General features: G+C 56.8%; 106 protein-coding genes and 4 pseudogenes. 51 read left to right on the plus strand and 59 right to left on the minus strand.

The window, feature by feature from the left end:
• On the plus strand, positions 1-1291 hold a 1291-nt coding region (locus HMPREF1144_RS12690; RefSeq protein ID WP_009652988.1), incomplete at its 5' end, for an aldehyde dehydrogenase.
• Between the two features lie 2 nt (positions 1292-1293).
• Here the strand turns inward: HMPREF1144_RS12690 and HMPREF1144_RS12695 are convergent.
• The 3 genes from HMPREF1144_RS12695 to HMPREF1144_RS31435 form a co-directional block, all read right to left on the minus strand.
• On the minus strand, positions 1294-2550 hold the full coding sequence (locus HMPREF1144_RS12695; RefSeq protein ID WP_004850609.1) for a putative acyl-CoA thioester hydrolase: 1257 nt from the start codon (positions 2548-2550) through the stop codon (positions 1294-1296).
• A gap of 80 nt (positions 2551-2630) precedes the next feature.
• Positions 2631-3401: an alpha/beta fold hydrolase gene (locus HMPREF1144_RS12700; protein ID WP_004850606.1), complete on the minus strand. Its 771-nt coding sequence runs from the start codon at positions 3399-3401 to the stop codon at positions 2631-2633.
• A gap of 71 nt (positions 3402-3472) precedes the next feature.
• A complete protein-coding gene (locus tag HMPREF1144_RS31435; RefSeq protein WP_004850604.1) occupies positions 3473-3646 on the minus strand; it encodes a GhoT/OrtT family toxin in 174 nt (57 codons plus the stop codon).
• Between the two features lie 196 nt (positions 3647-3842).
• Between HMPREF1144_RS31435 and yncL the strand changes: the two genes are divergently transcribed.
• Positions 3843-3935 (plus strand): stress response membrane protein YncL, encoded by a 93-nt coding sequence (gene yncL, locus HMPREF1144_RS31440; protein ID WP_004101822.1) that lies wholly within the window; start codon positions 3843-3845, stop codon positions 3933-3935.
• Between the two features lie 52 nt (positions 3936-3987).
• On the opposite strand, the gene HMPREF1144_RS12705 is transcribed toward yncL, so the two are convergent.
• Positions 3988-4227 (minus strand): hypothetical protein, encoded by a 240-nt coding sequence (locus HMPREF1144_RS12705; RefSeq protein WP_370512452.1) that lies wholly within the window; start codon positions 4225-4227, stop codon positions 3988-3990.
• 604 nt (positions 4228-4831) lie between these two features.
• Between HMPREF1144_RS12705 and HMPREF1144_RS32630 the strand changes: the two genes are divergently transcribed.
• Positions 4832-4954, plus strand: a complete 123-nt coding sequence (locus HMPREF1144_RS32630; RefSeq protein WP_004138919.1) for a small membrane protein — start codon at positions 4832-4834, stop codon at positions 4952-4954.
• A 356-nt stretch (positions 4955-5310) separates the two neighbouring features.
• Here the strand turns inward: HMPREF1144_RS32630 and patD are convergent, their stop codons facing one another.
• The 6 genes from patD to HMPREF1144_RS12740 all read right to left on the minus strand — a co-directional run bounded on the left by patD (position 5311) and on the right by HMPREF1144_RS12740 (position 12519).
• Positions 5311-6738 (minus strand): aminobutyraldehyde dehydrogenase, encoded by a 1428-nt coding sequence (gene patD, locus HMPREF1144_RS12710; RefSeq protein WP_009653000.1) that lies wholly within the window; start codon positions 6736-6738, stop codon positions 5311-5313.
• Between the two features lie 22 nt (positions 6739-6760).
• A complete protein-coding gene (locus HMPREF1144_RS12715) occupies positions 6761-7567 on the minus strand; it encodes an ABC transporter permease (protein ID WP_004850598.1) in 807 nt (268 codons plus the stop codon).
• On the minus strand, positions 7557-8486 hold the full coding sequence (locus HMPREF1144_RS12720) for an ABC transporter permease (protein ID WP_009652961.1): 930 nt from the start codon (positions 8484-8486) through the stop codon (positions 7557-7559). The genes HMPREF1144_RS12715 and HMPREF1144_RS12720 overlap by 11 nt, the downstream gene beginning before the upstream one ends.
• Before the next feature lies 1 nt (position 8487).
• A complete protein-coding gene (locus HMPREF1144_RS12725; RefSeq protein ID WP_004850595.1) occupies positions 8488-9498 on the minus strand; it encodes an ABC transporter ATP-binding protein in 1011 nt (336 codons plus the stop codon).
• A gap of 19 nt (positions 9499-9517) precedes the next feature.
• Positions 9518-10663 carry a putative ABC transporter substrate-binding protein YdcS gene (ydcS, locus tag HMPREF1144_RS12730; RefSeq protein WP_009653071.1) on the minus strand — a complete coding sequence of 382 codons (1146 nt, stop codon included), beginning with the start codon at positions 10661-10663 and terminating at the stop codon, positions 9518-9520.
• A 443-nt stretch (positions 10664-11106) separates the two neighbouring features.
• Positions 11107-12519 carry a PLP-dependent aminotransferase family protein gene (locus HMPREF1144_RS12740; protein WP_004850592.1) on the minus strand — a complete coding sequence of 471 codons (1413 nt, stop codon included), beginning with the start codon at positions 12517-12519 and terminating at the stop codon, positions 11107-11109.
• Between the two features lie 784 nt (positions 12520-13303).
• On the opposite strand from HMPREF1144_RS12740, the gene HMPREF1144_RS12745 reads away from it, so the two are divergent.
• The 4 genes from HMPREF1144_RS12745 to HMPREF1144_RS12755 all read left to right on the plus strand — a co-directional run bounded on the left by HMPREF1144_RS12745 (position 13304) and on the right by HMPREF1144_RS12755 (position 16234).
• Positions 13304-14701, plus strand: coding sequence for a cytochrome ubiquinol oxidase subunit I (locus HMPREF1144_RS12745; RefSeq protein ID WP_009653009.1), 1398 nt, complete (start codon positions 13304-13306; stop codon positions 14699-14701).
• Positions 14701-15711, plus strand: a complete 1011-nt coding sequence (gene cydB, locus HMPREF1144_RS12750; protein WP_004850589.1) for a cytochrome d ubiquinol oxidase subunit II — start codon at positions 14701-14703, stop codon at positions 15709-15711. Before HMPREF1144_RS12745 ends, cydB begins: the two co-directional genes overlap by 1 nt.
• Entirely contained in the window at positions 15711-15836 is a 126-nt protein-coding gene (locus tag HMPREF1144_RS31445; protein ID WP_004850587.1) for a DUF2474 domain-containing protein, read from the plus strand. The genes cydB and HMPREF1144_RS31445 overlap by 1 nt, the downstream gene beginning before the upstream one ends.
• A 164-nt stretch (positions 15837-16000) precedes the next feature.
• On the plus strand, positions 16001-16234 hold the full coding sequence (locus tag HMPREF1144_RS12755) for a DUF2554 family protein (protein ID WP_004850586.1): 234 nt from the start codon (positions 16001-16003) through the stop codon (positions 16232-16234).
• Between the two features lie 11 nt (positions 16235-16245).
• On the opposite strand, the gene HMPREF1144_RS12760 is transcribed toward HMPREF1144_RS12755, so the two are convergent.
• Together HMPREF1144_RS12760 and HMPREF1144_RS12765 are read right to left on the minus strand one after the other, a co-directional pair.
• The gene (locus HMPREF1144_RS12760) at positions 16246-18210 is read right to left on the minus strand and encodes a peptidase U32 family protein (protein ID WP_042927693.1); all 1965 of its coding nucleotides are present in this window, start codon (positions 18208-18210) and stop codon (positions 16246-16248) included.
• Positions 18211-18376: 166 nt separating this feature from the next.
• Positions 18377-18989: pseudogene (locus HMPREF1144_RS12765) on the minus strand (helix-turn-helix domain-containing protein).
• 179 nt (positions 18990-19168) lie between these two features.
• Between HMPREF1144_RS12765 and HMPREF1144_RS12770 the strand changes: the two are divergent.
• A complete protein-coding gene (locus tag HMPREF1144_RS12770; RefSeq protein ID WP_004850580.1) occupies positions 19169-20335 on the plus strand; it encodes a benzoate/H(+) symporter BenE family transporter in 1167 nt (388 codons plus the stop codon).
• On the opposite strand, the gene HMPREF1144_RS12775 is transcribed toward HMPREF1144_RS12770, so the two are convergent.
• Positions 20315-21181 (minus strand): AraC family transcriptional regulator, encoded by an 867-nt coding sequence (locus tag HMPREF1144_RS12775; RefSeq protein ID WP_004850577.1) that lies wholly within the window; start codon positions 21179-21181, stop codon positions 20315-20317. The two genes, HMPREF1144_RS12770 and HMPREF1144_RS12775, sit on opposite strands and share 21 nt — an antisense overlap.
• A gap of 183 nt (positions 21182-21364) precedes the next feature.
• On the opposite strand from HMPREF1144_RS12775, the gene HMPREF1144_RS12780 reads away from it, so the two are divergent.
• On the plus strand, positions 21365-22282 hold the full coding sequence (locus tag HMPREF1144_RS12780; RefSeq protein ID WP_009652966.1) for a DMT family transporter: 918 nt from the start codon (positions 21365-21367) through the stop codon (positions 22280-22282).
• A 75-nt stretch (positions 22283-22357) separates the two neighbouring features.
• On the opposite strand, the gene HMPREF1144_RS12785 is transcribed toward HMPREF1144_RS12780, so the two are convergent.
• Both HMPREF1144_RS12785 and HMPREF1144_RS12790 read right to left on the minus strand, forming a co-directional pair.
• Entirely contained in the window at positions 22358-23026 is a 669-nt protein-coding gene (locus tag HMPREF1144_RS12785) for a DUF3313 domain-containing protein (RefSeq protein WP_004850573.1), read from the minus strand.
• Between the two features lie 138 nt (positions 23027-23164).
• A complete protein-coding gene (locus HMPREF1144_RS12790; protein WP_009653051.1) occupies positions 23165-24757 on the minus strand; it encodes an ABC transporter substrate-binding protein in 1593 nt (530 codons plus the stop codon).
• 113 nt (positions 24758-24870) lie between these two features.
• Here HMPREF1144_RS12790 and pepT point away from each other — a divergent pair, with 113 nt between their 5' ends.
• The gene (pepT, locus tag HMPREF1144_RS12795; protein ID WP_009653042.1) at positions 24871-26100 is read left to right on the plus strand and encodes a peptidase T; all 1230 of its coding nucleotides are present in this window, start codon (positions 24871-24873) and stop codon (positions 26098-26100) included.
• Here the strand turns inward: pepT and tehB are convergent.
• Positions 26097-26693 carry a tellurite resistance methyltransferase TehB gene (gene tehB / locus HMPREF1144_RS12800; protein ID WP_004850567.1) on the minus strand — a complete coding sequence of 199 codons (597 nt, stop codon included), beginning with the start codon at positions 26691-26693 and terminating at the stop codon, positions 26097-26099. The genes pepT and tehB overlap by 4 nt on opposite strands.
• A 2-nt stretch (positions 26694-26695) precedes the next feature.
• Positions 26696-27694 (minus strand): dicarboxylate transporter/tellurite-resistance protein TehA, encoded by a 999-nt coding sequence (tehA, locus tag HMPREF1144_RS12805; protein ID WP_009653034.1) that lies wholly within the window; start codon positions 27692-27694, stop codon positions 26696-26698.
• Between the two features lie 110 nt (positions 27695-27804).
• Here tehA and ydcK point away from each other — a divergent pair, with 110 nt between their 5' ends.
• Entirely contained in the window at positions 27805-28785 is a 981-nt protein-coding gene (ydcK, locus tag HMPREF1144_RS12810; RefSeq protein ID WP_009653010.1) for a YdcK family protein, read from the plus strand.
• 103 nt (positions 28786-28888) lie between these two features.
• Here the strand turns inward: ydcK and rimL are convergent, their stop codons facing one another.
• From rimL to HMPREF1144_RS12835, 5 genes are all read right to left on the minus strand, one after another.
• The gene (gene rimL / locus HMPREF1144_RS12815; RefSeq protein WP_004850562.1) at positions 28889-29473 is read right to left on the minus strand and encodes a 50S ribosomal protein L7/L12-serine acetyltransferase; all 585 of its coding nucleotides are present in this window, start codon (positions 29471-29473) and stop codon (positions 28889-28891) included.
• Between the two features lie 75 nt (positions 29474-29548).
• Entirely contained in the window at positions 29549-31204 is a 1656-nt protein-coding gene (locus HMPREF1144_RS12820) for a glucan biosynthesis protein D (protein ID WP_009653066.1), read from the minus strand.
• Positions 31205-31473: 269 nt separating this feature from the next.
• Entirely contained in the window at positions 31474-32097 is a 624-nt protein-coding gene (gene ycaC / locus HMPREF1144_RS12825; protein WP_004850558.1) for an isochorismate family cysteine hydrolase YcaC, read from the minus strand.
• 173 nt (positions 32098-32270) lie between these two features.
• Positions 32271-33779, minus strand: a complete 1509-nt coding sequence (locus HMPREF1144_RS12830) for a carboxylesterase/lipase family protein (RefSeq protein ID WP_009653057.1) — start codon at positions 33777-33779, stop codon at positions 32271-32273.
• A gap of 42 nt (positions 33780-33821) precedes the next feature.
• On the minus strand, positions 33822-35165 hold the full coding sequence (locus tag HMPREF1144_RS12835) for a VOC family protein (RefSeq protein WP_009653078.1): 1344 nt from the start codon (positions 35163-35165) through the stop codon (positions 33822-33824).
• Positions 35166-35404: 239 nt separating this feature from the next.
• Between HMPREF1144_RS12835 and pcaH the strand changes: the two genes are divergently transcribed.
• The 5 genes from pcaH to HMPREF1144_RS12860 all read left to right on the plus strand — a co-directional run bounded on the left by pcaH (position 35405) and on the right by HMPREF1144_RS12860 (position 40970).
• Complete coding sequence (pcaH, locus tag HMPREF1144_RS12840; RefSeq protein ID WP_004850552.1) at positions 35405-36145, plus strand: protocatechuate 3,4-dioxygenase subunit beta; 741 nt, start codon at positions 35405-35407, stop codon at positions 36143-36145.
• Positions 36142-36762 carry a protocatechuate 3,4-dioxygenase subunit alpha gene (gene pcaG / locus HMPREF1144_RS12845; protein ID WP_004850549.1) on the plus strand — a complete coding sequence of 207 codons (621 nt, stop codon included), beginning with the start codon at positions 36142-36144 and terminating at the stop codon, positions 36760-36762. The genes pcaH and pcaG overlap by 4 nt, the downstream gene beginning before the upstream one ends.
• Before the next feature lie 171 nt (positions 36763-36933).
• Complete coding sequence (locus HMPREF1144_RS12850) at positions 36934-37857, plus strand: LysR substrate-binding domain-containing protein (RefSeq protein ID WP_004850547.1); 924 nt, start codon at positions 36934-36936, stop codon at positions 37855-37857.
• 292 nt (positions 37858-38149) lie between these two features.
• The gene (locus tag HMPREF1144_RS12855; RefSeq protein ID WP_004850546.1) at positions 38150-40522 is read left to right on the plus strand and encodes a membrane-bound PQQ-dependent dehydrogenase, glucose/quinate/shikimate family; all 2373 of its coding nucleotides are present in this window, start codon (positions 38150-38152) and stop codon (positions 40520-40522) included.
• Positions 40523-40694: 172 nt separating this feature from the next.
• Positions 40695-40970, plus strand: a complete 276-nt coding sequence (locus tag HMPREF1144_RS12860; protein WP_009653055.1) for a hypothetical protein — start codon at positions 40695-40697, stop codon at positions 40968-40970.
• A 52-nt stretch (positions 40971-41022) separates the two neighbouring features.
• Here the strand turns inward: HMPREF1144_RS12860 and HMPREF1144_RS12865 are convergent, their stop codons facing one another.
• The 4 genes from HMPREF1144_RS12865 to cybB all read right to left on the minus strand — a co-directional run bounded on the left by HMPREF1144_RS12865 (position 41023) and on the right by cybB (position 43636).
• A complete protein-coding gene (locus HMPREF1144_RS12865) occupies positions 41023-42141 on the minus strand; it encodes an S-(hydroxymethyl)glutathione dehydrogenase/class III alcohol dehydrogenase (RefSeq protein WP_004850542.1) in 1119 nt (372 codons plus the stop codon).
• A gap of 22 nt (positions 42142-42163) precedes the next feature.
• Positions 42164-42439 (minus strand): metal/formaldehyde-sensitive transcriptional repressor, encoded by a 276-nt coding sequence (locus HMPREF1144_RS12870; protein WP_004101746.1) that lies wholly within the window; start codon positions 42437-42439, stop codon positions 42164-42166.
• A gap of 104 nt (positions 42440-42543) precedes the next feature.
• Positions 42544-43017 (minus strand): GNAT family N-acetyltransferase, encoded by a 474-nt coding sequence (locus HMPREF1144_RS12875; RefSeq protein WP_004850540.1) that lies wholly within the window; start codon positions 43015-43017, stop codon positions 42544-42546.
• Positions 43018-43108: 91 nt separating this feature from the next.
• A complete protein-coding gene (cybB, locus tag HMPREF1144_RS12880) occupies positions 43109-43636 on the minus strand; it encodes a cytochrome b561 (protein WP_032721403.1) in 528 nt (175 codons plus the stop codon).
• A 225-nt stretch (positions 43637-43861) separates the two neighbouring features.
• On the opposite strand from cybB, the gene HMPREF1144_RS12885 reads away from it, so the two are divergent.
• The gene (locus tag HMPREF1144_RS12885) at positions 43862-44104 is read left to right on the plus strand and encodes a DinI family protein (protein WP_004101739.1); all 243 of its coding nucleotides are present in this window, start codon (positions 43862-43864) and stop codon (positions 44102-44104) included.
• A gap of 21 nt (positions 44105-44125) precedes the next feature.
• Positions 44126-44290: a hypothetical protein gene (locus HMPREF1144_RS33285; RefSeq protein WP_004850538.1), complete on the plus strand. Its 165-nt coding sequence runs from the start codon at positions 44126-44128 to the stop codon at positions 44288-44290.
• A 120-nt stretch (positions 44291-44410) separates the two neighbouring features.
• Here the strand turns inward: HMPREF1144_RS33285 and HMPREF1144_RS12890 are convergent, their stop codons facing one another.
• The gene (locus HMPREF1144_RS12890; protein WP_004850537.1) at positions 44411-44608 is read right to left on the minus strand and encodes a hypothetical protein; all 198 of its coding nucleotides are present in this window, start codon (positions 44606-44608) and stop codon (positions 44411-44413) included.
• Between the two features lie 290 nt (positions 44609-44898).
• Here HMPREF1144_RS12890 and ydfZ point away from each other — a divergent pair, with 290 nt between their 5' ends.
• Positions 44899-45102, plus strand: coding sequence for a putative selenium delivery protein YdfZ (gene ydfZ / locus HMPREF1144_RS12895; protein ID WP_004850536.1), 204 nt, complete (start codon positions 44899-44901; stop codon positions 45100-45102).
• A 65-nt stretch (positions 45103-45167) separates the two neighbouring features.
• On the opposite strand, the gene HMPREF1144_RS12900 is transcribed toward ydfZ, so the two are convergent.
• Both HMPREF1144_RS12900 and HMPREF1144_RS12905 read right to left on the minus strand, forming a co-directional pair.
• A complete protein-coding gene (locus HMPREF1144_RS12900; protein ID WP_009653029.1) occupies positions 45168-46139 on the minus strand; it encodes a sensor domain-containing diguanylate cyclase in 972 nt (323 codons plus the stop codon).
• 132 nt (positions 46140-46271) lie between these two features.
• Positions 46272-47195: a LysR family transcriptional regulator gene (locus HMPREF1144_RS12905; protein ID WP_179192482.1), complete on the minus strand. Its 924-nt coding sequence runs from the start codon at positions 47193-47195 to the stop codon at positions 46272-46274.
• Positions 47196-47284: 89 nt separating this feature from the next.
• Between HMPREF1144_RS12905 and HMPREF1144_RS12910 the strand changes: the two genes are divergently transcribed.
• Both HMPREF1144_RS12910 and gap (HMPREF1144_RS12915) read left to right on the plus strand, forming a co-directional pair.
• Positions 47285-47779 carry a GNAT family N-acetyltransferase gene (locus tag HMPREF1144_RS12910; protein ID WP_009653012.1) on the plus strand — a complete coding sequence of 165 codons (495 nt, stop codon included), beginning with the start codon at positions 47285-47287 and terminating at the stop codon, positions 47777-47779.
• A gap of 255 nt (positions 47780-48034) precedes the next feature.
• Entirely contained in the window at positions 48035-49033 is a 999-nt protein-coding gene (gap, locus tag HMPREF1144_RS12915; RefSeq protein ID WP_004850532.1) for a type I glyceraldehyde-3-phosphate dehydrogenase, read from the plus strand.
• 117 nt (positions 49034-49150) lie between these two features.
• On the opposite strand, the gene aldA is transcribed toward gap (HMPREF1144_RS12915), so the two are convergent.
• Positions 49151-50590, minus strand: a complete 1440-nt coding sequence (gene aldA, locus HMPREF1144_RS12920) for an aldehyde dehydrogenase (protein WP_004850531.1) — start codon at positions 50588-50590, stop codon at positions 49151-49153.
• A gap of 271 nt (positions 50591-50861) precedes the next feature.
• On the minus strand, positions 50862-51653 hold the full coding sequence (locus HMPREF1144_RS12925; protein WP_009653015.1) for a YdcF family protein: 792 nt from the start codon (positions 51651-51653) through the stop codon (positions 50862-50864).
• Positions 51654-52064: 411 nt separating this feature from the next.
• On the opposite strand from HMPREF1144_RS12925, the gene HMPREF1144_RS12930 reads away from it, so the two are divergent.
• The 6 genes from HMPREF1144_RS12930 (at position 52065) to HMPREF1144_RS12955 (ending at position 58758) form a co-directional block, all read left to right on the plus strand.
• A complete protein-coding gene (locus HMPREF1144_RS12930) occupies positions 52065-53339 on the plus strand; it encodes a Glu/Leu/Phe/Val family dehydrogenase (protein ID WP_009653028.1) in 1275 nt (424 codons plus the stop codon).
• Between the two features lie 176 nt (positions 53340-53515).
• Positions 53516-53947, plus strand: a complete 432-nt coding sequence (locus HMPREF1144_RS12935) for a MarR family winged helix-turn-helix transcriptional regulator (RefSeq protein WP_009653001.1) — start codon at positions 53516-53518, stop codon at positions 53945-53947.
• The gene (locus tag HMPREF1144_RS12940) at positions 53947-55599 is read left to right on the plus strand and encodes an MFS transporter (protein WP_009653054.1); all 1653 of its coding nucleotides are present in this window, start codon (positions 53947-53949) and stop codon (positions 55597-55599) included. Before HMPREF1144_RS12935 ends, HMPREF1144_RS12940 begins: the two co-directional genes overlap by 1 nt.
• Before the next feature lie 22 nt (positions 55600-55621).
• Positions 55622-56707, plus strand: a complete 1086-nt coding sequence (locus HMPREF1144_RS12945) for an HlyD family secretion protein (RefSeq protein WP_004850526.1) — start codon at positions 55622-55624, stop codon at positions 56705-56707.
• Complete coding sequence (locus tag HMPREF1144_RS12950) at positions 56704-58083, plus strand: efflux transporter outer membrane subunit (protein ID WP_009653068.1); 1380 nt, start codon at positions 56704-56706, stop codon at positions 58081-58083. Before HMPREF1144_RS12945 ends, HMPREF1144_RS12950 begins: the two co-directional genes overlap by 4 nt.
• Before the next feature lie 15 nt (positions 58084-58098).
• A complete protein-coding gene (locus HMPREF1144_RS12955) occupies positions 58099-58758 on the plus strand; it encodes an O-methyltransferase (protein WP_009653020.1) in 660 nt (219 codons plus the stop codon).
• A 48-nt stretch (positions 58759-58806) separates the two neighbouring features.
• Here the strand turns inward: HMPREF1144_RS12955 and hrpA are convergent, their stop codons facing one another.
• Positions 58807-62709: an ATP-dependent RNA helicase HrpA gene (gene hrpA / locus HMPREF1144_RS12960; protein WP_009653046.1), complete on the minus strand. Its 3903-nt coding sequence runs from the start codon at positions 62707-62709 to the stop codon at positions 58807-58809.
• A gap of 204 nt (positions 62710-62913) precedes the next feature.
• Between hrpA and azoR the strand changes: the two genes are divergently transcribed.
• Complete coding sequence (gene azoR / locus HMPREF1144_RS12965; protein ID WP_009653084.1) at positions 62914-63519, plus strand: FMN-dependent NADH-azoreductase; 606 nt, start codon at positions 62914-62916, stop codon at positions 63517-63519.
• Positions 63520-63554: 35 nt separating this feature from the next.
• Here the strand turns inward: azoR and HMPREF1144_RS12970 are convergent, their stop codons facing one another.
• The 14 genes from HMPREF1144_RS12970 to paaA form a co-directional block, all read right to left on the minus strand.
• Positions 63555-63965 carry a GFA family protein gene (locus HMPREF1144_RS12970; RefSeq protein ID WP_085954975.1) on the minus strand — a complete coding sequence of 137 codons (411 nt, stop codon included), beginning with the start codon at positions 63963-63965 and terminating at the stop codon, positions 63555-63557.
• An 8-nt stretch (positions 63966-63973) separates the two neighbouring features.
• Complete coding sequence (gene paaY / locus HMPREF1144_RS12975; RefSeq protein ID WP_004850516.1) at positions 63974-64570, minus strand: phenylacetic acid degradation protein PaaY; 597 nt, start codon at positions 64568-64570, stop codon at positions 63974-63976.
• A 9-nt stretch (positions 64571-64579) separates the two neighbouring features.
• Positions 64580-65506 carry a phenylacetic acid degradation operon negative regulatory protein PaaX gene (gene paaX / locus HMPREF1144_RS12980; RefSeq protein WP_009652999.1) on the minus strand — a complete coding sequence of 309 codons (927 nt, stop codon included), beginning with the start codon at positions 65504-65506 and terminating at the stop codon, positions 64580-64582.
• A gap of 257 nt (positions 65507-65763) precedes the next feature.
• Positions 65764-67080, minus strand: coding sequence for a phenylacetate--CoA ligase PaaK (gene paaK, locus HMPREF1144_RS12985; protein ID WP_009653030.1), 1317 nt, complete (start codon positions 67078-67080; stop codon positions 65764-65766).
• A 28-nt stretch (positions 67081-67108) separates the two neighbouring features.
• On the minus strand, positions 67109-68314 hold the full coding sequence (gene pcaF, locus HMPREF1144_RS12990; protein WP_004850511.1) for a 3-oxoadipyl-CoA thiolase: 1206 nt from the start codon (positions 68312-68314) through the stop codon (positions 67109-67111).
• Positions 68314-68736, minus strand: coding sequence for a hydroxyphenylacetyl-CoA thioesterase PaaI (paaI, locus tag HMPREF1144_RS12995; RefSeq protein WP_009653011.1), 423 nt, complete (start codon positions 68734-68736; stop codon positions 68314-68316). The genes pcaF and paaI overlap by 1 nt, the downstream gene beginning before the upstream one ends.
• Complete coding sequence (locus HMPREF1144_RS13000) at positions 68726-70147, minus strand: 3-hydroxyacyl-CoA dehydrogenase (RefSeq protein ID WP_009653063.1); 1422 nt, start codon at positions 70145-70147, stop codon at positions 68726-68728. The genes paaI and HMPREF1144_RS13000 overlap by 11 nt, the downstream gene beginning before the upstream one ends.
• Before the next feature lie 3 nt (positions 70148-70150).
• A complete protein-coding gene (gene paaG / locus HMPREF1144_RS13005) occupies positions 70151-70939 on the minus strand; it encodes a 2-(1,2-epoxy-1,2-dihydrophenyl)acetyl-CoA isomerase PaaG (protein ID WP_009653083.1) in 789 nt (262 codons plus the stop codon).
• Positions 70940-70941: 2 nt separating this feature from the next.
• Positions 70942-71709, minus strand: a complete 768-nt coding sequence (gene paaF, locus HMPREF1144_RS13010; RefSeq protein WP_009652993.1) for a 2,3-dehydroadipyl-CoA hydratase PaaF — start codon at positions 71707-71709, stop codon at positions 70942-70944.
• Entirely contained in the window at positions 71706-72776 is a 1071-nt protein-coding gene (gene paaE, locus HMPREF1144_RS13015) for a 1,2-phenylacetyl-CoA epoxidase subunit PaaE (protein ID WP_009652971.1), read from the minus strand. Before paaE ends, paaF begins: the two co-directional genes overlap by 4 nt.
• A 7-nt stretch (positions 72777-72783) precedes the next feature.
• Positions 72784-73281, minus strand: coding sequence for a 1,2-phenylacetyl-CoA epoxidase subunit PaaD (gene paaD / locus HMPREF1144_RS13020; protein ID WP_004850498.1), 498 nt, complete (start codon positions 73279-73281; stop codon positions 72784-72786).
• A gap of 12 nt (positions 73282-73293) precedes the next feature.
• On the minus strand, positions 73294-74049 hold the full coding sequence (gene paaC, locus HMPREF1144_RS13025) for a 1,2-phenylacetyl-CoA epoxidase subunit PaaC (protein WP_009652983.1): 756 nt from the start codon (positions 74047-74049) through the stop codon (positions 73294-73296).
• A 7-nt stretch (positions 74050-74056) separates the two neighbouring features.
• The gene (gene paaB, locus HMPREF1144_RS13030; RefSeq protein WP_004850493.1) at positions 74057-74344 is read right to left on the minus strand and encodes a 1,2-phenylacetyl-CoA epoxidase subunit PaaB; all 288 of its coding nucleotides are present in this window, start codon (positions 74342-74344) and stop codon (positions 74057-74059) included.
• A gap of 11 nt (positions 74345-74355) precedes the next feature.
• Positions 74356-75285, minus strand: a complete 930-nt coding sequence (paaA, locus tag HMPREF1144_RS13035) for a 1,2-phenylacetyl-CoA epoxidase subunit PaaA (protein WP_004850491.1) — start codon at positions 75283-75285, stop codon at positions 74356-74358.
• 286 nt (positions 75286-75571) lie between these two features.
• Between paaA and paaZ the strand changes: the two genes are divergently transcribed.
• The 5 genes from paaZ to HMPREF1144_RS13060 all read left to right on the plus strand — a co-directional run bounded on the left by paaZ (position 75572) and on the right by HMPREF1144_RS13060 (position 83847).
• Positions 75572-77617 (plus strand): phenylacetic acid degradation bifunctional protein PaaZ, encoded by a 2046-nt coding sequence (gene paaZ, locus HMPREF1144_RS13040; protein WP_009653069.1) that lies wholly within the window; start codon positions 75572-75574, stop codon positions 77615-77617.
• A gap of 190 nt (positions 77618-77807) precedes the next feature.
• Entirely contained in the window at positions 77808-80066 is a 2259-nt protein-coding gene (tynA, locus tag HMPREF1144_RS13045) for a primary-amine oxidase (RefSeq protein ID WP_009653027.1), read from the plus strand.
• A gap of 176 nt (positions 80067-80242) precedes the next feature.
• Positions 80243-80599 (plus strand): cupin domain-containing protein, encoded by a 357-nt coding sequence (locus tag HMPREF1144_RS13050; protein WP_004850486.1) that lies wholly within the window; start codon positions 80243-80245, stop codon positions 80597-80599.
• A gap of 173 nt (positions 80600-80772) precedes the next feature.
• On the plus strand, positions 80773-82290 hold the full coding sequence (locus HMPREF1144_RS13055) for a DUF1254 domain-containing protein (RefSeq protein WP_009653036.1): 1518 nt from the start codon (positions 80773-80775) through the stop codon (positions 82288-82290).
• A 144-nt stretch (positions 82291-82434) separates the two neighbouring features.
• Positions 82435-83847: a DUF1254 domain-containing protein gene (locus tag HMPREF1144_RS13060; protein WP_009653052.1), complete on the plus strand. Its 1413-nt coding sequence runs from the start codon at positions 82435-82437 to the stop codon at positions 83845-83847.
• Positions 83848-83922: 75 nt separating this feature from the next.
• On the opposite strand, the gene HMPREF1144_RS13065 is transcribed toward HMPREF1144_RS13060, so the two are convergent.
• Complete coding sequence (locus tag HMPREF1144_RS13065) at positions 83923-84540, minus strand: CatB-related O-acetyltransferase (protein ID WP_009652982.1); 618 nt, start codon at positions 84538-84540, stop codon at positions 83923-83925.
• 163 nt (positions 84541-84703) lie between these two features.
• On the opposite strand from HMPREF1144_RS13065, the pseudogene HMPREF1144_RS32375 reads away from it, so the two are divergent.
• Positions 84704-84941 (plus strand): annotated as a pseudogene (locus HMPREF1144_RS32375) (integrase); the annotation flags it as partial.
• 56 nt (positions 84942-84997) lie between these two features.
• Here the strand turns inward: HMPREF1144_RS32375 and HMPREF1144_RS13070 are convergent.
• Both HMPREF1144_RS13070 and HMPREF1144_RS13075 read right to left on the minus strand, forming a co-directional pair.
• Complete coding sequence (locus HMPREF1144_RS13070; RefSeq protein ID WP_004850478.1) at positions 84998-85339, minus strand: DHCW motif cupin fold protein; 342 nt, start codon at positions 85337-85339, stop codon at positions 84998-85000.
• A 151-nt stretch (positions 85340-85490) separates the two neighbouring features.
• Positions 85491-86480: an NAD-dependent epimerase/dehydratase family protein gene (locus HMPREF1144_RS13075; protein WP_009652974.1), complete on the minus strand. Its 990-nt coding sequence runs from the start codon at positions 86478-86480 to the stop codon at positions 85491-85493.
• A 96-nt stretch (positions 86481-86576) separates the two neighbouring features.
• Here HMPREF1144_RS13075 and HMPREF1144_RS13080 point away from each other — a divergent pair, with 96 nt between their 5' ends.
• Complete coding sequence (locus HMPREF1144_RS13080; RefSeq protein ID WP_004850474.1) at positions 86577-87488, plus strand: LysR family transcriptional regulator; 912 nt, start codon at positions 86577-86579, stop codon at positions 87486-87488.
• Positions 87489-87619: 131 nt separating this feature from the next.
• Here the strand turns inward: HMPREF1144_RS13080 and HMPREF1144_RS13085 are convergent, their stop codons facing one another.
• Entirely contained in the window at positions 87620-88636 is a 1017-nt protein-coding gene (locus HMPREF1144_RS13085) for a GlxA family transcriptional regulator (protein WP_009653070.1), read from the minus strand.
• 122 nt (positions 88637-88758) lie between these two features.
• Here HMPREF1144_RS13085 and HMPREF1144_RS13090 point away from each other — a divergent pair, with 122 nt between their 5' ends.
• The 5 genes from HMPREF1144_RS13090 to gap (HMPREF1144_RS13110) all read left to right on the plus strand — a co-directional run bounded on the left by HMPREF1144_RS13090 (position 88759) and on the right by gap (HMPREF1144_RS13110) (position 92380).
• A complete protein-coding gene (locus HMPREF1144_RS13090) occupies positions 88759-89538 on the plus strand; it encodes an alpha/beta fold hydrolase (protein ID WP_009653007.1) in 780 nt (259 codons plus the stop codon).
• 25 nt (positions 89539-89563) lie between these two features.
• A complete protein-coding gene (locus HMPREF1144_RS13095) occupies positions 89564-89788 on the plus strand; it encodes a hypothetical protein (RefSeq protein ID WP_052544837.1) in 225 nt (74 codons plus the stop codon).
• Positions 89789-89791: 3 nt separating this feature from the next.
• A complete protein-coding gene (locus HMPREF1144_RS13100; protein ID WP_042927666.1) occupies positions 89792-90100 on the plus strand; it encodes a YciI family protein in 309 nt (102 codons plus the stop codon).
• 210 nt (positions 90101-90310) lie between these two features.
• Positions 90311-91291, plus strand: coding sequence for a GlxA family transcriptional regulator (locus HMPREF1144_RS13105; RefSeq protein ID WP_004850464.1), 981 nt, complete (start codon positions 90311-90313; stop codon positions 91289-91291).
• Between the two features lie 78 nt (positions 91292-91369).
• Positions 91370-92380 carry a type I glyceraldehyde-3-phosphate dehydrogenase gene (gap, locus tag HMPREF1144_RS13110; protein ID WP_004850462.1) on the plus strand — a complete coding sequence of 337 codons (1011 nt, stop codon included), beginning with the start codon at positions 91370-91372 and terminating at the stop codon, positions 92378-92380.
• 292 nt (positions 92381-92672) lie between these two features.
• Here the strand turns inward: gap (HMPREF1144_RS13110) and HMPREF1144_RS13115 are convergent, their stop codons facing one another.
• Positions 92673-93644 carry a hypothetical protein gene (locus tag HMPREF1144_RS13115; RefSeq protein ID WP_042927668.1) on the minus strand — a complete coding sequence of 324 codons (972 nt, stop codon included), beginning with the start codon at positions 93642-93644 and terminating at the stop codon, positions 92673-92675.
• A 619-nt stretch (positions 93645-94263) separates the two neighbouring features.
• Positions 94264-95031 carry an arylamine N-acetyltransferase family protein gene (locus HMPREF1144_RS13120; protein WP_009652965.1) on the minus strand — a complete coding sequence of 256 codons (768 nt, stop codon included), beginning with the start codon at positions 95029-95031 and terminating at the stop codon, positions 94264-94266.
• A 38-nt stretch (positions 95032-95069) separates the two neighbouring features.
• Here HMPREF1144_RS13120 and HMPREF1144_RS13125 point away from each other — a divergent pair, with 38 nt between their 5' ends.
• Both HMPREF1144_RS13125 and HMPREF1144_RS13130 read left to right on the plus strand, forming a co-directional pair.
• On the plus strand, positions 95070-96566 hold the full coding sequence (locus HMPREF1144_RS13125; RefSeq protein WP_042927670.1) for a PLP-dependent aminotransferase family protein: 1497 nt from the start codon (positions 95070-95072) through the stop codon (positions 96564-96566).
• A 174-nt stretch (positions 96567-96740) separates the two neighbouring features.
• Complete coding sequence (locus tag HMPREF1144_RS13130) at positions 96741-97637, plus strand: LysR family transcriptional regulator (protein WP_009652994.1); 897 nt, start codon at positions 96741-96743, stop codon at positions 97635-97637.
• A 78-nt stretch (positions 97638-97715) separates the two neighbouring features.
• On the opposite strand, the gene HMPREF1144_RS13135 is transcribed toward HMPREF1144_RS13130, so the two are convergent.
• The 4 genes and pseudogenes from HMPREF1144_RS13135 to HMPREF1144_RS32635 form a co-directional block, all read right to left on the minus strand.
• Positions 97716-98303, minus strand: coding sequence for a LysE family translocator (locus HMPREF1144_RS13135; protein WP_009653039.1), 588 nt, complete (start codon positions 98301-98303; stop codon positions 97716-97718).
• A gap of 151 nt (positions 98304-98454) precedes the next feature.
• Positions 98455-98929: pseudogene (locus HMPREF1144_RS13140) on the minus strand (sigma factor).
• A 60-nt stretch (positions 98930-98989) separates the two neighbouring features.
• Positions 98990-99538, minus strand: coding sequence for a tetratricopeptide repeat protein (locus tag HMPREF1144_RS13145; protein WP_004850447.1), 549 nt, complete (start codon positions 99536-99538; stop codon positions 98990-98992).
• A gap of 111 nt (positions 99539-99649) precedes the next feature.
• Positions 99650-99797, minus strand: a pseudogene (locus tag HMPREF1144_RS32635) (cytochrome b); the annotation flags it as partial.
• Positions 99798-100079: 282 nt separating this feature from the next.
• Here HMPREF1144_RS32635 and HMPREF1144_RS13150 point away from each other — a divergent pair.
• The 3 genes from HMPREF1144_RS13150 (at position 100080) to HMPREF1144_RS13160 (ending at position 101938) form a co-directional block, all read left to right on the plus strand.
• Complete coding sequence (locus HMPREF1144_RS13150; protein WP_049073989.1) at positions 100080-100466, plus strand: DUF4440 domain-containing protein; 387 nt, start codon at positions 100080-100082, stop codon at positions 100464-100466.
• Between the two features lie 123 nt (positions 100467-100589).
• Positions 100590-101210 (plus strand): histidine phosphatase family protein, encoded by a 621-nt coding sequence (locus HMPREF1144_RS13155; protein WP_042927673.1) that lies wholly within the window; start codon positions 100590-100592, stop codon positions 101208-101210.
• 248 nt (positions 101211-101458) lie between these two features.
• Positions 101459-101938 carry an RrF2 family transcriptional regulator gene (locus HMPREF1144_RS13160; protein ID WP_004121015.1) on the plus strand — a complete coding sequence of 160 codons (480 nt, stop codon included), beginning with the start codon at positions 101459-101461 and terminating at the stop codon, positions 101936-101938.
• Between the two features lie 63 nt (positions 101939-102001).
• Here the strand turns inward: HMPREF1144_RS13160 and oqxB are convergent, their stop codons facing one another.
• A complete protein-coding gene (gene oqxB / locus HMPREF1144_RS13165; protein ID WP_004850433.1) occupies positions 102002-105154 on the minus strand; it encodes a multidrug efflux RND transporter permease subunit OqxB in 3153 nt (1050 codons plus the stop codon).
• Between the two features lie 24 nt (positions 105155-105178).
• On the minus strand, positions 105179-106354 hold the full coding sequence (locus HMPREF1144_RS13170) for an efflux RND transporter periplasmic adaptor subunit (RefSeq protein ID WP_042927675.1): 1176 nt from the start codon (positions 106352-106354) through the stop codon (positions 105179-105181).
• Between the two features lie 334 nt (positions 106355-106688).
• Between HMPREF1144_RS13170 and HMPREF1144_RS13175 the strand changes: the two genes are divergently transcribed.
• Positions 106689-107063, plus strand: coding sequence for a helix-turn-helix domain-containing protein (locus HMPREF1144_RS13175; RefSeq protein WP_009653081.1), 375 nt, complete (start codon positions 106689-106691; stop codon positions 107061-107063).
• A 74-nt stretch (positions 107064-107137) separates the two neighbouring features.
• Here HMPREF1144_RS13175 and HMPREF1144_RS13180 read toward each other — a convergent pair whose 3' ends face one another.
• On the minus strand, positions 107138-107932 hold the full coding sequence (locus tag HMPREF1144_RS13180) for an AraC family transcriptional regulator (RefSeq protein ID WP_009653008.1): 795 nt from the start codon (positions 107930-107932) through the stop codon (positions 107138-107140).
• 77 nt (positions 107933-108009) lie between these two features.
• On the opposite strand from HMPREF1144_RS13180, the gene HMPREF1144_RS13185 reads away from it, so the two are divergent.
• The 5 genes from HMPREF1144_RS13185 (at position 108010) to HMPREF1144_RS13205 (ending at position 113107) form a co-directional block, all read left to right on the plus strand.
• A complete protein-coding gene (locus HMPREF1144_RS13185) occupies positions 108010-110049 on the plus strand; it encodes an FUSC family protein (protein WP_009653077.1) in 2040 nt (679 codons plus the stop codon).
• A complete protein-coding gene (locus tag HMPREF1144_RS13190) occupies positions 110039-110254 on the plus strand; it encodes a DUF1656 domain-containing protein (RefSeq protein ID WP_009652967.1) in 216 nt (71 codons plus the stop codon). Before HMPREF1144_RS13185 ends, HMPREF1144_RS13190 begins: the two co-directional genes overlap by 11 nt.
• Entirely contained in the window at positions 110251-111123 is an 873-nt protein-coding gene (locus HMPREF1144_RS13195) for an HlyD family secretion protein (protein ID WP_004850422.1), read from the plus strand. Before HMPREF1144_RS13190 ends, HMPREF1144_RS13195 begins: the two co-directional genes overlap by 4 nt.
• Before the next feature lie 172 nt (positions 111124-111295).
• Positions 111296-112096 (plus strand): hypothetical protein, encoded by an 801-nt coding sequence (locus HMPREF1144_RS13200; protein ID WP_009652997.1) that lies wholly within the window; start codon positions 111296-111298, stop codon positions 112094-112096.
• Between the two features lie 441 nt (positions 112097-112537).
• Complete coding sequence (locus HMPREF1144_RS13205; RefSeq protein ID WP_004121027.1) at positions 112538-113107, plus strand: XRE family transcriptional regulator; 570 nt, start codon at positions 112538-112540, stop codon at positions 113105-113107.
• Positions 113108-113332 lie beyond the last annotated feature (225 nt).

Consider the following 113332-nt stretch of genomic DNA (forward strand, 5'->3'; position numbering starts at 1 on the left):
CGCTGCCGCCGGCGCGGCGTTCCCGCGGTGGCGCGATACGGTACCCGCCGAGCGCCGACGTCTCCTGCTGGAGGCCGCGGAAGAGATGCTGCGTCGTGAGGCGAAATTTATCGCCGCGATGGCGGCGGAAACGGGAGCCACCGCGCACTGGGCCGGTTTTAACGTTCATCTGGCCGCCGATATCCTGCGCGAAGCCGCCGCCCTGACTACGCAAATTGAGGGCCAGGTGATCCCTTCCAACGTGCCGGGAAACCTGGCGTTGGGCATCCGCCAGGGCGCAGGCGTGGTGCTTGGCATGGCGCCGTGGAACGCGCCATTAATCCTCGCGACCCGCGCTATCGCCACGCCGCTGGCCTGTGGAAATACGGTTATTCTCAAAGGCGCGGAGCTGTCACCGGCAACCCAGGGGTTGATCATTGATGCCCTGGCAGCGGCAGGCTTTCCCGCGGGCGTAGTCAATTATCTGACCTGCGCCCCCGCCGACGCGCCTGCGCTGGTGGAGTCTCTGATCGCCCACCCCGCCGTTCGCCGCATCAATTTCACCGGTTCGACGCCGGTGGGGCGGATAATCGCCCGCACCTGCGGCGAACATCTGAAACCCGCGGTGCTGGAACTCGGCGGCAAAGCGCCGCTGCTTGTGCTGGATGACGCCGATCTCGAACAGGCCGCGGCAGGCGCAATTTTTGGCGCATTCGCCAACGCCGGACAAATCTGCATGTCCACCGAGCGCATCATCGTCGACGTGACCGTCGCGGAAGCGTCTGTGGCGCAGCTGGCCAGACGCGCCGCCGCCCTGCCCGCAAGCCTGCTCGGCCCGGTGGTGGACATGAAGACCGTTACCCGCTGCAATGCCTTGATAGAGGACGCGCTGGCGAAGGGGGCGCGCCTGCTGGCCGGCGGCCTATCCGATTCGCCGCAAATGCGCGCCACCCTGCTTGATGGCGTCACCCGGGAAATGCGCATCTGGCATGAGGAGTCGTTCGGTCCGGTGAAATCGATTATTCGCGTTAAGGACGAAGCTGAAGCGCTGGCCGTCGCCAATGAAAGCGAATATGGCCTCTCGTCGGCGATATACAGCCGGGACAGCGCCAGGGCGTGGAACCTGGCGCAAAATCTGCAAACCGGCATTTGCCACATCAACGGCCCCACCGTACATGACGAAGCGCAAATGCCGTTTGGCGGCTGCAAATCGTCAGGCTACGGCCGCTTTGGCGGACGCGCGGGAATTGCCGAGTTTACCGAGCTACGCTGGATAACGCTGCAAACGGTCCCGCGCGAACTCCCGTTTTAAGCCTAGGGCTGCCAGTGGTTATTGAATTCCCACAGGCGGTTGAAGGCAACATCATCAAGCTGCCGTTCTGCGGCGGTATTACCGCGGAACGGCCGGGCGGTGGTGGCCGCAGCGCCCCAGGGGGAAAGCCGATCGTAGCTTTGATCGATAGTACTGTTGACAATAAGCACCTGCCCGTTAGCGGTTTTACCCGCTAAATAACCGGTCTTCCCCGCCCCCTGATCCCAGGCGCGGCCCAGCTTCGCCTTGAAGCTGCCCTGATAGCCGCCGTCGCCGGTAAAGCGGCTATTCTTCACCAGAAAGCCGTATGGATTATCCGGCAACGTATTCGGCGCAAGCACATATGCCTCGGGCGAGCGGCGCGTTGAGACGGTGTGAAAATGGACGTTATCAAAAACGGCGTTCGCCCGGCCAAAGACGTAGTCCACATCCCCTTCGACGTAGCTGTCTTTCACATATACCCGGCTGATACGGTCGGTTACCGCCTCATTGCGCCGATTGCTGGTATTTACGTAGAGCGTGTCCTGACGTCCGAGCAGGCGGACGTTCTCCAGCTGCACGCGATCGCCGTCCGTCCGCAGCGCCACGCCCTGATGCGTTCCACCGTCTACGGTATCCAGCAGGCTATTGGCTACGCTGAGATTCAGCAGCTGAAAATCCGCGCTTTGCGACCAGACCACCGCCGCGCAGTTGGTGCCTATCGTCTTGCTGGTTCGCCCGGCGCACAGCGCATACTGATACCATGCCGGATCGCCTTCGCGGTATTGCTGTTGGCTATTTACCCGCTGGCGATAGCGCGCTATCGAGAACTGCGAGTCTATTGCCAGCTCAATTCTCACCTCTTCAGGACTATCTCCGGCACCGTAGAGGGTTATCGGCGGCGCGCCTTCAGGGATATAGACCGTCTCACGATAGATGCCCGGTTCGATGCGGATATAGATGCGCGCCTCCTGCGCCCCATGCTGGCCTATTGCTGCGTTAACCGCCTGCTGAATGCGGGTGAACGGCGCTCCCGACGGCGCCACACGCCACGCGCTCTCGGTTTGCGGGAGGTGAACTGGCGATGGCGACCAGGGGCCATCGGGGGCACTTAACGCGCCGCCTTGCGCAAAATAGCGCTCAATGGTGAAGGTTGCCGCTTCTGCCGCCGTAAGCTGGGGACGGAAGGTCGTCCCGCGCGGAGTTTGCGTCGCGCACCCTTGCAGAAGCAGCGGTGTAAAGAGTAAAGCCGAGATACCCAGGATAGTGATTTTTCGCATTTCACGCTCGCCATGAATAAAAGAAACCATACATCAAAATAAATGAAATATAGTTTCTTTTTGTATGCGGCGATCACGAATCAGGCTTCTGCCTCAATAGCGGAGTAAAAATCGGCCAGCGTACAGGCCAGCGCCGATGGGTTTTCCCACGCCATTGAGTGCCCGGCCTGGGGTATCACCAGCAGCGGGATCCCGGCGGCTTCGCTATCCGTCGCTTCCTGGGCCGGTAGCGAATCTTCACCGTATACCAGAGCCTTAGGACAGGATAAGTGGATAAAGCGGCTAAACCAGGAAGGATTAACGCCCTTCACGAGGCTGGTCGCGCCGCGCCACACCGCCCAGGGGGCGCTGTTTTGCAGACAGCCGGCCCAAGGCGAAGCGTCTGCGGACAGCATGTCGGCGTAGCCGCGAGCAATAAAGCGTTCTTCAGTTTGTTCGGCGATACGTCTGCTGTACATGCCGCCCCCGGGATAGAGATTAGGCTCGGCCACCAGCAGCGCCCGCACCCGTCCGGCGAGCCGCTCGGCCGCTTCAATCGCGACGCTGCCCCCCATGCTGTGGCCATAAAGATAGCAGCGCTCAAGCCCTAAGCGGTCCAGCAGCTCAACCACCACCCCGGCCTGATCGCCAATACGGTAGCCGAAGGACTCGGGTTTATCGCTGTAGCCGAAACCGGGTAAATCGACAAGAATCATTCGCCGTCCGGCCAGCGCCGGGTCGGCGGCAACGCGCGGATAGTCATAGGTCGAGGCGCAGCCCAGGCCGTGGATAAAAACAACAGGGTCGCCGCGACCGGGCAGGTCGAGCCAGCGCACAATAGCGCCAGCCTGAGAAGAGTAAAAACCAAGCATCGAAAAGGCTCCGTGAGTGATGACTGTTTTTTTATACAGTCATAACCAAGAGTGAGCCATCAATTTTTCCTTCAAAACAGGGAGACCAGCAGCGCCATGGGAAAACTGAACGGCCATGTCGCACCAATCAACAGCGCCGCCAGCAGGCGGATCCAGCGGCTCTCTTTCGTTAAGAACCAGCTGATTACCGCGCAGATGAAGCCCATAACTCCGTAAAAAATCAGCATTTTCTGGTATAACGTCATTTTTTTCTTCCTTCCCTGACTGGCATTTTCGCCGACCGCGATGCCTTTTCGCACCCCCAGAGTGCGTCAGAGATTATGGTATTTTAAAACAGGTAACAGGGTTAATTTCAGAAAAACGCCCGATTCGTCTTTGTCCGATAGCGCAAACTTTGAGCTCGTACTATAAATGTAGAGGCTTATTTATAAAGGTGGCGTTATGGATGTTTCCAGCAAAACCGTCCTTCTGATAAATGTCGGCGCGGCACTTGCGCTTATCGGCCTGTTATCCGTTCGTTTTGGTTGGTTTTAGCGATTTTACTCAGCAATGAAACCTAAAAAAGCAGCCCATGAAGGCTGCTTTTTTACGATTTGAAAGACCCCGGCTCCGCAGCAGACAGGGTCTTTTGCGCGGTAATCAGCTTCTGGACGTCGGGATTCCAGACCGGCAAAAGATCGACTTTTTCACTATCCCATGCGGCCGCCATGCAGACCGGTTCCGCGACGCCCAGCTCTTCACAGCCCATAATCTGTTTGGCCGGAAAATTCCCGTAAAGCATCGCCGTGGCGCAGGCCACAAAAAGGAAACACGCTATTTTTTTCAAAACAATATCAACTTCGAAGCAACAAATTGCGCCGAATGTTCGCATGAGCGGCTATAAAAAGTCAAACCTGCGTCCTTTCTCTTATCGACGTCCTGGATATGCGTAATATTTAACATAAGCATTACAATTGCGCAGAATCTAAAGATTATCGCGCGTGAATAAATATCACCGGATTTATATTGCAGATCGCAGGCTTAATAATTTCATCTGCCGGGATCAATAACATGATTATTAATAGGGTTAATGCCGGACCTCAATATCATCGCGGCACGACCACCAACGCTTAAGGATACAGCTAAAAACAAAGGCGCTTTTCATACCGGTGGGGAATTGTTTACTGTTCTTTATACTCGCCTGGACGCGATGCCGGTATGCGATCATCATTATTAGCAGGTTCCAGCGCAGCCAGGATTGCAGTAGAATGAATCCATAATTAGAAATTACATATACATCAATAGATTACAACGAAAGCAAAAAGCCAGACATCCCCACCAGGTTTTAAATGATAAGAAATATCATTTGCGTTAGTTAGCACAAAATCATACATTCATAATCACAAGTTATACGAAACTTGTTTTTTACTCATTTATTTTTGAGGTGGTACATGTCCGGAATCGCCGTTCTCATTGTGGCGCTTATTTTACTTATTGCTGCAATTTATAATCTTTTTTCCTATGTTCGCGAACGTCGCCAGGCGAGTTTACCGAGCAAAAAAACAAAACGTTAGTCTGATAATCATTTTCGAAAAACCAGATGACTTGATACGTAACAAATTGATGACGCTACGATATCAGGCGCACTCGCAGTAACAAACCCGCAGCGACCGTACAACAAAAAGCCCCTGCATATCATGCAGGGGCTTACGAATCATTATCAATCGTTGCAGTGTCCCGTTAAGGGTGCATCCTGCACCCTGGGGGGTACCAGCCCCATCCGGCGCTTATCTCCGGCACTCATTATGGCTTAGCTCTTGAAGGGGCATGAGAATATTCTCATAAACCAGCGCTTCCGTTTTAGCATTTTTTGCTATGACTAACTATTAGCAGGGTAATCTGTCCGGTACGCGATTATCACGAACGCGTCCTATCCGTGCTTAATCATGACGTGCCGGATCGTGGTGTAATCCTCCAGACCGTACATCGACATATCCTTGCCGTAGCCCGAAAGCTTCTGCCCGCCGTGCGGCATTTCGCTCACCAGCATGAAATGGGTGTTAACCCAGGTGCAGCCATACTGCAGACGCGCGCTCAGGCGATGTGCCCTGCCGACGTCCCTGGTCCAGACCGACGAAGCCAGACCATACTGCGAATCGTTGGCCCAGCTCAGCGCCTGCTCTTCGTCATGAAATGAGGTAATACTGACCACCGGGCCGAAGACCTCGCGCTGGACAATCGCATCTTCCTGCTTCGCTCCCGCCAGCAGCGTCGGTTGATAGTAGTAACCGTTGCCTGGCGCTTTGCTGCCGCCGGTGACCACCTGAATATGCGGTAACGCGCTGGCGGCATCGACGGCGGCGCAGACTCTGTCCAGATGCGCCTGCGAGCTCAGCGGCCCCAGCTCGGTCGTTTCGTCTTCCGGCGGGCCCATCTTCAGGCTGGCGACCGCGGCGCCGAGTTTTTCCACCAGCTGGTCATAAATTCCGGCCTGGGCGTAAATCCGGCAGGCGGCGGTACAGTCCTGGCCGGCGTTATAGAATCCAAAGGTCCGTACGCCCTCCACCACCGCGTCGATATCCGCGTCATCAAAGACGATAACCGGCGCTTTCCCGCCCAGTTCCATATGCGTACGTTTAATCGACGATGCGGTATGGCCGATGATATGCGCGCCAGTGGCGATCGAACCGGTCAACGACACCATGCGGACCTTCGCGTGAGCGGTCAGCGGATCGCCGACCGTTGCGCCGCGGCCAAACAGCACATTAAGCACCCCGGCGGGGAAAACGTCTTTTGCCAGCTCACCCAGTTTGAGTGCCGTTAAAGGGGTGATCTCCGAGGGTTTGATCACCACGCAGTTGCCTGCCGCCAGCGCCGGGGCCAGTTTCCATGCCGCCATCATCAGCGGGTAGTTCCAGGGCGCGATGGAGGCCACCACGCCAACCGGGTCGCGGCGAATCATGGAGGTGTGGCCTTCGAGATACTCACCCGCCGCCATGCCCGGCAGACAGCGGGCCGCTCCGGCAAAGAAGCGGAAGACATCGGCGACCGCCGGTAGCTCATCGTTGACCACGCAGTGCAGCGGCTTACCGCAGTTGAGCGATTCAAGCTCAGCCAGCGCCTGCGCATGTTCAGTAATCACGTCCGCCAGCGATAGCAGACATTCGGCGCGGAACTTTGGCGTGGTCTGACTCCAGCTAACAAAGGCCCGATCCGCGGCCTCAACCGCAGCGTCTACCTGCGCCGCCGTGGCCTCAGCAATTGACAGGATCTCTTTACCAGTGGCGGGATTAAACACCGGCACGGTCTCGCCTTCTCCAGCCACTAACTTACCGTTAATTAAAAGGTTATTTTGCATAGCATTATCCTGTATCGATATTTTATTTTCCGTTTTCAGCGCTGACATCGCCGTCACGGGTGAGCCACCAGGCCCCCAGAATCGGCATCATCGTCACCAGCATCACCAGCAGCGCAACCACGTTGGTCACCGGGACATCGCGCGGGCGTCCGAGCTGATTGAGCAGCCAGAGCGGCAGCGTGCGCTCGTGCCCGGCGGTGAACGTGGTGACGATAATTTCATCAAACGACAGGGCAAACGCCAGCATGCCTCCCGCCAGCAGCGCCGACCCCAAATTGGGCAACACCACATAGCGAAAGGTTTGCCATCCCGTGGCGCCTAAGTCCATCGACGCCTCCACCAGGCTCCAGGAAGTCCGGCGAAAGCGGGCAATGACGTTGTTAAACACCACAACGACGCAGAACGTCGCATGCCCCACGACGATCGTCAGCAATCCGGGTTCCAGATTGACGGCCTTGAAGGCAGTGAGCAGCGCCAGTCCGGTGATAATGCCGGGTAGTGCTATCGGCAACAGCAGCAGTAGCGAGACGGCGTTTTTGCCAAAAAACGTGCTGCGCCATAGCGCACCTGCAGCCAGCGTGCCAAGTAGCAGAGCGATAGCGGTAGAGAGCGCGGCGATTTTAAGTGACAACGTCACGGCATCGATAATATCCCCGCGCCCCGCCGCCTCGCTAAACCAGCGCAACGTCAGGCCCTGTGGCGGAAAGCTGAAGGCGGCGTCTTCGGTATTAAACGCATAGAGCGCGATAATCAGCAGCGGGAAATGGAGAAAGATCACCCCTCCCCAGGTTGCCACTTTCAGGAGCAGCGGTGCGCGTTCAGAGTGCATCAAACGCTCCCAGACGTTTTACAAACGCCAGATAAAGGGCAATCAGCACGATAGGCACCAGGGTAAACGCCGCCGCCATGGGCATATTGCCAATCGCCCCCTGCTGGGAATAGACCATATTGCCGATAAAGAATCCCGGCGGCCCCACCAGCTGCGGCACGATAAAATCGCCGAGCGTCAGGGAGAAGGTAAAAATCGATCCTGCGGCAATGCCGGGGATCGCCAGCGGCAGCACCACGTAGCGGAAGGTCTGGCGCGGACGAGCGCCCAGATCGGCGGAGGCCTGAAGTAATGATGGCGGCAGGCGTTCCAGCGCGGCCTGCACCGGCAGGATCATAAACGGCAGCCAGATATAGACGAACACCAGGAAGCGACCCAGTCCGGACGTCGATAACGTATTGCCGCCAACCGCCGGGATCGTCAGCACCATGCTCAGTACGCTTTCCAGGCCAAGATGGCGCAGGAACCACTGCGCAACGCCATCTTTCGCCAACAGCAGCGTCCATGCATAGGCTTTGACAATATAGCTTGCCCACATTGGCAGCATCACGGCGATGTAGAAAAACGCCTTCATCTTGCCCTTAGTATAGTGGGCCATGTACCAGGCCATAGGCAAGGCCAGAATCGCGCTGGCGACGGTCACCGACAGCGCCATCGTCAGGGTACGGATAATGATGTCGTAGTTCGCCGGGTTAAACAGCGCCTGCAGATTGGCCAGCGTCAGGTCGTGAGTGACCGACATGGTGAAATCGTCGAAGGTGTAGAAGCTTTGCCATAGCAGGGTCAGCAACGACCCCAGATAGACAATGCCAAACCACATGAGCGGACCGAGCAGAAGCAAAAACAGGGCCAGCGAGGGTTTGCGCCAGAACAGCGCGGATACGCGCCCGGTGGTGGCGGTCGGAATCACCATCGTCATATCAGCCTCCGCTCTCCAGCGGCACCATCGCCGCTCGCGACCACGAAGCCAGCACCGTTTGCCCCACCGGCGGCGCGTTTAACGCGGCATGACCATCACTATTCGCCTGGCTCACCAACAGCTTCTCGCCATTCGCCAGCTTGAGTTCGACGCGGGTCGCGGCCCCCTGATACTGCACCGCCTGCACAACGCCCTCCGCCTGGATCTCCCCGGCAACGTTCAGCCGGATATGTTCCGGGCGCAGCGACCACGTTCCCGCCATCGCGCACAGCTTGTGCGCCTGCTCGCTGCTGAATACGTTGGCGGTCCCGACAAAGCCGGCCACAAACGCCGTTTTAGGCCGCAAATAGAGGTCCTGGGGCGCATCAACCTGTTCGATTCGCCCATTATTAAACACTGCCACGCGATCGGACATCGACAGGGCTTCGCCCTGATCGTGGGTCACAAAAATAAAGGTAATGCCCAGCGCCTGCTGCAGTTTCTTTAGCTCCAGCTGCATCTGTTCACGCAGTTTTAAATCCAGCGCCCCGAGCGGCTCATCGAGCAGCAGGACGCGCGGCTGATTCACCAGCGCGCGGGCGATCGCCACCCGCTGGCGCTGGCCGCCGGAAAGCTGCGATGGCCTGCGCGCGTGGACAAACGCGAGCGCGACCTTCTCCAGCGCCTCCAGCGCGCGGGCATGCCGCGCTTTCTTACCGACGCCTTTGACCATCAGCCCGTAGGCGACGTTATCGAGGACCGACATATGAGGAAACAGCGCGTAATCCTGGAACACCGTATTCACGTCGCGCTGCCACGGCGGCAGTTCGCTGGCCGCTTTACCAAAAATGCGAATGGCGCCGCCCGAAAGCTGTTCAAACCCGGCAATCAGGCGCAGGCAGGTGGTTTTGCCGGAGCCGGAGGGCCCCAGCATGGAGAAAAATTCGCCATCGCGAATGGCGATACTGACGCCGTCCACCGCCCGCACGTCGCCGTACAGCCGCGAAACATTATCGAACTCTACCGCGTGCATGTTCTTCGCCTCCGGCGACTTAACGACCGCCCATAATCGCAATGTAATCCTGGGTCCAGCGGCTATAGGGAACAAATTTCCCGCCTTCCGCTACCGGCGTTTTCCAGAACGCGATTTTGGCAAATTCGTTGTAACCATTGGTCTCGCAGCCTTTGTCCCCCAGCAGCGTGCTGGCTTTGCACCCCTCGGGTACCACCGGTAGCGAACCAAACCAGGCCGCGACATCCCCCTGCACTTTCGGCGTCAGCGACCAGTTCATCCATTTATAGGCGCAGACCGGGTGTTTCGCGTCGCTATGCAGCATGGTGGTATCCGCCCAGCCGGTAACCCCCTCTTTCGGGAAAACGGTCGCAATCGGCTGACCTTCCGCCTTCAGACCGTTGGCCTGATAGGGCCAGGCGCTGGAGGCCACGACGCCTTCGTTTTTAAAATCGCTCATCTGTACGGTGGTGTCGTGCCAGTAGCGATGAATCAGGGCGTGCTGATCGCGCAGCACCTTGAGTACCGCCTGATATTGCGCTTCGGTAAGCTGATAGGGGTCACTGATGCCCAACTGAGGCTGGGTGGCTTTGACGAACAGCGCGGCATCGGCAATATAAATCGGCCCGTCATAGGCCTGCACGCGGCCCAGGTTGGTTTTACCGTCCGGCAGGTTTTGTTTGACGAACACCACGCCCCAGCTGTCCGGCGGCGTCGGGAAGGTTTTCGTGTTGTACATCAGCAGGTTCGGCCCCCACTGGTAGGGAGTGCCGTAAACCTTACCGTTGACGTTGAACCACGCGCCTTTTTCCACGCGCGGGTCGAGGGACTTCCAGTTAGCGATCAGCGCGGTGTCAATCGGCTGCACGCGCTTGCCCATAATCAGGCGCAGCGAGGCGTCGCCGGACGCGGTGACCAGGTCATAACCGCCTTTCGCCATCAGGCTGACCATCTCGTCGGACGTGGCCGCGGTTTTAACGTTGACCTGACAGCCGGATTCTTTTTCAAACTGGGTTACCCAGTCGTAGCTTTTATCGGTCTGTCCCCGTTCGATATATCCCGGCCAGGCGATAATATCGAGACGGCCTTCACCTTTATCGAGAGACGTCGGCGGTTCGGCGGCCTGCGCCGTCAGGCAAACCATACCCAGCACGCAAAGGCTGCCACGGGCAATTTTTTTGCTCATCGGGTCTTACTCCTGTCACAAGAAAATGAGCGGCAGCCATGCCGTAAAAATATCTCCCTTAATAACAGTAGACGGCGCGCTATGGCCTCCCGGGGAAATTTATTCAGGTTGTGACAAGGGGCGCATTACGCACAAAACGTGCGACACGGGCTGACTTTGCGGATTATAGACAAGCGGTTAGCGAGTTAATATGACTATGCAAATTTCATATGGTTTACCGCGAAACAATAATAACCGGAATGATATTCAGCCTGGGTCAGCGGCATATTTTTAAGGAAAGGGATAACCGCTGGATATAAACAAAACCCCGGATAAATGAAAAAACCGTTTTCTCTGCCGCCGCGGTTTTTTGCCGGGTGGCGGCCGAACCGGTCAGGGATATTCTGCGCTTGCCCGGGCGCCAATAAACTTCCCCTGCCCGGGCAAGCGGACCGCCATCCCAGCTACGCCAGCATCTCGCGAATCAGTTCGCCCAGCCGCTTAACCCCCTGCTCCTCTCTTTCGCCCCAGCCCCACGCGGTATTAAAGCGAAAAAATGCGGTCCAGCTGGCGGAGGTGGAGAACATTTTCCCCGGCGCAATGCTGATATTATACGCCAGCGCGCGGGCGCTCAGCTCCCCCGCGTCGCTCCCGGCGGGGAGCTCGAGCCAGAGAAAATAGCCGCTGTCGCTATGATGGATTTTCACCTCCGCGGGCAGATGACGCAGCAGCGCCTGCCAGGCCAGCTGCTTGCGCTCGGCAAGCTGGCGGCGCAAACGCCGCAAATGGGCGTCATAGCGCTTGGTCGAGAGGTAATCCACCAGCGCCAGCTGCATGGGTGAACTGGTTGAGAGCGTGCTCATCAGCTGTAGCTGCTGAATGCGTCGGGCGTGCCTGCCCGCCGCCACCCAGCCAATGCGGAACCCGGGCACCAGGCACTTGGAAAAAGAGCTGCAGTGCAGCGTCATATCGTCGCGATCCCAGTACTTTGCCGGCAGCGGTTTCTCGCGGCCGAAATAGAGCTCGCTGTAGACATCATCTTCAATCAGCATCACCTTGTAGCGCGCCAGCAGCGCGACCAGCTGCGTTTTTTTCTCCGCGCTGAGGGTAAAGCCGAGCGGGTTTTGCCCGTTGGTCATCAGCCAGCAGGCTTTAACCGGGTAATTCTGCAACGCCTGCTCCAGCGCGTCGAGGTCAATGCCCTCTTTAACATCGGTCGCCACCGACAGCGCCTTCAGGCGCAGCCTTTCCAGCGCCTGCAGCGCCCCGTAGAAGCAGGGGTTTTCCACAACGACCCAATCGCCCGGTTCAGTAACGGCCTGCAGGCTAAGGTTCAACGCCTCCAGCGCTCCGGCGGTGATGACGATTTCATCCGGCGAGATATTCATTCCCTGCAGCGCGTAGCGGCGGGCAATGGCATGGCGGAGTTCATCATTCCCCGGCGGCAGGTTTTCAATCACGCTCATGGCGGTGGCGGTTTTGCTGACCTGCGCCAGAGAGCGGTTAAGCTGCGGCAGTGGAAACAGGCGCGGATCGGGAAAAGCGGAGGCAAACGGCAGCATGGACGCCTGACGGCTGGCCTGCAGCACCTCGAAAATGTAGGTGTTGATATCAACGGACTCATCGCGCGTCACCTGGGCGGGCGGCTCAGGCTGGCGCTGTTTGATCGGCTGCGGCGCGACATAATAGCCGGACTGCGGGCGGGCAATGATCCGGCCCTGGCTTTCCAGCAGCTGGTAGGCGTGACTGACGGTCATGAAACTCATCCCGCTGCTGACCACCTGTTCCCGCAGTGAGGGCAACCGGTCGCCGGGTAACCACACCCCAAGGCCAATCTGTTCGGTAATCTGCTGCGCCAGCTGCTGGTACTTTTTCATATAACAATCCGCAAGAAAATGTCAGCACAATTGTATATCAGTTTATAAAATAGGCCAGTGTTTATATACTGACCTATTTTCTAAGATTGGCATTGGCGATAGCACGAATTACTTACAGCTAAGCCTTTCGTTTATTGCTCATATATCCACCTGATGCAGAATATACTCAGGTGATTAAATGACAAGCTATTATTCAAAATAGCATAACTATCCCACTAACAACCAGTATCCAGAAAAAAGTCATAATTAACAAAACAGTACACAAGCTACGAAGTCCATTAGTCGACATAATCACATCCTCTGTAAAAAATAATCAATAAATACACTATCCAATAACAACCCATAAAATTACGGGCATGTATTAAACATATCCTTAACTCAGCGCTCAAATCACGCTGAGTTAAAATCCCAGATTAAAATCCACAGCACACGAAACCAGCGTTAATGAAGGCGTATGTGTGCGCGGTAAAAACGGTCAATTATTTTATTATAGGATTGATACACAACTTATGAATTATTCAGGATGTTTATACTTAGGTTTAAAATATAAATATCGCTTACCCAAAGGAACGTTTAAATACTGACTTGCAGCGCTAACGTCAAATTAAAATAACATACTATCCGCGGGTGTGAAATAGCTTGATTTTAGAAAAATAGGAATTATCACAAGAAACAGAAGCTTAAATCGACAACTGTTATAGATAAAAACAGGGTTTCTGTTCCTGCAATCCACCATGGTGGAGGCCTAGAATTGCGCTGAATCAATTTTATTGCGGAGTTTTGCATGTTCGGTCTTGATGCATTCCACCTGGCGCGGATCCAGTTCGCCTTCACCGTGTCATTTCATATCATCTTCCCCGCCATCACTATCGGGTTAGCCAGCTACCTGGCGGTTCTCGAAGGCTTATGGTTAAAAACGAAAAACCCGACCTGGCGCTCGCTCTACCACTTCTGGTCGAAAATCTTCGCCGTCAACTTCGGCATGGGGGTGGTCTCAGGTCTGGTCATGGCCTACCAGTTTGGTACCAACTGGAGCGGATTCTCCGAGTTTGCCGGGAGCATTACCGGCCCGCTGCTGACCTACGAAGTTCTGACCGCCTTCTTCCTTGAAGCCGGATTCCTCGGCGTCATGCTGTTCGGCTGGAACCGCGTCGGGCCGGGCCTGCACTTCTTCGCCACCTGCATGGTGGCGCTGGGGACGATAATCTCCACCTTCTGGATCCTCGCGTCCAATAGCTGGATGCAAACGCCGCAGGGGTTTGAGATCGTCAATGGCCAGGTGGTGCCGGTGGACTGGTTCGCGGTTATCTTTAACCCGTCGTTTCCCTACCGTCTGCTGCATATGTCGGTGGCGGCCTTTCTCAGCAGCGCGCTGTTCGTCGGCGCATCGGCAGCCTGGCACCTGCTGCGCGGCAACAACACGCCCGCCGTTCGCGCGATGTTCTCCATGGCGCTGTGGATGACGCTGATTGTCGCCCCGGTTCAGGCCATGATTGGCGATATGCACGGGCTGAATACGCTCAAGCACCAGCCGGCGAAAATCGCCGCTATCGAGGGGCACTGGGAGAATATCCCCGGAGAACCCACCCCGCTGCTGCTGTTCGGCTGGCCGGATATGCAGCAGGAACGGACGCGCTATGGTCTGGAAATCCCGGCCCTCGGCAGCCTGATCCTCACCCACAGCCTGGATAAACAGGTTCCCGCGCTGAAAGAGTTCGCGGCGAAAGATCGCCCTAATGCCACCATCGTGTTCTGGTCCTTCCGTCTGATGGCCGGCCTCGGCATGCTGATGATCCTGCTCGGCGCGCTGGCCCTGTGGCTGCGCTATCGCGGTCGCCTCTATCACTCCCGACCCTTTTTACGCTTTGCGCTATGGATGGGGCCATCGGGACTTATCGCTATCCTCGCGGGCTGGGTGACCACCGAGGTGGGGCGCCAGCCGTGGGTTGTCTACGGCGTACAGCGTACCGCAGATGCCGTCTCCGCTCACGGCGACCTGCATATGTCCATCAGTCTGCTGACGTTTATCGTCGTCTACGGTTCGGTATTCGGCGTAGGTTATAGCTATATGCTGCGTCTGATTCGCAAAGGGCCGCAGGACGCTCAGCCGCCTGGCACCGGTACGCCTGCCCGCCCGCTTTCCGCCGCAACGGACCATGTACAGCAGAAGGAGTCCTGGTAATGGGGATCGATTTATCGGTTATTTGGTTTGTCATCATCGTCTTCGCCACCCTGATGTATATCGTGATGGACGGCTTCGACCTGGGCATTGGCATTTTATTCAGTACCACGCGGGACGCGGCGGATCGCGACGTCATGGTGAACAGCGTCGCGCCGGTCTGGGATGGCAATGAGACCTGGCTGGTGCTCGGCGGCGCGGGCCTGTTTGGCGCTTTTCCGCTGGCCTATGCGGTAATTATCGACGCGCTGGCGATCCCCCTCACCCTGATGCTGATCGGGCTTATTTTTCGCGGCGTCGCTTTTGAATTCCGCTTTAACGCGACGCCATCGCACCGCCCGTTCTGGGATCGCGCCTTTATGGGCGGTTCGATTCTGGCCACCTTCACCCAGGGGATGGTCGTCGGCGCGGTGATCAACGGCTTCGCGGTCAGCGGCCGCAGCTTCAGCGGTGGGATGTTTGACTGGTTTACGCCGTTTACCCTGTTCTGCGGCCTGGGACTGTGCATTGCGTATGCGCTGCTGGGCGCCAGCTGGCTGGTGATGAAGAGCGAGAATGCGCTCCACCGCAATATGCGTGTGACCGCGCGCGGTTTGCTGCTGGCGCTACTGGCGGTGATTGTCGCCATCAGCATCTGGACCCCGCTGGCGCAGACGGCCATCGCCGAGCGCTGGTTTAGCTTGCCAAATCTCTTCTTCCTGCTGCCGGTACCGCTGCTGGTCGCGGCGATAAGCGCCTGGCTGTGGCGAGCGCTGCGCAACAGCGCCAGCCACCTGCTGCCTTTTGTCCTCACGCTGGGGCTGATCTTTCTCGGTTTTAGCGGGCTGGGGATCAGTATCTGGCCGTATATTATTCCACCGGGCATCACCCTCTGGCAGGCCGCCGCGCCGCCGCAAAGCCAGGGCTTTATGCTGGTTGGCGCGCTGCTTATTCTGCCGGTGATCCTCGGCTACACCTTCTGGAGCTACTACGTTTTTCGCGGCAAAGTTCAACACGGCGAGGGGTATCACTGATGCAACGAGTATGGCTTAAGCGCACGTTATGGATGGTGGTCCTGTGGGGAGGCAGCGTGCTGGCGCTGGCGGCAGTAAGCATGGGATTTCGGCTGCTGATGACGGCCGCCGGGTTAAAGGCCTGATCCGCCCGTCACGTTATTCGGCCCGATGGCGACACCATCGGGCTTTTTTTCGCCATCCGTCAGGCGATGCTGACAAAGCCTTTTCTGTTCTTTGATAACCGACGTAATAAGCTCACCCAGCCCCTGGCATAGTAGCCTCATTCGCCGATAGCATGGAAAAAGAGATGTTCAGAAGAAGCGTTTCAACATTACTGCTGGCGTGCGCCCTGTTTTCCGGGCACGTGCTGGCCCGCCAGCACGGACACGATTTCTTCCCGGTACAGAGTCTCGAACAGCAGTTACAGCACGAAGCCGATAGCGACGAGCTGCGCAGCCAGGCGGAAGACGCCGCCTCCGACCTGCGCGAGCAGCACCACTGGCAGAATGCGCGGAAACCAAAAATGCATCACTACCAGTAGCGATTTCGTTATCAGGCGCCCTTGCGTTTCGGCAGGGTTTTCATCAGCTCATCGGGACTCACGGAGGCCACGATGCTGCCCGGCAGCGGCATTTTCAGGATATGGTTTTTTATCTTACCGACCACGTGCATTTCGCATGGGCGGCAGTCAAACTTCAGCGTCAGCACTTCATCGCCGTGGATCAGCTGCATTGGCGTCGCTTTCCAGCTTTTAATCGAACCTTTGGCCTGTTTCGGACACAGGTTGAAGGCAAAGCGCAGGCAGTGCTTGGTAATCATGACCGGCACGTCGCCCTTCTCTTCATGAGCTTCATAGGCGGCGTCGATCAGCTGCACGCCGTAACGTTGATAAAACTCGCGCGCTTTGTGGTTGTAGACGTTAGCCAGAAACGACAGATGCGTTTCCGGATAGACCGGTGGCGGCACGGAAACAGGCTTACGGCTGCCGCGCACCACGGCCTTCAGACGCGCATCATCAAGCCTTTCCGCCGTTTCACGGCGCAGCTGGTTCAGCAGACTGTTTGGCACGAACAGCGCGCCGGGCAGCTTAATCTCAACGTTGCGTGAATAGTAAAGGGTCTGGCCGAGCTTCGCCACGCCATCGCGCAGGTTCGCCAGCGCTTTCTCCGCCTGGGTCGCCTCGGCAAACTCGCCATCCAGCGTGTGGGTGACGCTCACGCCCTCTTCGCTGGTCATCGTCAGGACCAGCTGTTCCTGCCAGCCGCTCAGTTCGATATCGACGGCGATGCGGCGCTCGCTGGAAGTTTTCAGCAGCGCCTGCTGCCAGTTATGATCGAGGTTGCGGTTTAACGGCTGGTGCGGACGCACTTTGTGTAAATCCGCGGGCATCTCGTTCGGCCATACGCGATAGCGGTTTTCGCCGGTTTTCTCCACCGTGTTGGCGCGAAAGCCGACGATTTCACGTTTGATCATCACGTTCAGGCCGTCGCCGTTGGTCAGCGTTTCGCTCACCTCAACGTCGAGAAAGTCTTTACCGACTTTCAGGACTTCCCCCACCGGCAGACCAATAAACTTCGGCGAGTCAAACGCGCCAATATCGCCTTTGCGCGCGTTGACAAAATAGTCGGTGCTGCCGCGATGGAAGGTCTTATCCGTTGACGGAACAAAGAAGTGTTCGGTGCGCCCCGCCGAGGCGCGGGCCAGGTCGCCGCGATCGTCAATAATGGCGTCGAGCATCTGGCGATAGTGCGCGGTGATGTTCTTCACGTAGCTCATATCTTTGTAGCGGCCTTCAATTTTGAAGGAACGTACCCCGGCATCGATCAGCGCGGCCAGGTTGGCGGTCTGATCGTTGTCTTTCATTGACAGCAGGTGCTTTTCATACGCCACTACGCGGCCCTGGTCATCTTTCAGGGTGTAGGGCAGACGGCAGGCCTGCGAGCAGTCGCCGCGGTTAGCGCTGCGCCCGGTCTGAGCATGGGAAATATTGCACTGGCCGGAATAGGCCACGCACAGCGCGCCGTGGATGAAGAACTCAATGGTCGCGTCGGTGTTATCGTAAATCGCTTTGATCTGCTGAAGATTCAGCTCGCGGGCAAGTACGATTTGGCTGAAGCCGACGTCGGAGAGAAATTTCGCTTTCTCAACGCTGCGGATATCGCACTGGGTGCTGGCGTGCATCTCAATCGGCGGAATATCCAGCTCCATGACCCCCATATCCTGGACAATCAGCGCGTCCACGCCGGTTTCATACAGGTCGGTTATCAGGCGCTGCGCCGGTTCCAGCTCATCATCATGAAGAATGGTGTTCAGGGTCACGAACACTTTCGCGCCGTAGCGATGGGCAAACGGTACCAGACCGGCGATATCGCTCAGACTGTTGCTGGCGTTGTGGCGCGCGCCAAAGCCCGGCCCGCCGATGTAGACCGCATCCGCGCCGTGTAAAATCGCTTCACGGGCGATCCCGGCATCGCGGGCAGGACTCAGTAGTTCAAGATGATGGTTTTGCAGGCGCATACGCTCGTCGTTATCCATTATAGGGGGTCGAAATGGCGGCTATTGTAGTCAGAACCTGGCGCAGACCAAAACATTTTCCATCGCCGCCGCGGAAGGAATTTTCAGTTTTTAGCAAAGCATTGAAGGAAAAGATATTTCCCAGAAAAAGTGCCTGAGGATAGAGTCATCACGTATTCCGGATTTTCCTCGTCACGTTGTGATTTGTTGTCTCAGTCATTTGCCTGGCCGCGAGTTTGCTCGCGGCTTTTTTATTTCGGGTAGTGGATCAGCGAATGGAAATGGGCAGTCTGCGCGCCGCTATTGCGATAGGCGTGCGCTAAATCTCCGGCGAAACGCCGCCCTTCTCCGGGCTGCAGCGATTGCCAGGTGTCCTGCAGGCAAAGATCCAGCACGCCGCTAATTACCACCACATGTTCGATAACCCCTTGCTCATGCGGCGTTGACTCACTCAGCGCGCCCGGGGCCAGGGTGATTGAGAAGTGATCGAAGCGCAGCACCGGGTCCCAAGGAAAAAGCGGCGTGACCACCATTGCCTGCTGCTGGGGATCAAATGCCGTCGGTTCACCTGCCTCATCGGCAACGATAAAGGCGGAAAACGGCACGTTAAGCCCGGTGGCGATTTTCCATAACGTCGCTACCGTCGGGCTGGATTCGTTGCGTTCAATCTGGCCCAGCATGGCTTTCGACACGCTGGTTTCTTCCGCCAGGCGCGACAGGCTCCAGCCGCGCTGCTGGCGCAGCGTTTTTAACGTTACCGACAGGTGTTGCGCAATATCCATTCAACCTCCCAATAATATCTGAAGGAATTATACGCACATTCACCTGATTCTACAGGGAATTGACGTATAGCGCTCGCCCGGGCTCCGCTATCCGGGTTTGGCGTTGCCGAAAAGCCAGTTGTGCGCTATAACGCACAATGCTAAATTATAGCGACCGTTATAACGCACAAGGCACATCCATGCGCACTTTTACTCTCCCTCTCCCGACTCTGTTGGCCGGCTTCGTTGCCGTACTGGTCGGCTACGCCAGTTCCGCAGCGATCATCTGGCAGGCCGCGGCGGCGGCAGGCGCCGATGCTTCGCAAATCGCCGGCTGGATGACCGCCTTAGGTCTGGGTATGGGCATCAGCACCCTGGCCCTCACCGTATGGCGAAAGGTGCCCATCCTGACGGCCTGGTCAACGCCCGGCGCGGCGCTGCTGGTCAGCGGTCTGCAGGGGGTCACGCTCTCCCAGGCGGTTGGCGTCTTTATTTTTGCCAACGCCTTAATCGTGCTTTGCGGCGTCACCGGCATCTTTGCCAGGCTAATGAAAATCATCCCTCATTCGCTGGCGGCGGCGATGCTGGCCGGTATTTTGCTGCGCTTCGGCATGCAGGCTTTCGCCAGCCTGCAGGCTAATCTGCTGTTATGCGGCAGTATGTTAGCCGTATGGTTACTGTGCAAAGCCTGGCTTCCCCGCTTCGCGGTGGTGGCCGCCCTGCTGACAGGGAGTGCGGTGGCCGGATTGAGCGGAGAAGTGACAACGTCACAAATAAGCTTCAGCATTGTCGCCCCTTCCTGGATCGCCCCTGAATTTACGCCAGCGCTGTTGATCAGCGTCGGTATACCGTTTTTCCTCGTCACCATGGCGTCGCAAAACGCCCCCGGCTTCGCCACCCTCCAGGCCTCGGGCTATCGGGTCCCCGCTTCAACGCTGATTGTCGCCACCGGCGGCCTGGCGCTGCTGCTGTCGCCCTTTGGCGTCTATTCGATCTGCATCGCTGCCATTACGGCCGCGATTTGCCAGAGCCCGGAAGCCCATCCGGACCCGCAAAAACGCTGGCTCGCGGCGGCAGCGGCGGGCGTTTTTTATCTGTTGGCGGGAATATTCGGCGGATCCATCACCTCGCTGATGTCAGCGCTACCGATGGCGTGGATCCAGATGCTTGCCGGGCTTGCGCTACTCGGCACCATCGGCGGCAGCCTGTTTCAGGCGTTGAATCATGAGAGTGAGCGCGATGCGGCGGTAGTGACATTTCTGGTCACCGCCAGCGGCGTGACGCTGGCCGGCATCGGTTCTGCGTTTTGGGGGCTGGTTCTCGGCGGCGTCAGCTACGTTTTGCTGTCAACGCTGCGCCGCGCGTAGCTGCGAGGGCGTCAGGCCGGTGGCGCTTTTCACCCGGTTGCTGAAGTGGCTGGCGCTGCTAAAACCGCAGGCCATGGCGATATCGGTTAACGGCAGCTGACTCTGGCTAATCAGCGCCTGCGCTTTAACCATCCGCCGCTGCATAACGTACTGATGCGGTGCCATCTTCATCGACTGGCGAAACATCCGCGCAAAATGGTATTCGCTTAACGCCGCTTCCTGCGCCAGATCGGCAAGGGTTAACGGCCGGTCGAGGTTCTCCTCAATCCATGCCAGCAGATTGCGCAAGACGTGCGGCGCCAGCCCGCCGGTCACCGTCGGTAAACGCCACTGAACGTTCGAATAGTGCTGAATCAGGTGAGTAAGCAGCAGCGTGCTGGCCGAACTCAACGTCAGCTGATTCGCCTGCTGCTGCCAGTCGTTGTCGAGGAGAAACTGGCGGTAGACGGCGGTGATTTTGTCATCGCTGGAAAACGTTTTCTCCTGCAGCGTGAACGAGGCCGGGCTGCGGTCCCAAATCTGCTCGCCTACCCGGCGCAGGTGTTCATCGGTGCAGTAGAGATGCACAAATGAGAGATCGCCGCGGATATCCCAGGTGCTCTCATCGCCTTTCGGCATCAGACAGAAACGGTCCGGCCCGCCGCCGTTTTTCCAGCCGTGGGGCGTTTTTTGGTAACTTTCGTAGCCATCGGCAATATACAGGCTCAGGGTGTGGTGGTCGCTTTGTACCGTAATGGTATCAAGATTGTTATACCACGCCGCCAGTTGAATACCGGAGTTGAGGTTCACCGTCCCCCGCAGCACGGCATTTTTTTGACGCAATGTTTCGAAAGTCCCGTAAGCCATAACCCTTCACACTTCTGATTCCGCAGATCGCTAGTCTATGAAGAGTCGCTGGCAGATACCAGCATTCCCCCGCCGCTGGCTAAAAATAAGCGCAAGAATTTGCAAGTCGGCAACAAGTAGATGACAGCGCCGCGCGGCGCCAGACCGCAAAATGATCGCGACAACACTCACAGGAGAGACATTTTGAACGCATTACTCTACGGGTTGGTCGTGGTTATCTGGGGCACGACATGGATTGCTATCTTTTTGCAGCAGGGGCCGGTTGCCGCGCCGGTGTCCATTTTCTGGCGCTTTGCCGTCGCCAGCGTCGCGATGCTGACCATTCTGCTGGTTACCCGTCGCCTGCGCCCGCTGGCCGCGCGCGACCATCTCTTCTGCCTGCTGCAGGGCTGCTGCGTCTTCTGTTTTAATTTCTGGTGTTTTTATACCGCCGCCGCGTATATCAATACCGGGCTGGAGTCGGTGATCTTCTCCATGGCGGTGTTGTTTAACGCGATCAATAGCTTTCTCTTCTATCGCCAGCAGCCTCCGGGCCGATTCTGGCTGGCCGCTGCGCTGGGACTGGCGGGGATCGTGACGCTATTCTGGGATGATTTATGGGCCAGCGGCCTGAACGCCTCGCTCCTGCTGGGTATTGCCCTCAGCGCGCTGGGAACCTATGGCTTTTCACTCGGCAATATGCTCAGCATCCGCCACCAGCGCCGCGGCCTGGAGACCTTGACCACCAACAGTTGGGCCATGCTTTACGGCACCCTGGTCATGGGCACCATCGCGCTGATACGCGGTGATAGCTTTGCCCCACAGTGGACGTTGAGCTATATGGGGGCGCTGCTATATCTGGCCGTGTTTGGCTCGGTGATTGCTTTTGGCGCCTATTTTACGCTGGTGGGGCGAATCGGCGCGGGTAAAGCGGCATACAGCACCCTGCTGTTTCCACTCGTCGCGCTGACCATTTCGACTTTTTATGAAGGTTACGTCTGGCATAGCAACGCCGTGGCCGGACTGGCGCTGATCCTGGTCGGAAATCTGGTGATGTTCGCTCGCCCGGAGCAGTGGCTGCTGCGGCGAAGACTGGCCTGGGTTCGCTCGGATCGCTGCTGACGCTCGCGCTACCCTCGAGGGGAAATGAAAAAGGCGCTATCAACCACTAGCGCCTTGATTAACGGATACGCCAGATTAACGGTTATTGGGGTCGAATTTCACCGCGTCAATCGCCATATCGTCAATCACCTGCTTCAGCGTCTCGACGGTGAGTGGCGTATTTTCGTTGGACAGGTTTTTGCCTTCGCCTTTACGGACCACTTTGATGACCGGCTTTTTGGTCGCCGCATCAATCAGTTCACCTTCAAAGTACAGGTTGGTATCCATGGTACGGTGACCGGTTGCCGCCTGGGTACCGGCGATAATCATCGCGACCGGGATCACTTCGTAGAACTGCAGGCCTTCTTTGCTGGAATCCACGCCGGTGATGGCGCCGCGGAAGATCAGGCTGCGCTTACCTGCGGTGGTGGCCAGCGGTTTACGCTCGGAAATAGCCTGTTTCATCTCTTTATTGGTGTAACTCAGGATATCGCTGAGCGCCTTCTCGCCCACCTGAGTGGTCGGTTTCGGTACCGGGTAGTAGGTGATTGGATTATAAACAACGTTGTCATAGTTGCTCGGATTGTAATCCGGAGAAATCCAGCGCAGTTCCGGTTTGCCGGACGCCGAGGTGGTTTCTTTTAAGTTAGAATAATCTTTTAAAAATCCCGAATATTGTTCCGGTTTAGCGATTTTAGATGAGCAGCCGGCCAATGCTAACAGGCCAGCGAGCGCGGCGACCTTAAAAAATAACTGAGTACGCATATAGGTTAATCCCTGTGAATACCATTTTCGGCAAGAGTTATAGCAAATAACAGGGGTAAGTTTTGTGGCAAAAATGGTGCTACGTCAAGTAGCGCAATAAAATAAACCCGCCGTTGCCGGCGGGCCGTGATTGGCTGTTTATCTGATATCAACCTGATAAAAAATATGCTTGCCAAAGGGGTCTATTTCGTAGCCTGACACGTTTTTACGCACCGGTTCAAATATTGTCGAGTGGGCAATCATGACTGCCGGCATCTGGTCATGCATCATCTGCTGCGCCTGGCGATAGAGCGCTTCGCGTTTTTGGCGATCGGTTATCGATTTTGCCTCGGCGATAATTTTATCAAACGGCTGATAGCACCATTTTGCCGAGTTTGACCCGCCGTTCGCCGACTGGCAGGTAAAGAGTGGACCGAAGAAGTTATCCGGGTCGCCGGTCGCGGTCGTCCAGCCCATCAGCGCCGCCTGATGTTCGCCATCCTTCACCCGCTTTAAGTATTCACCCCACTCATAGGTTGTGATTTTCGTTTGCACGCCAATTTTCGCCCAGTCGGCCTGGATCATTTCGGCCATGCGTTTGGCGTTCGGGTTATAGGGTCGCTGCACCGGCATCGCCCACAGATCGATGGTAATTGGCCCCGCAACGCCCGATTCCGCCAGCAGCGCTTTGGCCTTCTGCGGATCGTAGTCATAATCCTTCAGCTGGCTATCCGCGCTCCATACGCCCGGCGGCAGCAGGTTTTTAGCCGCCGTACCGGTACCGTGGAATACCGCTTCAATGATCGCCGGTTTATTGATCGCCATGGCCAGGGCCTGACGCACCTTAACGTTGTCCAGCGGCGCTTTTTGGGTGTTAAACGCCAGGAAACCGGTGTTAAGGCCCGCTTTGCTCATCAGGTTGATCGCGTCGTTCTCTTTCATACGCGGCAGGTCGGCTGGATTGGGGAACGGCATCACCTGGCACTCGTTTTTCTCTAGCTTGGCGTAGCGCACCGAGGCGTCCGGCGTGATACTAAAAATGAGACGATCGATATGCGCCTTCCCCTGCCAGTATTCCGGGAACGCCGTGAAAAGAATTCGGGAATCTTTTTGATATTGCGCGAGCCTGAAAGGACCGGTACCAATCGGGTCCATATCCACACGCTCTGGTGTACCGGCTTTTAACATCGCATCGGCATATTCCGCCGATAAAATAGAGGCGAAATACCAGGCAAGATCGGCGACAAATGGCGCTTCGGCATGGGCCAGCGTGAAACGCACCGTATATTCATCAGGCTTATCAATCGCGGTAACTAACTGGCCAAATTCAAGGCTCTCAAAATTAGAATAGTTGCCGCTGGAGATATTGTGATAAGGGTGTTGAGGATCCTTTTGCCGCATAAACGAAAAAATAACGTCGTCGGCATTAAAATCGCGGCTGGGTTTAAAATATTTATTACTCTGGAATTTAACGCCTTTGCGTAAATGAAAAGTATAAACTTTCCCATCTTCGCTGACTTCCCAGCTTTCGGCGAGGCTCGGCACCAGTTCTGTGGTGCCGGCTTTAAAATCGACCAGTCGGTTATAGACCGGCACCGCGCTGGCGTCCACGCTGGTCCCGGAGGTGTAGAGTTGCGGGTTAAAGTTTTCCGGCGATCCTTCTGAGCAGTAGACCAGCGTTTTTGCGCTAATGGCCGAGCTGGCCGTCAGGGCCGCTAACGCCAGAGCAAGCGTCGTGAATCTGCGTTGCATAGGTTTTCCTTTTTAATTTGTCAGCTAATGAATAGCTTGTTGTTTTCCCTTCCATACATAACACTAAAGCCTGATTGCAAACACCTGAAAACTCGAATAAAGAAGGAATCACTATGTCATCAGCCCTGGCCAGTCAATTAACCCAACGCTTCTTTCGCTACCTGGCGATAACCAGCCAAAGCGACCCGCGAGCCACGACGCTGCCTACCACCGCCGGGCAACACGCGATGGCGCAGGCCCTTGCGGATGAGCTACGCCAGCTGGGGCTGGATGAGATTATCATTGACGAGCGCGCCACCGTCACGGCGGTGAAAAAGGGTAACGTCGCAGGCGCGCCGCGGATTGGCTTTATTACCCACATCGATACCGTTGACGTCGGTTTGTCGCCGGATATTCATCCACAAATTCTGCGTTTTACTGGTGAAGATCTCTGTTTGAACAGGGATAAGGATATCTGGCTGCGCGTTGCGGAACATCCGGAAATCCTCGCTTATCCCAATGAAGAGATTATTTTCAGCGACGGCACCAGCGTGCTCGGGGCGGATAACAAGTCCGCCGTTACGGTGGTGATGACGGTGCTGGAAAACCTGACGGCGGAACACCGCCACGGCGACATCGTGGTCGCGTTTGTGCCGGATGAAGAAGTGGGCCTGCGCGGCGCGAAGGCGCTGGATCTCGCGCGCTTTGCCGTCGATTTTGCCTGGACCATCGACTGCTGCGAGCTCGGCGAAATCGTCTATGAGAACTTTAACGCCGCCGCCGCGGAGATTCGCTTTACCGGCGTGACCGCTCACCCCATGTCATCAAAGGGCGTGCTGGTGAACCCGCTGCTGATGGCCACGGATTACATGAGCCATTTCGATCGCCAGCAAACGCCGGAGCATACCGCCGGACGCGAGGGCTACGTTTGGTTTAACGGTATCCAGGGCGATCAGAACAGCACCCTGCTGCAGGCCAGCATTCGCGATTTCGACCTCGAAAGTTTTCATCATCGTAAGCAGCAAATTAGCGAGGTGGCGCAGAAAATCGCCGCGCAGTATCCGACCGGTAAGGTGGAATTTCACATCAGCGATACTTATAGCAACATCAGCAATGCCATCGGCGAAGACCGCCGCGCCGTTGATCTGATGTTCGAAGCGATGGAAAGCTTAGGCATTACGCCGAAACCGACGCCGATGCGCGGCGGCACCGACGGCGCGGCCCTGTCGGCAAAAGGCGTATTAACGCCCAACTTCTTTACCGGCGCGCACAACTTCCACTCGAAATTTGAGTTTCTGCCGCTGCGCGCCTTTGAGGCCTCTTATCGGACCGCGTTACAACTCTGCCTGTTAGCTGCGCGTTAAGCCGGTTTACGCGCCAGCATCGTGGCGAAACGCAGCTTAATCCGGTTACCGCTGGCGTCGGTGCGGTGGAGTTCACCGACGTCTTCGTTATATTTGAGTAACGTCCAGCCTTCATAATCATTACGCAGCTCTCCCGGTTTAAACGCGAACGGGAAGCCGACGCTGCACGGATAATCGTCGGTATCCATAGCCGCAACAATCAGATTGTAGCCGCCGGGCCTGGTGCAGCGCTGCATGTTAGCAATCAGACCCGGGATGGTCTTCGCGTCGAGGAACATCATCACCACGGTCGAAAGAATAAAGTCATACTCGCCGTCAAAACTGAGGGCGTTAAGGTCCTTAATCGCCGTCCGCAGATTCTCCAGCCCTTCCGCCTGACGAATGCGCTCAAGATTGCTGATACTGGCCGGATTTTTATCCCACGCGGTGACATCAAACCCGTTGGCCGCCAGATAGAGGCTATTGCGCCCGTTGCCGCAGCCCAGATCCAGCGCCTTACCCGGCGCGATCAGCGTGGCGGCATGCAGCACCTCAGAGTGGGTGCGGGTCATCCCGTATTTGTCGGTGAAGTAATTTTCGTCACGAAGCGTCATGGTTAATCCTTATTTTTTAATAATGTGTCGCGCTCAACGCGAATCAGCAGTTTACCGCACATTAGCAGCAGGAAGGTTCGAATCAGCAGCAGCCCGACGATCAGATTGGTGAAGAGAAACAGCGGGAGCGCGAGGGTATTGAAAAAGCCGTCCGGATGCTGATGACCGAGATGCAGGCCGGTGGTCGCCAGCGCGGAGATGCCGAACGAGAAGCTCCAGAACGAGGCGTTAAACGGCTGGCGCAGGTACCACGGCATCAGGCGCAGCATAAACAGCAGCTGCAGCAGACCATAGCCGAACAGCAGCTTAGCGAAGGTATCCGCCTCGCCGCCGTTCACGCTCAGCCAGGCGCTGCACGCCACCAGCGCCGGCGCCAGCTGAATGCCGAGGGCGGTGCGCATGGCCACCGGCAGTTCGCCGTCGCTGCGCAGGCGCTGCAGAATCACCGGTTCAAGGCTAAGCCAGGAGAATAAGCCGGCGCCCAGAAACACCAGTCCGGCGTCGGTAAAGCCCAGCGCGCCGCAGGCCATGGCGCTGATAAAGTTATTCGCCACCGTCGGCAGATAGAGGCCCGGAGTGGTCGCCTCATGGGGATGCTTCCCCCGCCATAGCCCGGCGCTCTGCCAGGCCGCATAGCTTAGCTGCAGCACTACGCCAATCGCGAATAACACCAGCGAGAGCGGCCGCAGCCAGGGAACAAAGCCGATGGCCACCAGCATGGTCGTCGCCGGAAACAGGCTGACAAAACTGCTGGCCATCGGATGGCGCATCTCCTGCAGTACGCTGTGCGGGAAACGGACTGCCCGGCTGATAAACGCCAGCGCCAGCAGCGCCCAGACGAGGGTGGCCACGATAACCAGACCGTCGCCGATTGTCCTGCTCACCGGCCAGATCGTGCTGGCGTACCGCCAGGCGAAGCCCATGCCGATAATGCCCAGAACCATACCAAAATAGCCCGCCGGGAGATTCAGCACCCGGTTCACGCGCTGCTCTTTATTCATTTTGTTTAAATTTTCAATTTATCTGAAGTTGCATTCTAAAAGAACCTTCAAAAACACGCTACGGCGTTTTTTGCTATGTTTATGTTAACCATATGTAATGAGAAAAGCAGATGCGCAAATATTACCTCAGCGAGAAGGTTCGCCAGTTTCACTATGAAGCCGACGGAAACAAACACAGCGTCAATCTGCGGCAAATTGTCGCCTTACGCGATTTCGCTGACGTGAAAAGCGGCGATGAAGGCGGCTGGCTGGACAATGAAGCAGCCCTGAGCCACGAAGGCGAGTGCTGGATTTATGACCCGAATAGCGCGGTGTTTGCCGGTGCGAAAATCGAGGGTAATGCCCGCTTGACCGGCGAGTGCATTATCAGCCATGGCGCCATCGTCAGCGATAACGCGCGACTGGACAGCGTGCAGGCAAGCCACTGCGCGCGAATAAGTGACAACGTCACCGTTTCGCATTCGCAGATTCGGGGTTATTGCCACCTGGCCGACAATGCGCGCATCCTCCCCCACTCGCTTATTATCGCCGCCCAGGGTCTGACCGCCGACAGCGACAAAATCCTGCGCATTTATCAGCGGGCAACGGTCAGCGCTTCGCGCATCGTTCACCAGGCGCAAGTTTACGGCGACGCGTTTGTCGAACACGCATTTATTGAGCATCGGGCGGAAATCTTCGATTGCGCGCGGCTGGAGGGTAACGACGAAAACGACGTCTGGGTCTGCGATAACGCGCGAGTTTATGGCCACGCGAGGATTATCGCCGGGCGGGAAGAGGACGCCATCCCCACCCTGCGCTACAGCTCACAGGTGGCGGAGCACGCGGTGGTCGAAGGCAACTGCCTGCTGAAGCATCGGGTGATGGTCGGCGGGCATGCGCACCTGCGCGGCGGGCCGATTCTGCTGGACGATAATGTGTTAATTGAAGGCCATGCGGTCATTTGCGGCGATGTAGTGATTGAACATCAGGTGACGATCGGCGACAGGGCGCGAATTGAAGCCAGCGCGGGCGACGCCATTTCTATCAGAGGGGAGAAAGTGATAAACGGCGACGAACTTTTTACCCGCACGCCCATTGTCGGCTTTCTATAACCTTTGCTCCCGACCGCGTGGTTTATCAGCTTCAGGCCCCTGCGCGCTGTTCTCCGGAGGGCGCGGCCTACATCTCAGCGCGGCCCGTCGCCCGGGCAAGGCGTCAGCCGCGAGCCGGGAATTGCCCGGTGTCACAATCAATAATGCGCCCGTAGATATTCTGGTCATCGTACGAACCGTTCAGATACTCGGCCTGCTTCAGGCACCCTTCGAGGGTGAAGCCGTTACGCAGGGCGACCTGATTGCTTCTCTGGTTTGCTACCCGGCATTTAATCACGAAGCGGCGAACCGTCCCGCTGCGGGCAAAAGCGTCCATCAGCGCCTGCAGCGCCTGAGAAAGCAGCCCCTGCCCCTGGTGGCTTTCATCAATCCAGTAGCCGATGTATGCGGTCTTATTGATCGGCTCAATCTGGTTAAACGACAGCACGCCGACGATCTCTTCTCGCAGAAAGAGCAAAAACATTTTGGCGTAACCGCGCTGGTGCAGCATCACGTTGCCCTGCACGTGGCGGCGGGTTTCGTCTTCGTGACTGACGTCAGCGGGCCAGCTCAGCGATTGCTGGAGCCAGCGCTGGTTCTTGATCACCAGCTGATGCAGCTCAGCGACGTGGCTTTCATCCACAGCGCGCAGAGAAAGTGACTCGGTGACGGGGATAGTTTCTCTCGCAGGCGCGTTTTCATCAGTCATAATGGACTCTGATTAATAGTCTGATTAAAAAACAAACGCCCGCTAAGTTACCTTAGCGGGCGGAATATAGGGCGATTATTTCATTACCCGATCGTCAACATAGTTACGCTTGTCTGGCGCTGGCGGGAAGTACTGATACAGCCAGGTTTCGCTGATCGCTTCCCCCTGGCAGCGCAGGAACATGCGCATTTCGACCGGGTCGGTCGAATCCGAGGTCGGATACCAGTCAAACTGGATGCGATAGCCATCAAACGGTTCCACGTAGAGAATCTCTATCTGCTTCGCTTCGCCGCTCGACAGGGTAATCACCGGCTCAATGCCTCTTGGCGCCGCGGCCTTCAGGTCACCGCCGACAAAATCGATAGCAAAACGACGGGTCCATTTATCCGGGTAGTGCTCACCCGGCGCCCAGCCTTCAGGGAAACCGCCCATTCCGGTACGCGTGGCCAATACCCGCGCCAGCGGCGAACGGACCGGCGGCTGCGCGCTCCAGTAAAGTCGATAGCGGAAGTCCAGCTCATCCCCGGCTTTCACCGGCTTCTCGGGCTGCCAGAAGCAAACGATATTGTCCAGCGTTTCACCGGTCGTCGGGATCTCCATCAGGTTGACGGCCCCTTTATCCCACTGGTTGCGCGGCTCCACCCACAGGCTCGGGCGTTTGTTATACCAGCCCATGATGTCCTGATAGTGGGAGAAGTCGCGATCCAGCTGCAGCAGGCCAAAACCGCGCGGATTTTTATCCTGGAAAGCGTTGAACTGCAGCTTCTGCGGGTTATTCAGCGGGCGGCACACCCACTCGCCGTTGCCCAGCCACATCGACAGGCGGTCGGAGTCGTGGATCTGCGGATGGATAGTGTCGCACATCCGCCGTTCGTTATTGCCGCAGCTGAACATACTGGTCATCGGCGCGATGCCCAGCTGTTTGATGTCTTTACGCGCGTAGATGTGGTTTTCCACATCCATAATCACCTGCGTCTCCTGACAGTTAACCACGAACTTATAGGCGCCGGTGACGCTTGGGCTATCGAGCAGCGCATAGACGGTAAATACCGTTGCCCCCGGTTTCACGGTCTCAAACCAGAAGGAGGTGAAGTCCGGAAACTCTTCCGGCGTATCGGTAAAGGTATCGATCGCCAGGCCGCGGGCGGAGAGTCCGTATTGATAAGTGCTGTCTACCGCGCGGAAGTAGCTCGCGCCGAGGAAGGCGACGATATCGCGGCGCGCCAGCTCCGGCGCCTTAAACACGCGGAACCCGGCAAAGCCGAGATCGCTCTGTCCTTCCAGCTGTTTGGTGTCAACGCCGGCGTCATTATATTTAAACAGCTCAGGACGGAAGTGAATTTCCCGCGCCTGCTGGGTTTGTGAATCCAGGGAGAACATCCGTACGCGGCGGCGGAACCCCATCCCGACGTGGAAGAACTGAATATCCAGCTTGCGCTCTTCGATATTACTCCACAGGGAGTGCGCAGCATCGTACTGAATGCTGTTGTAGGCCTGCGGGGTCAGGTTTGCCAGGGTTGGCGGCAGATCGCGCGGCGCGCCGCCCCAGGGCTGACGCGCAAGATCGTGAGCCATCGACTGAAGTACGGAATAGTCAAAGCGACGGGTCTGGCCGTCGGCAATTCCCGAGTCCTCGGCGAAGGCCGCTTTCGAGAATAAAGAGGCAACTCCTGACGTTCCGCATACGGCGGCAACAGCCATGGAAGATTTGAGAAAACGTCTGCGGTTCATGCCTGAGAGAGCATCCTTCTTCATATGTGAATTGAGACGCGACGTAACAAACCCATGCGTCGTGAATGTCGCTCACTCTAGACAAAAATGATTGATAATCCAATTGTTGACGGCAGAAATGCGTGAAAAAATATGTCCACCGCACCAGACCGAATTACCGATATCCGGTGGACGGCGATGATTTCGCCAACCGGCGGCGTTTCATGCTGAATACCGCGACGCCGAAGCGAAACAGGAAGCGGCCAGACGAACGCTGGCCGCGCAGGCGATTATTTTTGCTGCAGAAGGTTAAAACTGGTCATCAGGTTGCGATAATCCGGAATATGGTTGGAGAACAGCGTTCCCAGCCCTTCGATATCATTACGCCAGTCGCGGTGTAGTTCGCAGGCAACGCCAAACCACGACATCAGCTGTACCCCAGCCTGCGACATACGATCCCAGGCGGCATCGCGGGTAATCGGGTTAAAGGTACCGGAAGCATCGGTCACCACAAACACCTCAAACCCCTCTTCAATGGCCGAAAGCGCCGGAAAGGCCACGCAAACTTCCGTCACCACCCCGGCAATAATCAGCTGCTTTTTGCCCGTCGCTTTGACTGCCTTAACAAAATCTTCGTTATCCCAGGCGTTAATATTACCCGGGCGCGCGATATAGGGCGCATCGGGGAATTGCGCTTTCAGCTCCGGCACCAGCGGGCCATTGGGGCCGTTCTCAAAGCTGGTGGTTAAGATAGTCGGCAGACCGAAGTACTTCGCCAGGTCGCCAAGGGCAAGGACGTTGTTCTTGAATTTATCGGGATCGATATCGCGTACCAGAGAGAGTAATCCGGTCTGGTGATCGACCAGCAGCACGGCAGCATCACTTTTATCCAGACGAACATACGGTTTGGCCATGGTTTCTTCCTCATTTTAACGTCAGATCTTCCGTCAGAACGCAGGTTCTGCGGATGCAGGGTTAACAGGACCGATTTTAGTGTAATCGCTGACTGAGGATTAGCCGCCTAAAGTGGGACGCATTGTTCCATTTGCAGAACGTACCGCGGCAAACGGAGATCTTCCGGACAGCGTTAATCCAGCGTCACATGGTGCTTCATCACCCGCCGAAACAGCGCCAGACGCGCGCGCATAAAACGGTTTTCCACTTTAAAACCGGCCCGCTTGTGCAAACCGATACGCAACAGACGGTCCCGTCCGCGCACGCTGGCGGGCCAGCGCACCGGCCCGGAGAGCTCGTGGCAGCCGTTACCCGCTACACGGGCAAAGCTAGCCCAATAGTCGGCAACCCGGGCGGCAAAGGTCCGGTCGCGCTCGTTCGCATACTGTCGTACCGGCTCGGCAAGGTCGAGGTTGTCAAAAACGTACGCCACTTCATTACCGTGCCACGCGCCGTGCGGATAGGTTTGGTGTTCCGCCTCGGCAACGTAGTCAAACCAGTAGCGCCAGCACGGTTGCCCTACCCGCTGCTGCGCCTGCATCACCACGTAGCCCAGGGTGGTAAAGGCCATATCGCGGCAGACTTCACGCCCTAATGCTTCATCGCCCTTGACGCCGGGATAGAGCAGCTTAATCAAACCGAGACCAAAACGGCGTTCGCGGCGAAGCTTCTGGATCTGCCCGGCGATATCGACGCCAAACACCGCCATGACGCTGGCCTCATCGCTGTTCGAGCCAATCATCACCGGCAGCGGGTGCTGACGCCCGCTAAAAAAAGTCTCCAGCATCGGCTGCGGCAGTACGGCATCGCCAACAATGGGCGCCGGGCCGATGGTAAGCGGCGCGGTCAGCGACCAGAACGCGTCCGCCGGAATCGCCCGCAGCTGTTCGGCGCTGGCCTGCGGTAAAGCGAAGTGCTCCGCGATGAGCTGCCCTTTGGCCAGCGCCTTTTCCCGCGGCAGATCCGGCAAGGTATAGCCGCTCTGAATAATCGCCTTATGGAACAGCCCTCTGGATTTTGGCGAAACCATGAGCGACAGCACGCTGCGCGCCCCGGCGGACTCGCCGAACAGCGTCACGTTGGCCGCATCGCCGCCGAAGGCGTGGATGTTCTCCTGAACCCACTGCAGGGCGGCGATCTGATCGAGCAGCGCGAAATTATAGATGCGCTCCCCCTCCTCTTCCTCCAGCGCCGGATGGGCAAAAAAGCCCAGATGCCCCAGCCGGTAGTTAACCGTCACCACCACCACGTCACGGGACGCTAAGGCTTTGCCGTCATAGGGCGGTAAGCTTCCCGCACCGATGGTATAGCCGCCGCCGTGTAGCCAGACCATCACCGGCAGCGGCTGCGCGCGCGAAGCGGGTGACCAGACGTTAAGGTACAGGCAATCCTCGGAAAAGCGGCCGGGATCGCCGCCGCCGAGCTCGCGACAGTACTCAATATCCTGCCAGCTGGAGGCCGAGAAACTCTCCGCCCGGCGCACGCCCTGCCAGCGGGCGGCAGGCTGCGGCGCGCGCCAGCGGAGATCGCCGACGGGCGGCGCGGCATAGGGTATACCGCGCCAGATATACATGTTCTCTTCAGCGGTGCCGGATAGGGTGCCCTGCCGGGTTTTCACCAGCGGGGTAGACGGATTCTGCATGACCTGCTTCCTTTAACGACTCATGCCAGCAGAGTACTGATTTTACAGCAGACCGCAACGTCGTTTACTGCGCTCTTCCGCCTGTTGATAAAGGGCAAACTCATCATAGACCGGACAGCCCAGCGCCTCCTCAAAGGCCTGGCGGCTGGCGTTGCCGTGGCTGCGGGTCTGTATCTCGTTGCCCAGGTTAGACTGAAAAATCCCGGCGGCGCTGACCGGCAAAAAGTCTTCATAAATAATCGGTTGTGCGATGACCCAGCCGCGTTCAATCAGCGGCTGCGGATCGTCGCCCTGACGAAACGCCTGACGGTGCGCTTCGCCGGCGGGCGTCAGGCGATAGCGAAAGTACGCCAGCCCCTGCTGACGCAGCAGGAATTCGCTGTCCGGGAACGGACTAAACACCTCCTGCAGATGACGCTGATGGGTGAGATTATCTTTGCCCACCCCCGCCTCGCCAAGCAGTCGGTCGTACAGGGCGCGGCCCTTCGGCGTCAGGGCGATGCCGCGCTGTTCGATTTCGCCAAAGCGAGCCGTATGCGTGCCTCTATGCTCTCCGGCAAACATCACCGGCTCCTCAAGGGCCTTAAAGCTGGTCTGGCGCAGTAAAATGGGCACATCGCGGCGCGGCGGCCCTTCTATCAACGCCTTTGGCGCGATACCGCATTCGGGCATTAACGCCTGCACCCGGTCAATATCCAGGGTGCGGGGCGTCAGATGATTAATGTGGCAGCCGGGGAAACAGACCACATCGGCAATCAGCCGGTGCTCTTCATGCAGCGCGTGATAGGTTTCCTCATCGACGGTGGCGTGTCGATGCCAGCGAAAGGTTTCCAGCGCCTGTTGCACAAACTCGCGGGCCTCTGCGGCGGTAAACTCCCCTTTCTGTTCATGTAACGCGATCAGTTCACGACAGCGCGGCGTGAAGATATCGCGTCGGGAAAGGATATCCGCCGCCCGCTGACGCAAAGCCTCATTGGCGATAAGTTCAAGTCGTAGAAGCGAGGTAAAAACGCGAAACGGATTGCGCGCCAGCGCGGCGTCATCAATGGGGCGAAACGCGGTGGAGTGAACCGGTACGCCGGCCTGCGACAGATCGTAATAGCTGACGGGATACATTCCCATAATGGCAAACATGCGACGCAATGTCGCCAGTTCCTCCGCCGTACCGACGCGGATAGCGCCGTGGCGTTCAACGTTCAGCCGCGCCAGTTCATCGGCGTTGGCCAGTTGTTCGTGCAGCGTCGGGTTATTCTCCAGTATGGCCAGGTTAACGTCGGCCACCAGCTCAAGTAGCGTCCCGTACTGCGGAACTTCCTGCTGGTACATCGCCGACATCGCCTGCGAAAAGCTTTCCCGAATCTCATCAGCCGTGATGGTGTTCGCCATGATGTCTTACCTCCAGTGAATTCTCCCTGGAGTTTAGGAAAGCTCTCTGCAGACGGCGGGAAGAATTTACAAACTGTGATGGCGGTAGCTGGCCGGTTTATTTTCACCCGCTCACTTCATAACCGCCGGTTATGTTAAATACCATTTAATTTCACTTTAAATTAACAAAACATTTACACACACTGCGAGTGGCGACATTACAACAACATGCCTCTCTACCGATAATATGGAGTACCCTCATGAACGATAAATGGTCACCGCGCGAGGTCCTGCACCGCGACTACAGCAGCCATCCTCCCGCTTACGCCCCGGGCTATAAAACCAGCGTGCTGCGCTCGCCGCGCAATGCGCTCATTTCCCTGCAGAATTCCCTTTCTGAAATCACCGGACCGGTGTTCAGCAGCGACGATCTCGGCGCGCTCGATAACGACCTGATCCTCAACTACGCCAAAGACGGCCTGCCGATTGGCGAAAGGATAATCGTCCACGGCTACGTTCGCGATGGGTTTGGCCGACCAATGAAAAATACGCTGGTCGAAGTCTGGCAGGCCAACGCGGGCGGACGCTACCGGCATAAGAAAGATCAATACCTGGCGCCTATCGACCCGAACTTTGGCGGCTGCGGACGGGTGCTGACCGACGAAAACGGCTACTATTGTTTCCGCACCATCAAGCCCGGCCCCTATCCGTGGCGCAACCAGGTAAGCGACTGGCGTCCAGCGCATATTCACTTTTCGCTCTCCGGCGACGCTTGGGCACAGCGCCTGATCACGCAGATGTATTTCGAAGGCGATCCGCTGATTAAACAGTGTCCTATTGTCAAAACCATCAATAACGATGATGCCATCAGGACATTAATCGCCGAGCTGGATACCCATGCCGCCGTACCGCTGGACTCTCTGGCTTACCGTTTTGATCTCGTGCTGCGCGGCCATCGCGCAACGCTGTTTGAAAACCGCACGCAGGGGGCCGCCCGATGAAAGATTATTTACCTGAAACCGCTTCACAAACCGCCGGCCCTTATGTGCATATCGGCCTCGCGCCGGACGCCGCCGGTTTCCATATCTTTGAGAAAAATTTTGGCCCGACGCTGACAACGGCAGACACCGAGGGCGAACGCATTACTATCGAAGGCAGAGTCATCGACGGCTCCGGCACGCCGGTGCGCGATGTACTGCTGGAAATCTGGCAGGCCAACGCCGCCGGGCGCTATAACCATCCCGACGACCGACAGCAGGGCAAGAAGCTGGATGCGGCGTTTCGCGGCTGGGGACGCAGCTGCTCGGACTTCACCAGCGGCGTCTGGCGCTTCGAAACCATTAAACCCGGGGCCGTGGTAGGTCGCGACGGGCGCACCATGGCGCCGCACGTCAATCTGTGGGTGGTCGCCCGCGGGATTAATATTGGCCTCAACACGCGGATGTACTTTTCCGACGAGCAGGATGCCAACCAGGTCGACCCGGTGCTGAATCTGATTGAGTGGGAAGTGCGTCGCCAGACCCTCATCGCGCAGCGCGAGGTCCGCGGCGCGGAGATCGTGTATCGCTTCGATATTCACCTGCAGGGCGAAAACGAAACCGTCTTCTTCGATATCTGAGTTTTTTCTTGCTTTTCCGCCCCTGCCGGTCAGGGGCGACGCTATATGGCAAACTCAATAAAATCAACTTGTAAAATAATAATATAAAATGTTAATAATATTTTGCTATAAAGTTAACAATTTTAATCGCCCTTACTTGTCACTGGGACGCCTCTGTTTTTAACATTGATTATGCAAAAAAATGGTCTTTTCAGTCAGCGCATTCGCTTGCGCCATCTACATACTTTCGTGGCCGTCGCTCAACAGGGAACTCTTGGGCGTGCGGCTGAAACCTTAAATCTGAGTCAACCGGCCTTATCCAAAACGTTAAACGAACTGGAGCAGCTCACCGGTACCCGGCTGTTTGAGCGTGGACGCCTCGGCGCGCAGCTCACGCTGGTTGGCGAACAGTTTCTCACCCACGCGGTTAAAGTGCTCGACGCGCTCAATACCGCGGGACAGGCGCTAAACCGTAAAGAAGGCCTCAACAGCGATATCGTGCGCATCGGGGCGCTCCCCACTGCCGCGCTTGGGATCCTGCCCTCGGTGATCGGCCAGTTCCATCAGCAGCAAAAAGATATCACCCTGCAGGTGGCGACCATGAATAACACCATGCTGCTGGCCGGACTCAAATCGGGAGAAATCGATATCGGTATCGGACGGATGTCCGATCCGGAGTTGATGAGCGGGTTGAACTATGAACTGCTGTTTCTCGAATCCCTGAAGCTGGTGGTTCGTCCGGGGCATCCGCTGCTGCAGGAAACGGTTACGCTGAGTCGGGTCATGGAGTGGCCGGTGGTGGTTTCGCCCAAAGGTACGCTGCCGCGACAGAACGCCGAAACCCTGCTGCAAAGCCAGGGCTGCAAAATTCCGTCTGGCTGCATCGAGACGCTGTCGGCTTCCCTGTCGCGCCAGCTCACCGTCGATTACGACTACGTCTGGTTTGTCCCCTCCGGCGCAGTCAAAGACGACCTGCGCCGTGGGCTGCTGGCCGCGTTACCGGTGCCCACCCAGGGCGCGGGCGAACCGATAGGTATTCTCACCCGGGTGGACGCCACGCTCACCGCGGGAACGCAAACCCTGCTGAGTGCCATTCGTAAATCGATGCCCGTCTGATCGCCCTCTCCCCGACCGTTATCCGCGTCGGGGAGATCTGACCGCCTGATTTCCTTTTCGCATCCACCATATTCACCACAATAATCAATTAGTGCGAAATCATTCATTAACAATTGCGTAAATTTCTTTAACAGATCTATCATAGCCGCGATTTCACCAAATGGTTCACTTGAAATCAATAACAGTAAAAAACCTGCTTTTATGAAGGTCAACATCGCTTCATTCAAAAGCCTTCACTTGAGAAATTGATTCATCTGGTTCACACCTGTTCAGGGGTGGTTAAGGAGAAAAAATGGCAACTGGCAACGCGCCGCGAGGATTCCCCCGGGTCCTGCAGTGGCTTCTCGCCGGGCTGATGCTGATCATCGGCCTGGCTATCGGTATTCTTGGTGCAAAGCTCGCCTCCGTTGGCGGGACCTTCTATTTTGCGATTATGGGCCTGGTGATGGTTATCGCCGCGGTGCTCATTTTCCGCAGCCGTCGCGGCGGTATCATACTGTACGCGATAGCGTTTATCGCCTCGATCGTCTGGGCCATTAGCGATGCCGGCTGGACCTACTGGCCGCTGTTCTCGCGCCTGTTCGCGCTCGGCGTACTGGCCTTCCTTGCCGCGCTGGTCTGGCCGTTTCTGTCCCGGCAGCCGGCGAATAAAGGGCCAGCGTTTGGCCTGGCAGCGGTGCTGGCGGTGGTACTGTTGGGTAGTTTCGGCTGGATGTTTAAATCCCAGCCGCTGGTCAGCGCCAGCGAGGCGGTGCCGGTTAAACCGGTCGCCGCGGGCGAGCAGCAGAAAAACTGGGCGCACTGGGGCAACACCACCCACGGCGACCGTTTCGCCGCCCTCGACCAGATTAACAAACAGAACGTTGACCAGCTGCAGGTTGCCTGGGTCGCCCACACCGGGGATATCCCGCAGAGCAACGGCTCCGGCGCGGAAGACCAGAATACGCCGCTGCAGATTGGCGATACGCTTTACGTCTGTACGCCTTACAGCAAGGTGCTGGCGCTGGATGTCGATAGCGGTAAAGAGAAATGGCGCTATGATTCAAAAGCCACCGCGCCAAACTGGCAGCGCTGCCGCGGCTTAGGCTATTACGAAGAGAGCCAGGCCCAGGTTTCCCCTGCCGCCGACGCGCAGCCGGCCGCCTGCTCCCGCCGCCTGTTCCTGCCAACCACCGACGCCCGTCTGATCGCTATTGATGCCGATAACGGTAAACTGTGCGACGCCTTCGGCGACCACGGTATTGTGGACCTGAGCGTTGGCATGGGGGAAATCAAAGCGGGTTACTACCAGCAGACCTCCACGCCGCTGGTGGCGGGTAACGTAGTCGTGGTTGGCGGTCGCGTGGCGGATAACTTCTCCACCGGCGAGCCCCCGGGCGTCGTTCGCGCCTATGATGTTCATACCGGCAAACTGGCGTGGGCATGGGATCCGGGCAACCCGAACCTGACCGGCGAACCGCCGGCAGGACAGACCTACACCCGCGGTACGCCGAACGTCTGGTCGGCCATGTCCTATGACGCGAAGCTGAATCTGATTTATCTGCCGACCGGTAACGCGACGCCGGACTTCTTTGGCGGCGAACGTACCGCGCTGGACGATAAATACAGTTCCTCCATCGTGGCCGTTGACGCCACGACCGGCCAGGTACGCTGGCATTATCAGACCACCCATCACGATCTCTGGGATTTCGACCTGCCTTCCCAGCCGCTGCTGTACGATCTGCCTGACGGTAAAGGCGGCACCACGCCGGTGCTGGTGCAAACCAGCAAGCAGGGCATGATCTTTATGCTGAACCGCGCCACCGGAGAACCGGTCGCCAAAGTTGAGGAACGTCCTGTCCCGGCGGGCAACGTCAAGGGCGAGCGCTACTCGCCGACCCAGCCCTACTCCGTCGGCATGCCAATGATCGGCAACGAGACGCTGACCGAGTCGGATATGTGGGGCGCGACGCCTGTCGACCTGCTGCTGTGCCGCATCCAGTTTAAAGAGATGCGTCACCAGGGCGTCTTCACCCCGCCGGGCGAGGATCGTTCGCTGCAGTATCCCGGCTCGCTGGGCGGGATGAACTGGGGCAGCGTGTCGGTTGACCCGAATAACAGCCTGATGTTCGTCAATGATATGCGCCTTGGCCTCGCCAACTATATGGTGCCGCGCGCCAAAGTGGCGAAGGACGCCAGCGGTATCGAAATGGGGATTGTGCCGATGGAGGGCACGCCGTTCGGCGCCATGCGCGAACGCTTCCTGTCTCCGCTGGGCATTCCGTGCCAGAAACCACCGTTCGGCACTATGTCAGCGGTCGATTTGAAAACCGGCAAACTGGTGTGGCAGGTTCCGGTGGGCACCGTTGAGGACACCGGCCCGCTGGGGATCCGCATGCATATGCCAATCCCTATCGGTATGCCGACGCTGGGCGCCTCGTTATCAACCCAGTCCGGCCTGCTGTTCTTCGCGGGCACCCAGGACTTCTACCTGCGCGCGTTTGATACCGCCAACGGGAAAGAGATCTGGAAATCGCGTCTGCCGGTCGGTAGCCAGTCCGGCCCGATGACCTACGTATCGCCGAAAACCGGCAAACAGTACATCATCATCAACGCGGGCGGCGCTCGCCAGTCGCCGGACCGCGGCGATTATATTATCGCCTACGCGCTTGCGCAGCAGAAGTAACCACCAGGGCCCCAAACGGGGCCCTTTTTGCGGGCAAAGCACCTGTCCCGGGAGCCGTCCGGTGGCCGCTGGCGCGAAAGCAAAATCATCTTCTCCCCCTCAGTAAGCCATTTTCATTCAGTCATGTTATTATTGCGAATGGTTATCAATAATAACTGAACAAGGATAATGGATGAAAAGTTCACCCTGCCGCCTGCTCGCAGGCACCTTTATGTTAGCCGCCGCCTCGGCTCAGGCGTTAAAAGCCCCTGAAGTGAACCTACGCGATCCGACGATTTGGGAAGAGAAAGCGGCGTCTGCGCTCACCGCTAACCCACAGCCGTGCGAGGTGTTCAGCGGCCCGCACTGCGCGGTCTGGGAAGATGAGAAATCGGATATTCAACGTGAACGGGAGCGGCGGGAACAGCGGCGATGGCAGAATGGTTATGAAAATCTGCGGCGGGAGTAATCCCTCTTAAACGATAACCCGGGCATGCCCGGGTTATTTTTCACCAGGAAAATTAATTCTCGCCGAAATGAATGACGGTACGAATGGATTTACCTTCATGCATCAGATCAAACGCTTCGTTGATTTGATCCAGCGGCATACGGTGGGTAATAAACGGATCGAGGCGAATTTTCCCCGCCATCGCCTCTTCAACCATTCCCGGCAGCTGGGTACGCCCTTTCACGCCGCCGAACGCGGAGCCGCGCCAGACGCGCCCGGTGACCAGCTGGAATGGGCGGGTTTTAATCTCCTGGCCCGCGCCGGCAACCCCGATGATGACGCTTTCGCCCCAGCCTTTGTGGCAGCACTCCAGCGCCGCGCGCATCACGTTGACGTTACCAATACACTCGAAGCTAAAGTCGACGCCGCCGTCGGTGAGTTCAACAATCACCTCCTGAACCGGCTTATCGTAATCATTCGGGTTGATAAAGTCGGTCGCGCCCATCTCTTTCGCGAGAGTGAATTTTTCCGGGTTGGTATCCACCGCCAGAATGCGCCCGGCTTTCGCCTGTACCGCGCCCTGGATCACCGCCAGGCCGATCCCGCCGAGGCCGAAGACGGCGACGGTATCGCCCTCTTTTACTTTCGCCGTATTGTGCACCGCCCCGATGCCGGTCGTGACGCCGCAGCCCAGCAGGCAGACTTTATCCAGCGGCGCCTGCGGGTTCACTTTTGCCAGCGAAATTTCGGCCACTACGGTGTATTCGCTGAAGGTGCTGGTCCCCATATAGTGATAAATCGGTTCACCGTTATAGGAGAAACGGGTGGTGCCGTCCGGCATCAGGCCTTTCCCCTGGGTAGCACGCACCGCCTGACAGAGGTTAGTTTTGCCGGATTTACAGAACTTACACTCGCGGCATTCGGCGGTATACAGAGGAATAACGTGGTCGCCCGGCTGCAGGCTGGTTACGCCTTCGCCAACCTCGACGACAATACCGCCGCCTTCATGACCCAGCACCGCCGGGAAGACGCCTTCCGGATCGTCGCCGGAGAGGGTGAAAGCATCGGTATGGCATACGCCGGTATGGGTGATCTTCACCAGCACTTCGCCCTTTTTCGGCGGCGCGACGTCAATCTCAACGATTGAAAGCGGCTGGCCTGGGCCAAACGCGACGGCTGCACGTGATTTCATATCTCTCTTCCTCGTGGTGATTTTATTTTAAATAGGATCGTAGCAGATGCCCGACTTCCGCCATTCTGGCGGCGCGCTGGTCTGGCGTCGTTTCGCCGCTAACCAGTTCGTCCTGCAGATGAATCTCAACCATCTCCCCCATCAGGCCGTTAGCGGCGCCGCGAATAGAGGCAATCTGTTGCAGAATGGTCATACAGGGTTCGCCGGATTCCAGCGCCCGCTCGAGCGCTTCAACCTGGCCACGGATGCGCCTTACCCGGCTGAGGGCACGCTTTTTATCTTCAGGTGAATGTGGCATGGTGTCGCCCTCCATATCATATAGGGGGGTATACTATATTTATTATTGCCATGAGGCAAATGGCTTCGCCGCTTTAACCGTAGCATAGCGGCGAGAATTTGCGCTCAGTCGAGGCTAAGGATCATCGATTCACAGTGTAAGTCGGCGTTCGCCATGTTCGAATGCCAGCGCTTTTCGCCGGTTGAAGTGAATCCCAGGCGCAGATAAAAACCGGCCGCGTTTGGCGTTGCATCGAGGGTAATGTGCCTGAACTTGCGTTGTTTCGCCTCCCCGATAATCGCCGCCATAATCATGCTGGCGCAGCCTTTACCCTCCCAGGTCGGCAAAGTAAATATGGCTTCAACGCTACCCGCTTTGATATCCAGATAGCCGCTGGCGACTGGCTTGCCCTGCCCATCATCAACAACAAAAAATGGATTATCGCGCACCGCATGGCGATAACCTTCAGGCATGTTGTCGGGAGTCCAGGCCTGGAGGACTTCCGCAGCATAGCTTTCACGGCAGCCGTGGCGAATCGCCTGATTACGAACTTCCCAAAGGGCCGGAGCCTCTTCTGCGATGGCAAGTCTGACTTTCATACCCTTCCCCTTTTTTTATTGTTGATAACATTTTTATCACAATTAAAATAAAGAGCGACAAAAAAACCCGCCGAAGCGGGTTTATCGAGGTTTAACGCCTGCGCGGCATCATCCTCAGCAGCGTGTTATCTTTCCAGAAGTAGTGGTGCAACAGCGCCGCCAGCGCGTGCAGGCCAATGATAAAGTAGCCGGCATTGGCCAGCAGCTCGTGCCACGCTTTCAGGGTATCCACCAGCTCAAAGTTGCTTTCCGCCGCGTGCGGCATGGTCAGGCCAAACGCGAACCACGGGTTACCGCGGTAGTACATCATGGCTATGCCGATGGCCGGCAGCGCGATAAACAGCAGATAGATAACCAGATGCCCCAGATGCGCGAAGCCGGTCATCATCGGCGACGGCTTAGGCACAATCGGCGGCGCCGGGGATTTGAGACGCACCAACAGGCGCACCACCATCAGAACAAAAATAGAAATTCCGCAGGAGACGTGAATCATATTGATGACGGGCCGCGCGCTGCGGGGAAAAAAGCCCCGCAGCTCCATCGCCGCGTAAGCGCCTATCACTAAAAGAAACACCAGCCAGTGGATGCCAATTTGCAGGCCAGAATATTTATCGCGCATGAGAAACCCTTTATAAAACGGTGATATCGCCAACATAAACACCTTTTATTAAAAATTCATTAACTTTTACGTACTTATAAAAAAACAATTGTCGGTTTCGCGCATTTAATGCAAAAACGGCGAGTTATCCCCGGCGCAGGAATACGGGGAACCTATACCTCGGCCTTGACGCTGTATATAATCACAGTACAATACTCCCAGCTATTACCATAAACGGGATAAAAAATGTTCGTAGAGCTGATTTATGACAAAAGAAATTTCGAGGGATTGGCCGGCGCTAAAGAGATCATTCTTAATGAACTAACGAAGCGAGTACATCGCATTTTTCCCGATGCCGACGTCCGCGTTAAGCCGATGATGACCCTGGCTTCCATCAATACTGACGCCAGCAAGCACGAGAAGGAGCAGATCAGCCGCGCCGTGCAGGAGATGTTCGAAGAAGCCGATATGTGGATGCAGGAAGATTAACGGACGAGTGTTGAGGAAACGATGAACACTTTCAGCATAATAGCCATCCCCCTCTTTGCCGCAGCGGTGGTGATGTTGACGTTGGGGGCGACCCGGAAAAACCGTGCCTGCGCTATCGTCGGCGGCGTTTTGATGGCCGCAACCGTGGTTAACGCGGTGACCGGCATGGCGCTACAGGGCGGGTAACAGAATGAGTTTTGTCTGGTACATGGCGCTGATATGCATTGTGATAGCGTATCTAATGATGACCTTCCTCCCCGTTTAATCCCGGGTTTTCGCCTACCCGGGCTTCTTCTACCGGCGGGATCATATCCCCTTGCGCACCAGCGTTGCCGCCTGCATAAAAATCTCGTCCTCGATGCCATCCCCTTTCTGTCTGCCCAGCCTCACCAGTTCTTCAACAATGCTTTCCCGGTTAATTGGCTTCTGGCCAGAAACCAGGCCAATAACCGCCGCGCCAATGGCAAGACCAATCAGCCCCGTTTGCTCTTCTTTGTTCTTCATCGTTCCGCTCCGTTATGCCCGAAAAAAGTTTAGCAGCCGCATCAGCGACTGCAACCCGGGCCTCCACGGGGTTGATACCCGCGAAATCGTCTTCAAAAGCAGTACGGATTCCGGGTCAGGCAAAGCCTGTCTCCGGCTCGTTAGCTTGTTCAGGGACGTTAAAAAGTGTGAAGTTGATCAAAAACAACAAAATGACGGGCTGAGAGGCGTATTGGTATTACGTCCGCGCCGGGGGCAGCCCGGCGCGAGAAGCGATTGTTACCACCCGATGATTAAAAGGAGAAATCAGCATGATCACTTACGATCGTAACCGCAATCCTATTACTAACGGCAGCCAGGTGATGATTAACGGGACGGGTAAAACCGGTAAAATTATCGCTATCCACGCGACGGGCTTAACGCCAGCCCAGCTGCGCCGTAATAAGACAGTCGAAGTGGAAGGGACGGAAGGTAAGTTCGAGCCCGTTGAACTGATCCGCCTTGGTCTCCACTAAGGAAGCGCAAGCCGCCGCGGCATCAGCCAAACGCCGAATATCGGCTGGCGACGCCGGGCGGTTCCCTACCGGCGCTTGGCGCCATGGCTGGTCTTCGCCTGATACATGCGCCGGTCCGCCACCGCAACGATCTCATTGAGGCTATGATGCGTTGCAGGGTCGTATTCAACGCAGCCCCAGGAAAACGCCAGCTGCCACGGATTGCCCGCCTGTTGATTATACTCAGCAACGTTATTGCTTAGCTGCGCCATCGCGATGCCCGCCGCCTGCTGGGCAGTATTAGCAAGCAGGATAATAAACTCATCTCCGCCCTGCCTGGCAATGATATCCGACTCCCGGAAGGTGGCTTTCATCAAATCAGCCATCGCCTTCAGGGCTTTATCCCCCTGTTCATGACCCCAGGTATCGTTAATCAGCTTAAAGCGATCGAGATCGATAAATACGAGGCTCGCCGGTTCATTGCGCCGCCTGGCCGTCAGCAGCGCGTACTCCGCTAACGACATAAAACCCCGGCGGTTGAACAGCCCCGTCAGCTCATCGGCGGTCGCCGCGTCGAGCACCTTGAATTCATCTTCCACGATGGCGGCCAGGTCGCTTAATATTTGTATCTCATGCACGGAAAAGGCGCGCGGCTTGTGGTCCATCAGGCAGAACGCGCCGACCGTTGCGCCGTCAGGCAGCTGTACCGGGTATCCGGCATAAAAGCGGATAAAAGGCGCTTCCGTGACCAGCGGGTTATCGTGAAAGCGCAGATCCTGCTGCAGGTCATTAACGATTAAAGGGTCGGTCTGCAGGATAGTATGCGCGCAGAACGTGATATCCCTAGGCAGGGTATCGACTTCAAGTCCGGCGCAGGATTTAACATGCAGGGTATTTTCTCCCACGAGGCTAACCGACGCCACCGGCAGATCGTAAAGCGTACGCGCAAGCCGGGTCAGGCGATCGAAACGCTCTTCTTTTCCGCTATTAAGTAATCCGGATGCCCGCAGCGATTGCAGGCGACGCAGTTCATCGGGATGGAGTCCGGCTAATTTCAATTTTTCTCTCTTACGTTATCAGGATAGATGACGCTGCGCTTACCACTGAAGCGCTCATCAGGCTGTTAACAGACGATTCACATTTGTTGTCTCATGAGTTAAGCATATTTCGCTGACTCGTCAAACGAGACATCAGGTTCGTTCCGTCGCGGCCCACTCCCTCAGCCTCTCTTTCAGCCACTGGCTCGCGCCGCGCTGCCCGCTCCGCTTGTGGGAATAGATTTTCACTTCAAACGGCGGAACCTCAAACGGTAATTCAAAGACCTGCAGCGTCGCCGCGTCAGTCATTTTTGCCGCGGCAGAGCGCGGTATCGCCATAAGCAGTTCACTTTGCGCAATAATAGCTGGCGCGCTCAGCATAGAGGGGGTTTTGATGGTGATATGCCGCGAGAAGCCCATTTTCGCAAGCTGCACGTCGAGAACGCCCTGGCTTTCATTCCACGGGGTGACTACCAGATGCTGTGCTGCCAGGTAGTCCGTCAGCGTGAGCCGGGATCGCCTGGCGCTGCTTATCGCAACATAATCATCTTTCAGCCAGCAAATCTCATCCAGCTCCGGATGCTCTGCTTCATGCAGCGCGCTAAATCCCAGCGCTAAATCCACCTCACCGGCCAGCAGTTCCGTCAGCGCCGGGCTGTGCGGCAGATAGCGCAGTTCGAAACGCAGGCCTGGCGCCTGTTGCTGTAGCCTGGGCATCAGCGTCGGGAAAACGCACTGCGCGGTGAAGTCCGTGATCGCTATCTGTAAGCAGTCGGTACTGGCTGAGGCAACAAACTTCGGCTGCGGAGTAAGCTCCTGATTTAAAAACTTGAGCGCCGAAGCGATGGAAGGCGCGAGCTGGGTGGCGTATACGCTGGGGCACATACGATGACCTTCGCGATAGAAAAGCGGGTCGTTGAGCGCGGCGCGCAGTCTGGATAGCGCGTGGCTTAACGCTGATGTACTCATCGACAGTTCTTCCGCCGCCAGGCGGACCGAACGATAGCGGTAGACCGCCTCAAATACCGGCAGCAGATTCAAATCAAGACGGCGAAGCGCAGGATGCATAATATTCATCATTGGGTGATTTCATTGCACTTAATTCTTCTAACCTTAACGTTTATGCTTGGCGGTATCAAACTCACGATGGCACAACAGGTACTCCAATGAATATGACCATTCGTCAGGCCCGCCCGGCGGACGCAAAAGCAATTTATGACATGATTTACGAGCTTGCGGTTTATGAAAAAGCGCCGGAGCAGGTAGTCACCACGGTAGATGAAATCCAGGTATCGCTTTTCGCCAGCGACAGCAAAACGGAAGCGCTAATCTGCGAGATTGACAATAAGGTTGCCGGGTACGCTGTATTCTTCACCAGCTATTCCACCTGGCTCGGTCGAAACGGCATCTATATGGAAGATCTGTACGTCACTCCCGAATTTCGCGGCCGCGGCGCTGGAAAAGCGCTATTGCGAACCATCGCTCAGCTGGCGGTAAAAAGAGAGTGCGGTCGCCTGGAGTGGAGCGTGCTCGACTGGAACCAGCCGGCCATTGATTTTTATCTGAGCATTGGCGCCGTTGCGCAAAGTGAGTGGGTTCGCTATCGCCTTGACGGCGCCGCGCTTGCCGCTTTTGCTGAACGGGGCGGGAACGCCGAATAATCGGCCACCCGGCGGGCCCTTCCTGGGCCCACCTTTTCAATCCCTTGCCAATATGCCCGCGGCGTATAAAGCTGAAACAAAAAATTATTACCCCTTAACGCCCCGCCCACAACCCGCCGAATTTATTCACTTTTCCGTACGCGTTTTTATCAGCATTTAACGGCGCCGGAAAAATCGTTGGTTGCCCTATTCCGCCAGCTGAACTAAGCCTGGAGAAGTTTTCACCTGACAGTTCAACTGACCTGGAGATTCTTCATGAGTAAACTCGGGATTAATGGATTTGGGCGTATTGGACGTTTAGTACTGCGCCGATTACTGGAGGTTAATAGTCCTTTAGAGGTCGTCGCCATCAACGACCTCACCTCTCCTAAGGTACTGGCCTACCTGCTTAAGCATGATTCTAACTACGGACCTTTCCCGTGGAGCGTCGATTTTACTGAAGATGCGCTTATCGTTGACGGCAAAAAAATTACCGTTTATGCCGAAAAAGAGGCTCAGCATATTCCGTGGAAAGCGGTCGGTGCCGAGCTGATTGTCGAGTGTACGGGTTTTTATACCTCCGCGGAAAAAGCGCAAGCTCATCTGACCGCCGGCGCTAAAAAAGTGCTTATCTCCGCGCCCGCTGGCGATATGAAAACCATTGTCTATAACGTTAACGACGACACGCTGGAGGCAAACGATACGATTATTTCCGTGGCCTCCTGCACCACCAACTGCCTGGCACCGATGGCGAAAGTGCTGAATGACGCCTTTGGTATTAAGGTGGGGACCATGACCACGATTCACGCCTATACCGGTACGCAATCGCTGGTTGACGGCCCCCGTGGCAAAGATCTACGCGCTTCCCGCGCGGCGGCGGAAAATATCATTCCGCATACAACCGGGGCGGCGAAAGCCATTGGGCTGGTTATTCCAGCGCTTAGCGGCAAGCTGAAGGGCCACGCCCAGCGCGTGCCGACAAAAACCGGGTCGGTGACTGAGCTGGTGTCGGTGCTGGAGAAAAAGGTCTCCGCCGAAGAAGTCAATCAGGCGATGAAAAACGCGGCGACGAACAACGAATCATTCGGTTACACCGAAGAGGAGATCGTCTCGTCGGACGTGATTGGCAGCCATTTCGGTTCCATTTATGACGCCACGCAGCTGGAGATTGCCGAGGTCGGCGATCTCCAGCTGGTGAAAACCGTCTCCTGGTACGATAACGAGTATGGCTTCGTTACCCAGCTTATCCGCGTGCTGGATAAGTTCGCCAAATAAATCCCGGGGGCGGCGCAACGCGCTTTGCCCGGGCTACAGTTACGTGCGGCCTGCGTTTGGGTAGCCCGGACAGATGCGCAGCATCGCCTCCGGGAAGCCCACCGGTTCTCTGCTGACTCAGGCCTGCAGATAGACCACCTGGGTTTGCAGATACTCATTCAGGCCATGACGCCCGTCGGCGCCGCCGATGCCCGATTTACGCCATCCGGCATGGAAACCCTGCATCGCTTCGAAATTCTCGCGGTTAATATAGGTTTCACCAAACTTCAACCCTTTGATCGCCTTCATCGCGATGTTCAAATCGCGGGTATAGATTGACGACGTCAGCCCGTAATCGCTGTCGTTGGCCATCGCCAGCGCCTCTTCAAGGGTATCAAACGCCACCACCGGCAGCACCGGGCCGAACGTCTCTTCATGCACGATATCCATCTCCTGGCGCACGTCCAGCAGCAGCGTCGGCGGATAGAAATAGCCCTTACCCGTCACCGCTTTCCCACCCAGGACGACGCGCGCGCCCTGGGCCACCGCTTTCGCCACCTTCTGCTCCACGCGCTCCAGCGCGGCGGCGTTAATCAACGGTCCCATTGCGATATCGTCGCGTGACGCCGGATCGCCAAACTGCACCGCCTTCAGCGCTTCGCCCAGACGGTTAACGAAGCGATCGTAAATGCCCTTTTGCACATATACGCGCTCAACGCAGTTACACACCTGCCCGCTATTAATTACGCGAGAATCCACCACTGCCTTAACCGCCAGCTCAAGATCCGCATCGTCCATCACAATAGCGGGCGCTTTACCGCCCAGCTCCAGACACACTTTGGTGATGTTTTTCGCCGCCGCGGCCATAATCTTCTCGCCCGCAGCAACGCTGCCGGTCATGCTGACCATCGCCACTTTCGGATTGCTCGCCAGCTCCTGGCCCACGGTTTCGCCGCGACCCAGCACCAGGTTAAAGACCCCTTTCGGCAGACCGATATCATGGACGATTTGCGCAAAAGCGATGGCGTTATTCGGCGTAAATTCACTCGGTTTAATCACGATGGTATTACCGGTAATGAGCGCGGGCGCCAGCTTGCGGGCAATCAGGAAGAACGGAAAATTCCACGGCAGAATGCCGGTGGTCACGCCCAGCGCGCGCTTGAATACCAGAATATTTTCCCCCGGTCGGTCGCTCTGTACAATTTCACCTTCATAACGGCGCGCCCATTCGGCCATATAATCCAGATAATCGGCGGTAAAGGAGACCTCCACCGCGGCCAGCTGCTGTATTTTTCCGCCCTCGGCGACGATCAGCGCGGCGATCTCCTCGGCCCGTGCGCGGATACCGGCAGCGATTTTGCGCAGCCACCCCGCTCGCTCAATCGCCGGCAGAGCTTCCCAGCCCGGCTGCGCGCGCTCAGCGGCCAGAATCGCGCGCCGGGCATCTTCCGCGCTGCCGTCGGGAATACGCGAAAGCAGCGCTTCCGTCGCCGGATTGATCACATCAATCCATGCATCACCGCGGCCGGGTTCAAACTGGCCGTCAATATACATAGGGTGTTGAACGGGTGCTGTCATGGTCTGCTCCTCAGGATTATTGTTTTTAACAGGTGAACTAGATGTTAAAAATTATCGCCCATCAGGCAAAGGGACAGCATGAGCGCTTGTTTTTGTGAGATATTTCATAAAAACAGAGCTACACAGTGCGTAAAAAATCACAATTCAATAACAAATGATGCCCGTTTGCGATATCGCTGACGCAAACGGGCAAGATGAGAGTTACCGGCTAATAGGTCCTGCGTTCGAAGGGGAAACGCGGGCTGGCTGTCATGACATGCCGCACCATTCCCTAAGCCAGCTGACGCGCGCTTAGCGCATCGGCGAGCAGGCGGTCGTCGCGCAGCGTCTGCCACGCCTGAGCGATGTCCGGCGGAATATCCACATGAGCGATAAATCCCTTACCCAGGGGGCCGTAGCCCTGCGGGTTATCCGCCAGCCGCGGCAGTTCACCGAGGATCAGCGCCAGATAGCGACCCACCGGCCACAAACCCGCCTCTTCCCCGCCAAACGTGACGCCGTCACGCCCGTTACGTAATACCGGCACGCACCCCGGCGCGCTGTACCATGTCGGCGCCCGCGGGTCGTCTTGCCAGACGCGGGCAAATGTCGCCATCGTTCGCCGCTGCATGGTCGGATCCTGAACCACCACGCCCGTACGGTGCGCAATGCCGTTGTGCTCCAGCATCTGCCGGGTAAAGCGCGCGTTCTCGCCGCAGTTGGTGGAGCGGTCTTCCACCACGATTCGTTGGCGCGGAATCGCCCAGAACTGATGGGCAATGTCGGCCAGAATATGGGCCTCGGCGCGATCGTCTACCGGAATGGTGCGGTAGCGTGGGTCATTCAACACCGACTGGTATAAAAACGAGGTGGAGTGGCCGATACCGCCGCTGATCAGCAGCGGAACGGCCTGATGCGCCGCCAGCCGGCAGGCGAAATCAATGGTCGGGATCACCGCATTGCCTGCCAGCACCACCAGCTCTATTTGCGGATCCTGCGGTAAATCATCCTGCGCCAGCCAGGCCCCCAGCTGGTTCGCCGCGGCCAGTACCGCCTCCGGCAGCGATGGAAATTGCTCTGACATGGTCTCTCCTTTTAGCATTCTTAGCCTGACATTTCCGGTCACCATCTTAGACGGTACAGCGTACTTTAGGCTAATAAAGTGCGAACAGAGCGCCCACGCCTGTTAAGCAACAAAGTCAACACATATACATAGCGTTTTATTCACTTTTTGAAGAGGGTCAAGATTCTAATAAATAGGGAGAAAAGGTCACAATTACGGCTTTAATGCACAAAGATGCATATTCATCCAGTGATGACCTTGTTTTCCGTTTTTTTATTCATAAAAAGTCGAACCCCAGCCGCAACGACAGCATATTCTGCATTTTTGCCAAATACCGTCCCATTAAATTGGTGATAACATTCTCGTTACAGAGTTTATAGCTGTACCTTTCCACGGTTAACAAAATAATTATCACTGCGAAACAGGACTCTTATGGAAAAGTTATCTTACGCTTCTGAAAGTAGTACATCTCCATGGACCACCTACCTGCGTCAAATCGATCGCGTCGCGCCCTACCTCGGCGATCTTGCATTCTGGATTGAAACCCTGCGCCATCCGAAACGCGCGCTGATCGTTGATATCCCGGTGCAAATGGACGACGGTACTATCCGCCATTTCGAAGGCTACCGCGTCCAGCACAACCTCTCGCGTGGACCGGGTAAAGGCGGCGTACGTTACCATCCGGATGTCGATTTGAATGAAGTGATGGCGCTTTCGGCCTGGATGACCATCAAGTGTGCGGCAGTCAATATTCCCTACGGCGGCGCCAAAGGCGGTATCCGCGTCGACCCGTTCTCTTTATCAGAAGGTGAACTGGAACGTCTGACCCGTCGCTACACCAGCGAGATCGGCATTATCATCGGGCCGCAAAAAGATATTCCGGCGCCGGACGTCGGTACTAACGGTAAAGTGATGGCCTGGATGATGGATACTTACTCCATGAACCACGGCACCACCATCACCGGCGTGGTCACCGGCAAGCCTATTCATCTCGGCGGTTCGCTGGGCCGTGAAAAAGCCACCGGCCGCGGCGTCTTCGTCACCGGTCGCGAAGTGGCCCGCCGCAGCGGTATCGAAATCGAAGGCGCGAAGGTCGCGCTGCAGGGTTTTGGTAACGTGGGCAGCGAAGCGGCCCGCCTGTTCGCAGGCGTCGGCGCGCGCATTGTGGTCATTCAGGACCATACCGCCACGCTGTATAACGAAGGCGGCATTGATATGGCCGCGCTGACCGCCTGGCAGGCCGAGAACAAGCAAATTGCCGGCTTCCCGGGCGCCCGCGAAATTGACAAAGAAGCGTTCTGGACGACGCCGATGGATATTCTGATCCCGGCGGCGCTGGAAGGTCAGATTACGCGCGAGCGCGCGGAAATCCTCAGCTGCAAACTGGTGCTTGAAGGCGCTAACGGCCCGACCTATCCGGAAGCGGACGACGTGCTGGCCGAGCGCGGCATCGTGGTGGTGCCGGACGTTATTTGTAATGCCGGCGGCGTCACCGTGAGCTACTTCGAATGGGTGCAGGATATGGCCAGCTTCTTCTGGAGCGAAGAAGAGATCAACGCCAAAATGGACCGCATCATGACCGATGCGATCGTTCACGTTTACGAAAAAGCGGTGGAAAAAGCGTGCTCTTTACGTACCGCCGCCTATATCGTGGCCTGTGAGCGAATTCTGATGGCGCGTAAAGATCGCGGTATTTATCCGGGATAATCCTCCCTTCTCAGCCCGGTTAATACCGGGCTGAGACCAGAACTCTCCTTCCCCCTCCCAAAGCTTCTTCCACAATAAACGCACATACCGTTAACCTGTTTTTATCAATCAGGCTTGAATTCTCGTTCTGGTCAGGCAAAAATCATTAGAGCTCTAACGATATTGCAGACTGACCTATGGATAACCGACAGCTTAACTTTTCCCATCTTTTATATCTGACCGCCCACCACTGGCGCCTGGCGGTCAACCGTCGGCTCAAGGACCTTGGCATGAGCCAGGCCAGCTGGGTCGCCGTTTCCGCCATCGCGCGCAACGAAAAGCCGCTATCGCAAAGCGAGCTGGCCCAGGAGCTGGGCGTCGAAAGCGCAACCCTCGTACCGCTGCTCAACCGGCTGGTCGATCTCGGTCTGGTCGAGCGGGTGAAAACCGAACGCGACAAGCGTAAACGACTGCTGCTCGCTACCGCCAAAGGCCTTGAGGTGTATCAGCAGGTGAAAATGGTGGCCGATGATTTGCGGGAGGAGATCCTTACCGCCATTACCCCGGAAGAGCAGCGGCAGACGCAGCGGGTACTGGAGAAGCTGCTGCGCGAGGTTGAGAAAAAATAATGCCGCGTCGTCACGCTAATCCCTATGTTCCTCACGACTGGGCCCCGCACGAAAAACCGGCGATCCTCGGCTCGCCGTCGACCCCCATCCACAGTACGCCAAAACGTATTGCCTACGGGATCGTCGGGCTGCTGGTCTGCCTGACGGGCGCGCTCGGCAACGCGGTGGTGACCGCCAATCTTCAGCTGTTGCAGGGTACCTTTGCCGCCTGGTCGACGGAGATTGCCTGGCTCCCGGCAGTCTACGTAATGACCAACGTGTCCATTAACCTGCTGCTGGTGAAGTTTCGCCAGCAGTTCGGTCTGCGCGCTTTTACCGAGGGTTTTCTCGTTCTCTACGTGCTGGTGACCTTTTTCCACCTGTTCGTCAACGACCTCAGTTCAGCGCTGATGGTCCGCGCCGCCCACGGCATGGTGGCCGCAGCGCTAAGCTCGCTGGGGATTTATTATCAGGTGCAGGCCTGGCCCGCCCGCCATCGGCTCAAAGCGCTGACCATCGGCATCACCGGTTCATCCCTGGCGATCCCGCTGGCGCGCCTGTTCTCAACCGAGCTGCTGCAGATCGACGAATGGCGCGGGCTGTACTTCTTTGAGCTGGGGCTGGCGCTGGTGTCGCTGGCCTGCGTGATTGCCCTTAAGCTGCCGCCAAGCGATCGTAAAAAGGTATTTGAGAAGAAAGACTTCATCACCTTCTTCCTGCTGGCGCCGGGAATGGCGCTGGTCACCGCGGTGCTGTCGCTGGGACGGCTGGACTGGTGGTTTGAAGCGCCGTGGATCGGCTGGGCGCTGGCGGGCGCGGTGGTGCTGATTGTCTCCGCGATTGCCTTTGAGCATAACCGCAGCAACCCGCTGCTCAATATCAAATGGCTCTCCAGCGGGAGTATTCTGCGTCTCGGGCTGATTATGATGCTGATCCGCATCGTGCTGGCGGAGCAGAATACCGGCATTATCGGCTGGCTGCAGTACGTCGGTCTGCAGAATGAACAGATGACCAACCTGGCATGGTCGATTTTCGCCGGGATCGTCTGCGGCATCGTCGCCAGCTGCCTGACGCTCAACCCGCAGCGCCTCTACTGGCCCACCGCCACGGCGCTGGCGTTGATTATGGTTGCCTCGCTGCTCGACAGCCAGTCGACGATCCTCACGCGGCCGGAGCAGCTGATGTTCAGCCAGTTTCTGCTGGGCTTCGGCAGCGCCTTTTTCCTCGCCCCGGCGATGCTGGCGGGGATTGGCGGCGTCATTGCCGACCAGCGCAACCTGGTGAGTTTCTCGGTGCTGTTCGGCATGAGCCAGAATATCGGCGGCCTGCTGGGTTCCGCTATTCTCGGCACTTTTCAGACCTGGCGGGAGAAGTTTCACTCCAGCCAGCTCGCCGACCAGCTCACCACCCTCAATCCGCTGATTACCGAGCGTTTGCAGCAGTACAGCCAGATGTATCAAAGCCAGATTGGCGACAGCACGTTGCTCAACGTTCAGGCCGCCGCGCTGCTGCAAAACGCCGCCACCCTGCAGGCCAATATTCTCGCTTACAATGATACCTATCTGCTGACAGCGGCGATTTCAGCCGCCACGCTGGTATGGGTTTTCTGGCGCTTAATAAGATTACGTATTACCGCTCGTATCGCGCTGAAGCGCGCGACGGGAAGCAAATAAAAATTTTCACTCTGGAGTTATTATGAGTCAGCAGGATGCGGCCAAACAGCAGGCCAATACCCGAAATAATATTCGCATCGTCTCTATTTTTACCGCCGCCGCCATTGGCATCGTTGGCGTACTGGTTATTCTCTACGCCTGGCAGCTGCCGCCGTTTACCCGAGAAAGCCAGTTTACCGATAACGCCTACGTTCGCGGGCAAACCACGTTTATCAGCCCACAGGTCAACGGTTATATCACCGAGGTTAAGGTCCAGGATTTTAATCAGGTAAAAGCCGGCGACGTGCTGTTTCAAATCGACGACCGCATCTATAAGCAGCGCGTCCATCAGGCGGAAGCTCAGCTGGCGATGAAAGAGGCGGCGCTGAAGAACAATCAGCAGCAGCGTAAAAGCGCCGAAGCGGTCATCACGCGTAACGAAGCAGCGCTGCAAAACGCCCGCGCGCAGAATCTGAAAACCCAGGCGGATTTAAAACGCGTTCAGGAGCTGACCGCCGACGGCTCGCTATCGATTCGCGAACGCGATTCCGCCCGCGCCAGCGCGGCGCAGGGCACCGCGGATATCGAGCAGGCCAAAGCAACGCTGGAGATGTCGCGCCAGGATTTGCAATCAACCATCGTTAATCGTGACTCGCTGCTCGCCGACGTCGCCAGTGCGAAAGCCGCGCTGGAGCTGGCGCAGATAGACCTGCAAAACACCCGTATTATCGCGCCGACGGACGGTCAGCTTGGGCAAATCTCCGTTCGCCTTGGCGCATACGTGACCGCCGGGACGCATTTGACCTCGCTGGTGCCGCCGCAGCACTGGCTGATCGCTAACCTGAAAGAGACCCAGCTGGCCCAGGTGCGCGTCGGACAGCCGGTGACCTTTACCGTGGATGCGCTGAACAGCGAGAAATTCACCGGTACGGTGCAGAGCATCTCCCCGGCGACCGGCGTGGAGTTCAGCGCTATTTCGCCGGATAACGCCACCGGTAACTTTGTCAAAATCGCCCAGCGCATTCCGGTACGCATCGCCGTTGATGAGGGGCAGAAAAACGGCCAGCGCCTGCGGCCGGGCATGTCGGTGCAGGTCACCATCGATACCCGCGCGGAGGAGCAGCAATGATCCGTCCGCTCGCTCTCGCCGTTATGCTTGCGCTGGCCGGCTGCCAGTCCGCCGACGTTCAACGGGCCGCGCCCGGGCTGCAGATCCCCGCCGCCTGGCGGGCGGATATCGGCCCCTCCAGCCCGGTTGAGGGCGTGTGGTGGCGCAACTTCCACGACAGTACGCTCAATCTCTACGTTGACCAGGCGCTGCGCTACAACAGCGACGTGCTGATAGCCCGCGAACGGGTCAACGAGTACCAGGCGCGGGCTTACGCCGCCGATAGCAGCCTGTTTCCCTCCCTTGACGCCGGATTGACCGGCACCCGCGCGCGGTCACAGTCGGCCGCTACCGGCCTGCCTGTCCACAGTACGGTGTATAAAGGCGCGCTAACCGCCAGCTACGATGTTGATCTCTGGGGCGCTAACCGCAGCGCCGCCAGCGCGGCGCAAGCCAGCCTGGAGGCGCAAAAGGCGGCTGCCGCGGCGGCGAATCTGACCGTCGCCTCTTCGGTGGCGGCCGGCTATATCACCCTGCTCTCGCTGGATGAACAGCTGCGGGTAACGCAGCAAACGTTAAAATCGCGCGAAGATGCCTTCAACCTGGCGAAGCGCCAGTTTGAGACAGGCTATACCTCGCGCCTGGAGCTGATGCAGGCGGACTCTGAACTGCGCTCCACGCGCGCGCAAATCCCGCCGCTGCGCCACCAAATCGCCCAGCAGGAAAATGCGCTCAGCCTTCTGCTCGGCGCCAATCCGGACGCCGTTAAGCGCAACGCGTTCGCGCAGCTGTCGCCGCTATCGCTACCTTCCCAGCTGCCGTCAACCCTGCTCAACCGCCGACCGGATATCGTTCAGGCCCAGCGTCAGCTGGTGGCCGCCGACGCCACCCTGGCGTCATCGCAGGCGCAGTTGCTGCCGTCCATTAACCTTACCGCCACCGGCAGCCTGCAGGATCGCACCCTGCCCGACCTGCTGGATAATCCGCTACGCTTATGGAGCCTCGGCGGCAGCATTCTGGCGCCGCTGCTCAACCGCCAGGCGCTGAATGCCCAGGTGGACGTTTCGATGGCACAGCGCAATCAGGCGCTGTTTAGCTATGAGAAAACGGTACGCGGCGCGTTTAAAGAGGTGAATGACAGTCTCGATGCCATCGGCCGCTACGGCGAGCAGCTGGCGGAGCTGCAGGCGCAGGAGAAGGTGGCCCAGGAGACGCTGCGCATCGCGCAAAACCGCTATCGCAACGGCTACTCCTCCTATCTGGACGTACTGGACGCCCAGCGCACGCTGTTTTCCACCCAGCTCAGCGTGGTACAGGTGAAAAACAATCTGCTGCTGGCGCAAGTTGATTTGTACCGGTCGCTGGGAGGCGGCTGGTCTGATTCATCAGGGATGTAATACGGGAAATCTGACATGCAACAACAGTGGTCGGCAGTAGATAATTATCTCGTAGAAACGTTAATTCCCAACGATCCGCTCCTCAGCCTGGTCCTGGAGAATAACCAGCGCGCCGGGCTTCCGGCGATCGACGTTGCCGCCAATCAGGGGCAGTTCCTGGCCCTGCTGGTGCGCATGACGGGCGCCAGACGCATTCTCGAGATTGGCACGCTCGGCGGCTACAGCACCATCTGGATGGCCCGAGAATTGCCCGCCGATGGCGAATTACTTACCCTAGAGGCCGACGCGCATCATGCCGCCGTCGCCCGCGAGAACCTGCGCCTGGCGGGCGTGGACGATCGCGTTGCGGTGCTGGAAGGCCCGGCGCTGGCCAGCCTCGAAACGCTGGGAGAACGCCCGCCGTTCGATCTCATTTTTATCGATGCGGATAAGCCCAATAACCCCAGCTATCTGCGCTGGGCGTTACGCTATTCCCGTCCGGGGACAGTGATTGTGGGCGATAACGTGGTGCGCGATGGCGAAGTGACGAATCCGGATAGCGCGGATGATCGGGTGCAGGGCGTCAGAGCGTTTATCGACATGATGGGCAGCGACCCGCGACTGACGGTCACGGCCCTGCAAACCGTGGGCAGCAAAGGCTGGGATGGGTTCACCCTCGCGTGGGTGAACGCCTGACGCTATCCACCTTCCCCGGCAGCCTGCGCCACCGGGGAAAGCGGCGGCCTAGGCCGTAATCTGCTCCATTGCCTGCAGTACCCGCTTGTCGGAAATCGGATACGGCGTGCCGAGCTGCTGGGCGAACAGGCTGACGCGCAGCTCTTCAATCATCCAGCGGATCTCCTGCACGTCGTCATCCTGACGGCGCTGAGGCGGCAGCTTATTCAGCCATTGCTGCCACGCCTGCTGGATGCTCTCCACTTTAAGCATCTGCGCGCGATCGCGGTGCGGATCGATGGCCATTTTCTCCAGCCGTTTTTCAATCGCCTGCAGATAGCGCAGCGTGTCCCCAAGGCGGCGGAAGCCGTTACCGGTGACAAACCCGCGATACACCAGCCCGCTCATCTGCGATTTGATATCCGACAGCCCCAGCGCCATGGTCATATCCACGCGCCCTTTCAGGCGTTTGTTGACGTTAAAGACCGCGGTCAGGATCTGCTCGACCTGTTTGGCAATGTCCACTACCGTCTCGTTCAGCTCGGCGCGCACCTTTTCATGCAGCGCGGCAAAACCCTCTTCGCTCCAGACCGGACCGCCCGCTTCGTCAATCAGCTTATCCACACCGCAGGCGATGCAGTCATCGATCAGATCCAGCACTTTACCGTAGGGGTTAAAATAGAGCCCCAGCTTGGCTTTATTCGGCAGCTTTTCGTGCAGATACTTTATCGGCGACGGGATATTCAGCAGCAGCAGGCGGCGCAGGCCGCGCCACATCTCCTGCTGCTGCTCCAGCGGATTATCAAACAGCTTGATGGCCACGCTGTCGCGTTCGTCCACCAGCGCCGGCCAGGCCTTAACTTTGTAGTTGCCGCGCTTCTGCTCGTAGCTCTCCGGAAGCCGGCCAAAGCTCCAGATATGCAGCCCGCTCTGCTCGATACCGTCATCGGCGACCGCGGACAGCGTCTCCTGCACCTTACCTTTCAGCGCATCTTTCAGATCCTGCAGCGAGCGCCCTTCCTGCAGCTTCTTGTTTTTCTCGTCCACCACCCGGAAAGTGATTTTCAGGTGATCGGGCACCTGATCCCATTGCCAGGCCTCGCGGTCGATAGTCACGCCGGTCATCCGCCGCAGCTCGCGCTCCAGTGAATCCAGCAGCGGCAGCTCCAGCGGCGTCGCGCGGCCGAGAAACGCTTCCGCGTAGTTTGGCGCTGGGACAAAATTGCGGCGCACCGGCTTCGGCAGCGATTTAATCAGGGCGATTATCAGCTCCCGGCGCAGCCCCGGGATCTGCCACTCAAACCCGGCCTCTTCCACCTGGTTGAGCAGCGGCAGCGGAATATGCACCGTCACGCCGTCGGCGTCGGCGCCCGGTTCAAACTGATAGGTCAGACGCAGCTTGAGGTTGCCCTGATGCCAGAAGTTCGGATAGTCGAGCTTGCTGACCTGCTCCGCGCCTTCCTTAATCAGCATGCTCTTTTCAAAGTTGAGCAGATCCGGCGTCTCGCGGCTGGCCTGCTTCCACCATTTATCAAAGTGGCGCGCGGAGATGACGTCATGGCTGATGCGCTGGTCGTAAAACTCAAACAGCGTTTCGTCATCGACGAGAATGTCGCGGCGGCGCGACTTATGCTCCAGCTCTTCAATTTCGTTGCGCAGCTTCAGGTTTTCGCGGAAGAAAGCGTGGCGAGTCTGCCAGTCGCCCTCCACCAGCGCGTGGCGGATAAACAGTTCGCGGCACAGCGCCGGGTCAATCTGGCTGTAGTTGACCTTGCGGGCAGCGACAATCGGCAGGCCGTAAACGGTCACCTTCTCCGTCGCCATCACCGCGCCCTGCCCGCGCTCCCAGTGGGGTTCGCTGTACGAGCGTTTGATCAGATGCTGCGCCACCGGCTCAACCCACTCCGGCTCAATGCGCGCGGCGATGCGCCCCCACAGGCGGCTGGTTTCCACCAGTTCGGCGACCATCGTCCATTTCGGCGGCTTTTTAAACAGCCCCGATCCGGGGAAGATGGAGAAGCGGGCGTTGCGCGCGCCGGTAAACTCCTGCTTGTCGGCGTCTTTCATACCGATGTGCGACAGCAGACCGGTCAGCAGCGCGATGTGAATTTCGCGATACTCCGCCGGCTCGCTATTGACCGGCAGGCCGAGCTCTTTGACCACCTGACGCAGCTGGGTGTAGATATCCTGCCACTCGCGCACGCGCAGGTAGTTGAGAAAATCGACCCGGCACTGGCGGCGGAACTGGTTCGAGGAGAGCGCTTTTTGCTGCTCGCCCAGGTAGTTCCACAGGTTGACGAACGCCAGGAAGTCGGACTCTTTGTCGTGGAAGCGGCGGTGTTTCTCGTCGGACGCCTGCTGCTTGTCCATTGGCCGCTCGCGCGGATCCTGAATAGAGAGCGCCGAGGTGATAATCATCGCCTCACGCACGCAGCCGTGTTTTTGCGCTTCCAGCACCATGCGCGCCAGACGCGGATCCACCGGTAGCTGGCTCAGCTGGCGGCCCATCGGCGTCAGCTTATAGGCGGCCTGCTGTTCGTCAGTGGTAATCGCCCCCAGCTCTTCCAGCAGGCGCACGCCGTCCTGAATATTGCGTTTGTCCGGCGCTTCAACGAACGGGAACGCGGCAATATCGCCGAGCCCGAGCGCGGTCATTTGCAGAATAACCGACGCCAGGTTGGTGCGCAGAATCTCCGGGTCGGTAAACTCCGGACGCGACAGGAAGTCGTCTTCAGAATAAAGACGAATACAGATCCCTTCGGAGACGCGGCCGCAGCGGCCCTTACGCTGGTTAGCCGACGCCTGGGAAACCGGCTCAATCGGCAGGCGCTGTACTTTGGTCCGGAAGCTGTAGCGGCTGATACGCGCGGTGCCTGGATCGATAACGTACTTGATACCCGGCACAGTCAGCGAGGTTTCCGCGACGTTGGTGGCCAGCACGATCCGCCGCCCGCTGTGGGCCTGGAACACGCGATTCTGTTCGCTGTTGGACAGTCGCGCATACAGCGGCAGCACTTCGGTATGGCGCAGATTCAGCTTATTGAGCGCATCAGCGGTATCGCGAATTTCGCGCTCGCCGCTCATAAAAATGAGGATATCACCGGGGCTTTCACGCCCGAGCTCATCAACGGCGTCGAAAATCGCCTGCAGCTGATCGCGCTCGGTGTCGTCGGCATCTTCAACGATGGGTCGATAGCGCACTTCTACCGGGTAGGTGCGCCCGGACACTTCGATAATCGGGGCGTTGTTAAAGTGGCGCGAGAAGCGTTCCGGATCGATGGTCGCTGAGGTAATGATGATTTTCAGATCCGGGCGACGCGGCAGCAGTTCCCGCAGGTAGCCAAGCAGGAAGTCGATATTGAGGCTGCGTTCGTGCGCTTCATCGATAATGATGGTGTCGTACTGCATCAGCAGCCGATCCTGCTGGATTTCCGCCAGCAGAATACCGTCGGTCATCAGCTTAACCATGGTGTTATCGCTGACGTGGTCGCTAAAGCGGACTTTATAGCCAATGCAGCCGCCCGGCTCCGTTTGCAGCTCTTCGGCAATACGGTTGGCGACGGTACGCGCGGCCAGACGACGCGGTTGCGTATGGCCAATTAAGCCTTTAACGCCGCGCCCCAGCTCCATACAAATTTTTGGCAGCTGGGTGGTTTTCCCCGAACCGGTTTCCCCCGCCACAATCACCACCTGGTGATCGCGCACGGCTTCGAGAATCTCCTGTTTTTTCTGGCTAACCGGCAGGTTCTGCGGATAATCGATTGCCGGCCGGGCGGCTTCGCGCAGCAGGACTCTCCCTGCCGCCTGTTCAATTTCTTGCGCCATCTCCTGAAGGATGGCCTGCTGGGCATCAGGATTTTTAACCTTCTTCACGCCGTGCAGGCGACGGGCAAAGCGCGACTTATCGCGCAGCATCAGGCCATCCAGCCGTGCAACGAGCTGAGAGAAGGTTATTTTTTGTTGTTCTGTCATAGCGTTATCGGGCAGCGCACTGCCGGGAAAAATCTCTTTTGATGTATTGCGTTAGAGTACCACATCCGCGCAATTCGTGCCTTGTTCAAAAAAACTGAATACAGAGTTCGATTTATTGCGCTTTCTCTGCGACATGATTGTGAATAGAGTGTCAACAAGCACCAGGGCAACGGCCCGTCAATCACATTAAAAAAGGAAACACCCATGAGCAAAGTATTAGTTCTGAAATCCAGTATTCTGGCAGGGTACTCGCAATCTGGTCAGCTGTCCGACTATTTTGTTGAACAATGGCGTGAAAAGCACGCGCAAGACGTTATCACCGTGCGCGACCTGGCTGCAAACCCAATTCCGGTTCTGGACGGCGAGCTGGTTGGCGCTCTGCGTCCGAGCGATGCGCCGCTGACGCCGCGTCAGCAGGAAGCGCTGGCTCTTTCCGATGAACTGATCGCTGAACTGCAGGCGAATGATGTGATTGTTATCGCGGCGCCGATGTACAACTTCAACATCCCTACCCAGTTGAAAAACTACTTCGACCTGGTAGACCGCGCTGGCGTGACCTTCCGCTACACCGAGAAAGGGCCGGAAGGTCTGGTAAAAGGTAAACGCGCGGTTGTCGTCACCAGCCGCGGCGGTATCCATAAAGATACCCCGACGGACCTGGTAACGCCGTACCTCTCTACCTTCCTTGGCTTTATCGGCATCACCGATGTGAACTTCGTGTTTGCTGAAGGCATCGCCTACGGTCCGGAAGTTGCAGCGAAAGCGCAGACCGATGCGAAAGCCGCTATCGACAGCGTTGTTGCCGCATAAGAATTGACTCCTCCCGCCCCGGCGGGAGGAGAGCTTCACTTTTTCTCGTAGCGCAAATACCCCACCACACCACCGCCGCCATCTTTTGGATGATTCACGCCGTCGTTGACCTCCACGCAGGGAAAATCAAAAGGCGACACGCCGTCTATGCAGGCCACATTCACGCCATACTGCTGCGGGTTTGAACGCCGTTGATGAAAAGTGTAGATCCCACAAACTGAGCAGAAAAAGTGCACGGCTTGACCGGTATTAAAGCGATACTCCGTGAGCTTATCCCGTCCGCGTATAACATCTATTCCTGAAAGCGGCGCAGAGACCGCTACCGCCCCACGCATCCGGCAATATGAACAGTTACAGCGGCGAACGGTGTTGAAGCCATCGCTGAGCTCAACGGTAAACGCCACCGCGCCGCAGTGGCACTGAGCGCATAATTTCTCTGCCATGATTTTTCCCCTCAGGAGGATGATTTCGGCCGCAAATTCTCATCAAACGCCAGCCGCTTTCTGTCCGGCTCTGCTTCTTTGAGCGGTTCCACCTGATGCAGCGTCTGTTTGCAGCGCTCCACCAGCATCTGATACTCCCGCGTCCCCTGCTTCTTCCAGGCCAGCTCCTGTTCGCTTAATGTACGGATGGCTTTTGCCGGACTGCCGACAATCAGATGGTTGGCGGGCATTTCGGCGTTGGCTTTCACAAAGGCCGAAGCGCCGACGATGCTGTTTTCCCCAATCCTGGCCCCGTCAATAATCACCGCGCTCATCCCCACCAGCGCGTTGCGGCCGATGGTGCAGCCGTGCAGAATCGCGCCGTGGCCGATATGTCCCTCTTCTTCCACCACCGTGTCCTGGCCTGGAAAGCCGTGCATCACGCAGTTATCCTGGATGTTAGCGCCATCTTTCACCACGATACGGCCAAAATCGCCGCGCAGGCTGGCGTTAGGCCCGACGTAGACCCCTTTGCCGAGGATCACGTCGCCGATCAGCACGGCGGTGGGATGAACATAGCTTTCGTCCGGTACAACCGGCGTCATACCGTCAATCTGATAAATGGGCATGGTGCCTCCTTATACGCCCGACAGCCCGCCGAAGCGCTGGAAATAGAGCGGACCCGGCGCGGGAAGTTCCCCCACCGAGCTTTCGCCCTTCTCGCCGACAAACGCCAGCGCGCCGGGCGCAACGCGTTGATAAATATTGATGCACAGCTGGCGCGCGGTTTGTCCGGCCCAGTGCGCGGGGAGCAACTCTTCGGGCAGCAGCGGATCTTTCAGCACCACCCGGCGATAGAAGTGAATCAGCAAGAGCTGAATTTGAAAGCAGCGTTCGGGCGTCAGCTCCGCGGGCTCGCAGTCGCGAAGCAGCGGCAGCAGCGGTCGAAACAGGGCGATAAACGTTTCATACATCGCGTTCTGGTCGGTAAGATGCCAGCACTCTTCAACGCGAGCGCGCAGCGCCGCCCGGGAGAGCGCTAGCGGGGAATGCGCTTCGAAGCAGATAACGTTTTCCGCTACGCCCGCTTCGTGCAGCAGAGATTGCACGTCCGCCAGCTTCTGCGATGGCGAAGCCAGCAGGCTCGGCGCCAGCGCGCCAAATCCCTGCCACAGCAGCTGTTTTTTGACTTCCGCCAGAGTGCTCTTCTCCAGCCCTTCCGACAGCAGCAGCAGCCAGGTACCGTCCCACTCCGGGGCGCTGGCGCGATAGATTTTATGCTCCGCCCGGCGGGTCAGGCGCAGGCCTTTGTCGCTGAGGCGGTAGAAGCTGCGGCGGCCAATGCGCACCACATCGAGCCACTCTTCTTTATTCAGGCGGAACAGCGCGGTACGCACGAATCGTTCGCCGAATCCCAGCCCTTCCAGCAGCGCCGCCACGCTGCCGAGCCAGACCTCTCCGCCGCGCTGGAGCAAGGCGTCGCCGTATAAAGAAGCAATAAGCGAGGTCCCGCTAATGGGCATCGCGGCGACGGCCTGTTGAATAAAGGTGTCGAGTTTACTCATCTGATTCATTCTGTTGTGATTTTTGTCCTTTTTGAATCATAGCACAGGAAATCCCGGAGGCGGTGATGGCGCACCTGTCCGTGCTACCGGGCCGCAGACGACGGTGAACACGTAGCCCGGAGCCGGGAAGAGGCCGAGCTGATACATCAACTCCGGCACACTCCCCGGGTCGCGGCGTAAACGCCTTACCCGGGCTACGGGAGTTGCGGCATCGGGTAGCCCGGACAGGCGCAATGCGCCGCCTCCGGGAGAATGCGTTATTCGTTAGCGGCCACCTTGCGCAGATCGAACACGCGGCAGGCCTTACCCTCGGAGCGCGGAATGCTGCCGCAGTTAACAATGCTGATATCGGTCGAAATCCCCACCATCGACTTGATCCGGTGGCGCAGCTGGTGGCAAATCTGACAGCGCTGCTCGTGGTTCAGCGCCAGACCGCTCTCTTTTAGCTCCACGCGCACCGAAAGTGAATCAAGATGACCCCGGCGGTTAACTTCCAGCTGATAGTGCGGCGCCAGATGTTCGAACTTGAGGATCTCCTCTTCCAGTTGCGACGGGAAGACGTTCACGCCGCGGATAATCAGCATATCGTCGCTGCGCCCGCTGATGCGATCCATCCTGCGCATGGTGCGGGCGGTGCCCGGCAGCAGTCGCGTCAGGTCGCGGGTGCGGTAGCGGATCACCGGCAGCGCTTCTTTGGTCAGGGTGGTGAACAGCAGCTCGCCGTGTTCGCCGTCCGCCAACGGCGTACCGGTGTCCGGATTCACCACTTCAGGGTAGAAGTGGTCTTCCCAGATCGTCGGACCGTCGGCGGTTTCCAGACACTCCATCGCCACCCCCGGCCCCATCACCTCCGACAGGCCATAGATATCCAGCGCCGAAATCCCCAGACGACGCTCGATTTCCGCCCGCATCGCATGGGTCCACGGCTCCGCGCCGAACACCCCCACCCGCAGGGAGCAGCCGCTGGCGTCGCCGCCCATCTGGCGCTCCAGCTCTTCAATCAGGTTCAGACAGTAGGACGGCGTCACCATGATCATATCCGGCTTGAAATCGCGGATCAGCTGGGCCTGCTTTTCGGTCTGCCCGCCGGACATCGGTATCACCGTCGCGCCTAAACGCTCCGCACCGTAGTGGGCGCCCAGCCCGCCGGTAAACAGGCCATAGCCGTAGGCGACATGAATTTTGTCTTTTGCCGTCCCGCCCGCCGCGCGCAGGGAGCGGGCGACAATATTGGCCCAGTTATCAATATCGTTTTGCGTATAGCCCACCACCGTCGGCTTGCCGGTGGTGCCCGAAGACGCGTGGATACGCACCACCTGCTCCATCGGCACCGCAAAGGTATCAAAGGGGTAGTTGTCGCGCAGATCCTGCTTGGTGGTGCAGGGAAACTTGCTCAGATCGCTCAGTTCGTGAAAATCGTCAGGATGAATGCCCGCCGCGTCAAATTTACGGCGATACATCGGCACGTTCTCATACGCATGCTTAAGGGTCCACTTCAGACGCTGGGTTTGCAGGGCCTGTAGCTCGTCGCGCGATGCGGTTTCAATCGGGTCTAATTGAGTTATCGTTGTCATTTTGTAGGGTACTCGCAGGTAGATTCGCTCACACTCGCTCAAGGATCATGGCAATGCCCTGACCCACGCCAATACACATCGTACACAGCGCATAGCGCCCGCCGCGGCGCTGCAGCTCCAGGCTGGCGCTTAATGCCAGCCGGGCGCCGCTCATTCCCAACGGATGGCCTAAGGCGATGGCGCCGCCGTTGGGGTTAACATGCGGGGCATCATCCGCCAGCCCCAGCTGTCTGAGCACGCCCAGCGCCTGGGCGGCGAAGGCTTCATTCAGCTCAATCAGATCCATATCGTTTATACTCAGCCCGGCGCGCTCCAGCGCTTTACGTACCGCCGGTACCGGTCCAAGCCCCATCAGCTTCGGCTCGACGCCCGCCGTCGCCATCGCCACAATACGCGCCCGGGGCGTCAGCCCCTGGACGATGGCCTGCTGCGAACTGGCGATAATCAGCGCCGCGGCGCCGTCGTTGACGCCGGAGGCATTTCCCGCGGTCACTACGCCACCCTGACGGAACGGCGTTTTTAGCCGCGAGAGCTGTTCAAGGGTGGTGTCCGCCCGCGGATGCTCGTCATCGCGCACGACGTTTACCGCTCCTTTCCTGTCGACAACGTTTACCGGTACGATCTCCTGCGCCAGAATGCCGTCTCGCTGGGCCTGAGCCGTACGCTGCTGGCTGCGGAAAGCGAAAGCGTCCTGATCGGCGCGGCTGATATTTAACAATTCAGCTACATTCTCCGCCGTTTCAGGCATGCTGTCAGTGCCAAATCGCTGCTGCATGAGCGGGTTCACAAAACGCCAGCCGATGGTGGTATCAAACAACTCGGCCTGGCGCTGCCAGGAGGCGCTGGCTTTGGCCATCACAAACGGCGCGCGCGACATGGACTCGACGCCGCCGGCGATCATCACATCCGCCTCTCCGGCTTTGATGGCGCGTGCGGCGAAGCCGATAGCGTCGAGACCGGAGCCGCACAGACGGTTAATGGTGGTACCGGGTACGGTGTGCGGATAGCCCGCCAGCAGCGTCGCCATATGGGCCACGTTGCGGTTGTCTTCGCCAGCCTGGTTGGCGCAGCCAAGAATCACATCATCAATCGATGCCGGATCGAACTTCGGGTTACGGCTCAGCAGTTCGCGCAGCGGGATGGCGGCGAGGTCGTCGGCGCGCACGCTGGCCAGCGACCCGCCGTAGCGGCCAATCGGCGTGCGGATCCCGTCACAAATAAAGGCATCGCGCATCAGACTTCTCCTGTGATTGTGCCGCCGATGCGGTGCGATTTACCGCGGAACAGAGCGACAACTTTTTGCTGTTGGTTAACAATTTCAATGTCATAGACCCCGGTCAGCTTGCCCTGATGCTTAACTCTCGCCGTCGCGGTTAGCAGCTCGCCGACAAAGGCCGGACGCAGAAAATCGATGCTCGCCGCCGACGCGACCGCCGCCAGCCCCTGGCTATTGCAGGCGTAGGCGAAGGCGGTATCGGCGAGCGAAAACAGCTGTCCGCCGTGGCAGGTATGGTGGCCGTTGAGCATGTTCGGGGTGATCGCCATGGTCATCTGCGCGTAGCCCTGGTCCATCTCGATAATTTCAATTCCCAGCGCTTTCGCACAGTTATCGTTCTCGTACATCTCGCGGGCGTTGTGCCAGGCTTCATTGCTCATGATGTCTCTCCATCAGCGCCTTCTGGCGCAGCAGGGAACAGGGGCGATAGCGCTCTTCGCCATAGTGCTCCTGCAGGTTTTCCAGCAGCCGCAGCACCCGGCCCCAGCCAAGTGATTCACCCCACGCCAGCGGCCCACGCGGATAGTTAACCCCCAGACGCATCGCGGTATCGATATCCTCCGCGCTGGCGACGCCTTTTTGCAGCGCGTCCAGCGCCTCGTTCACCAGCATCGCCACCGTGCGCCACACCAGCAGGCCGGGATAGTCGGCGATCTGCAGCACTTTTTTGCCCTGCTGCTGAAAGTGGTAAACGGCTTTGTCGATGGCCGACTGCGGGGTAGTCACGGCGCCAGCAATAACCACCGTATCCCCCGCGCAGTGGTCGTACACCACGACCGGACGGCGGTGCTGCAAGCTCAGGGCCAGGGCGGTTTCACCGGTCGTTTCCAGCAGCAGCACCTCATCCAGCTCGGTGACAACGTCACGTTTTATGCGCTTTGCTGCGCGTTCTGCCGATACGGCGGCCAGGGCCAGCTCAGGCTGTGCCTCAGCAGGCCAGCAGTAGACTCCCTGCCCGCTCTTTTTACCCAGCCGTCCGGCCAGCGCCAGCTCCTGCTGCAGCAGCGACGGCAGATAGCGGCGGTCCTGCCAGAAGGCGTTAAATACCGAACAGGTCACCGCAAAGTTGACGTCCTGGCCAATCAGGTCGGTCAGCGCCAGCGGCCCCATGGGGAAACCGCCGCCGTCGCGCAGGGCGGCGTCAATCACCTCCGGCGCGGCGACCTGCTCCTCCAGCGCTCGCCACGCTTCGGCATAAAAAGGCCGCGCCACGCGGTTGACGATAAAGCCGGGCGTAGAGCGGCAGCGAACCGGCTGTTTTCCCCAGTCGCTGACCCGCTGGCAGAGCTGTTCAACGACTTCCGCCGAGGTGGCCAGGCCGCTGACCACTTCCACCAGCTTCATTACCGGGGCCGGGTTAAAGAAGTGCAGCCCGGCGACCCGCTCCGGGTGTTTTATCCCCGAGGCGATGGCGGTGATCGATATCGACGACGTGTTGCTGACCAGCAGCGTCGACGGGGAGCAGATTTCGGCAAGCTGTTTGAACAGCGCTTTTTTCACGTCCAGGCGCTCGGAGGCGGCTTCAATAACCAACTCCGCACGGGCTAAAGCACTCAGATCCTCAGCCGGAGCCAGACGCGACAGCAGCGCCCCGGCCCGTTCCGCCGCCAGCTTGCCGCGGCTGACGCGGGAGGCCAGCCGCTGGCGAAGCCCGTCGATGGCGCGAACCACCGCCTCAGGGGCGATGTCGTAAATCAGTACCGGATGCCCGGCGGCGGCGGCAACTTCGGCAATGCCGGCGCCCATGGTGCCGCTGCCTATCACCGCGACGGTAGGTAACGTTGTGCTCATCGGCTATTTCCCGCTGAAGTGAGGTAGACGCTTGGCCAGAAAAGCGCTGACGCCTTCGCGATAGTCGGCGCTGCGTCCGGCCAGGCGCTGGTAGTCGCGCTCCAGGTCAAGCTGCTGGTCCAGGGTCTGGGTTTCCGCCAGCCGCAGCGCGTTCTTAATCAGCCCGAGGCCATAGGTTGGCTGGGCGGCCAGGTGCCGGGCCAGCGCCAGGCCGGTGTCTTTCAGCTCGGCGTCGTCCACCACCTGCCAGATCATCCCCCACTGCGCCGCCTGCTCCGCGCTCAGGCTATCGCCCAGCAGCGCCAGCCCCATCGCCCGCGCGCGCCCCGCCACGCGCGGCAGAAACCAGCTGCCGCCGCAGTCCGGCACCAGACCAAGCTTGCTGAACGCCATGACGAACTTCGCTGAACGCGCCGCCAGCACGATATCGCAGCCCATCGCCAGCGTAGCCCCCGCGCCCGCCGCGACGCCGTTCACCGCGCAAATCACCGGTTTCGGCAGCGCCGCCAGACGGCGCACCAGGGGGTTGTAGAACCGCTCGACCGATAAGCCGAGATCCGGCGCCGGCCCGCTGGGGTCAACATTGCGGTCATTTAAATCCTGCCCGGCGCAAAAGCCGCGCCCGGCGCCGGTCAGCAGTAAACAGCGCACGCTGTCGTCGCGTTCTGCCTGTTTCAGGCACGCCGCCAGCTGCTGGTGCATCAGGTCGTTAAAACTGTTCAGACGGTCCGGGCGATTAAGGGTAATCGTCATCACGCCCTGTTCCACTTCGCTGAGAATGAAAGCTTCCACGATTAGCGTCCTTTAAATTCCGCAGTACGTTTATGTAAAAAGGCGTCGATGCCTTCGCGGCGATCTTCGGTCGCGCTCAGCAAAGTAAACAGCTGGCGCTCCTGCTGAAGCCCGGCCTGCAGGCTCACCTCCTGCGACAGCCGCAAAGCCTGCTTAGCCGCGCGCAGCGCCAGCGGCGAGTGGCGAGCCACGGTTGCCGCCAGGGCGAGCGCGTATTCATCGGTGAGCGCTGGCGGATAAACCTCGCATACCAGCCCCGCCCGCTGCGCCTGTTGGGCATCAATGCTTTCGCCGCTCAAGACCATCCGGCTGGCCAGCGCCTTACCGACGCTGCGGATCAGGCGCTGGGTTCCGCCCGCGCCCGGCATAATACCGAGGGTGATTTCCGGCAGGCCGAAGCGGGCGTTATCGCCGGCGACGATCAGATCGCAGAGCAGCGCCAGCTCGCATCCGGCGCCGAGGGCATAGCCGTTAACCGAAGCGATCAGCGGTTTACTGAAGGCATCGATACGCGCCCATAGCCGCGGGCGAATATCATCGAGGGTGGCAGGCAGATCTTTTTCCGCCATTTCGTTCAGGTCAGCCCCTGCGGCAAAGAAGCGTTCGTTACCGCTGATGACGCAGACGCCGACCGACGGGTCCAGCGCCGCCGCGTCGAGCACGTCGGCGATCTGCGTCAGCAGCGCGTTATTCAAAGCGTTGCGCGCCTGCGGGCGATTTAGCGTCAGCTGCAGTACGCGCGCGTGACGAGCAATGAACAGTTCGCTCATGTCATCCCCCGCGCGTCAAAGTCGACTACCACATCGTCGCTGGTGGGCAGCGCCTGGCAGCTCAGCACGTAGCCCGCCGCCAGTTCGTCGGCTTCAAGGCTGTAGTTAGCAGCCATCGCCACCTCGCCGCGCAGCACTTTGCATTTACAGGTGGCGCAGACGCCCCCCTTGCAGGCAAACGGCAGGTCCGCCCCCTGGCGCAGCGCGGCGTCAAGAATGCTGTCATCCTCCGCGCTCAGGGCAATGGTCCGGTCGCGGCCGTCCTGACGAATCGTGACCGCGCGGCCCTCCGCCTGTACGCCGGTAGCCCGCCTGGCGCGGCTGTCCGGGGTATTAAAACGTTCCAGATGAATCGCGTCCTCCGGTACGCCCAGCTCGCGCAGGGCGATCTCCGCTTCATCCATCATCGCCGCCGGGCCGCAGATAAAGGCGTGCTCGAAGCGGCTGAAGTCCAGCAGATGGGCGGCCAGTTCGCGCAGCTTGTCGCCGTTGATGCGCCCCTGCAGCAGATCGCTGTCCATCGACTCCTGGCTGAACAGGTGCACCACCTGCAGACGCTGCGGATAGCGGTCTTTCAGGTCGGCCAGCGCCTGACGGAACATCATGCTGTGGCTGCTGCGGTTGCCGTAAACCAGCGTGAAGCGGCTGTCGACTTCGGTAGCGAGGGTGGCGTCGATAATCGCCATCATCGGCGTAATGCCGGAGCCGGCGGCAATCGCCAGGTAGTCAGCGCAACGCCCGGCCTGCGGCTGGTAGCCGAAATGGCCCTGCGGCACCATCACGTCCAGCGCCATGCCTTGCTGAATGTCGCTCTGGGCATAGCGCGAGAAGCGCCCGCCGTCGATGGCCTTCACCGCCACGCTGATTTCACCCGGCGAGCGGCTGCGGCAAATGGAGTAGCAGCGCCTGAGCTCTTCACCGCCAAGGCGCGCTTTCAGGGTCAAATGCTGGCCCGGGCGGAAGGCGTATGCATTACGCAGCGCGTCGGGAATGGCAAAGGTGATGGTGACCGCATCGCGGGTTTCCGGCTCCACTTTCGCCACGGTAAGCGAATGAAATGTCGTCATCGCAACCTCAAATACATTTAAAGTAATCAAAGGGTTCCCGGCAGCTGTCGCAGCGATACAGCGCTTTGCAGGCCGTGGAACCGAATTCGCTAATCAGCGAGGTGTGGCGGCTGCCGCAGCGCGGACAGACCACGTCCTCCGGCATGTGGGCATGGCAGGCATGGCCCTGCGGCGGACTGATGCCGTACTGGCGCAGGCGTTCACGCGCGTCCGGCCCCATCCAGTCGGTGGTCCACGGCGGGTCAAGCTGCAGCACGATATGCACCGGCGCGTAGCCGTTTTCCGTCATTGCCGCGCGGATTTCTCCCAGCAGATGTTCGGTGGCCGGGCAGCCCGAATAGGTTGGCGTGAAGCCAATCACCCAGCCATCGCCGCGGCGCTCCACGCTGCGCACGAGGCCGAGGTCGGTAATGGTCAGCACCGGCACTTCCGGATCGGGAATGGCGCCTAACAGATCCCAAACGGCGTGGACCTCCGGGGGCGCGATATCAACCAGACGTTGCATAATCCCCTCCTGCTACCACTGCTGGCCGGGATAGGCGCGCTGTAAATACTGCATCTCCGCCAGCAGCGGCCCGAGATGTTCGCTGTGCAGCCCCTGCTTACCGCCGCTGCGGAAAGCCGCTTCTTGCGGGATCTGCAAACCGGCGTCGATCAGCGCCGTGTGCACCGCGCTCTGCCATTCGACCAGCAGTTCGCGGGGGTCGACGGCGATGCCTTGCACACTCAGCTCAATTTCCAGCTCATCGGCCTGGAACAGCTCGCCGGTAAAGCGCCACAGGTTATCCACCGCACTCTGCATTCTCTGGGCGGAAAGCGCCGTGCCGTTGCCCAGGCGCTCCAGCCAGCCGCGGCTAAAGCGCTGGTGGTAGCGCACCTCTTTCAGCGCTCTGGCGGCGATGGCGGCAAGCTGCGCATCGCGACTGCTGACCAGGCGGCCATAGAGCGCCACGTGCCAGACATCGATAAAAAACTGGCGAGCAATGGTGTCGGCGAAGTTGCCGTTTGGCTGCTCCGCCAGCAGCAGATTGCAAAACTGGCGCTCGTCGCGGCCAAAGGCCAGGGTATCTTCATCGCCGCTGCCGGTCAGTTCGGCGGCGTAGCTGAGGAAATGGCGCGCCTGCCCCAGCAGGTCGAGGCCGATATTGGCCAGCGCCAGATCGATCTCCAGCTCCGGCGCGTGGCCGCACCACTCGCCCAGACGCTGGGCCAGCACCAGGCCGTTATCGCCGAGGCGCAGGGCATAAGCGGCAACGGGGTTGTCGTTTTTCATCGTGGCCTCACATATGTTCCATGCCGTCGGGCACGGTGTAGAAGGTGGGATGACGATAGACTTTGCTCTCCGCCGGGTCGAAAAACGCGCCGCGCTCTTCGGGCTGCGAGGCGACGATTTCGCTGGCCTTCACCACCCAAATCGAACAGCCCTCACTGCGGCGGGTATAGGCATCGCGGGCGTTTTCCAGCGCCATCTGGTCATCGGCGGCGTGCAGGCTGCCAACGTGGCGGTGCGACAGTCCCTGTTTGCTGCGAACGAACACTTCATATAACGGCCAGTAGTTTTTGCTCATCTTCATTCTCCTTACGCGGCGTCGCGAGCCTGCTGTTTTTGCGCATGCGCCAGCGCGGCTTCCCGCACCCACGCGCCCTCTTCCCATGCCTTGCGTTTAGCACCCAGGCGTTCGTGGTTGCAGATCCCGCGTCCGGCAATGACTTCGTTAAATTCCTGCCAGTCGATGGCGCCAAAGCGGTAGTGGCCGCTGGTTTCATCCAGCCGCAAATCAGGGTCGGGTACGGTCATGCCGAGGATTTCTACCTGCGGAATGGTGTTATCGACAAAGCGCTGGCGCAGTTCGTCGTTCGAGTGGAGCTTGATTTTCCACGCCATGCTGCGGGCGCTGTTTGGCGAGTTATCGTCGCCCGGGCCAAACATCATCAGCGCCGGCCACCAGAAACGATTGATGGCGTCCTGCAGCATCTGCCGCTGCGCGTCGCTGCCCTGCGCCAGCGCCATGCAGGCTTCAAACCCCTGGCGCTGGTGAAAGCTCTCCTCTTTGCAGATCTTGACCATTGCCCGGGCGTAGGGTCCGTAGGAGGTGCGGCACAGCGCCACCTGATTGACGATGGCCGCGCCGTCCACCAGCCAGCCAATCACGCCGATATCCGCCCAGCTCAGGGTCGGGTAGTTAAAAATGGAGGAGTACTTCATCTTGCCGTCGAGCATTTTCTGATACAGGTCTTCGCGGGCGCAGCCGAGGGTTTCCGCCGCGCTGTAGAGGTACAGACCATGCCCGGCTTCATCCTGCACTTTCGCCAGCAAAATCGCTTTGCGCCTAAGGGTCGGCGCGCGAGCGATCCAGTTGCCTTCCGGCAGCATGCCGACGATTTCCGAGTGCGCGTGCTGACCAATCTGGCGGATCAGCGTTTTGCGGTAGGCTTCCGGCATCCAGTCCTGCGGTTCGATGGCCGTCTCCTGCGCGATGCGCTGGTCAAAGCGTTGTTCTTCTGTCACGTCATCACCTTTATGATTCCAATAAATTCGATTTAAATTAATTTTCGAATCACTTTGTTTTATAAAAGTTACATTCAAGTTAAATAAAACCACAAATTTTGTTTGTCTTTTTTGTGATGGCTAACGCAAAAGCTTTTGTAAAAGCCATGATTAACAATTAATTAAGCCAATCACGCCGATCGATAGCGATCGCATTGTTAACAAATTATTAAATGCAAGCTTGATTTTTATGATTCACTAAAGAACTATTTATAGATATTTCACGTAACACATCTGGAGATAAACCATGCAGCAGTTAGCCAGCTATTTGTCCGGCACGTGGCAGACCGGCCGGGGCCACGCGCGCATCATCTATCACGCCATCAGCGGCGAAGCGCTATGGGAAGTCACCAGCGCGGGTCTGGATATGGCGCAGGCGCGACGCTTCGCGATCGAGCGCGGCGGCAAAGCGCTGGGGGCGATGAGCTTTATTGAGCGCAGCGCGATGCTGAAGGCGCTCGCCAGATATTTGCTGGAGCAGAAAGCAGAGCTGTACGCGATCTCCGCCGAAACCGGCGCCACCCGCGCCGATAGCTGGGTAGATATCGAAGGAGGCATTGGCACCCTTTTCACCTACGCCGGTCTCGGCAGCCGCGAGCTGCCGGACGATACCCTGTGGCCGGAAGATGAGCCGATCCCGCTGTCAAAACAGGGAGGCTTCGCCGCCCGCCACGTGCTCACGTCAAAATCCGGCGTGGCGGTGCATATCAACGCCTTTAACTTCCCCTGCTGGGGGATGCTGGAAAAGCTGGCGCCCACCTGGCTTGCCGGAATGCCGGCCATCATCAAACCGGCTACCGCCACCGCGCAGCTGACGCAGGCGATGGTCAAAATGATTGTTGATAGTGGGCTGGTGCCGGAGGGGGCAATCAGCCTGATCTGCGGCGGCGCGGGCGATCTGCTCGACCATCTCGATAGCCAGGACGTTGTCACCTTTACCGGCTCGGCCCGTACCGGACAGCAGCTGCGGGGGCATCCCAACCTGATCGCGAAGTCCATTCTCTTCACCATGGAAGCGGATTCGCTGAACTGCTGCGTACTCGGTGACGACGTCACGCCGGCGCAGCCGGAGTTCGCGCTATTTATTCGCGAAGTGGTACGAGAGATGACGGCGAAGTCCGGGCAAAAGTGCACCGCCATCCGGCGTATTATCGTGCCGCAGGCGCAGGTGAAAGCGGTGAGCGACGCGCTGATTGCGCGCCTGCAAAAAGTGGTGGTCGGCGACCCGGCGCAGGAAGGCGTGAAGATGGGCGCGCTGGTCAACCACGAACAGCGTCAGGACGTGCAGGATAACGTCAACCGTCTGGTGGCCGCTGGATGTGACGTGCTGCTGGGGGGCCAGGCCGATTTCAGCGCCGCCGGCGCCTTTTTCCCGCCAACGCTGCTGTACTGCCCGCAGCCGGACGAGACCCCGGCGGTACACGCTATTGAAGCGTTTGGTCCCGTCGCCACCCTGATGCCGTATCAGAATGTTGAGCATGCCATGACCCTGGCGCGGGCTGGCGAAGGTAGCCTGGCTGGGACTCTGGTGACCGCCAGCGGCGAACTGGCGCGGGCGTTTATTCTCGGCGCCGCCCGCGCCCACGGGCGTATTCAGATACTGAACGAAGAGTCTTCCGCAGAGTCCACCGGCCACGGCTCCCCGCTGCCGCAGCTGGTACACGGCGGCCCGGGGCGCGCCGGCGGCGGCGAAGAGCTGGGCGGCCTGCGGGCGGTGAAGCACTATATGCAGCGCACCGCAGTTCAGGGCAGCCCGACGATGCTCGCGGCCATTGGCCAGCAGTGGGTGCGCGGCGCGCAGGTGGTGGAAGACCGCATTCACCCGTTCCGTAAATATTTCGAGGAGATCCAGCCGGGCGACAGCCTGCTGACGCCGCGCCGCACCCTGTCCGAGGCGGATATCGTCAACTTCGCCTGCCTGAGCGGCGATCACTTTTACGCTCATATGGATAAGATTGCCGCCGCGGAGTCGATTTTCGGCGAGCGCGTGGTGCACGGCTATTTCCTGATTTCCGCCGCTGCCGGGCTATTTGTTGACGCCGGGGTCGGCCCGGTGATCGCCAACTACGGAATGGAAAATCTGCGCTTTATCGAGCCGGTGAAGCCGGGCGATACCATCCAGGTACGCCTGACCTGCAAACGCAAAACGGTGAAACGCCAGCGCAGTGCGGAGGAGAAAGCGACCGGCGTCGTCGAGTGGGCGGTAGAGATTTTTAACCAGCACCAGCAGGCGGTCGCGCTCTACTCCATCCTGACTCTGGTGGCCCGCCAGCAGGGGGATTTTGCGGAGTAAATATTAGAAATTCGCCCATCTTTATCGCCATCTTCATGCCTCTGCGGAGGCATTTTTTGTAACTGGCAAAACTGACAAACAACCTGGCAAAAGCAGGCAAACGCCTCGGCGCTGACCGCTGTTAGGTTAACGATACACAAGCCGACATTCGCAGCGGCACTGCACAACACAACAATAAGGTGAGGTCTCAATGGCGATTCTTTCTCCCCGCAAAACGGCTCTGGCGTTGGCTGTCGCTCTGTTTTGCGCCTGGCAAAGCCCGGCGTTCGCCCACGGCGGCGAAGCCCATATGGTCCCGATGGACAAAACCCTGCAGGATTTTGGCGCGGACGTTCAGTGGGATGACTACGCGCAGATGTTTACCCTGATTAAAGACGGCGCTTACGTAAAGGTAAAACCGGGGGCGAAAACGGCCATCGTCAATGGTAAAACCCTGGAGCTGCAGGTGCCGGTAGTGATGAAAGACGGCAAAGCGTGGGTTTCTGACACCTTTATTAACGACGTGTTTCAGTCCGGTCTTGACCAAACCTTCCAGGTGGAAAAACGCCCGCATCCGCTGAACTCGCTGTCAGCGGCGGAAATCAGCGCAGCGGTCGCTATCGTTAAAGCCGCAGCGGATTTCAAACCCAATACCCGATTCACCGAGATCTCCCTGCGCGAGCCGGATAAAAAAGCGGTGTGGGATTTTGCCCTCAACGGTACGCCAGTCAACGCCCCGCGCGCTGCCGACGTGATCATGCTCGACGGCAAGCACGTTATTGAGGCGGTGGTGGATTTACAGAATAAAAAGGTCCTTTCATGGACGCCGATTAAAGACGCCCACGGCATGGTGCTGCTGGATGATTTCGCCAGCGTGCAGAACATCATCAACGCCAGCAGCGAATTTGCCGAAGTGTTGAAAAAACACGGCGTCGACGACCCGAGCAAGGTGATTACCACCCCGCTGACCGTCGGCTACTTCGACGGTAAAGATGGCCTCAAGCAGGACGCGCGGCTGCTGAAAGTGGTCAGCTATCTCGACGTCGGCGACGGCAACTACTGGGCGCACCCGATTGAAAACCTGGTGGCGGTGGTCGACCTCGAGCAGAAGAAGATCATCAAAATCGAAGAGGGTCCGACGATCCCGGTGCCGATGGCGGCCCGCCCCTATGACGGCCGAGACCGCGTTGCGCCTACGGTGAAACCGCTGGAGATCATTGAGCCAGAGGGTAAAAACTACACCATCACCGGCGATATGATTCACTGGCGGAACTGGGATTTCCACCTGCGGATGAACTCCCGCGTCGGGCCGATTTTGTCTACCGTGACCTGGAACGATAACGGTAAAAAGCGCCAGGTGATGTATGAAGGTTCGCTGGGCGGGATGATCGTCCCCTACGGCGACCCGGACGTGGGCTGGTATTTTAAAGCCTATCTGGATTCCGGCGACTACGGCATGGGCACCCTGACCTCGCCTATCGTGCGCGGCAAGGACGCGCCGTCCAACGCGGTCCTGCTGGATGAAACCATCGCCGACTATACCGGCACGCCAACCACCATCCCACACGCGATCGCCATCTTCGAACGCTACGCCGGGCCGGAATATAAGCATCAGGAGATGGGCAAGCCGAACGTCAGTACCGAGCGCCGCGAGCTGGTGGTGCGCTGGATCAGCACCGTCGGCAACTACGACTATATTTTTGACTGGGTATTCCACGAAAACGGCACCATCGGTATTGATGCCGGGGCGACCGGCATCGAAGCGGTGAAAGGCGTGAAGGCGAAGACCATGCACGATCCGAGCGCCAAAGAGGACACACGTTACGGCACGCTGATCGATCATAATATTGTCGGCACCACCCACCAGCATATTTACAACTTCCGCCTCGATCTTGACGTTGACGGCGAGAACAACACGCTGGTGGCCATGGACCCGGATGTGAAGCCGAATACCGCCGGCGGCCCGCGTACCAGCACCATGCAGATCAATCAGTACACGATTGATAGTGAGCAGAAAGCGGCGCAGAAATTTGACCCGGGCACCATTCGTCTGCTGAGCAATACCACCAAAGAAAACCGGATGGGTAACCCGGTGTCGTATCAGATTATCCCCTACGCGGGCGGCACGCATCCGGTCGCCACCGGGGCGAAATTCGCGCCTGATGAGTGGATTTACCATCGTCTGAGCTTTATGGATAAGCAGCTGTGGGTCACCCGCTATCATCCCACCGAGCGCTTCCCGGAAGGCAAGTACCCTAACCGTTCGATTCACGACACCGGCCTCGGCGAGTACGCGAAAGATGACGAGTCGCTGGACAACCATGATGACGTGGTTTGGATCACCACCGGCACCACCCACGTGGCCCGCGCCGAGGAGTGGCCGATTATGCCGACCGAGTGGGCGCACGCGTTGTTAAAACCGTGGAACTTCTTTGACGAGACGCCGACGCTGGGCGAGAAGAAACAATAAGCACGTCACGGCCTCAGCGATGGGGCCGTTTTTATTTATCCGCAGGCAATGCATATGCAGCGGGCAGCAGGATTGGTATAGCCTGTTTTTCAACTTCTTTTGCCATATATGTTAGATGTCGGCCATTAACTTATATGGCATAAAAGCAGGCAACGAATATCAATGAGAATGGCTTTATGTCGCTTTACGATCTCAGAACCGAAGCGCAGGCATTGCCGGCGTCCTGGCGCTCCCGGATCTTAGGCCGCGTTGGGGCAACGAATCTCAAAGTCCTGCGCATGGATGCCCACTCAGTCGCTGAGGAGGTGCATGTTTATGACGAGGGATTACTGGTTATTGACGGACGTCTGGAACTGAGCGTGCAGGAGAAAAAAATCTCCGTCACGCCCGGCCAGCTTTATATAGCCAAAGCGGGAATTCCTCATACGGTAGAAACAGGCAGCTTTGGCATCCTGGTGATTATAGATTTACCAGACAGCGGTTTCAGCGGTGCATCCCCTACTGATATAGCGTTGTGTCAGGAGCGGACGTAATGGAATTGGCATCGCGTTACATAGTTCTGGGATAAAGAGCCAAATCCAATAATAAATAACTCTATGATTGAACGGAAGTTGCCCAGCTGAGATATTATCCTGCTCATTATGCACAGCTGTTCTATAGTTCATGAAGACCTCCGCTAAAACAATCAATTGAGTGGGATTTCGCTATGCCAATAACACGCAGGGACTTTTATAAACTGGCGCTGGGCTCCGTCGTTGGCCTTGCGGTACTAAAGGACAACCCAACAGCGGTTGCTCAGAGTATTTCCCTGAAGAAGCCCCTTCCCTATGGCGCAGGGCAAAAAGGGGAAACTGCAGGTGGTTTACCACCGGAAGGTTCGCGCAGTTCAGTGGATGATTTTGACTATCAGATAAAGTATCAGCGCGCTTTTGAGGCCGTGCTCTGGAATATGCCCGCTGCAGCCATTTACAGTTTTCGGCGGGCAGCGTTCGATAATTTAGGTCTGAAAGATAACGATATTATTGCCTATTCAGAGCCAGCCACCCCACATCTGGAAGCTATTACAGCAAACAGTACTACTCCGTACATCACAGCATTTACCGATCTGCAAAAAGGTCCGGTTGTTCTGGAAGTTCCTGAAGCGGGTAGTGACGGCAGTTTGTATGGTCAGATTGTCGATGCCTGGCAATTAACCATTGCGGATGTTGGTCCGGCAGGGTTAGATAAAGGTAACGGGGGAAAATATTTACTCACTCCGCCAGGGTATAAGGGCACTATCCCCGAGAATTATCTGCATGTCCCTTCTCCAAATTTCCGCATCGCTTTCGCGTTTCGCTCTGTCCCAGTAAAGGGAAAGTCTATCCAGGATGCTTATCACTACTCTAAACGTCTGCGCATGTATTTCCTGTCCGAAGCGGGTCATCCTCCGACCCAGCGATTTGTAGATCCGGGAAGTAACCGTTACCCGACTTTGCCTTACTATGACGAACGCCATTTCAGGGATTTACACGCAGTGGCAAGCGTTGAACCGGTGCGGGAGCAAGACAAAGTGATGATGGGTATGCTGGCTACCCTGGGTATTGAACGTGGAAAGCCTTTTGCGCCCGACGAAAAAACCACGAAAGCGATGCGTCAGGCGGCGATCGACGCCTGGTTCTATATGCAATACTGGTTTGATAATTTCCCAAAAGAAAAACTATTCTGGCCAGACCGCCATTACGCCTCGTTGCTGCTAGCAGATGACAACAACACATTCAGTTTCGTTTACTCTGATCGCATTGATCTTATTAACCGGGCAGCTGAGTATTTTTGGTGTACCTATATGCCAAAAGCTCTCAGCAATTCCCCGGCAACACAGTACATGATGTGCCTTGCTGACAACAAAGGTCATCTTCTTGAGGCCGGGGAGCTCTATAAAATTATTGTTCCGGCCAAAATGCCCGTGAAACAGTTCTGGGCGTTGACGGTTTACAACCGCGACACCATGTCATTTATTTACAGTGACACTAACCGTACCACTCTGTCGTCCTATGACCTCGACAAGATGAGTAAAAACCACGATGGTAGCGTGACTATCTATGTCGGTCCAGCAGCCCCGAAAGGCATGGAAAATAACTGGATTCCGACCAGTGGAAAGCGTCCACTACCCGCCATGCGTTTTTATGGCCCAACAGATGAACTGAATAGTAAAACGTTCAAGCTTCCTGATTTCGAAAAAGTCTGAAGTAACACATTAGCCCGGTAAGGCAAAGCAGGCCCGCAGGCAGGGTTTGCAGGCCTTAATCTGCACTTTAATGACTGAGTGTCGGTCTTCTGACGAACGACCAATGATGTTGACATATTCACACCCAAACAACGGGATCATTCCATGATAAAACTGAATCTCATTGCTCAGGCGATGTTACTGACCGGCGCTCTGAGTGCTTCCACCATCGCGGTTGCCAATCCAGGTGGCTATCAGGATCCTATTCTGACAATGCAGGGCACGCCGGATGTCATCAAAAAAGGACTGGATGTGGATGGTTACAGCTCAGCGGTCTCCGCGTGGAACTGGGGATACCCCATCGTTCGCATGGAGCAGGTTGCCCGCGAGTACACCAATGTGCCTTCACCGAAGCCGGCAACCAGCTATCGCGCCCCACTGAACCAGATTGGTTGGGCGACCGAGCTCGCCACACCAGCCGCAAAAGATATGCCGACAGCGAATAACGATACGCTGTACATGAGTTCGGTTATTCAGCTTAATGAACCTTATGTTCTGACCGTGCCGGACTTACATGACCGCTACTATGTTGTTGATGTGTTCAACATGTGGCAGGAGCTTGAGCATTATATCGGACGCCGTGCTACCGGCACGAAAGCAGGCAAGTTTGTGTTCGTTCCGCCGGGCTGGAAAGGCAAGCTGCCTGCAGATGCCACGGCATTGTATGTGTCTACCAATAAAATCTGGCTGTGGGGTCGCATGCGTGTGAGCGAGGGCGAGAACATGACCCCAATTCATGAACTTCAGAAAGCGTTCAAACTACAGTCACTGAGCGGTAAGGTTTACCATGACACGCTGCCGCCGATGCCAGCACTGAAAAATGACGGACTGGATTTCTTACGCCAACTGAGCTTTGCGATGCAGAGCAACCCCGTCAAGCCGCAGGATAAAGGACTGTTCGGTCAGTTCAGTCGAATGGGACTGACGGATAAAGAGTTTGACGAGCGGAATATCTCTCCGGCCGTTCTGGAAGGTGTGAAACGTGGACTTCAGGATGCACCAAATGTTGCAGTTTCCACCCTCGTCAGCACCTCACAGGTGCGAGATGGCTGGAGTTATGTCAGAGGGTTAGATGATTTTGGCTATAACTATCCGCTGCGTTCTCTGGTTGCCGGCCCCTACCTCGGCGGTCAGGGGGAAAAAGAAGCTGTTTACCCGATTCGTTACAATGACAAGGATAACAACCCGCTTTCCGGCCAGAATACCTACACTATCAATCTTGTTACCCAGCCTCCTGTTAACGCCTTTTGGTCGATAACAATGTACGATGCGGATACCAAAATGCTTGTGGAAAATCCGGTCAATCGCTACAAGGTCGGGTCTGATACAAAGGGGCTGGCGAAAGAGAAGGATGGCAGCCTGAAGATTGTTATTTCCCATGAAAAACCAACCGGTAAAGATGTCAACTGGCTGCCTGCACCAGAGCATAATTTCTACCTGTTGTTCCGTATGTACCAGCCGAAAGACGCGGTGATGGATGGTTCATGGAAACTGCCAGAAGTTGTGAAAGATAACTGACCGTAACGTTGACAGTGCACTGTCAGCGTTACAGCGGAATATAACGGGGCATTCAGAATGAGAGGCATCGGATTTTTATCGTAAATTATTTTCTAGTGTAGTGATTTCACCCGACGACAATAATGGCTGAATGGCGACCAGTTTTTCTTCCGGAAGGTCGTATAACTTCAGTGCCAATATTCGGGTAATCTCGTCTTCAGGAAAACGGTATTTAATCAATCTAGCCGGGTTGCCGCCGACAACCGCATAGGGTGGTACATTTTTCGTTACCACAGCGCCGGCGGCAACCACAGCACCTTCACCAATAGTCACACCAGGCATAATCATCGCCCGCATTCCCAGCCAGCAGCCATCGCCCAGTATGGTGTCACCACGGCTGACGTAGGCTTCTTTTATTGATTCCATGAACGGGTAAAGGCTGATCCAGTCCATACGATGCGTACTGTTTCCCCCCATAAGGATCACGCTCTCGGCGCCAATACAAACAAAATTGCCAATATATAATTTATCGAGTCTACCAAGTGGCTCCCAGTCGCGACTGAACTCGTCCCCAAGCAAATATCTCACGACGGAACGCTCGAATCCTTGATCCCAATAGTCACTGTAATAGCTGTGAGTGCCTTTTATATGAATATTAGGGTTAGTGACGGTTTGATGCAGATATTCCATTCTTGACCAGTGTTTTTCAGTCATTCCGAGGGCCTTTATTCTCATGGGTAAGTGGTTAGCCATACGATAATAATTTAATTGTTTACGTTGTTTCAACGGTGGTGAGAGCGATATTCGTACTTCCGCTTCAGGCCATGAGACATCCGACAACCCTACTCAAATCTCCCACATTGCCGGAGATTTGAATATGAACACGTCACCGTGGAAAATAGACCGTATTATCGGCCAAAAAAGACCACTTCAAATATCTCATCTCTGGGGGATCCTAATCTGGCTTGAACTGAAAGTGATTTAGCTCTGTTCACTATGGCCCTGGACCGCAAGCTACGAGGCTGTGAGCTGGTCAGACTCAAAGTATCTGTTGCAACACCGGTAGCCCTGCGCAATTTAAGATAACCAAAGGGACAAGAGAAGTTGTCAGGGCTGCAACTGCGGCCCTGTACCAGAATCGGACGCCGCAATCGCAACAACAACGAATCCGTCAGTCCACAATAAAGAGTTTTGCTCCAGTCTCCGTTCTGGACTGATGTGGTTCTGCGTTATCACCCACCTGATAACTCATTCCCGCAGTTAAAGTGAATTTACGGCCATCTGCGAGCAGTGTTTCGAGCTCTCCCTCCATGCATAAAAGGACATGACCTTTACTGCACCAATGATCCGCAAGGTAACCTGGAGTATATTCAACCATTCGCACACGGATTTGGTTCGGCTTGTCGCCAAAAAATTGGGTGCGCCAGTAGGCCATGCCTGTTTCCCCTGGATGTTCTGTTTTTTCGACTTCACCCCAACTGGTGGTGCTAAAAGCAAATGCCTCGATATTCATTTTATGGCCCTTCGTTATTAAAAAAGAGCTCTTGAGCTCAGGTTAGAATGAATTAAAATAAGAAATAATAATTTATACATCAATACTTTATTTTTCATATTTAGTCCAGTGAGCTTGTCCGTTTCGTGCCAGATGCAACCCTGGAGCGTCTCTATACTGTTATACGAGGTATCTCGGTATGATCAATGCAGCCCAGGCCCTGTAATGTCGCATGGACAGCTTCATCAAGAGGAGTGTGAGGCTCGGCACCTAAAAAATTCACCAGTTTCGTATTGTCCAGGCGGACCGACTGGCGCCACAGGTACCGCATCTCCAAAAGCTCGCGTAAGGTTGCGTTGAAAGGTGCTGCCAGGTACATCAACCACCACGGAAATGATTGTATTTTGGCAACGCCGCCGTAGCGTGCCGCAGTGCGTTGAATCGCACTGACCATTTCGCTGCCGTCGGCATCCCAATGGCCTTGCATATGGAAGCGCGCAAAGGGCTCAAGTTCTTCGCGTCGTTCCAGCAGCGCAGCTATCGTTTCCGCTACATCTGGTAAATAAGCCCACTGGTGACCCGTTTCATGCGAACCGGGATTGCTAATGACGGCAGGCAGCTTGCCGGGTTTAATCAAACCTTGAGAAAACCAGTTATTACCGGCGCGTGGACCAAAAAAATCCCCTGTACGGAGGATTAATACCCGCCCGCCCCGCTGCGAATAGGCCTCAAGTTCTTTCTCCATTTGTACCCTGATCGCTCCCTTCTTTGTGACCGGCATCTGCGGAGCATCTTCCCGTACTAGCGGAAAAGCGTCAGGTCCATAGTTGTAAACGGTACCGGGAAGCACGATCAAGGCGCCGGTTCGTTCTGCTGCACCGATCGTGTTGCGCAGCATAGGCAGCACCAGATGCTTCCAGTTTCTGTAGCCGGGCGGATTGACGGCGTGGACGATCGCGCTACAGTCTGCTGCCGCAGCGGCGACCTGCTCCGGGTCGAGAGCGTCGCCCCCTACCCACTGGATGTCACCACGTCGTTCACTGCCATGAAGTCCTCGTTTTAGTGCACGTACGTCCCATTTTTTCTGAATGAGCCGGCGCGCCGTTTCACCACCGATTCCGCCGGTTGCGCCAAGTATCAGGACCTTATCTCGGGTTTCCATATTGTCTGCCTCTTTGCTGATTTGACCTTGACAGCGTACGTACAGGCAGAGCTAAATGGAATTGCATATCTTTATAGGGCAGCTATACAAATTTGTATGAATACATCTATCCCATGGGAGTGGTACCGAACATTTCTGGCGGTGCTCAGGGAAGGCTCGCTTTCCGGCGCATCACGCAGGCTTTCGATTACGCAGCCTACGGCGGGACGGCATATCGCTGCGCTCGAGTCCGCTCTGGGCCAGGTGTTGTTCACGCGGTCGCAGACGGGCCTGCTGGCGACTGAAACGGCGCTGGCGCTGAGGGTGCATGCCGAAGCGATGGAGAGCACCGCGAATACGCTAGCGCGCACCGCCTCCAACTTTAGTCATAACAGCGCGTCCATTCATGGCGTCGTCCGCGTCTCCGCGAGTGACGTTATCGGCGTTGAAGTTCTGCCGCCGCTTATTGCCAGGCTCAGGGAGTCTCACCCACAAATAACGATTGAATTAGTTCTGTCGAATCGGGTTCAGGATTTACTGCACAGGGAAGCCGATATTGCTGTACGCATGACGACGCCAGTACAGGAACAGCTTATTGCGCGTCGAGTTGGCCGCATTGAACTCGGTCTCCACGCATCGACGTCCTATCTTGCACAACATGGCACGCCTGAAAATAGCGAAGATCTGCTGAAACATGCGCTGATTGGCTTTGATCAGGATACGCCTTTCATCCGTAAGGCCCTGGAAAAATTCCCTCAGCTAAGCCGGAATGCATTTTCCATGCGCACCGACAGCGACGTGGCTCAGCTGAATCTTATTCGCGCCGGTGCCGGCATTGGCATATGCCAGGTGCGGTTGGCCAATGGCTATGTTCCACTGCAGAGATTACTGCCAAATTTCTTTTCTTTCTATCTTGATACCTGGATCGTCATGCACGAAGACCTGCGCAATAGTCTGTGCTGCAAATTGGTTTTCGATGTTCTGGCAAAGGGATTAGAGGAATATATCGGCCAGAGACAGGAACAGTGAATCGCCATGGAGAAAAGGGTCCCTTTAAGGTGCCTGTATACCACGCCCCGTCAGCACAGTGCCAGGAGCAGACTTTGCAAACATCAGCGTTTTAGAAATCACCTGGAGGCAGAACATACAAAGCGCAGCGCTCATTCACTGCTTGAGTTTGCGGTACCCTTAGGTGTTAGCCGCTCCCGAAAACGTCCTGGAGACATCCCCATGATAGCGCTGAAGGCACGCCTGAAAGCCGTGTCATCGCCGTAACCACACGCATTTGCGATCTGAGAGATGGTTTTACCCGGACTTTCAAGCAGAACTGATGCCGTTTCGATACGAACCCGCGTGATGAATTCCTTCGGACTTTCCTGGATGAGCGCTTTCATTTTACGGTTGAGCGTTCGGGTTGTCATGTTCAGAGCTTCAGCGAGCTCCTCAACCGTCATTGCAGGATTCTGATAACGAACCAAATTTTCAGCTTTAGCCAACAGTGGATGCCTTGAGTTGAGAAATCCTGCGGGCGCATAAATTTGCTGTGACAGAGGCTGGCTGTCAGCAACGGCCATGTCAGCTGTCAGCTTTGCCAGCTCATCACCGGCATGACTGCGAACAACGTGTATAACCAGATCGATCCATGAAAGTGGGCCACCCGTGGTTAACACATTGTCCTGCTCGGCCAGAGTTTTTCCCCAAACGGGTTTCGCCAGCGGAAAGCGCTCAGCGAAAGTCGGGTATAACCACCACGTCGTGGTGCAAATCCATCCATCGAGTAAACCCGCCTCTCCCAACACAAAGCTGCCAGCACAGGCTGCCGCAATACAGCTTCCCTCTGAATATTTCAATCTCAGCCACCTGGCCGCGCATGATACCGCTGCTCGGTCGACCGGATACCTCTGCTCGTCCAACTGCATACCGCTCGCAATAATCAGCCCAAAAGCGCCCGGTTCATTAAATGAACCGTCGCTTTCAATAATTCGTCCATGGACATCCCTGACCGGCTGACCATCCGCGGTAATGATCCTGACGTCGAAAAATGGCGTTTCCCGGGAAATGTCCTTATTTAATGATGGGTTAGACAGGATAACCTGATTCGCCAGCCAGAACATATCAGCCATCCCCGCAAGCGCCGAACGCATGCTGCCCGGAAGGGCAAGTAAAGCAATACGCATGTTTACCTCTTTTGCCGCAAAATGTCTGATTTCACATGTTATCTGTCATTAATGACACTTTATACCATTCCGCCAGGCTGATTAAACTATCTGAAATGAGATAACCTCGGGAATATACAGAGATGCAGATGAAAAAATTAGTACCGCGCATACTGAAGAAAAGTGCTTTTATTTTGTTCCTTCTGTTTTCGCACAACTCCCTGCTTATGGCTGAGGAGACGGGGGTAAAAAATATCGTTCTTGTGCACGGTGCCTTTGCTGACGGCTCCAGCTGGTCAGCGGTCATCTCCTTGCTCCAGGCTCAGGGCTATCACGTTACCGCAGTTCAAAATCCCCTGATCTCCCTGCAGGATGATGTTGCTGCAACCAAGCGTGTGCTGGAACGCCAGAATGGTGACGTTCTGCTCGTTGGCCATTCGTGGGCAGGCGCAGTTATCACTCAGGCCGGCAATGCAGTAAACGTAAAGGGGCTGGTTTATTTGTCGGCTCTGGTCCCGGATAGCAATCAATCCGTTTCGGACGCGCTGACGCGATTTCACGCGCCAATGGAAGGTTTGGAAGCAGATAAAAACGGACTCATCTGGCTTGATAAACCTGAAATTTTTCATGAAGTTATGGCTAACGACATCGGTGAAAAACAGAGCCAACTGCTTGCTGCTATGCAGCAGCCTATGGCCGCTGCGGCCTTCACAGAAAAAGTTAAAGCTGCTGCATGGCGAGAAAAGCCCTCCTGGTACCTCCTCACTGAAAATGACAACGCGCTGGCCCCATCAGTACAGGCCGATTTTGCGCGTGAGGCTGGCGCACGCATCTTAAGGATTCAATCAGGGCATTTGTCCATGATCTCTCATCCCGAAGCCGTTGCCGCATTTATTGTAAAGGCGGCACGCAGTATTCACTGATCCGTACGCTACAGGAAACCACATAGTGAATTCTGGGCGGGGAGGTTTCTATGCCGGCACGGCCCTGGAAGATATGGATTTTCAGGAGCGATTTCTGCGCAACTTTCTGGCTTTTCTGAGCATCACATGCGTGGAATTTGTCCGCTCTGAGGGCCCAGCGAAAGATGAAGAGATTAAGCTGCGGGAAATTTCACGGGCAATATCTTCAATTGTTCAGATCATTAATATTGTTTCTACCACTAAGGAATAAACCATGCTGTTCGCCGTTACGTTGACATATCTAACACAGCACGATGTGATATCCGCTCACCTTGATGCACATAAGCGCTGGCTGGCAAGGGGCCTTAGTGAGAGGAGGATCATTTTTGCCGGCCCTCTCAGTAATGGTACTGGCGGTTACATACTTTTTCATGGGGACAAAGTCAGCGACATTCATAACTTTCTCAAAGATGACCCCTTTATCATTTACAACATTGCAAATGCAGAAGTCGTGAGCGTTGAGCCAGCATTATGTGCGCAGGATTTTCCTGCGAGATGGGCAGATGAGGCCCGTTTTATGTGACCCTGTTTTGAATCGAAGCGCCCCCAACGGGTTTTATCTCTGAGTGAACTTAAACGATGTCCGTTAATTTCGGGAGCGCTTTTTTTTGCATCCATCCCGTCGACGTCAAACCATCAGCGAACGAGAGAACAGCGTCGCTGCGGGGGTAAAAATTTCCCCTTCCCCGTCTGTTCTGTTGACTTATTCTGTAAAAAGATTACTTTTCAGGACATGAAGAAGATACTTATTATTGTCCCGGATGGCGGCATGCTGTTTGAATCCGCCGGTATTGCCGACATTCTGATGCAGGCCAACCGCCTGCACCCGGAAGGCGCCGGGAAACTCTGCTACCAGGTCCAGCTAGCGACCACCCAGCCGCATCAGGTGATCCATGGTCAGTCCGGTTTAAATCTGCTGGCCGATCATCGCCTGCATGAGATAGACCCTCGCGAACCGCTCGATACCATCATGATTACCGGCAGAGGTCAAAACCCGCAGGAAGGGATCGCGGTGGTTGACTGGCTGCGCCTTGCGGCTCCCCATGCCCGCCGTATTGCCTCCATTTGCGGCGGAGCCCTGCTGCTGGCGCAAACCGGGCTGCTGGACGGCAGACGAGCCACTACCCACTGGAAGCTACTGGATACCCTGCAGGCGGAATTTCCTCAGGTACGCGTCGAAGGCGGTCCGCTCTACATTCAGGACGAACACATCTGGACCTCTGGCGGGGTCAGTTCCGGCTTCGACCTCACCCTGGCGCTGGTTGAAGAGGACTACGGCTTTAGCCTGGCGCGCGATATTGCCCAGGATTTCGTCATGTACCTGCGTCGTCCCGGCGGCCAGCTGCAGTTTAGCCGCTACAACCTTCAGCAGACCAGCACCCTGGGCCCCATTAACGATCTGCTGGCGTGGTTGCTCGCAAACCTCACCGCCGATCTCAGCGTGGATAAACTGGCGGAAAGGGTCGCCATGAGTCCAAGGAATTTCACCCGCGTATTTACCCGGGAAACCGGTGCTTCGCCGGCACGCTACGTCGCCGAAGCCCGTCTGGCCGCCGCGCGGCAGCGTCTGGAGCAAACTAACGAGACGCTGGATCGTATCGCCGAACAAACGGGATTTGGCAGCAGCATTAACCTGCGACGGCTGTTTGAAAAACAGCTTCACCTCACACCCGGGGAGTATCGCCAGCGATTTCACTGCCGCAAAATGGCGTAAAGTGATCCTTTTTTGTCATTTACGCCAACGCCTGCCCGGCCTACTCTGACGCCAGAGACAATGGATAAGGAGTTAATCATGGTAAAGGTCGGTATTAACGGTTTTGGCCGTATCGGACGCAACGTACTGCGCGCTGCACTGGGTCATCAGGATATTCAGATTGTGGCGATCAACGATTTGACGGACAGCAAAACGCTGGCGCATCTGCTGAAATATGACTCGCTGCTCGGTAAGCTCGACGCGGACGTTACCGCCGGTGAAGGGCAGCTTGTGGTTGACGGTAAACCCATAACCGTATTCAGCGAACGCGACCCGGCCAATATCCCGTGGCATCAGCGTGAAGTCGATATCGTCATTGAAGCCACCGGATTCTTCACCGATCGCGACAAGGCGGCGGTGCATATCCACAGCGGTGGCGCAAAGCGCGTGATTATCTCCGCCCCCGGCAAAAACGATGATTTAACCATCGTGATGGGCGTTAACGATGGCCTCTACTCCCCGGATAAACACTACGTGGTCAGCAACGGTAGTTGCACCACCAACGGTCTGGCGCCTGCCGCGCAGGTTCTGCACCAGCATTTCGGCATTCAGCACGGTTTGATGAACACCACCCACGCCTACACCAACAGCCAGGCCCTGCACGATCAGCCGGAAAAAGATCTGCGCGGCGCTCGCGCCGCCGCGCTGTCGATAGTGCCTTACTCCAGCGGCGCAGCGAAGGCGCTGGGCAAAGTTATTCCTGAGCTGGATGGCCGCTTAACGGGATACTCGCTGCGCGTCCCGGTACCGGTGGTGTCTATTGTCGACCTGACCGTGACGCTGGCGCGAGAGGTGACGGCCGAAGAGGTGAACAATGCCTTTCGTGAAGCCGCTGCGGCGGGGCCGCTAAAAGGGATCCTCGGCTATAGCGATGAACCGCTCGTCTCCAGCGACTACCAGGGTGACCCGCGCTCGTCGATTATCGACGGTCTGTCAACGCTGGTGATTGGCGGCAATATGGTTAAAATTCTGGCGTGGTACGACAATGAATGGGGCTTCTCTAACCGCCTCGTTGACCTGGCGCTAATGATGGCAAGGCGTGAGCATTAATTCACTGCGGGTGTTAGTGATAGTTGACATCACTCTGTCCCGGAGAGCTTTCCCTGGTGACGCGCAGCAGGCTCCTCTGAGCACCTGATAAAAAGCATAAATGCCCTCGAAGGGCATTTATGCTTTAGCGGTAATGTGCGAGGGTCAGTATTTTCTTAACCACTATTCCTGCGAGGCCGGAAAATAGTCAGTGCACAAATAGCGCGATTAAAATAATGATAGGAATTGGCACACCCAGAAAAAAAAGCAATATTGAACGCATAGGTTCCTCCCGTATAATGAGTATTAGACGTTATAAATCACGCTGACGGCCGCCATAGGTGGCACAGAGACTGGCAACAAAAGCGCCAATTAACAGAGAAATAAATGACCACAGAGTGACGTAGCTGGTGGTTTTTCTGGCGGCGTCTGCGGCCTGCTGCGCTTTATCTTTTGCCTCTTTCAAATTAGCCTGGGCTTTATCATAAACCGCCTGTACCCGCTGCTCGGCCTCTTGCTGACTGATGCCGGTATTCTGAGAAACCAGCTGCGCCACATAGGTCAGATCATCCTGGGGCAGTGCGCCAGAATAAATACTGTTAGCAAAAATGCCCGTCACTTCGGCTAATTGAGCGGGTGACTCCGCCTTTGGCGGCACTGGCTGATTCATGGCCATAGCATCATTGCCTGATGCGTTGCTGTTGCCTGCCGGAGTGGAGCCGCTCGCCCTGAACAGCGAGCGGGTAAAATATTCCATCGATGACTTCGATAACATCGATGATCCCTCCCCCGCGTTATTCACGGCGGTTGCCGTCGCGCCCCCGGCAACGGAACCAACGATTTTTGCGCTGCCGCCGATGAGTGAACTGATGGTAGTGGTTAAAAGAACGGCTGATACCAGCAGCGCCACCGCCCATGTCAGAAAGCCATGCGCCGTATCGCGGAAATAGATTTCATTGGTATGCGTATCGACCCATTTAGTCCGAAGCCGTCCGGCCAGATATCCCCCCATTCCTGACGCCACAATTTGGGTAAACGTCAGCCAGGCGATGGCGGCAATACCGACGGTACCCGCAGCAAGACCTTGATTTTCCCAGGGAGAGATTGAGGTGAGGCCTAATCCGGCGCCAAGCATGAGCAGCATAAGCGCCAGCGAGGCGGCAGCGGCGGCGCCTGCAAATATCGCCCCCCATGAAACCGCGCTCGCGCTGTTTGCAGCAGCCGCAGGCAAGTGCCTGGCCGCTTCCTGACTGCTTATATTGGTAGAGTCGTAGATATTCGTCATTTACGTTGTCCTTTGAAATAACTCAATTAGCCCGGTGTCGTTTTACACAAACGTCCAGAGCAGGAATTTACCTGCCAGACCCAGGACAATATCGAGCGGGATAATTATCGTCAGCAGCCATCACTCGCTGCTTAAATTTTTGGCATTCGACACAAAGCCAATTATCTAAATTAATATGAACGAGCAGCGTATGAATTTAATCAACAATTTGATTTTAGTAGATGATTTTATTTTAACCATTTTTTATCGCCAAAAATATTGCCAAATAGCTGTAACTACTTGTTATCAATGAATTTCCAGGCGCAGGGATTGTGTGGCGAAAATATATACTGCGGATAGCGGTTAGCCAGCCAAGATAGAATTATCTTATTTTTGTAGTGGTAATTAACTGAATAGCCTTGTTTATTAAAAGTGGCGTTAGTTTTTTATTTGCATTATCTGCTATTTCATATACCCGCCGGCAACGTAAATAATCGCCCGCTGCTGATGTCGCAGCAGATGAACAGATTGAGCGGGCACGGGGAAGCGGTCACTCCCGCCTCATAGCGATCGCGATGGCTCCCCCGGCATCACTGCTTCGTGCCCGTTCCGCCCCGGACTCATTGGCCCTTTTGATTAATTAGCGGGCAGACAACGCAAAGCGCTGCTCAAGTACATGCACAATCTCTTCGTCTTCCAGCCGCTGCTTTTCTACCCGATCCGCGGTAATGCTCTTGAGCGTATTGCCCAGCAGAATAAAGCGCCCCTCGGGCTGATGCTGTATAACCAGCAGCTTTTGTACAAAGACCGCGTCGGGGTGCGTGGAGTTAAGGAAATTGGCCGGAGCAAAATCAATCCATTCCTGAGGTGACAGGTCAAAACCGTATTGATTGGCCCAGCTTCCCTCAACTTTTGCCTGCAGCAGATAGTCGCCGTGCGCATCGCGGCTAAGCCGGAACGTATCGAAATCCTGAATAATGTCCGTATCAAGTTCATCCAGGGCCAGCGGCGCGCGAATACCGTAGCTCCCAAAGCCGAGGTCGCAAAGCCACTGACGGCCCTCGACTTCTGCGACGACCGCCATATGGGTTTTAGGCCGGCGCGCGGGATAGAACATGGGCCGCGCCGCGATAAACCGCCAGGCAATGCCCAGCGCTTCCAGCGCCATGGTAAACAGCCCGTTGAGTTCATAGCAGTAGCCGCCCCGTCTCAGCCGTAAGAGCTTGTTGGCAATATCATCGGGCTCCATCGACACGATTTTACCTGCCTGTACGTCCAGATTTTCGAAGGGGATGGCAAAGAGCTGGTGACGCATGAGCGCGTGTAGCGTTGCGGTATCCGCTGCCGCAGGCCCGCTATAGCCTATGCGGCGGAAGTAAAGTGAAAGGTCAAAACTGTCGCTGTGCATGTGATTTCCCCGACTGGTTGGTGTAGAACACACTATAGATGGCGCCCCGCTTCGCCTGTATAGTCAGATTTATCAAAAAGCAGACTATACAGATGACGATGTCCGAAATATCCCCGCCGACGCCCCACTACCGCCGTATAGCCGATATGCTGCGGCTGACGCTTGCTTCAGGCGCTTTACGGGCAGGAGATCGCATTATCTCCGCGCGTAAACTGGCCGAACGCGAGCAGGTCAGCCTCCCCACGGCCCTGGAAGCGCTGCGTTATCTTGAGGCGGAGGGTCTGATTATCGCGCGACCCCGTTCAGGCTATTTTGTCCGCCAGCCAGTCGCCTCCGGAAACGAACAGCGCGCTGCCCCTTTGCCCGGGCCGGTGCCGGTGACTATGTCCGCCATTGCCCGGTCGCTGTTCGGTAGCGCCGAAGCGCGTCTGGTACCGCTTGGTGCCGCGCTACCCGATCCCGCCTGGCTTCCCGTGGATGCACTACAGCGGGCGCTGCACACCGCCGGTCGTCGGCTTGATGCGCGCGGGCAGAGCTACAGCCTGCCCCCGGGAAGAGCGGACCTGCGCAGAAAGATTGCCGCACGCGCTGCGCAGTGGGGCGCTCTTTTTGGCGCGGATGACCTTATCATTACGGCAGGCGCTACCCAGGCGCTACGTCTGGCGCTCCGCGCGGTATGCCAGCCGGGCGATGCTGTCGCGATAGAGCAGCCCGCCTACTTCGGCACGCTTCTGCTGCTGGAAGATCTGGGTCTGAAGGCGTTACAGATCCCCACAGACCCGATTGAAGGCTTATTGTTGGCGCCCCTTGAAGAGGCTATCCAGCACCACCGCCCTGCGGCCGTGCTTGCCTCACCCACGGTGCAAAATCCGCTGGGTGCCAGCATGCCCGTGGCGCGCAAACAGGCGCTGGTGGCGCTGCTCGCCGGTAAGGGCATCCCGCTCATTGAGGACGATGTGTATGGCGATCTGGCCGGTGGCGCCCAGCGTCCGCCCGCGTGTAAAGCCTTCGACAGAGACGGAAATGTGATTTATTGCAGTTCGCTGTCGAAAACCCTGGCGCCGGGCTGGCGAGTTGGCTGGATTGCTGCCGGACGTTATCACTCCGCGGTATTGCAGGCCCGCATGGCCGGAGAATGGGCTGGCGCGCCGCTGATTGAAGCCGCGGCAAACGAGATCCTCGCCAGCGGCGATTACGACAGGCACCTGCGGCACCTGAAGCTGCGGATTGCGGAAGGTATGCGCGCCGTCATCACCCGAGTTGAAGCCTGCTTCCCACCGGGCACGCGCGTCGCGGCTCCGGAAGCCGGCTTTTTGATTTGGGTACAACTCCCCTCCAGGATAGATGCGCTGGAGGTACATCGTCGCGCACTCGCCCTGGGCATTGGCGTCAGTCCGGGGCCGCTGTTTTCCCCGGGCGCGGCGGAACTGCAAAACTACCTGCGCCTGAACGGTGCGAATGAACCCACCCCCGCGCTTTTGCATGCCGTGGAACAGCTCGGTATCGTATGCCACGAATTGGCCAGAGGACATTGACAGCGGCTATTGCCCGGGGCCGGCCAATGATTCATTCATCAGGCTGTAGACCTGCGGCGCTCGGGGCTTCCTGGCAAAAAGATGTCCTTTGGAGATAAAACCAGGATATGGTAACTTTATGATTGATTGAACAATTCTCAGTCTTAGCGCTAATTTGCCGCCACAGGAATGTAAATGATCGATGACATCCGTTACCTGATTGTTTTTGCGAAAATTGTAGAGGCAGGATCAATTTCAGGTGGTGCAGATGCTTTAGGACTGACTACCGCGACGGCAAGCACGCATCTCTCTAAGCTTGAGCGAAATCTTGGCAGCGCGTTGCTCTACAGAAATACCCGCAAGCTCTCCCTGACTCACGATGGCGCAAGTTTGCTCGAGACAGCAAATGCTATGCTCGAGCTCTATGAAAAGGGATTTATTGAATTTAAACAGCGTACCATTTCAACAACCAATAAACTGCATATCTCTCTCCCTGCCGTTTTTCAAAATAGTGTATTTACGCACCATCTTGCCGCTTTTATAAAAGAATATCCGGATGTTTTTCTGAATATTTCCTATAGCGATACGCGTAAAGATATCATTGCAGAAAGTATTGATGTGGCATTTCGCATTGGCGATCTGCCGGACAGCTCACTCAAAGCACGGCATCTTTTTGTGTTGCCGCGAAAAGTGGTGGCATCAAAGCAATTGTTACGCAATTACAAACCTGTCAACCACCCTGATGATTTAGCAAAAATGCCCTGGATTGGTCTGACTATGCGACAGAACAGCCGAGAGTTCAGACATACTAATGGAGAAGTGGCGATCATAAAGTACACCCCAACGGTTTACGTTGATAATGTCGAAGCGGCCTATGCGCTGGCAAAACAACAGGTAGGGTTAGTTGCTCCTCCAGTCTATCTCAGTAAAGAGGATATTCAGCGCGAAGAGATGCAGGAGGTACTCCCCGACTGGTCATTAGAACCACTGAAAGTTTATGCCATTTGGCCCTCCAATATCTCGACCAGCAGTATCGCCTATACCTTAATCAATAAAATTTACCACGCTTTTGAGCATCATATTTTAGATTAATTTACCAACAGGCGAACGACTTTACGCCTGGTGTTTATTGTCAGGCAGTTAAGCCGGCATCATTAAGCGAGAAGCCGATCATTGGAAAGAGAGCATATAGCACGCGGTCACGATCAGTAATACCCCCATCAGCACGTTAAAAACACGGATCCGCTGAGCATTATTTAGTAAAATTGACACGTTATTGCCAAGCACTGCCCATGCGGCTAAAGAGATGTAACATACTAAAAAGTAGATAATGATAAAGACCATCAGCATAGTTTGGGTTGCTGGTTCAGAAAATAGCGCCACCCCGGATGCACAGGCGATCCAGGCTTTAGGGTTGAGCCACTGGAGTAAAAAACCCTGAACGAAACCTGGGGTATCGTTTTTTTTCAGAGATAACTCAGGTGCGGATGCCGCTATCTTATAACCCACATATATAATAAATGCTGAACCGGCGATATTGAGATAGTTAAAGAAAAGTGGATACTTATCGATTACGGCGTAGAAGCCAAAACCGACGAGTATAAGTAATAAAGTAAATCCTGTGGTAGCACCTGAAATAAAGGGGAGCGTTTTTCTAAATCCATGGTTCGCCCCCGATGATATAATAACCATATTCACCGGACCTGGCGAAATTGACATCGTCAGAGCGAACATAAACATTGCCAAAATTAAACTCATTTTCTCTCCATACACTTATGAATGCATAATAAAACAGCGTCGTTTTTTTGTTGCTCGACGGTATTCTGTTATTGTTATAGGTTATAGAAAAAAACGGCTATGATTAAGTGGGTTTTCTTTAAGGGTGTATTAGATTTTTTACGTGATAATTTCAATATTGCTTCTCCTCTACAGGGGACGGCGCGTGAACAACCAGGGCGATTTTCGCCCTCTCTGTAGCCAGCCAGCTCATGATGGTGCCAATCGGGACGGACAACGTGTCGGTCGCCTCCAGCCAGGTAAATCCTTCAACATAGACTAAAAATACCGACTCACGCAGCGCTTCCGGCAAAGCGCTTACGTGCTGCATAATTTTCGTATTGCGCAGACGAGCCTCATCCTGTTGATCTGCGTCCGGCGCCAGTAAATCATCGCTTTCGACGCCCCCCGTCCCTGACGCACCCAGCGGGCGCGCACTTCTGAAATCCAGATGGAATGCAGAATTGTGAATAACCAGCGGTCTATACGTGTGCCAGGGTGAACCGCGCGCTTTTTTCAAGCGCGCGGACACAGGCAGAATGAACCAGTTCTTCGACAACCTCTCGGTTATGCGACAGAACCAGCCCATAGCGCCACAGGCGTGTCAGATGTGCAGCAAGATGCTGACGGACGCCGCTGGTCGTGATTTTTTATCCTCATACTCTTATTCAGGACTCAGGATGACCGTCGATCGCTGCCTGAAGATCCCGGTACTCCTCGCAGCTATGGCCGCACAGCGTGGCGATAGTTTTCAATTGTTCTTTTGCCAGGTCAGGACGGCCTTTCGCCAGCCATGCTTCACCCAGGTATTCACGTACTTTGGCATAGGTCGGATCGAGCGCGATTGAACGCTGATAGTAGCCAATGCCCTCATCGGTACGGCCCAGCTTACGCGTGGCATAGCCCCGGTAATTCCAGGCTTCCGCGGTATCGCCATTTTTCAGGGTGTTGAGCAGATCCAGGGCCGCCTGGTACTCCCCTTTTTTGGCCAGATGATAGGCATAACGCGTTTTGTCTTCATCGCTGAGCTGGCTAGTTTTTTCAGGTACGCACTGTTTTTTCGTGCTGTCATACACCTGACCGCTGGGGCAGTCCGGCGTTTTGCTATTGGTACTATTGTCACCTGCGGCCAAAACCGGCGTGGTCAGCAGAGCAAATACCACGGGCAGCAGCAGACGTTGATTAATGACGGAATGTAAAAACGACAACGTGTTCATAGTGAACTCCGGGTTAACGAAAAGAACGGTAGGACAGCATACGACGCGGTATGCTGTCCCGTAGCAGATAGTGAGGGAAAAGCGCGCAGCAAATATCACCGGCCCGCCGTTTTTTTTTCAGGGGCGTTCCCCGCTCCAGCGGCTCCCGGATATGTGCGCTTGCAAACAGGAAAATGACATTGGCTGCGCTGACCCAATGCCGTGCCAGGGTAAAACTATCGTGGCACTGTTGTGTTAGCGGTTGCGTTGTTGCAGTCATAAATGATGACTCCACCAGTACGTTGATGATGAGTTAACGCCACAACCTTTTAATCTATTCGATAAAAAATACGTTTTTTCGTTTTTTATCGCCGGGCTCAGGTACGATCCTTCTTCGCGCCCTCGTATGAGTATATATCCCCGTTTATTCCTTCACATTTCTGGCGACGCAGCGAAGAGGAGTATCTGGTCGCCAAATATCAGTGATAGCCGGGAGCGGGTGTTGCTTTCCAGCGATTATTGCCCTAAGAGTAAAAGACCGAAGGTTATGAGGATAAACATTATGCTCCTGGAGACACTTAAAGGACTCGAATGTTCTCTTCATGGCGACAAGCGCAAAGAGCGGGAATGGCTTGAGCAGATACTTCATGAGGAATTTAGAGAAATAACGCGATCGGGTGTGCTAGTTGATCGTGCAGAAACAATAGAGGCACTTTCGACTGAAGAAAATGTTCCGCCCCTTCTCAGTCGCGATTTCAGACTTATCAGCGTTAGAGATAATTTCGCAATATTACATTACAGGACTTTTCATCAAGATGGCAGCTGTGCATCTCTTCGTTCCTCATGCTGGGAAATGTCAGAGAATGGCCTATGGAAAATGGTATTCCATCAGGGTACTCCGGCGTCAAATGGCAAGAAGCGGACACTATCGCTGGATAATGTCCAATAACCGGCTTCAAACGTCTTCCCAATCAACATTAAGCTACCTACACTTTCGCCCTGAGCCAGGCGAAGCATCTCGCTAAAGCAGATAACAAACGGTCGTCACGTTGGATAACGGATCTCAAATACGATGAAAGTGATATGGGTGAGGCACGCAGAAACCGAGTGGAATCATAGAGGGATTATTCAGGGGCATCGCGACAGCTTCGTGACCCACCGCGGTATGCAAGAAACAGCGGCGTTACTGACAGCGCTGACGAAAGAGGCATATCCGATAGAATGTGTTTACAGCTCCCCGCTTGGGCGCGCCTTGCACATGGGGCTGAAGCTGTCTGAAGGTCTTGGCTGCCCGTTACAAGTTGAAGAATCTCTTAAGGAACAGTCGTTTGGTTGCTTTGAAGGGATATCTTTCGATCACTTCAGGCGAGACCATCCGCGTGATGCAGATGCGTTGCTCGCCCTTGATGCAGCCTATTGTCCCCCGGAGGGAGAGTCGTTAGCCCAGGCGACTCGACGCGTGATAAATTTCTTACAACACCTGCAAAATACTAATGCACATCAGATCGTCGGTGTTGTTTCTCACGGGCATGTCAGTCAGGGCGTGCTGGCGTTACTTAAAGAGGGGACTCTCGATAACTTCTCTCGCTATGCTCACCCCAATGCGAGTTACTCTGTTTTCGATTTTACGGACGGCAAATGCGCCGCGCTCAGATGGGGGATAGCTACCCACCTCATTCAACTTCAACGGTAAACGCCCATTAAGACCCCGGGGGTCCTGTGTGCCCGATCGGGTATTAAATGCTGATACCTTTTTCATCAGTGCCCACGCCATGGCGTGAAGCGTCGGCTGGTCCCGCTCTCACTCACGCTTTTTTTACCTGGCGGGAAAAGCGCAGATTGCTTCAAAAAAATTACCGTATTTGGTATATTGTTGTTTATTGCTTACTCACCTCTGCGGTGCCAAAAAGAACAAGATTCACCGCTACCCAGGATAAGAAAATGTTAGATTACCGCTTCCCGACAGCTTTGCAGATGGTTCTTAGCGTAGCAATGGCGGAGCAGTTGGGTGAACGTTCGACGAGCGCGATTCTGGCCTACGGCCTGGAAGCGAACCCGAGCTTTATCCGCAAACTCATGGTTCCTCTCACGCGTGACGGCATTATTGTCTCAACGCTTGGCCGCAACGGCTCTATTCATCTTGGCCGCCCGGCGGAAGAGATCACCCTGCGCGATATCTACGTCTCCGTTATCGAAGATAAAAAACTGTGGGCGTCGCGCCCTGACGTCCCTGCTCGCTGCGTGGTCAGCGCGAACGCGTGCTGGTACTTCAAATCTATCGCCGATGAAGCGGAGCAGGCTTCGCTACAGGTACTGGCACGCCACACCGTGGCAAGCGCGCTGGAAGAAGTGAAAAAAGCCGATACCAGCGGGTGCGATCCGGTGCCTGAACTTATCGCCAAATATAAAGAAGCTCATTAATTTTCCTTGGGCGCAAAAAAACCGCCTTCACAGTGAAGGCGGTTTTTTGTTATCTGCCGCACCCTACGCCGGCGAAACGTCCTCTGCAGGTTTATCGCGCGTCACCAACTTACGCAGCGTCACGTAAAACACCGGGGTCAGGAACAGGCCAAACAGCGTCACCCCCAGCATCCCGGAGAACACCGTGATCCCGGTAACGCCACGCACTTCCGCGCCCGCGCCGTGACCGAGGATCAGCGGGATGGTCCCGGCAATAAAGGCGATAGAGGTCATCACAATCGGGCGTAAACGCAGGCGACACGCCTCCAGCGCCGCTTCCATGATCCCTTTCCCCTGAATTTCCAGCTCGCGGGCAAACTCCACGATCAGAATCGCGTTTTTACAGGCCAGACCCATCAGCACCACCAGCCCCACCTGTACGAACACGTTGTTATCGCCGCCGGTCAGCCAGACGCCAAACAGCGCGGAGAGCATCGTCATCGGCACGATAAGAATCACCGCCAGCGGCAGCGTCCAGCTTTCATACAGCGCCGCCAGCACCAGGAACGCCAGCAGCACCGCCACCGGGAAGACGATCAGCGCCGTATTGCCCTGCGTGGCCTGCTGGAAGCTCAGATCCGTCCATTCGATATTCATCCCGTTCGGCAATATCTGGCCGGACATCTTCTCCAGCTGCGTCATTGCCTGCGAGGAAGAGAGTACGCGCGGATCGGCATCGCCAATCAAATCCGCCGCCGGATAGCCATTGTAGCGAATCACCGGGTCCGGCCCGTAGGTAGTGCTGATATTCACCATACTGCCGATTGGCACCATTTCGCCCTGATTATTCCGCGTGCGCAAATTCGCAATATCCTCCACGCTTTCGCGGAACGGGCCGTCAGCCTGCGCCATCACGCGCCAGGTCCGCCCGAACTGGTTAAAATCATTGACGTAAGACGATCCCAGATAGGTTTGCAGCGTACCAAACAGATCGGTGAGCGACACGCCCTGCGCTTTCGCCTTATCACGATCGACCTGGACATCCAGCTGCGGCACGTTCGCCTGGTAGGTGGAGATCGGGAAGTGCATCCCCGGCGTCTGCATAATGGTACCGGACATCGCGTTCACCGCGCTTTGCAGCGCACCATAGCCAAGACCTGCCCGGTCCTGAATATAGAGCGAATAGCCGGAACCCTGGCCAAGTCCTAAAATCGGCGGAGGCAAAATAGAGAAGCCAAAGCCCTGCTGGATTTGCGCGATTTTCGCGTTGATCTCAGCGTTAATTTCCGCCGCCGAATGTTTACGCTGGTCAAACGGCTTCAGGCCAAAGAAGACCGTTCCGGTATTCGGCGTATTGGTGAACTGCAGCGCGTTAAGCCCCGGAAACGCGACCGCGTAATCCACGCCTTCGGTATTCATGCCGATTTCGCTCATTTTACGGATCACCGCATCGGTGCGGGCCAGCGAAGAGCCTTCCGGCATTTTCACGCCGCCGATTAAATACAGTTTATCCTGCGTCGGTATAAATCCGCCGGGTACCGCTTTAAACATGACGCCCGCCGCGCAGAGCAGCAGCACATAGACCACAAACACCGCCCCGCGTCGTCCGAGCGTTTTTCCCACCAGCCCCTGATAGCCGTTCGAGCTGCGGTGGAAAAAACGGTTAAACGGACGGAAAATCCAACCGAAAAGACGGTCGATAAGCCGGGTCGGGAAGTCTTTCGGCGCGCCGTGCGGTTTTAGCAGCAGCGCAGCCAGCGCCGGAGAGAGCGTCAGCGAGTTGATGGCGGAGATCACCGTGGAGATCGCGATCGTCACCGCAAACTGCTTGTAGAACTGGCCGGTTACGCCCGAGAGAAACGCCATCGGCACAAACACCGCGCACAGCACCAGCGCAATGGCGATAATCGGGCCGGACACCTCACGCATCGCCTGATGCGCTGCGGCAAGCGGAGCCAGCCCTTCCTCGATATTTCGCTCGACGTTTTCCACCACCACGATGGCATCATCCACCACGATGCCGATGGCCAGCACCAGCCCGAACAAGCTCAGGGTATTCAGCGAGAAGCCCAGCAGGTAGAGAATGCTGAAGGTACCCACAACCGAAACCGGCACCGCGATCAGCGGAATAATCGACGCGCGCCAGGTTTGCAGGAAAAGGATCACCACCAGCACCACCAGCACCACCGCTTCCAGCAGCGTTTGCACTACCGCGCGAATGGAATCGCGAACAAATACCGTCGGATCGTAAGGCGCCGCCCATTTCATATCCTGCGGGAAACGCTTCGACAGCTCGTCCATTTTGGCACGCACCGCGTTAGACAAATCGATGGCGTTCGCCCCCGGCGACTGGAAGATACCAATCCCGACCGCGTCTTTATTGTTCAGCTGGGAACGCAGCGCATAGCTGCCGGAGCCCATTTCGATACGCGCCACGTCGCGCAGGCGGACGACCGTACCGTCCTGCGTTGTTTTCAGGACAATATTGCCAAACTCTTCTTCGGTATGCAGGCGCCCCTGGGCGTTAATGGAGATCAGGAAGTCGCTCTCTTTCGGCAGCGGCTCGGCGCCAAGCTGCCCGGCGGAAACCTGGACGTTCTGCTCCTGCATCGCCGTGACCACATCCGACGCGGTCAACCCACGCGCCGCCACCTTGTTGGGATCGAGCCAGACGCGCATCGCGTATTCGCCCGAGCCAAAAATCTGAATTTGGCCGACGCCGGGCAGGCGCGCCAGTTCATCCTTCACCTTCAGCGTGGCGTAGTTACGCATATACAGGGAATCGTATTTACCGCCGGGCGAAAACAGATGCACCACCAGCGTCAGCGTCGGCGACTGCTTCTGGGTGGTGATCCCCAAACGCCGCACATCTTCCGGCAGACGCGCTTCGGCCTGCGATACCCGGTTTTGCACCTGAACCTGCGCCTGATCGGGATCGGTACCCGGACGGAACGTGACGGTGGTTACCAGTACGCCGTCAGAACCGGCGACGGATTTCATGTACATCATATTTTCTACGCCGTTGATCGCCTCTTCCAGCGGCGTCGCCACGGTCTCGGCAATCACTTTCGGGTTGGCGCCCGGATACTCCGCGCGCACCTGCACGCTGGGCGGTACGACGTCAGGATATTCGCTGACCGGCAGCAGCGGGATGGCGATTAATCCGGTGATAAAAATCAGAATCGACAGAACGGCGGCAAAAATCGGCCTGTCGATAAAAAAACGGGAAAAGTCCATGGGTTGGATTCTCAGGTCAAGGGATCAGTTGAGGGCGGTGCTGGCGGTCATGGCCACGGTTTTCGCGTTAACCGGCATGCCCGGCATAAACACTTTCTGTAAACCATCGACGATGACTCTGTCGCCAGGCTTCAGCCCCTGCTGCACGATGCGCAAACCGTCCGCCAGACGCCCCGGCGTAATATCACGACGCTGCGCTTTACCCTCTTTATCAACGACATAAACATATTTGCGATCCTGATCGGTCAACACTGCTTTGTCATCGATAAGCGTGGCGTTGAACTCCGCGCTGCCCGGCAGGCGGACGCGGGCAAAGAGTCCCGGCGTGAACTGACGCTGGGCGTTATCCAGCAGCGCGCGCATCCGGATCGTGCCGGTACTCGGCGTTAACTGATTATCAAGAAAATCCACTTTACCCTGATGGGGGTAGCCCTCTTCGCCAACAAGGCCAATCTCCACCGGCAGCGCCAGGTGATTGCTCGACGCGCCCTGCCCGCTGCGGGCGAGACTTTGATAGTGAAGGTAGGTCGACTCGTCCACGTCAAAGTAGACGTAAACCGTCTTTTGCGATACCAGCGTGGTCAGGACGCTGGCGCTGTCGCCGGCGGTGACCAGGTTACCGCTGGTGATCAACGCCCGGCTGGCGCGGCCATCGATAGGCGCGGTCACTTTGGTGAAATCCAGGTTAAGCTGCGCGGCGTCGACCGCCGCCTGCGCGGCGCGGATGTCGGCCTGCGCCTGGGTGGCCGCCGCACGGCGCTGCTCCCACTCTTCGCGGGAAACCAGATTGGTATTGACTAATTTATCGGTACGGTTAGCCTCGCTTCGCGCCAGGCTGGCCTGCGTTTTGGCTCGCGCCAGCGTCGCCTGCGCCTGTTCCAGCGCGGCGCGATAGGTTCTGTCATCGATAGTGAACAGTACCTCCCCCTTTTTCACCTCCTGGCCGTCGGCGTAATTCACTTTGTCAATGTAGCCGGAGACGCGGGGTCGCAGCTGGACGCTTTCCACCGCTTCAATCCGACCGTTAAAGCTGTCCCACTGACTAATGGATTTGACGACCACATCAGCGGCGCTGACGACGGGCGCCTGCGGCGCGGCGTTTTGTGCGACGCCCTCATCGCATCCAACGAGGAGCGCCGAGAGCAGCATCACGCCCGGCACAGTCAGATGAAAGTTACCCCAGTATTTTTGCAGGCTCATTATTTTTATTCCGGTATTGGTAGCCGCCGGGCAAGACGCAGCGGAAGACACCGCGCCACTTCCTTTGTCCGGTCTGGCTTAAGGCCATTTGTGTCGTTCATCGCCACAAAACTGTAACAGTTGCGAATACACTATCGCGGGGATTGTAGGAAGGCGCTAAATTTAGTGCAAGAATAATTGTTGCACTTTATGTGCTATTCCTGACGCCTAAAAATGGCGCGTTTCCGGCATGGATTTAAATGCAACAATAAAACTTGCAATTAGCGCAAAAACGGGCCACCTTTAAATGCAACAGATAAAGATGCTTTTTAGACGCTGCGTAGAGGTACATCAGATGAACACTGGCGCATTCATTCACGATTTACTCGACTGGATCGACAACAATCTTGATAGCCGTCTGGACATTGGCACCGTCGCCAGGCGAGCCGGCTATTCGAAATGGCATCTGCAGCGGCTATTTAAGGAGCATACCGGTTATCCTCTCGCCGAGTATATTCGCGCGCAAAAGCTACAAAAATCGGTCGAGCGCTTAGCCCACAGCGACGAACCGATTTTGAACGTGGCGATCGCCCTGGGCTTTGACTCCCAGCAGTCCTTCAACCGCAGCTTCAAGCGTCAGTTCGGCCAGGCCCCCGGCGCATGGCGCCGCAGCATCGGCAACCCGGATACGACGGGATTACTCCAGCCAACCCCGCCCTTCTCTGACTAAATTTTGCGCTCGCCGCGGCGCTGTGGCCGCGGCGGATATTAAGCGCTTCACTCCGCATCCAGCCTGCGCGCCGCTCAGGGATCCGCCGTTCTTCGACCGGCAAAGTAGTGCGCGGGGGTGCTCCCCATCGTTTTTCTGAACATGGTGATAAACGCGTTGACCGACTCATACCCCAGATTAGCCGCCACGTTTTGCACCGATACCCCGCTTGCCAGCTCCCGCAGGGCAATAATCAGATGCAGCTGCTGACGCCATCGCCCGAAGGTCAGACCGGTTTCGCGCAGCATCAGGCGCGCTAATGAGCGCTCGCTGAGCGCCAGCCGTTTCGCCCACACTTTAAAGGTGCTGCGATCCTCAGGGTGGCTGACCAGCGCATCCGCCATGGCGCGGATCTTAGGATGCGCCGAAACCGGCAGACTCAGCTTCTGCTGCGGCATGGTGGCCAGCTCATCGAGCGTCACTCTGGTCAGCCTGCCGACATGGCTCTCCGCGGCGTAATCGACGTCCGCATTAGTTAAGCGGTCAACTAACGCTTTAATCAGCGGCGAAATCGCCAGCGTGCAGCATTTCTCCGGCAGCGCGGCGGCGCCGGGTTCAATAAACAAATAGTTGAGATGCGCATTCCAGGTCGCTTTGGCGCTGTGCGGGATCCCGCCGGGGATCCACACCGCGCAGTCTGGCGGCACTATCCAGATATCGTTTTCCGCACGACAAATCACCGCCCCATAGAGGGCAACGATCAGTTGTCCCTTGCGGTGGGTATGAACCGGCACTTCTGCCGCGTAATCAACGAAATCAATATGCCGCGCGACGGCAGGGCTCGGCGTGCTATCGGGATCAAACAGGGTATGGGCAAGTCTTGATGGCATCTTATTGGCAACATTTAGGTATTTTTTGACAGAATAGAGTATTTAAGGAGGCGCGCAAAGCGGGAATAATTCCCGGCATGAGCACATTAACTTCCCATCACAGCCGTTTTTTACACGCGATAAGCCGTTGGTCAGGCCGCATAGCCTCTGCCGCGCTGCTGAGCGATGCCCATGCCCTGCTCTATTCGATCAGGAGTTTTACCGCCGCGATGCTCGCCTATTACCTCGCCCTGGCGATTGGCCTTGAACGGCCCTCGTGGGCCATCATCACCGTCTATATCGTGTCGCAAACCTCGGTGGGCGCCTCCCTGAGCAGGAGCCTCTATCGCCTGGCCGGTACCGTGGCCGGCGCGGGGGCCACGGTGTTGATTGTGCCCACGTTTGTGAATACGCCGATTTTATGCAGCGTGATGCTGACAGGCTGGATCACCTTCTGCCTCTATTTGTCACTACTTGAACGCACGCCCCGCGCCTATGCCTTTGTACTTGCCGGTTATACCGCAAGCCTGATTGGTTTTCCCGCCGTCGCCGATCCCGGCACGGTGTTTAACATTGCCCTTATCCGGGTACAGGAAATCGCGATCGGTATCGTCTGCGCCGCGCTGATTCACCGCTACATTTTACCTAGCCGGATATCAGGGCTGTTCAACAGCAAATTAGCCCAGACGCTGCACGCCGCGCGCCAGCGGATTGCCGACACCCTGGCAGGCAAGGCCGACACGCAGTCAGAGCCGCTGCATCTGGCGCTGGCGCTACAGTTTCTGCAGGGCATCAGCCACCATATCCCGTATGATTTTGCCCTTTCGGTTCCGGCCCGCCAGGCCAGGAAAGCGCTCCATGACAGGCTGGCACGGTTAGTGATTGTCAACGGCGAAGTACGCGATCGTTTGCAGGCGATCGCGCAAATGCCCGCCGCGATGCAGACTCTACTGAATGACGTTCAGGCCTGGCTGACCTGCGACGATACCGGCCAACGCAAAAACGCCGCAGAAGCGCTGCACCAGCGCAGCGCGCAGTTAGCGCAGCGGCTCGCGGCGCAGGCGCTGACCTTTGAAGATGCGCTGCGGGTAAATTTCTTACGCTACATCGCTGAGTTGATTACCCTCCTGCAACAGTGTGAGCGGCTTTCGGAGGCCATTCATCACGCCAGGCCTGCGTCAGCGCAGACGGAAGATCGTGCGGCGACAGGATACGTTTTCCATCGCGATCCCCTCAGCGCCGCCCGCACGGCGCTGGGCGCTTTGGTCATCATTCTGAGCGGCTGTCTGCTATGGATTTACTCTGCCTGGCCCGATGGCGGAACAGCGGTGTCGATTCTCGGGGTTTGCTGCACGCTGTTTGGCAGCTTCGACACTCCGGCCCCGCATATTGTGAAATACATTATCGGCTCTGTCTGGGGCGTAATAATAAGCCTGATCTATAGCTTCGCCCTGCTTCCCCCGATCGGCGATTTCCCCGTGCTGGTGGCAGTACTTGCCCCGGTCTATCTGCTTGCCGGATCGCTGCAGGCGCGGCCCCCCACCACCTTTATGGCGATGGGGATCACCCTGACGCTGCCTGTGCTCTGCGAGCTGGGCGCGCGCTACAGCGGGGACTTCGCCGACGCGGCCAACACCGCGATCGCCCTGTTTTTCGCGACCGGCTTTGCGGTTATCGGCATGAGTCTGCTGCAAACCGTACAGGCGGACGCGGCGATAAAGCGTCTGCTGAAACTGTGCCAACGCGATATTCGCCGCAGCGTGAGCGGCGTATTTAAAGGCGATGAAACGCACTGGACCAATCTGATGATCGACCGGGCCGCTCTGCTGCTGCCACGCTTGCCGCGCAGCGGGCAGTCCTCCGCCCGGGCGCTCGATCGCCTGGTGCACTTTCTGCGCGTAGGCCTCTGCGTGATGCGCCTGCGCCATTGCGAAACGCCCGCCGGCAGCGATATCCACGAGGTGCTTTCTCGTCTTACCCGCACAACGGAGACCGAAGCCTTACGCGAGCGCATTGCCGCCATGGCGGACCGCTGCTTGCCCGCGAGGGATGAACAATCATGCCAGTTTGTCGACCGACTGGTCGATCTGCACTGCGCGTTACGGACGCAGAACGGGGAACCCACCCATGATAAATGACATCAATATCGGGGGTGTTTTTATCCCCGGACTGCTGCTGACAGCGCTCATTGCCCTGGTCTGTACGCTGTTACTCGTACCGCTTTTCTCCTTCAGCAGGCTTTACCGCCGCTTGCCCTTACGCCCGCTGCTTGATGTTTCAATCTATATCGTGACCTTTTTCCTGCTTTTGCAGGGCCTGACCACACTGGGGTTATTCGCATGAAATCTTTATTCTCTTTGCTCGGCCGTTACGCGCTGACGTTAATCGCAGTAGCGGTGGCGGCTTTCGTGGCGTTTATTTTCTGGAAACAGTATGCGCAGACGCCATGGACGCGCGATGGCCGCGTGCGGGCAGATGTGGTGCAGATTGCGCCGGACGTTTCCGGGCCGGTGAGCAGCGTGGCGGTGCGGGATAATCAGTGGGTTAACCGTGGCGATGTACTTTACGCCATCGACCCGCGTTGGCTAAAACTGGCGGTGCTCAGCGCGCAGGCCGACGTCGAGGCAAAGCGTCATGAGATGGTGATGCGCCAGGATGCGGCCCGGCGACGCGCGCTCATCAAAGGAGTCATTTCCGGCGAGGACATCCAGCAAACAGGCAGCGCAGCGCGCGTCGCGGCGGCCAATTACCAGGGGGCGCAGGCTGCGCTGGAACTGGCGCAGCTGAACTTATCCCATGCGACTGTGCGCGCACCGGTTGCCGGCTACGTCACGCATCTTCGGCTTCGCCCCGGCGACTATGCCACGGCGGGAGAGACCAAGGTCGCCGTGGTCGATGCGCACAGTTTCTGGGTGGTGGGCTATTTTGAAGAGACTAAGCTGCGTCATATTCGCGTCGGCAGCACCGCACACATTTCTCTGATGGGGTTTGACCCGCTCATCACCGGGCACGTGGAGAGTATCGGCCGGGGGATCGATGATAGCAATGACGAGACGGGCGGGCTGGGGCTGCCGGATGTCAATCCCACCTTCAGCTGGGTGCGACTTGCGCAGCGAGTCCCCGTTCGTATCCAGTTAGATAAGATACCGGAAGGGATTGAACTGGTGGCGGGACTATCCGCCAGCGTTTCCATCCAGCCTGAAAAGCCATGAATAGCCCTGACGGCGGGCGTAGCGTAGGTTCAGGCTACGTGGCCCAGGCTATCCCCCCATAGTGGGCACGAGATTAAATGAGGAAACGACGCGTCCTGCAAAAATATCTGGCCCGAATATACCGAACTCGATATTCTGTAATGCTTTGTATTTTTTGTGAACAGGAAAAAGTATGCTTAGTACGTTACCCGATTTACACAGAAGTTTTGCAGAGCAACTCAAGCTTAACGTTCAGTCTGACGCCCGGATGCACTCCCTGCTCGCGGGCGGGTCGCTTATTCATGGCGGATTTGATAAATACTCCGATTTAGATTTTGTCGTTGTGGTAGACCCTCTCTACTACGATGAAATCATGGCGCAGCCTGTGGCGTTCGCCGAAACAGCAGGCAACCTGCTGCATGCGTTCACCGGGGAGCATGTCGGAGAGCCTCGCCTGCTGATATGCCTGTATGGCCCTGAACTCCTCCATGTCGATCTGAAATTTGTCACCCTGGACATGCTCACTCAACGCGTTGAGGAGCCGGTAGTGTTATTTTCTCGCGATCGGCATGCCCTGGAGCGACATCTGGCACAATGTCGTGCCCACTGGCCTGACATGACGCCGGAGTGGTTTGAGTCCCGAGCCTGGATCTGGCTTCATTATGCGGTGGTTAAACTGGGAAGGGGCGAACTTTTCGAAGCGATGGGTATGCTGTCATTCTTCCGGGAGCAAGTGCTGGGACCGATGCTGTACCGCCGCGCCAATCTACCGCAGCGCGGGGTTCGCCGCATTGAATGCCATAATATCGATTCTGAGGGCCTGCTGAACTCCACGCTGGCCACACACGATCGTGAGTCCGTCAGCATCGCCATCAGAAAGGCGGTTGACGCTTATAGCAATCTGCGCGCTGATGCGCTGCCTGAAAATATCGCGGACGATACGGCACGACGGGCGCTCCTTGCCATGCTGAAAGCGTATTCTGAACGAGTTTAAACGATACTTCCGGCCGCTTACATGGCCGGAATGTAAAACTATCGAGGGAGATGCCGCCAAGACTCAAATCCCAGGCCAAACACCGCTATCCGGGAAACCACTCGCGACCAATGGAACTCTCGTCAGAGAGTCTGATACAAATCATTGAAGACCGGCTTATCGTTCAAAGCAGCCCATCAACATCTGGGCGCTAAAATTTTAACTTGATGTGCAATATTTCCCGTTTTTCAGGCGGCCCTTCATGAGTCTGTAAACCCCAGGGGTGTTCATCTGAATGGATAAATAGAGTATCCAGGCATTGCGGGCGCGTGATAAATTGCTGCCTGTTGATGCAGCTATGATATATCAGGCCGGCGACAGCATCGTCATGTCCTTACCGCGATCGCAACTGGGCGGGCATTTATTCATATGAGAAAACCACACTCGGGGAGGGTCGCAATAATGGCTGATTCAGGACACGATAAACCTGCTGCGTTGTCATTAAATATCGGTAATAAAATAAGACGACTGCGGCAGTCACGGGGGGTTTCGTTAAATGACCTGTCTAAATTGTCAGGGGTTTCAAAGGGGGCATTATCCAAACTGGAGTCAGGATCCTCCAGCCCCCGTGTCGATACGTTGGACGCTATCGCCACAGCATTACGTTTACCGGTTGGCGATTTACTGAGCGGCGGCAGCAGGATATATCCCTGTTTTGATAAATATCGTCCCGCGCCGGGCGAATATTCGCAAATGATGAAATTCCGCATCGGCCCCGGCAATACCTCCGAGATATGGTTGCTGCAAATGGAGCCGCAGGTCACCATCCACAGTCCCGGGCATTCAGACGGGTCGCATGAACATATACTGGTTCACAGCGGCACCCTGCATCTGCGCTTTAGTCAGTACGAAGTCATCACATTAGAAGCCGGGGATTTTTACGCTTTCTCCGCGCAGGTTGCGCACACATACAGCTCAAAGGAGACGGCGATTAGCGCAACGGTGGTGATGAGTCACCTCGAGCCAGGTTAACTCCTCCATGCGATTATCTGGCCAGGAGCCCTCTGATAAAATGCCGAAGAGCGGGCATGTGTTCACTTAAAGAAACAAAAACGCTCTCCCTAAAGCCAGGCGGGAAATTCTTTTATAAATAAAATGAAGTAAATTCAGCCGATTGATTTTGTAGTGATAAATTATTTCGCCCGTAACCGGGAAACCCATTGTTCTGCATGCGGGCTGACGGTATTGTTATTTCGA

The sequence above is a fragment of the Klebsiella sp. OBRC7 genome, assembly GCF_000293135.1.
GTDB lineage: Bacteria > Pseudomonadota > Gammaproteobacteria > Enterobacterales > Enterobacteriaceae > Klebsiella > Klebsiella michiganensis.

Bases quoted from the DNA above. Each gene is read 5' to 3' on its own strand.
- HMPREF1144_RS12865 (WP_004850542.1), bottom strand. From the start codon at position 42,141: ATGAAATCACGTGCAGCCGTCGCGTTTGGCCCAGGCCAGCCGCTTTCA.
- oqxB (WP_004850433.1), bottom strand. From the start codon at position 105,154: ATGGACTTTTCCCGTTTTTTTATCGACAGGCCGATTTTTGCCGCCGTT.
- HMPREF1144_RS13180 (WP_009653008.1), bottom strand. From the start codon at position 107,932: ATGCCATCAAGACTTGCCCATACCCTGTTTGATCCCGATAGCACGCCG.
- paaE (WP_009652971.1), bottom strand. From the start codon at position 72,776: ATGACGACATTTCATTCGCTTACCGTGGCGAAAGTGGAGCCGGAAACC.
- HMPREF1144_RS32630 (WP_004138919.1), top strand. From the start codon at position 4,832: ATGTCCGGAATCGCCGTTCTCATTGTGGCGCTTATTTTACTTATTGCT.
- HMPREF1144_RS12890 (WP_004850537.1), bottom strand. From the start codon at position 44,608: ATGAAGAACAAAGAAGAGCAAACGGGGCTGATTGGTCTTGCCATTGGC.
- ydcK (WP_009653010.1), top strand. From the start codon at position 27,805: ATGCGCAAATATTACCTCAGCGAGAAGGTTCGCCAGTTTCACTATGAA.
- HMPREF1144_RS13130 (WP_009652994.1), top strand. From the start codon at position 96,741: ATGATCGATGACATCCGTTACCTGATTGTTTTTGCGAAAATTGTAGAG.
- ycaC (WP_004850558.1), bottom strand. From the start codon at position 32,097: ATGGCCAAACCGTATGTTCGTCTGGATAAAAGTGATGCTGCCGTGCTG.
- HMPREF1144_RS13145 (WP_004850447.1), bottom strand. From the start codon at position 99,538: ATGAACACGTTGTCGTTTTTACATTCCGTCATTAATCAACGTCTGCTG.
- cybB (WP_032721403.1), bottom strand. From the start codon at position 43,636: ATGCGCGATAAATATTCTGGCCTGCAAATTGGCATCCACTGGCTGGTG.
- HMPREF1144_RS13100 (WP_042927666.1), top strand. From the start codon at position 89,792: ATGCTGTTCGCCGTTACGTTGACATATCTAACACAGCACGATGTGATA.
- HMPREF1144_RS13185 (WP_009653077.1), top strand. From the start codon at position 108,010: ATGAGCACATTAACTTCCCATCACAGCCGTTTTTTACACGCGATAAGC.
- HMPREF1144_RS13090 (WP_009653007.1), top strand. From the start codon at position 88,759: ATGCAGATGAAAAAATTAGTACCGCGCATACTGAAGAAAAGTGCTTTT.
- HMPREF1144_RS12955 (WP_009653020.1), top strand. From the start codon at position 58,099: ATGCAACAACAGTGGTCGGCAGTAGATAATTATCTCGTAGAAACGTTA.
- paaY (WP_004850516.1), bottom strand. From the start codon at position 64,570: ATGCCCATTTATCAGATTGACGGTATGACGCCGGTTGTACCGGACGAA.
- HMPREF1144_RS13125 (WP_042927670.1), top strand. From the start codon at position 95,070: ATGGCGCCCCGCTTCGCCTGTATAGTCAGATTTATCAAAAAGCAGACT.
- pcaH (WP_004850552.1), top strand. From the start codon at position 35,405: ATGAACGATAAATGGTCACCGCGCGAGGTCCTGCACCGCGACTACAGC.
- HMPREF1144_RS12775 (WP_004850577.1), bottom strand. From the start codon at position 21,181: ATGGCTTACGGGACTTTCGAAACATTGCGTCAAAAAAATGCCGTGCTG.
- hrpA (WP_009653046.1), bottom strand. From the start codon at position 62,709: ATGACAGAACAACAAAAAATAACCTTCTCTCAGCTCGTTGCACGGCTG.
- tynA (WP_009653027.1), top strand. From the start codon at position 77,808: ATGGCGATTCTTTCTCCCCGCAAAACGGCTCTGGCGTTGGCTGTCGCT.
- HMPREF1144_RS12925 (WP_009653015.1), bottom strand. From the start codon at position 51,653: ATGTCAGAGCAATTTCCATCGCTGCCGGAGGCGGTACTGGCCGCGGCG.
- HMPREF1144_RS12860 (WP_009653055.1), top strand. From the start codon at position 40,695: ATGAAAAGTTCACCCTGCCGCCTGCTCGCAGGCACCTTTATGTTAGCC.
- HMPREF1144_RS13150 (WP_049073989.1), top strand. From the start codon at position 100,080: ATGCTCCTGGAGACACTTAAAGGACTCGAATGTTCTCTTCATGGCGAC.
- HMPREF1144_RS13065 (WP_009652982.1), bottom strand. From the start codon at position 84,540: ATGACTGAAAAACACTGGTCAAGAATGGAATATCTGCATCAAACCGTC.
- HMPREF1144_RS12725 (WP_004850595.1), bottom strand. From the start codon at position 9,498: ATGCACGCGGTAGAGTTCGATAATGTTTCGCGGCTGTACGGCGACGTG.
- HMPREF1144_RS13135 (WP_009653039.1), bottom strand. From the start codon at position 98,303: ATGAGTTTAATTTTGGCAATGTTTATGTTCGCTCTGACGATGTCAATT.
- HMPREF1144_RS12695 (WP_004850609.1), bottom strand. From the start codon at position 2,550: ATGCGAAAAATCACTATCCTGGGTATCTCGGCTTTACTCTTTACACCG.
- patD (WP_009653000.1), bottom strand. From the start codon at position 6,738: ATGCAAAATAACCTTTTAATTAACGGTAAGTTAGTGGCTGGAGAAGGC.
- HMPREF1144_RS13155 (WP_042927673.1), top strand. From the start codon at position 100,590: ATGAAAGTGATATGGGTGAGGCACGCAGAAACCGAGTGGAATCATAGA.
- HMPREF1144_RS13050 (WP_004850486.1), top strand. From the start codon at position 80,243: ATGTCGCTTTACGATCTCAGAACCGAAGCGCAGGCATTGCCGGCGTCC.
- HMPREF1144_RS12905 (WP_179192482.1), bottom strand. From the start codon at position 47,195: ATGAATATTATGCATCCTGCGCTTCGCCGTCTTGATTTGAATCTGCTG.
- HMPREF1144_RS12870 (WP_004101746.1), bottom strand. From the start codon at position 42,439: ATGCCACATTCACCTGAAGATAAAAAGCGTGCCCTCAGCCGGGTAAGG.
- HMPREF1144_RS12835 (WP_009653078.1), bottom strand. From the start codon at position 35,165: ATGGCGAACACCATCACGGCTGATGAGATTCGGGAAAGCTTTTCGCAG.
- HMPREF1144_RS12930 (WP_009653028.1), top strand. From the start codon at position 52,065: ATGGAAAAGTTATCTTACGCTTCTGAAAGTAGTACATCTCCATGGACC.
- HMPREF1144_RS13055 (WP_009653036.1), top strand. From the start codon at position 80,773: ATGCCAATAACACGCAGGGACTTTTATAAACTGGCGCTGGGCTCCGTC.
- paaZ (WP_009653069.1), top strand. From the start codon at position 75,572: ATGCAGCAGTTAGCCAGCTATTTGTCCGGCACGTGGCAGACCGGCCGG.
- paaC (WP_009652983.1), bottom strand. From the start codon at position 74,049: ATGAAAAACGACAACCCCGTTGCCGCTTATGCCCTGCGCCTCGGCGAT.
- HMPREF1144_RS12950 (WP_009653068.1), top strand. From the start codon at position 56,704: ATGATCCGTCCGCTCGCTCTCGCCGTTATGCTTGCGCTGGCCGGCTGC.
- HMPREF1144_RS13170 (WP_042927675.1), bottom strand. From the start codon at position 106,354: ATGAGCCTGCAAAAATACTGGGGTAACTTTCATCTGACTGTGCCGGGC.
- HMPREF1144_RS13075 (WP_009652974.1), bottom strand. From the start codon at position 86,480: ATGGAAACCCGAGATAAGGTCCTGATACTTGGCGCAACCGGCGGAATC.
- tehA (WP_009653034.1), bottom strand. From the start codon at position 27,694: ATGAATAAAGAGCAGCGCGTGAACCGGGTGCTGAATCTCCCGGCGGGC.
- HMPREF1144_RS13205 (WP_004121027.1), top strand. From the start codon at position 112,538: ATGGCTGATTCAGGACACGATAAACCTGCTGCGTTGTCATTAAATATC.
- gap (WP_004850532.1), top strand. From the start codon at position 48,035: ATGAGTAAACTCGGGATTAATGGATTTGGGCGTATTGGACGTTTAGTA.
- HMPREF1144_RS12850 (WP_004850547.1), top strand. From the start codon at position 36,934: ATGCAAAAAAATGGTCTTTTCAGTCAGCGCATTCGCTTGCGCCATCTA.
- HMPREF1144_RS13105 (WP_004850464.1), top strand. From the start codon at position 90,311: ATGAAGAAGATACTTATTATTGTCCCGGATGGCGGCATGCTGTTTGAA.
- HMPREF1144_RS12785 (WP_004850573.1), bottom strand. From the start codon at position 23,026: ATGCGTACTCAGTTATTTTTTAAGGTCGCCGCGCTCGCTGGCCTGTTA.
- HMPREF1144_RS12910 (WP_009653012.1), top strand. From the start codon at position 47,285: ATGAATATGACCATTCGTCAGGCCCGCCCGGCGGACGCAAAAGCAATT.
- cydB (WP_004850589.1), top strand. From the start codon at position 14,701: ATGGGGATCGATTTATCGGTTATTTGGTTTGTCATCATCGTCTTCGCC.
- HMPREF1144_RS13000 (WP_009653063.1), bottom strand. From the start codon at position 70,147: ATGAGCACAACGTTACCTACCGTCGCGGTGATAGGCAGCGGCACCATG.
- HMPREF1144_RS12755 (WP_004850586.1), top strand. From the start codon at position 16,001: ATGTTCAGAAGAAGCGTTTCAACATTACTGCTGGCGTGCGCCCTGTTT.
- paaI (WP_009653011.1), bottom strand. From the start codon at position 68,736: ATGAGCAATGAAGCCTGGCACAACGCCCGCGAGATGTACGAGAACGAT.
- HMPREF1144_RS13195 (WP_004850422.1), top strand. From the start codon at position 110,251: ATGAAATCTTTATTCTCTTTGCTCGGCCGTTACGCGCTGACGTTAATC.
- HMPREF1144_RS12740 (WP_004850592.1), bottom strand. From the start codon at position 12,519: ATGAAAAAGTACCAGCAGCTGGCGCAGCAGATTACCGAACAGATTGGC.
- paaB (WP_004850493.1), bottom strand. From the start codon at position 74,344: ATGAGCAAAAACTACTGGCCGTTATATGAAGTGTTCGTTCGCAGCAAA.
- tehB (WP_004850567.1), bottom strand. From the start codon at position 26,693: ATGACGCTTCGTGACGAAAATTACTTCACCGACAAATACGGGATGACC.
- HMPREF1144_RS12830 (WP_009653057.1), bottom strand. From the start codon at position 33,779: ATGCAGAATCCGTCTACCCCGCTGGTGAAAACCCGGCAGGGCACCCTA.
- paaX (WP_009652999.1), bottom strand. From the start codon at position 65,506: ATGAGTAAACTCGACACCTTTATTCAACAGGCCGTCGCCGCGATGCCC.
- HMPREF1144_RS13190 (WP_009652967.1), top strand. From the start codon at position 110,039: ATGATAAATGACATCAATATCGGGGGTGTTTTTATCCCCGGACTGCTG.
- HMPREF1144_RS13200 (WP_009652997.1), top strand. From the start codon at position 111,296: ATGCTTAGTACGTTACCCGATTTACACAGAAGTTTTGCAGAGCAACTC.
- aldA (WP_004850531.1), bottom strand. From the start codon at position 50,590: ATGACAGCACCCGTTCAACACCCTATGTATATTGACGGCCAGTTTGAA.
- HMPREF1144_RS12945 (WP_004850526.1), top strand. From the start codon at position 55,622: ATGAGTCAGCAGGATGCGGCCAAACAGCAGGCCAATACCCGAAATAAT.
- HMPREF1144_RS12760 (WP_042927693.1), bottom strand. From the start codon at position 18,210: ATGCGCCTGCAAAACCATCATCTTGAACTACTGAGTCCTGCCCGCGAT.
- paaD (WP_004850498.1), bottom strand. From the start codon at position 73,281: ATGCAACGTCTGGTTGATATCGCGCCCCCGGAGGTCCACGCCGTTTGG.
- paaK (WP_009653030.1), bottom strand. From the start codon at position 67,080: ATGACAACGATAACTCAATTAGACCCGATTGAAACCGCATCGCGCGAC.
- pcaF (WP_004850511.1), bottom strand. From the start codon at position 68,314: ATGCGCGATGCCTTTATTTGTGACGGGATCCGCACGCCGATTGGCCGC.
- pepT (WP_009653042.1), top strand. From the start codon at position 24,871: ATGTCATCAGCCCTGGCCAGTCAATTAACCCAACGCTTCTTTCGCTAC.
- HMPREF1144_RS33285 (WP_004850538.1), top strand. From the start codon at position 44,126: ATGAACACTTTCAGCATAATAGCCATCCCCCTCTTTGCCGCAGCGGTG.
- HMPREF1144_RS13070 (WP_004850478.1), bottom strand. From the start codon at position 85,339: ATGAATATCGAGGCATTTGCTTTTAGCACCACCAGTTGGGGTGAAGTC.
- HMPREF1144_RS13175 (WP_009653081.1), top strand. From the start codon at position 106,689: ATGAACACTGGCGCATTCATTCACGATTTACTCGACTGGATCGACAAC.
- HMPREF1144_RS13160 (WP_004121015.1), top strand. From the start codon at position 101,459: ATGTTAGATTACCGCTTCCCGACAGCTTTGCAGATGGTTCTTAGCGTA.
- HMPREF1144_RS12875 (WP_004850540.1), bottom strand. From the start codon at position 43,017: ATGAAAGTCAGACTTGCCATCGCAGAAGAGGCTCCGGCCCTTTGGGAA.
- paaF (WP_009652993.1), bottom strand. From the start codon at position 71,709: ATGAGCGAACTGTTCATTGCTCGTCACGCGCGCGTACTGCAGCTGACG.
- azoR (WP_009653084.1), top strand. From the start codon at position 62,914: ATGAGCAAAGTATTAGTTCTGAAATCCAGTATTCTGGCAGGGTACTCG.
- HMPREF1144_RS12745 (WP_009653009.1), top strand. From the start codon at position 13,304: ATGTTCGGTCTTGATGCATTCCACCTGGCGCGGATCCAGTTCGCCTTC.
- HMPREF1144_RS12790 (WP_009653051.1), bottom strand. From the start codon at position 24,757: ATGCAACGCAGATTCACGACGCTTGCTCTGGCGTTAGCGGCCCTGACG.
- HMPREF1144_RS12885 (WP_004101739.1), top strand. From the start codon at position 43,862: ATGTTCGTAGAGCTGATTTATGACAAAAGAAATTTCGAGGGATTGGCC.
- HMPREF1144_RS12935 (WP_009653001.1), top strand. From the start codon at position 53,516: ATGGATAACCGACAGCTTAACTTTTCCCATCTTTTATATCTGACCGCC.
- HMPREF1144_RS12770 (WP_004850580.1), top strand. From the start codon at position 19,169: ATGCGCACTTTTACTCTCCCTCTCCCGACTCTGTTGGCCGGCTTCGTT.
- gap (WP_004850462.1), top strand. From the start codon at position 91,370: ATGGTAAAGGTCGGTATTAACGGTTTTGGCCGTATCGGACGCAACGTA.
- HMPREF1144_RS12720 (WP_009652961.1), bottom strand. From the start codon at position 8,486: ATGACGATGGTGATTCCGACCGCCACCACCGGGCGCGTATCCGCGCTG.
- HMPREF1144_RS13120 (WP_009652965.1), bottom strand. From the start codon at position 95,031: ATGCACAGCGACAGTTTTGACCTTTCACTTTACTTCCGCCGCATAGGC.
- HMPREF1144_RS12715 (WP_004850598.1), bottom strand. From the start codon at position 7,567: ATGCACTCTGAACGCGCACCGCTGCTCCTGAAAGTGGCAACCTGGGGA.
- HMPREF1144_RS13085 (WP_009653070.1), bottom strand. From the start codon at position 88,636: ATGCGTATTGCTTTACTTGCCCTTCCGGGCAGCATGCGTTCGGCGCTT.
- yncL (WP_004101822.1), top strand. From the start codon at position 3,843: ATGGATGTTTCCAGCAAAACCGTCCTTCTGATAAATGTCGGCGCGGCA.
- HMPREF1144_RS13060 (WP_009653052.1), top strand. From the start codon at position 82,435: ATGATAAAACTGAATCTCATTGCTCAGGCGATGTTACTGACCGGCGCT.
- HMPREF1144_RS31435 (WP_004850604.1), bottom strand. From the start codon at position 3,646: ATGACGTTATACCAGAAAATGCTGATTTTTTACGGAGTTATGGGCTTC.
- HMPREF1144_RS12820 (WP_009653066.1), bottom strand. From the start codon at position 31,204: ATGAACCGCAGACGTTTTCTCAAATCTTCCATGGCTGTTGCCGCCGTA.
- pcaG (WP_004850549.1), top strand. From the start codon at position 36,142: ATGAAAGATTATTTACCTGAAACCGCTTCACAAACCGCCGGCCCTTAT.
- HMPREF1144_RS13080 (WP_004850474.1), top strand. From the start codon at position 86,577: ATGAATACATCTATCCCATGGGAGTGGTACCGAACATTTCTGGCGGTG.
- HMPREF1144_RS12940 (WP_009653054.1), top strand. From the start codon at position 53,947: ATGCCGCGTCGTCACGCTAATCCCTATGTTCCTCACGACTGGGCCCCG.
- HMPREF1144_RS13115 (WP_042927668.1), bottom strand. From the start codon at position 93,644: ATGACGAATATCTACGACTCTACCAATATAAGCAGTCAGGAAGCGGCC.
- HMPREF1144_RS12700 (WP_004850606.1), bottom strand. From the start codon at position 3,401: ATGCTTGGTTTTTACTCTTCTCAGGCTGGCGCTATTGTGCGCTGGCTC.
- HMPREF1144_RS31445 (WP_004850587.1), top strand. From the start codon at position 15,711: ATGCAACGAGTATGGCTTAAGCGCACGTTATGGATGGTGGTCCTGTGG.
- HMPREF1144_RS12855 (WP_004850546.1), top strand. From the start codon at position 38,150: ATGGCAACTGGCAACGCGCCGCGAGGATTCCCCCGGGTCCTGCAGTGG.
- rimL (WP_004850562.1), bottom strand. From the start codon at position 29,473: ATGACTGATGAAAACGCGCCTGCGAGAGAAACTATCCCCGTCACCGAG.
- ydcS (WP_009653071.1), bottom strand. From the start codon at position 10,663: ATGAGCAAAAAAATTGCCCGTGGCAGCCTTTGCGTGCTGGGTATGGTT.
- ydfZ (WP_004850536.1), top strand. From the start codon at position 44,899: ATGATCACTTACGATCGTAACCGCAATCCTATTACTAACGGCAGCCAG.